Source organism: Isoptericola luteus (genome assembly GCF_020297055.1).
GTDB classification, from domain to species: Bacteria; Actinomycetota; Actinomycetes; order Actinomycetales; family Cellulomonadaceae; genus Isoptericola; species Isoptericola luteus.
On sequence record NZ_JAIXCQ010000007.1, the window covers coordinates 57,080 to 168,548 of the forward strand.

Genomic DNA, 111,469 nt, shown 5'->3' on the forward strand with positions numbered 1-111,469 from the left:
CTTGGCGAGCCGGAAGGTGGAACGCCGTCGCACCACCTCGATGCGGTGCTCCACCCACACGCGCAGCAGCTCCAGCAGGCCCAGGGTGCGCGGCTGCCCCTCGACCAGTGCCACGTTGTTGATGCCGAAGGAGTCCTCCAAGGGCGTGGCGCGGTACAGCTGCTCCAGCACGGCGTCCGGGTCGAACCCCGTCTTGACCTCGATGACGAGGCGCAGGCCGTGGGAGCGGTCGGTGAGGTCCTGGACGTTGGTGACGCCCTGGATCTTCTTCGCCTTCACGCCGTCGGCGATCTTCTCGATCACCTTCTCCGGCCCGACGCCGTACGGCAGCTCGGTGACGACGATCCCCTTGCGCCGGGGCGTGACGTTCTCCACCCGCGCGGTGGCGCGCGTGCGGAACGAGCCACGGCCCGTGCGGTACGCGTCACGCACGCCGTCGAGCCCGACGATCTTGCCGCCCGAGGGCAGGTCCGGGCCCGGGATGAAGCGCAAGATGTCGTCCAGCGTGGCCTGCGGGTGCGACACGAGGTGCCGGCCGGCGGCCACGACCTCGACGAGGTTGTGCGGCGCCATGTTCGTGGCCATGCCTACCGCGATGCCCGACGCCCCGTTGACCAGCAGGTTCGGGATCGCGGAGGGGAGCACCGACGGCTGGGTGAGCTTGTTGTCGTAGTTCGGCACGAACTCGACGACGTCCTCGTCGAGGCCGGCGGTCATCGCCGTCGAGGGCGGCGCCAGGCGCGCCTCCGTGTAGCGGGGGGCGGCGGGACCGTCGTCGAGCGAGCCGAAGTTCCCGTGCCCGTCCACCAGCGGCAGGCGCAGGGAGAAGCTCTGCGCGAGGCGCACGAGCGCGTCGTAGATCGCGGTGTCACCGTGCGGGTGGAGCTTGCCCATCACCTCGCCGACCACGCGCGAGGACTTCACGTGCGGCCGGTCGGGGCGCAGCCCCATGTCGGCCATCATGTACAGGATGCGGCGCTGCACGGGCTTGAGCCCGTCGCGCGCGTCCGGCAGCGCGCGGGAGTAGATGACGGAGTAGGCGTACTCGAGGAACGACGCCTCCATCTCCGCCGCGACGTCGATGTCGACGATCTTCTCGTCGTACGGCTCGTCGGCGACGGGTGCGCTGGTCTTGCGCGCCATGCGGTGCGGCTCCCTGTGTCGGTGGGTGGTGCGGTGGGTGGTGCGGTGCGGTGGGTGATGAGGGGGATCGTGCGGCAGGGCGTCCCCCCGGCCACGGGGCAGACTCTAGTCCGGCCCAGGGACACGGCGGCGAAGGCGCGGCGCACCGCCCTCCGGGTGCACGTCGCAGGCCCCGGGTAGCCTGCAGCCGTGGAGGAACCCGAGGTCGGGCCCGGCGGCCCGGTGCCCGTGCCCTACCCCGTCGAGTGGGAGGCGGACGTCGTGCTGCGCGACGGCAGCACCACCCACCTGCGCCCCATCCGGCCGCAGGACGCGGAGGCGATCCAGCGGTTCCAGACGGGGCAGTCGGAGCGCTCGGCCTACTTCCGGTTCTTCGCGCCCGTGCGCCGCCTCACCGAGCGGGAGCTCAGCCGCCTCACGCACGTCGACCACGACGACCGCGCGGCGCTGGTGGCGGTGCGGCCCGGGGCGGAGCCGGGCGGCGAGGACGTCATCGGCGTCGCCCGCTACGACAAGATCACGCCCGCCGAGGCCGAGGTCGCGTTCAACATCGCCGACGCCGTCCAGGGCAAGGGCCTCGGCTCGGTGCTCCTGGAGCACGTCGCGGCGGCCGCACGCGAGCGGGGCGTGCGGCGCTTCACGGCGGAGGTGCTGCCGCAGAACTCGTCGATGCTCGGCGTGTTCCGCGAGGCCGGGTACGCGATCAGCCAGCACCTGGACGACGGCATCGTCTCGGTGGGCATCGACCTGGACCCGACGGAGCGCTCGCGGGAGGTCATGGCCGACCGGGAGCACCGCGCGGAGGCCCGCTCGATGCAAGGGCTGCTCTCCGCGCGCCGGGTGCTGCTCGTGGGGCCGGGGCCGGGCACGCCGACCACCGAGCACCACCTCGCGCAGCGCGTGCTGGACGCCGCTGCGGCGGACCCGGGGGACACCGAGCTCACCGTGCTCGACCCGCCCGGTCCGGTGCCCGACGTCCCCGGGGTGCGCCTGGCCGCGTCGTGGGACGACGTGCCCGACGTCGAGCTGGCGCTGCTGTCCCTCCCGGCGCGGGACACGGAGCCGGTGGTCCGCCGGCTCACCGGGCGGGGGGTGCGCGGTGTCGTCGTGCTGTCCGCGGGATACGCCGAGACCGGGCCTGACGGCCTGGCCCGCCAGCGGGAGCTCGTCCGGGCGGCCCACGCGGGCGGCATGCGCGTGGTCGGCCCCGCCTCCTTCGGCCTGCTCACCACCACGCCCGGCGCCCGGCTGCAGGCCAGCCTCGCGGAGCGGGCCCCTGGTCCCGGCGTCGTCGGGCTGTTCTGCCAGTCCGCGCCCGCGGCGGTGACGCTCACCGCGACGCTCCGGCGGCGCGGGCTCGGGGTCTCGGCGCTCGTGTCGGCGGGCCACCGGGCGGACGTCTCCGGCAACGACCTCATGCAGTACTTCGAGGACGACCCGCACACCGCCGTCGTGTGCCTGTACCTGGAGTCCATCGGCAACCCGCGGAAGTTCTCGCGCATCGCGCGCCGGCTCGCGGGCGTCAAGCCGGTCGTGGTCGTCGTCGCGGGCCGCTCCGGGCAGGTCGTGCCGCCCGGCCACGCCGTGCGGGCTACGCACGCGCCGCGCCGGCTCCTGGACGAGATGCTGCGCCAGTCCGGGGTGATCAAGGCCGAGAACACCCACCAGCTCATGGACGTCGCTCAGGTGCTGGCCCACCAGCCGCTGCCCGGCGGCCCGCGGGTGGGCATCATCGCCTCCTCGGCGGCGCTGGCGGCGCTCGTCGCGGAGGCGGCGGCCGCGGCGGGCCTCGTCGTCGCGGCGTCGTCCGACTTCCTCATGCCGGAGGCGCCGGACGAGGAGATCACGCGGGTGGTCGAGGCGCTGTTCGCCCCGGGCGCCTGCGACGTCGTCGTGGCCGTCGACGTCCCCGTGGTCGTGCCGCGCACGGGCGCGGTCGCGCGCGCCGTCGCGGACGCCGCGGCCCGGACGGGCCGCACGACGGTGGCCTCGATGCTCGGCCTCAGCGGCCTGCCGGACGAGCTCGCCGCGACGGCGCCCGACGGCGCCGCGGTGCGCATCCCCGCCTTCTCCACCCCGGAGGACGCCGTCACGGCGCTCGCCAAGGTGGTCGGGTACGCACAGTGGCGCACGGAGGAGCGCGGAGCGCACGTGCGCCCCGAGGGCGTGGACTCGCGCGCCGCCCGCCGGCTCGTCGAGGACCTCCTCGCCGACGGCCGGGGCGGTGGGCAGGGTGGACAGGGCGGCGGGCAGGGTGGACAGGGCGGCGGGCAGGGTGGACAGGGCGGTGGGCAGGGTGGACAGGGCGGCGGGCAGGGTGGACAGGGCGGCGGGCAGGGTGGACAGGGTGGCGGCCGCGGCGACGGTCCGCGCGAGCTCGGGCAGGACGACGCCGCGGCGCTCCTCGGCTGCTACGGGCTCTCGCTGTGGCGCTCCCGGGTCGTGCGCACGGGCGACGAGGCCGTCGCGGCGGCCGAGGAGCTCGGCTGGCCCGTCGCGCTGAAGTCCGCCTCCGCCGCCCTGCGCCACCGCACCGACCTGGGCGGCGTGCGGCTCGACATCGCCGACGCGGACGAGCTGCGTGCCGACGTCCAGCGGATGCACGAGATCGCCGCGACGGCGCTGGGGGAGCCCGACCCGCTCGTCGAGGTGCAGCGCATGGCGCCGGTGGGCGTCGCGTGCGTGGTGCGCTCGGCGGAGGACCTGCTGTTCGGGCCCATGGTGTCGTTCAGCTTGGCGGGCGACGCGACGGACCTGCTCGACGACGTCGCGCACGGCGTGCCGCCGCTGACCGACGTCGACGTCTCGGCCATGGTCCGCACGGTGCGGACGGCGCCCCGGCTGTTCGGGTACGGCGGCGCCCCGCCGGTGGACATCGACGCCCTGGAGGACGTGCTCGCCCGCGTCTCCGTGATGGCGGACGACCTGCCCGAGCTCGCCGCCCTCGAGCTCTACCCGGTGATCGTGGGGGCCGAGGGCACGAGCATCGTGCACGCCTCGGTACGGCTGCGCCCGGCGGCCCGCCGCGCCGACGCGCTGCGCCGGGCGCTGCCCGCGTAGCGGGAGCCCCGGACCGCCTGTGGGCGGGGTTGCCCGGGCACAGGACGGCAGTGGGACAATGCGGGGGTGCCGAACACGACCTCCCGGGAGAACCAGCGCGCCGAGCTCACGGCCCACCTGCGCAGGGCCGGGTACTACCCGGACCTCGTCGACGACGTCCTCGACGTCGCGCTCGCGGACGAGCCGGTCCTCGCGCACCTCGTGCAGGCGGAGACCACCTTCGACGACGCGGTGCGGCGCCACCTCACGGTCCTCGCCCTCACCGCGACGCGGCTCGTTGCGGCGCACGTCGACGACCACGAGGGCGACGCCGCCCACCCCTCGTCGGCGGCCGCGACGACGGAGGCGGTCCCGCTGCACGAGGTCCGGTCCGTGGCGCTCACGCACATCGTGGCCGAGCCCGCCCAGCACGGCCGGGGCGACATCGCCTCGGAGCTCACGCTGGCGATCGGCTGGGGCGCGGTCTCGCGGATCGACCTCGAGCCGGCGCAGTGCCCCGACCCGGCCTGCGACGCCGACCACGGCCTCACGGGCCAGCTCACGCCGGACGACGTCGTGGTGCGCGTGAGCGCCGCCGCCGAGGGGCGGGACGCCGTGCGGCGGGCGATGGCGTTCGCCCGCGTGCTCTCCGCCGCCACCGGTGTCGGCGGACGCACCGTCCGATGAGCGCCGGCGTCCGGCGGCTCCGGCTGCCCGGGGACCTCCTGGCCCCCTCCTACGGCGTGCGGTCGCTCGCCGCGGTGCTGCCGGCCGCGGCAGGAGCGCTCGGCGTCGGCCTGCAGACGTCCACCGGCCTGGGGAGCAAGGACTGCGCGGGGACGTTCGGCCTCCCGCGCGTCGACCGCGTCGTCGTGGTGCTCGTCGACGGGCTGGGCCTGCAGAACCTCACCGAGCGCGGTGGCCACGCGCCGTTCCTGCGCTCGCTGATCGCGGGGGGCCGCGGGCTGGTGTCGAGCTTCCCGTCGACGACGGCGGCGGCGCTGGCCACGCTCGGCACCGGGACGTCGCCCGGGCGCACGGGACTCGTCGGCTACACCCAGCGCAACCCGGCCACCGGAGGTCTCGTCACGACGATCTCCTGGTCCGAGCAGTCCGACCCGTACCGGCCGGGCCCGAAGCTCTCCGCCCCCGTGGTGACGGCTCCCGCGGACCTGCAGCGCGAGCCGACGGTGCTCGAGACGCTCGCCGCGTCGGGCATGAGCGTGGTGGCGCCCGGCCCCGCGAAGTTCGACGGCTCGGGCATGACTCGCGCCGCCCTGCGCGGGCCCGCCTACGTCGCGGCCGAGAGCCTGTCCGACCAGATCGACGCCGCCGTGCGCGCCCTGCGCAAGCCGGGCCTGGTGTACCTGTACCACGGCACGGTCGACAAGGTCGGGCACCGCGACGGCCCGGACTCGTGGCAGTGGGGCCATGCCCTGGAGGCGGCCGACGCGGAGCTGCGCCGTCTGGTGCGTTCCGTGCCGAAGGGGACCCTCGTGCTCGTCACGGCCGACCACGGGCAGGTCGCAGCGGACATGGCCCGCCAGCACGACGTCGCGCTGACGCCGGAGCTCGCCGACGGCGTGGCGCTGCTGGGGGGCGAGCCGCGCGCCTCGCACGTGTACGTCGCCCCGGGGACGGACCCGCTCGACGTGGCCGCACGCTGGTCGGACGTGCTGGGCGACGACGCGCTCGTCGTGCTGCGCGACGACGCCGTCGCCGCCGGGTGGCTCGGCCCGGTCGCCGACCACGTGCTGCCCGCGCTCGGCGACGTGATCGTCGCCGCGCGCGGGGCGGCGACCGTCGTCGACTCGCGGCTGCACCCGGCGTCCGCCCGGGCGATGCCCGGGGTGCACGGGTCGCTCACGCCGGCGGAGATGAAGGTGCCGCTGCTGGTCGCGCAGGCGTAGCGCGGGAGCGAAATCCGCTGGCCGGGCCGTGTGGGCGGGTGTGACGATGACGATATGGGTGACGGGACCGGCGAGGGCGGGACGGCCACGACGACCGGCGGGACGACCGGCGGGACGACCGGCGGGACCACCGGCGGGACGACCGGCGGCTCCGGCCAGGGCCGCTGGACGCGGGCGACGGTCTACCCGGACATGTGGGAGGACCCCGACGACGACCCGCGCGAGTCGGGCGAGGTATCGGCCGACGAGCTCGGCGTCGAGCGCGCGATGCTGCTGGAGTCGCTGCGCTGCTACCGGCTGACGATCGAGATGAAGTGCTCCGGTCTGGATGCCGAGCAGCTGGCGCGCCGGTCGGTCCCGCCGTCGACCATGTCCCTGCTGGGGCTCGTCCGGCACCTCACCGAGGACGAGCGTCACGTGCGGCGCATCATGACCGGCGAGGACGCCCCGTGGCTGTACCGCACGGACGCCGAGCGGGACGGGGACTGGGACGGCGCCGTGGCCGACCCCGGCGTCGTCGACGCCGCCTTCGCGCGGTGGCGCGCCGAGTGCGCGGCGACCGACCGGATGGTGGCGGGCATCGACGACCTCGCGGCCACCAACGCCGGTCTCTCCGACCTCGGCGCCCCGCCCGGCGGCGAGCTGCAGCTCCGCGAGCTCCTGCTCGGCCACGTCGAGGCGTACGCGCGCCACGCCGGCCATGCCGACCTCCTGCGCGAGTGCGTCGACGGCCGCGTAGGGCAATGAGCCTGGGTGTTGTGAGCGGGCGTTCGTCTGACAGGATCTGGCCATGGCCGAGCTCGTCTTCTTCTCCGGGACCATGGACAGCGGCAAGTCGACGCTGGCGCTGCAGACCGACCACAACCACGCGGCGCGAGGGCGGACGGGGCTGATCTTCACGCGGGACGACCGCGCGGGCGCGGCGCGCCTGTCGTCACGGCTCGGCCTGGAGGTCGACGCGCGGGAGGTCGCCGATGACACGGACTTCTGGGAGCTCGTGGCCGCCGAGCGACAGGCGGGCCGCCTGGTGGACTATCTCGTGTGCGACGAGGCGCAGTTCTACTCCCCGCTCCAGATCGAGCAGCTGGCCCGGCTCGTGGACGAGGTCGAGATCGACGTCTTCGCGTTCGGCATCACGACCGACTTCCGCACCCGCCTGTTCCCCGGTGCGGCGCGGCTCTTCGAGCTCGCCGACCGCATCGAGGAGCTGCAGGTGCCCGCGCTGTGCTGGTGCGGGGCGCGCGGCACCCACAACGCCCGCACCGTGGGCGGGGTCATGGTGCTCGAGGGGGACCAGGTGGTGGTCGGCGACGTCGCGGGGGCGCCGGAGGCCCAGGTCGCGTACGAGGTCCTGTGCCGGCGTCACCACATGCGCCGCATGACGACGGACGTGGCGCGCCGCCAGGGGTCCGGCGACGCCCTGCTCGACCTCGGCTGACTCAGGTCGTGGGGCGGCCACCGAAGACGATCTCGTCCCAGCTCGGCACCTGCGGCCGGCCCTTGCGGGCCGGACGGCGTGCAGCGGCGGTGCGTCCGGCCGGGCGGCCGGCCGCCGGTGCCGCGACGGGCGCGGCGTCCTCGGACGGCTCACGCGCGGCGGCGCCGTTGCCGGCGGTCTCGGCAGGGGCCTCGCCCGCCGCCGCGGTGCTCGCGCCCGCCGGCTCGGGGGTGGATGACGCGGGCTCGCGCGAGGTCCGCTCCTCGGCCGTGGTGCGCACCCCGGCCCGCCGCGACCCCAGGTCCACGACGCTCGCCCCGCCGACGTCGTCCGCGGCGCCGGCGGGATTCTGGCGGTCGGGGGTGTCCAGGCCGGGGACGGAGACGCGCCCGACGGGGACGGGGTCGGGCTGCGGACGGCCAGGTCCGGCGGCGGGCTCGCGACGCCGGGTCGTGGGGCGCTGGCCCCGCCGCCCGGCGAGGTCGTCGAGCAGCAGCGTGGTGGCGTCGTCGTGCTCGCGGTCGGCGTCGACGGAGGCACGGCGCCCGATCACGCTGGGGACGCCCAGCATCTCGGGGGAGACCGGGTCGTCCGGCTGCCCGAGCCAGCGCGCCTCGTCGTCGAGCGCCGTCACGACGCGGGCCTTCGGGTCGTACGTCCAGCGCGCGGACCGGTCCCGGTCGCCGGCGTGGAAGCGCACCTCGACCACCCACGGCGCGGTGCCGTCGCGGCGGGCCGACCACTGCGCCTGGCCCGCGGTGACGCCCCGCGCGGCCAGGCGGGTGCCGGCGACCTCGCCGAGGGGCGCGACGTCGCCGTCGCCGCCGCGGCGGTGGGCACGGACCTGGGAGATGACATGGCTGCGCTCGGCGACCACGGGCCACTCGTAGCGCTGGACGTGGTCGACCGGCAGGCCCGACTCCTCGGCGAGCTCCTCGGCCGTCGCGCCCGCGCGCAGCCGCGACTGCAGCTCCCGGGGGCGCAGCGTCGTGGTCGCCCGGGCCTGGAGCTCCTCCACGCGGGGGCGGTCACGGCGCACGGCGGCGCGCAGCGCCTCCGTGATCGCCAGCAGGGTCTCCGCGCCGTCGGGGTCGCGCAGGACGAGGTGCTCACCGTCCTCGTGCAGTCTCGCGAGCTCGAGCTCGGCCATGCTTCCTCCCTCAGGGTCACGCCCGCTGATCACGCCCGTCGGCCGGAGCTGGTGCAGCGGTCCGCCGATTCGAGAGTGCCACCCGCGCGCGTCATGGGTGCGCAGGCGCGTCGGTGTGCCGCCGATTGTGCCCGGTCGCGCGCCGGTCGGGTACCGGGGCCCTGGTCCGTGCGGCACGATGCACGGATGAGCCCCCAGCAGCCGCCGAGCGTCCACGGTGCCCACGACCTGCCCCACGACCTGCCGGGCGGCCAGCCCGACGGCCAGCCCGATGGCCAGCCCGACGGCCAGCCCGGCGAGGCGCCCCGCGACGTGCGCGCCGTCGTGGAGGGAGTCGACGTCGACGCCCTGCGGGACCTGGCCCGGCGGCTCGCGACCGAGGCGGGCGAGCACGTGCGGACGAACGGCCCCGAGCGCGTCGAGGTCGCGGCGACCAAGTCCACCGCGGTCGACCCGGTGACCCAGATGGACCGTACGGTCGAAGAGCTGCTGCGCTCGCGGATCGCCACCGCGCGACCCGACGACGCGATCCTCGGCGAGGAGGGCGACGACGTCCCCGGCAGCTCCGGGCTCACATGGGTGCTCGACCCCATCGACGGCACGGTCAACTACCTGTACGGCATCGCGGCGTACGCGGTGTCGGTCGCGGTCGTCGCCGGCCCGGTCGACCCCGAGCGGTGGACGCCGCTCGCCGGGTGCGTGCACGCCGTCGTCGACGGGAGCACCTGGACCGCGGCCCGCGGTCGCGGCGCCGAGCGGGACGGCCGGGCGCTGCGGGCGAACGTCCCGGCCGACCTGGCCACCTCGCTCGTCGGCACCGGGTTCGGCTATGCGGCCGAGCGTCGTGCCGAGCAGGGCCGTGTGCTCGCCCGGGTGCTGCCGCGCGTGCGGGACGTGCGCCGGATCGGCTCGGCCGCGATCGACCTGTGCCGGGTGGCCGACGGCTCGCTGGACCTCTACTACGAGCGCGGCCTGAACCCTTGGGACCAGGCTGCCGGGGCGCTCGTGGCCGTCGAGGCGGGCGCTTTCGTCGGTGGGCTGCGGGGCCGCGGGCCGGGGGTGGAGATGACGGTCGCGGGTGCCGAGCCGGTGGTGCGCGACCTGGTCGCGCTGCTGGAGGAGTGCGACGCCGACGGTGCGGACGACGGTGTCCGGTCGGGCGCGCCCCGAGGTGACGAAGTTTCGCCCAGGGCCGACGCGTGAAAATCGCGTCACCGAACTGACGGAGCCCTTCTCGACAGGCGCCGGGAAGGTGGTGTCTTCGCAGGTCAGAGGGCTGGCGTGCGGATGTGACGCGGGATACAGCGCGCCATGTCGCGTCGGTGCCAGAAATGATGCACAATCCGTGGGCCGAACGGGAACAAAACCCGGTCGCCGAGCATTATCAGCGCGTACCGACACCGACATCACGGAGCGTGACCACACAGATGGCAACCGACTACGACGCCCCCCGCAAGAACGACGAGGACGTGGAGCAGGACTCGATCCAGGAGCTCCAGGCGCGTCGTTCCGACAAGTCGTCGGGTGTCGTCGACGAGGACGAGACGGAGGCTGCGGAAGGCTTCGAGCTTCCGGGCGCCGACCTGTCCGGCGAGGAGCTCGCTGTCCGCGTGCTGCCTCGTCAGGCCGACGAGTTCACCTGTACGAGCTGCTTCCTCGTCCACCACCGCAGCCAGCTGGCCACCGAGAAGAACGGCCAGATGATCTGCACGGAGTGCGCCGCCTGAGCGCCCTCGCCCCACCGTGCGGCACACGCCGTCCGACGCCCCAGGCCGTCACGCCTTCCACGTGGCGGCCTTCGTCGTCCCCGCGGCCGGCAGCCAGGCCCGGCGAGCCTCAGGCCCGCAGCGCCGCGGCGAGCTCGGCCGGGCGCCGGGTCGACACCAGCCAGTACGGGGTGGGGTCCATCGGGTCGGCGAGCTGCACCTGCACCCCGGTGCGCGCCCACGCGCGCAGGCATACGTACGCGCGCGCGTCGAGCGCAGGGCCGAGCGCGGTCCGCATCGCCTCGGCGTCCAGCATCGGGGTGACGTCCCCGAGCAGCGACAGCGCCACGTGCGCCCGGCCCGCACGCAGCTCGCCGTCCGCGACCTCGATCACCGGCGCTGTGGCGATCAGCGCGCCCAGGGTGGAGGCCGCGGCCAGCACCGCGCTCACGATCCCCGCGACGTGGCTCAGCGGCCACAGGGTCACGCCCACGATCACCCCGAGGCCGAGCGCGCCGCACCAGGCGGCGGGTCCGGGCACCAGTCGTTCACGGAATCGGGCGGCGGTGGTGGGGGAGGGCTGGTCGGAGGGGGACACGCTCATGGGCCCATCATCCCAGCCCCGGCGACCCCCGGTGACGGTCGGCTACGCTGCGCGGGTGCCTGACACCAGCCGGTCCACCCACCCGGATCTCCACGACGGCGGTCGCCACGACGGGAGCACCGTCGACGTCCTCGTCACCCTCCTCGACGACGGCGTCCAGCCGCCGTCGTACGCGCACCCCGGCGACGCGGGCGCGGACCTGGTCACGACGGTCGACGTCGAGATCCCGCCGCAGGGGCGGGTGACCGTGCCCACGGGTGTGGCCATCGCGCTGCCGGACGGCTACGCCGCGTTCGTGCACCCGCGCTCAGGTCTGGCCGCGAAGCACGGCGTGACCGTGGTGAACGCACCCGGCACGGTCGACGCGGGCTACCGCGGCGAGATCAAGGTGATCCTGGCGAACACGGACACGAGCACCCCGGTCGTGCTGCGCCGCGGCGACCGCGTGGCGCAACTGGTGGTGCAGAAGGTCGAGCGGGCCCGGTTCGTCACGGCGACGAGCCTGCCCGGGTCGCACCGTGGCTCCGGCGGGTTCGGGTCGAGCGGCGGCTGGACCCCGGCCTGAGGACGGTGCCGGGCCTTTCGGCCCGGCGGTCTACTGTGGGAGAAGGTGCGCCGCCGTGCGGTGGCGCCCCGAGTTTGCATGATCGAGACGAAGGAGAACCCCCGTGGGGCTGTTCCGGCGCAACGCGTCGACCAAGGCGTCCGAGGCGGCCACCGAGGCCACCTCGCCGACCCCGTCGTCCGGCGGCGCACCCGCGCAGGGCGGGGCGTCCGACCGGGCCGAGCAGGGGCCGTTCGACGCCTCCCAGGTCGAGACGATGGGGCCGCGCGTCGACCTCGGCGCGATCTGGCTCCCGGTCCTGCCCGGCCTCGAGCTGCGCATGGAGATCGACAAGAAGACCCAGAAGGTCACCGGCGTCTCCGCGACGCTCGGTGGCTCGGGCCTGCAGGTCCAGGCGTTCGCCGCGCCCAAGACGGCGGGCATCTGGGACGAGGTGCGTGCCGAGATCGCCACCTCCATCACCTCCCAGGGCGGCACCGTCGACGACGTCCCCGGCCGGTTCGGCCGTGAGCTCATCGCGCGCATCCCGGCCACCGGCCCGGACGGGCAGTCGGGCATCCGGCCGGCGCGCTTCATCGGCGTGGACGGCCCGCGGTGGTTCGTGCGCGGCGTCCTGTCCGGGCGCGCGGCCGTCGACGCGGAGGCGGCGCGCCCCCTCGAGTCGGTCTTCGCCAACGTGGTGGTGGTGCGCGACAACAGCCCGCGCCCGCCGCGCGACCTGCTGACCCTCGCGATGCCGCAGAAGTCGCGGCCTGCCGGCGCCCCCGCTCCAGGGGCCGAGGGCGCGGACGCCCCCGAGGGCGCGGCACCCCAGACTCCGAGCTTCGACCCGCTCACGCGCGGGCCGGAGATCACCGAGATCCGCTGAGACCGGGAGCAGCGATGTCCCTGCGCAGCGCCGTCAAGCACGCCCTGGCCTCGGCCGACGAGGTCGCGGCCGACGAGGAGCGGCACGAGGCCGCCGCCTTCCGTGGCTGCGTCCCGGTCGCCGACCTCGCGGGCCGTCACCGCGCGAGCGCAGCGGGGGTCCTGAGGTCCGTCGTGCTGCGACCCCGCGAGGGCGTACCGACGGTGGAGGCGGAGCTGTACGACGGTTCGGGCTCCCTCGACCTCGTCTGGCTCGGCCGCCGCACCATCGCGGGCGTCGAGCCGGGCCGCCGCATCCGCGTCGAGGGCATGGTCTGCGACCTCGACGGACGGCGCACGATGTTCAACCCGCGCTACGAGCTGCGTGCCAGGGCCGGCGAGTGAGCGCCGGGCAGCAGAACCGCGGCGTACGCGCGGTCACCGCCGACTCGTTCTCCTTCGGCGAGGCCGTCGGCGGCGTCCGCGGGATGGTCGAGGCCATCGCACCGGGGCTGGTCTTCGTCGTGGTGTTCGTCGTGACCAGCGACCTCGCCCCCGCGCTGGTCGCGTCGGTCGCGGCGGCGCTCGTCGCCGTCGTGGCACGGCTGGTGCAGCGCACCCCGATCACGCAGGCGCTGGGCGGGCTGCTCGGCATCGCCGTCGGGGTGTTCTGGGCCTGGCGCTCCGGGGAGGCGGAGAACTTCTACGCGGTCGGTCTGTGGACCAACGCGATCTATCTCGTGGTCATCCTCGGGTCGATCCTCGCGCGCTGGCCCGCGGTCGGGTTCGTCGTGGAGGCCCTGCGGACCGGGTTCGCCGACCAGGCGGCACCCAAGCCCGAGGAGGAGCCGGCGCAGGACGCCCCCGACGCCCCAGCGGACGCCGACGGTGCCGACAGGGCTGGCGGACCGGCCGGGCCCGAGGGGGACGCCGAGCAGCCGAACCCGTTCGCGGGGATCGTGGCCTGGCGTCGCGACCGGGACCTCCTGCGCCGGTACACGCTGGCGACCTGGTTCTGGGCCGGGCTGTTCGCGGTGCGGCTCGCCGTCAAGGTGCCGCTGTACTTCTCCGGCGACATCGGCTGGCTCGGCACCGCGCACCTCGTGCTGGGCGTGCCGCTGTGGGGCCTCGTGCTCTGGCTGACCTGGGCGGTGGTGCGCGGCGCGCACCACCGTGCGCCCGACCCCGCCCCCTGAGCAGTCCGCCCGTGGGTGGCCGGCGTCAGGGCACCGGGCCTGCGCCCGGCGCGTCCTCGCCCCGGAACAGCCGCTGCAGCGCTTCCTCCGCCTCGCCGCTCACCACGAGCAGCAGCTCGTCGCCCGCCTCGAGCGTGTCGTCCACGCTGGGCGCGATGGGCATCGAGCTGCGCACGATGCAGGCGAGCACCGTGTCGGTGGGCCACCGGACGTCCCCGACCCGCATGCCGGTGAGCACGGAGTCGATGGCGAGCGTGACCTCGACGAGGTCCGCTCCGGACTGCTGGAACGTGAAGATCCGCACGATGTCGCCGACGGCGACCGCCTCCTCGACCATCGCGGTCATGATCCGCGGGGTCGAGACGGCGACGTCGACGCCCCACGAGCCGTCGAACATCCACTCGTTCTTCGGGTTGTTCACGCGAGCGACCGTGCGGGGCACGCCGAACTCCGTCTTGCAGAGCAGGGAGAAGACGAGGTTCGCCTTGTCGTCGCCGGTGGCCCCCACGACGACGTCCGCCCCGGCGACGTCGGCGCCCTCGAGCGAGCTCAGCTCGCACGCGTCGGCGAGCAGCCAGTCCGCCTCCGGTACCTGGGCCACCCGCATGGCCGCCGGGCTGCGGTCGATGAGCACCACGTCGTGGTCGTGGGACAGCAGCTCGCGGGCGATGGACCGGCCGACGGAGCCCGCGCCGGCGATGACGACGCGCATCAGTCGTCCTCCTCGCGCGGCGCGTGCGTGAGGGTGCGCTCCACGCCGGGGGCGTCGTCGTCGGTCATCAGCACGTGCAGCACGTCGTTCTCCTGGAGCACGGTGTCGGCGTCCGGCAGCAGCCCGTCGGTGTAGCGCGACAGGAAGGCCACGCGCGCTCCGGTCGCTGCCTCGATCCGCCGCACGGAGGACCCGGCCCACCCCGGGTGGTAGTCCACCTGGGCGAGCCGGATCCGTCCGGAGGGGTCCCGGTACTCGTCGGTGGCGCCCAGCGGCAGCATGCGCCGCAGCACCTGGTCGGCGGTCCAGCGGACCGTCGCGACCGTCGGGATGCCGAGCCGCTGGTAGATCTCCGCGCGGTGCGGGTCGTAGATGCGTGCGACGACGTTCTCGACCCGGTACGTCTCCCGGGCGACGCGCGCCGCGAGCACGTTGGAGTTGTCGCCGTCCGAGACGGCGGCGAACCCGTACGTGTCCTCGATCCCGGCCTGCGCGAGGGTGTCCCGGTCGAAGCCGACGCCGGTCACCTTCTGCCCGGCGAAGCTCGACGGCAGCCGCCGGAACGCCTCCGGGTTCTGGTCGACCACGGCCACGGAGTGGCCGCGGGACTCGATCTCCTGCGCGAGGGTGGAACCCACACGTCCGCAGCCCATGATGACGAAGTGCACGAGCGAAACGCTATACCTCCTGATCACGCCCTGCCCGTGCCGTCCCGGTGCTGTGCCAGGTGCTGTGCGACGCGTGCCGACGGTCGCGGCCCCGACACCGGGCCGGGAACCTCGGCGGGGCATAGCATGGGTGGCCGTGTCGGACATCGCGGACGCCGCCAAACGGCTCCTGCTCGGTCGCCCCGTGCGGAGCGAGAACCTGGGCCATACCCTGCTGCCGAAGCGCATCGCGCTCCCGGTGTTCGCCTCGGACGCGCTGTCGTCGGTGGCCTACGCGCCGGACGAGATCCTCCTGACCCTCGCGGTGGCCGGCATCGCGGCCACGACGCTGTCGCCGTGGGTCGGCCTCGCCGTCGTGGTGGTGCTGCTCGTGGTGGTCTCCTCCTACCGGCAGAACGTGCGGGCCTACCCGTCGGGAGGTGGGGACTACGAGGTCGCCACCACCAACCTCGGGCCGAAGGCCGGGGTCGGGGTCGCCTCCGCACTCCTGGTGGACTACGTCCTGACGGTGGCCGTCTCGATCTCGTCGGGCGCGCAGTACGCCGCGTCCGCCCTGCCGTTCCTGCGGGGTCACGAGGTGGCGGTGGCCGTGGGGCTCGTGGCGCTCCTGACGGTGATGAACCTGCGCGGGGCACGGGAGTCGGGCTCCGTCTTCGCGGTCCTCACCTACTGCTTCATGTTCCTCGTGGGGCTGGTGGGGGTGGTGGGCACGGCGCGGTACTTCGCCGGCAACCTGCCCTTGGCCGAGAGCGCAGGCTTCGACCTGGTGCCCGCGCAGGTGTTCGACGAGGGTCTGACCGGCATCGCGGGCGCCTTCCTGCTGGCTCGGGCGTTCGCCTCCGGGTGCGCCGCGCTGACCGGCGTGGAGGCCATCAGCAACGGGGTGCCGGCGTTCCGCAAGCCGAAGTCGCGCAACGCGGCCACGACCCTCGCCCTGCTCGGTGTCCTGTCGGCGTCGATGATCATGATGATCCTGCTGCTGGCGCAGGCCACGGGCGTGCGGTACGTCATGGACCCCGCCGCCGAGCTGACCGTGGGCGGGCGGGCGCTCCCCGAGGACTACACCCAGCACCCCGTGCTCAGCCAGCTCGCGGCGGCGGTGTTCCAGGGTTTCACGCCGGCGTTCGTGGCCGTCTCGGTCGTCACGGGCGTTATCCTCGTGCTCGCCGCCAACACCGCCTTCAACGGGTTCCCCGTGCTCGGGTCCATCCTGGCCAAGGACGGCTACCTGCCCCGGCAGATGCACACCCGGGGCGACCGTCTCGCCTTCTCCAACGGCATCATCACGCTCGCGGTCGCGGCGATCGTCCTCATCGTCGCGTTCGACGCCCAGGTGACCAGGCTCATCCAGCTCTACATCGTCGGCGTGTTCGTCTCGTTCACCCTGTCGCAGCTCGGCATGCTCCGGCACTGGACGCGGGCCCTGCGCAAGGAGCCCGACCCGCGCGAGCGCGCCATGATGGTGCGCTCGCGGCTGGTCAACGGCGTGGGCTTCGTCCTGACGGCCTCGGTGCTCGTCATCGTCCTGGTCACCAAGTTCACGCACGGCGCGTGGCTCACGCTTCTCGCGATGGCCGTGCTGTTCGTGCTGATGCGGGGGATCCGCCAGCACTACGAGCGGGTGAGCGAGGAGCTCGCGCTGGACGACACGTCGGCCGCCCGGGCCCTGCCGAGCCGCGTGCACGCCGTCGTGCTGGTGTCCAAGGTCCACAAGCCGACGATGCGGGCGGTGGCCTACGCGCGGGCGTCCCGGCCGTCCGTGCTCGAGGCGGTCACCGTCGGGGTGGACCCGGCGGAGATCGCCGACCTGAGGTCGCGCTGGGAGGCGCTCGACCTGCCCGTGCCCCTGCGCGTCCTGGACTCGCCGTTCCGGGAGATCACGCGTCCGATCCTCAAGTACGTGCGCTCCGTGCGGCGCGAGTCGCCGCGCGACCTCGTCGTGGTCTACATCCCCGAGTACGTGGTGGGGCACTGGTGGGAACAGCTGCTCCACAACCAGTCGGCGCTACGGCTCAAGGGCCGGCTGCTGTTCACCCCCGGCGTGGTCGTCGCCTCGGTCCCGTGGCAGCTCGAGTCGACCGGGGGCCAGACGGGCCTCGAGGGCACCTCGTACCCGCCGGGTGGCCCGAGGTACTGAGGATCACGTCCGCGCGGACCGTGTGCACGGCGCGGGACAGGGGAGAATGGCGTCCATGCCCCGACCCCGTCGCTCCGCACCGCGCCCCCGTCCCGCCGCCGTCGATCCCGAGGTGGGCCGTGAGGTCGAGCTCGAGATCGGAGCGGTCGCGCACGGCGGCCACTGCGTCGCGCGGCTCGACGGCCGGGTCGTCTTCGTCCGCCACACCCTGCCCGGTGAGAAGGTCCGCGCCCGCGTGACCGAGACCGGCTCGCGCTTCTGGCGGGCCGACGCGGTCGAGGTGCTCGAGGCGTCCGGCGACCGTGTGCCGTCCGCGTGGCCGCAGGCCGGCCCGGGCGGCGTGGGCGGCGGCGAGCTCGCGCACGTGGCGCTGGGCGCGCAGCGCGCGTGGAAGGCCGACGTGCTCGCCGAGCAGCTCACCCGGCTGGCGAAGCTCGACCGGCGGGTCGACGTCGAGGCCGCGCCCGGGGACGAGGACCGCGGAGGCCTGGCCTACCGCACCCGCGTCGAGCTGGTCGCCGACGCCGAGGGCCGGGCCGGGATGCGCCGGTTCCGGTCGCACGACATCGAGCCGATGACGGCGATGCCCCTGGCCACCGAGGAGGTCGCGGCGCTCGCGGAGGCCGAGGGCGTCTGGAGCCGCCGCTGGACGCCCGGTGCCCGGCTCGAGCTCGTGGCGCCCGCCGAGGGCGGCGAGCCGGTGCTGCTCGTCGACGGCCAGGTCTGGCGGCGCGGCCGCGCGGACACCCGCCCCAACGCGCGCCGCGCCGTGGCGGAGACGCTGCACGTCTCCGCGGGCGACTTCCGGTACCGCGTCTCCGCCGACGGGTTCTGGCAGGTGCACCGCGAGGCACCCGCCGTGCTGACGGAGGCCGTCCTCGAGGCGCTGGGCGACGTGGACGGCGCCCAGCTCCTCGACCTGTACTCCGGCGCCGGGCTCTTCACCCTGCCGCTGGCGGCCGCGGTCGGCACCTCCGGCCGGGTGGTCGCCGTCGAGAGCGACGCCCGCGCGGTCAAGGACGCGCGGCGCAACGCCCACGACCTGCCCCAGGTCGAGCTGCACCTCGGCGCCGTCGACCGCGTGCTCACCGACGGCGACGCCGGCGGCTCGGCGGTCGGGACGGCGGACGTCGTGGTGCTCGACCCGCCGCGCGCCGGTGCCGGCCGGGCCGTCGTCGACGCGATCGCGTCGCGCACGCCGGGCCGGGTCGTCTACGTGGCGTGCGACCCCGCGGCCCTCGCCCGCGACGTCGCCTACCTGGCGGAGCACGGGTACGCCCTGACCGGGCTGCGGGCCTTCGACCTGTTCCCCATGACGCACCACGTCGAGGCGGTCGCGGTCCTCGACCGCTGAGGAGCCCGCCGTGGGCGGCGGCTCAGGCGGCGACCCGCCCGGCCGTCGAGGCGAAGCCCAGCCAGGTGTGGCGGTTGCGCCACCAGCACCAGCCGACCTTCGGCGCGCCCCTGCGCGCGGCGCCGTCCCGCCCGGTGCCGTTGGAGATCCAGATCGCGGGCGTGCGTGCGTCGTAGGTGCCGTTCGGCCGGCGCAGCCGGGAGCCGACGGTCATGAAGCACAGGTTGCGCTCCAGGACGTCCGGGGCCTGGAGCACCCAGTGGATCCCCTCGGCCAGCGTGAGCGGGCTGCGACCGCGGCCGGCGATCTCGGGCACGGCCTCCTCGGGCGACCAGTTCGTCAGGTGGTCGCCCCTCTCGGGGGCGGCCACGGCGTACACGTCGGCGTCGGGGACGTCCAGGCCGGGGACGGGGGCGAACTCGTCGACGTCGGACATGTCGACGACGACGAACCCGGTCCGTTCGACGTCCTGGCGCCGCACGGTGGCGGTGCGGGTCAGGTGCGCGGTGAGCGCCGACGGTGGCAGCAGGCGGGGGTGGACGACCAGGAGCGCTCCCTCGGGTGCGTTCGTCGCGAGACGGGCGGCGGCGGCCCGCAGGGCGTCGGCCGCCAGCGTGTCCGCCGGGACGACGCCGCGGTCCAGCAGGCGCTCGGCCTGCTCGCGCAGCGTGGGGAGCGTCCCCGCCACGGGTGCGGGAGCGGGTGTGGCTTCGGCGGAGGTGGTCGGCATCGAGCGTCCTTCCGGTCGGCGGCACAGGCAGAACGGCGCGCCGGGCCGCGATGTTCCCGGCATGTGGCCCGGGCGGCCGTTCCCCGCCGACACGCCGGAAGCGTCGTCGAAGTATCTTGACGTCAAGATATATGGGCTATGCTGGGCGTAGCCCGGCGGCGCGTGCGTACGCTGGGCGGAGCCCCCCGGAACATCCCGGCGTCGGACCGTCTCGGTGCAGCCTCGTCGCAGCACGGCACACGGTGTCCGCGCCGACCAGCCCCGTAGAAGGAGCCACTGTGAGCAGCGTGGACACGTTCGGATCAAAGGGAACGCTGGAGGTGGGCGGGAAGTCGTACGAGATCTTCCGCCTGGCCGCCGTCGAGGGCGTCGAACGCCTGCCGTACTCCCTGAAGATCCTCGCCGAGAACCTGCTGCGCACCGAGGACGGCGCCAACATCACCGCCGACCACGTGCGCGCCATCGCGTCCTGGGACCCCGACGCGCAGCCCGACACCGAGATCCAGTTCACGCCCGCGCGCGTGATCATGCAGGACTTCACCGGCGTGCCCTGCGTCGTGGACCTCGCGACCATGCGCGAGGCCGTCGCCGACCTCGGCGGGGATCCCAAGCAGATCAACCCGCTCGCGCCCGCCGAGATGGTCATCGACCACTCCGTGCAGATCGACGTCGCCGGCCGCGCCGACGCCTTCACGCGCAACGTCGAGTTCGAGTACGAGCGCAACCACGAGCGCTACCAGTTCCTGCGCTGGGGCCAGACGGCGTTCGACGACTTCAAGGTGGTGCCCCCGGGCACGGGCATCGTCCACCAGGTCAACATCGAGTACCTGGCGCGCACGGTCATGACGCGCGAGGTCGAGGTGGACGGCCGCAGCGTGCTGCGCGCGTACCCCGACACCTGCGTCGGCACCGACTCGCACACGACGATGGTCAACGGCCTCGGCGTGCTCGGCTGGGGCGTCGGCGGCATCGAGGCGGAGGCGGCCATGCTCGGCCAGCCCGTGTCGATGCTCATCCCGCGCGTCGTCGGCTTCAAGCTCAACGGCTCCATCCCCGCGGGCGTGACCGCGACCGACGTCGTGCTCACCATCACCCAGATGCTGCGCCAGCACGGCGTCGTCGGGAAGTTCGTCGAGTTCTACGGCGACGGCGTCGCCCAGGTGCCGCTCGCGAACCGCGCCACCATCGGCAACATGAGCCCCGAGTTCGGCTCCACCGCCGCGATCTTCCCGATCGACGGCGTGACGCTCGACTACCTGCGCCTCACCGGCCGCAGCGACGAGCAGGTCGCGCTCGTCGAGGAGTACGCCAAGGAGCAGGGCCTGTGGCTGGACCCGAGCGCGGACAGCTACGTCGAGCCGACGTTCTCGGAGTACCTCGAGCTGGACCTCGGCACGGTCGTGCCGTCGATCGCCGGCCCGAAGCGCCCGCAGGACCGCATCGAGCTCTCCCACGCCAAGACGGAGTTCGCGCGCGACCTGCCGAACTACGCGCCCGACGTCGTCAACATGATCGACCAGTCGGAGATCGAGTCGTTCCCGGCCTCCGACTCGCCGGCCGTCGGCGTCCGTCCGGTGGCCACCTACCCGGTCACCGACACCCAGGGCCGTTCGTACGACCTCTTCCACGGCGCGGTGGCGATCGCCTCGATCACGTCGTGCACCAACACCTCGAACCCGTCGGTCATGCTCGCCGCGGCGCTCCTGGCGAAGAAGGCCGTCGAGAAGGGCCTCGAGGCCAAGCCGTGGGTCAAGACGTCGATGGCGCCCGGCTCGCAGGTGGTGACGAACTACTACGAGAAGGCGGGCATGTGGCCCTACCTCGAGAAGCTCGGGTTCCACCTGGTGGGTTACGGCTGCGCCACCTGCATCGGCAACTCGGGCCCGCTGGACGAGAAGATCTCCGAGGCCGTGAGCGAGCACGACCTCGCCGTCGTCTCCGTGCTGTCCGGCAACCGCAACTTCGAGGGCCGCATCAACCCTGACGTGAAGATGAACTACCTGGCGTCCCCGCCGCTGGTCATCGCGTACGCCCTTGCCGGGACGATGGACTTCGACTTCGACGTCGAGCCGCTGGGTCGCGACGAGGCCGGCGACCCGATCTTCCTCAAGGACATCTGGCCGTCGGCGGAGGAGGTCCAGGCCACGATCGACTCCTCCATCGACCGGGACATGTTCACCAAGGACTACGCCGACGTGTTCACCGGCGACGAGCGGTGGCGCGCGCTGGAGACGCCCGAGGGCGACACGTTCTCCTGGGACCCCGAGTCCACCTACGTGCGCAAGCCCCCGTACTTCGAGGGCATGGGTGCGCAGCCGGAGCCGGTCTCGGACATCGCCGGGGCGCGCGTCCTGGCGAAGCTCGGCGACTCGGTCACCACGGACCACATCTCGCCCGCCGGCGCCATCAAGGCGGACAGCCCGGCCGGCGTGTACCTGGCCGAGCACGGTATCGGTCGTCGTGACTTCAACTCCTACGGCTCGCGCCGCGGGAACCACGAGGTCATGATCCGCGGCACGTTCGCGAACATCCGCCTGAAGAACCAGCTGCTGGACGGCGTCGAGGGCGGCTACACGTTCAACTTCGTGAAGAACGCCCAGGACACCATCTACGACGCCGCGCAGGACTACGCCGCCCAGGGCACCCCGCTCGTCGTCCTCGGCGGCAAGGAGTACGGCTCCGGCTCGTCGCGCGACTGGGCCGCCAAGGGCACCGCGCTGCTGGGGGTCAAGGCCGTCATCACCGAGTCGTTCGAGCGCATCCACCGCTCCAACCTCATCGGCATGGGCGTGCTGCCGCTGCAGTACCCGGCGGGCGAGTCCACGCAGTCGCTGGGGCTGGACGGCACGGAGACGTTCGACATCTCGGGCGTCACCGCGCTCAACGAGGGCACGACCCCAGAGACGGTGAAGGTCACCGCCACCAAGGCCGACGGCTCGGTCGTCGAGTTCGACGCCGTGGTGCGCATCGACACGCCGGGCGAGGCGGACTACTACCGCAACGGCGGCATCCTGCAGTACGTGCTGCGCTCGCTCGTCGCCTGAGCCGGTAGCGCAACGCAGGGCTCGGTGCACGTATCGACTGAGCCTGGTACCGCACGACGACGGCGCCCTGTCCCTCCACGCGGAGGGGCAGGGCGCCGTCGTCGTGTGCCGGGGTGCGACCGTCCGGGGCCCTCGGCGCGCGAGCGGGCGGGTCAGCGGGCTCGCGCGGGGGCGGTGACGTGCGTGACGACGGCGTCGTGCACGCCCGGGTCGTCCAGGACGCGGTTGTGCCCGAGGCCGTTGGTGAGGACGAGCTCGCTGCCCGGGTGCGCCGCGTGCAGGCGCTGCGCGTCCTCGGGGTCCGTCATCCGGTCGCCGGAGTCCTGGACGAAGAGCGTGGACACGTGCTCGGGCACGGGGTGGGCGGTGAGGGTCAGCCGGTCGCGGACGCCCGGCCCCGAGCCGGGGAAGGTGCGCTCGACGTGCGCGCAGAAGCGCTCGTGCAGGGTGTCGGGGATGCCCGCGAACCGGAGGAAGGTCGCGCCCACCGCGTCGAACCCCGTCGGCGCGGCGAGGGAGACGAACCGGTCGGCCGCGAAGCCCTCGTGGAGCGCGAGGCCCGCGGACAGGCCGCCGAGCGAGTGCCCGACGACGGCCGTGAACGGCCCCTCGGCGGCCTGGACGGCGTGCATCGTGGCGATGTGCTCGACGGCGGACATGCGCCGCCCGGTGGACTCGCCGTGCGCGACGCCGTCGAACGCCACGACCCGCATGCCGGCGTTCTCGAGGGCGACCACGAGCGGTGCGAGGCGTGACGCGCGCAGCTGCCAGCCGTGCACGAGCAGCACGGCGGGCCGGTCGGGGGAGCCCCAGGCGTAGGTGACGACGCGCTCGCCGTCCACGTGGACCGTGGCGCGCGACGCGCGCTGGTGCACGTCGCGGTCGACGTCGCGGACCGCGGCCCGCGGGCCGACCCGCCAGAAGGTGCGGGCGCCGACCCGGACGGCCAGCGGCGGTGAGACCGCGGAGAGCACGCGGAAGCCGGTGCTGACGACGGTGGGGACGTAGGGCACGGGAGCCTCCGGAGTATCTGTACGGTCGTTCGCATTGCAACTCTCGCACCGTACCACTGAACGAACGGTCGTACACTCAACTCATGACCCCAGGAGGTGCCATGAGCCAGGAGCAGGTGGCGGTGACGGCAGCGGAGCCGGCGACCGACGGCCGCCGGGCGCGCGGCGACCGTTCGCGCCGGGCGGTCCTCGACCGTGCCGTGCAGGTCGCGTCCGTGCAGGGCCTCGACGGTCTGACGTTCGGTTCGCTGGCGCAGGCCGCTCCGGTGAACAAGAGCGGGATCGCCGGGCTCTTCGGGTCCAAGGAGGGGCTGCAGGTCGCCGCCGTGGCGCGCGCCCGCGAGGTGTTCCGCCAGGCGGTCGTGCTGCCCGCACGGGACGGCGACCCGGGCCTGCCGATGCTCTGGCGCACGGTCCTGGCGTGGTGCGCGTACTCGGCGGACCGGGTGTTCGAGGGAGGCTGCTTCTTCCGGACGGCGGGCGCCGAGCTCGACGCGCGTGCGCCGGGGCCGGTCCGGGACGCCGTCGTCACGGCGCTGCGGGACTGGGACGCCTACCTCGCACGCCTGGTCCGGGACGCCGTGGCGCGCGGCGAGCTGGGTGACGGCACCGACGTGGACCAGCTGGTCTTCGTCATCGACGGAGCCCTGGACCGCGCCGACCTCGCCTCGCTGCTGCTCGACGACGCCGCGGCCTACGACCGCGCCAGGGCAGCAGTACGGGCCGTGCTCCTCGCCGCAGGGGCGTCGCAGGGCCTGCTGCGGGAGCCGGGCGCGAGCTGACGTTACGCACCGCCCTCGCCGGCCCGCCGGCCGAACGTGTCCGCGGTGAGCGTCGCCGACGAGTCCCGCACGATCTGCTCGAGGACGTCGAGGTCGACCGTCGCGAGGTCCTTGAGGTACAGGCAGCCGACGCTGCTCGTGTGCGGGCCGAGCCCGGCCAGGGCGTCCGCGTGCGCCTCGACGCCGTCCGGCAGGTAGACCACGGTCGCCGTGGTCCGCGGCGAGAACGAGGCGGCGGGTGCGTGCCCGCTCCGTCCGGTCGGGTAGGCGAACCGGTACTCGCCGAAACCGACGATCGACGTACCGAACATCCGCGGCGGCTCGCCGGTTGCCCGGGTCATGAGGTCGAGCATGGTGTGCGCGTCGCGGCGCCGGGCAGGCCGGGCGACGGCGGCCACGAACTCGCGAGGGTCGGCGTCCGTCCAGGTGGTCTTCTGCGTGGCCATGCGCCCAGTGTGCCGCGACCGGGCGGGCCACGTCCTCAGGCCAGCAGGTGGGCGAGGCCGTGCTCCCCGATCGGCACCATGCGCGGGTGCTCGCCGGGGTGGGCGAGCATGTTCGTCGCGTACAGGAGCGCCCACGCGCGCGCCCTGACCCACGTGGCCTCGTCCCAGCCTCGCCCGTGGGCGGCGTGGGCCTGCACCGCGTTCCGGAACCGCGCCAGCCCGGCGGCGTCGAAGCAGAGCCAGGCCGCGCCGAGGTCACCGGCGGGGTCGCCCGAGGTGACGTCGCCCCAGTCGACGACCGCGAGCCGGAGACCCCCGCCCCCGCCGGGCACCACGAGGTTGGCCGGGTGCGGGTCGCCGTGCAGCCAGACGGGCGGGCCGTCGAATTCCGGCGCGGCGAGCGCCGACCGCCAGACCGACCGGGCGGCCTCCCGCCGGCCGGGCGGGACCAGGTCGAGCCGCGCGGCCAGCGCCGCGGGGTCGCGGGCCTCGGCCCGCCGGGCCAGGGGCACCCCGCGGACCCGGTTCGCGGGGGCGTCCGGCGGAGCCGGCACGTGCAGGGCCGCGAGGAAGCGGCCGAACGTGCCCGCCCAGGCCGTCCGGGCGGCCACCGGGGTCCGGTCGGCGCCGACGCCGTCGACCCAGGGGACGACGGTCCAGGACCACGGGTAGCCGAGCGCCGCGCTGGGCCGACCCGCGCGCACCAGTGCCGGGACCGCGACGTCGGGCGCGGCGGCCCGGAGCCGGCCGGCGAGGAGGGGCAGGGCCTGCTGCTCGTGCAGCACCAGCTCGGCCGCCGCCGCGCGCCGCGGCAGGCGCAGCGCGAGCTCGTCGCCGACACGCAGCATGACGTTGTCCCAGCCGTGGGCGACGACGCGCGGCTCGCCGGCGTCCAGGAGGTCGGGGTGCTGCTCGGCGAGCAGCGCGCGGGCGAGCGGGACGTCGACGTCGATCTCGGCGGCAGGCACGCGGGTCATCATCCCGGATCACCCGCGTCTCAGGAGGCGGCGGTCTCCTGCTCCCGGGGCAGGTGCGACCACCAGGGCTCGTGGGTGACGGCCTGCAGGTCGACGTGGACGCCGGTCAGCGTGCCGTCCTCGGCGTGGGTCGTGACGACCGGGTAGAAGCCGTCGCCCCAGCCGGAGTGGGAGATCACCACGTTCTCGCCGCCATCGACGCCGGGGAGCGCGACGTTGGCCGCGCCGGGGACCAGGTGGTCCGTGGAGTCCTGCAACGTGAACCATGCGTCAGGGCCGTCGTGCTCGACCACGTCCTCGTACCAGTCGTCGACCCGGGCCAGCGCGACCCGGACGCCGGCGGCGTCGGCGAACCCCACCGTCCCGGCGTCCACGCCGACGCCGTGGCAAAGGTTCTCCCCGGACTCGTCGGCAGTCCCGTCCGTGGCGTCCGCGAGGGCGCCCGCGGGCACGAACGGACGCACCTCGGCGGCGGGCCGCCCGTCCAGCACGACGGACAGGTACGCCTCGCGCGGGTGACTGCCGTCCTGCTCCGGAGACACGTCCGCGACGGTGAGCCGGACCGGGTGGCTGCCGGGCGGAACGGGGATCTCGAGGCCCTCGCCGAGCGTGACGTACGGGTCGCTGGCCTCGAGCCGGCCGGAGGGCACGTTCACCGGGCCGAGGTCGTGCACGGTCAGCGCGTAGGGGATGCCCTCGGGCCGCCCGGTGCGCAGCGCGAAGAAGGTGTCGGTGCTGGTCATGCTCGGAAGATAGCCGTCGCCACCGACGGCCACCGACGGCCACCGACGGCCCGGCAGCGCCCGGGTGCTCAGAGCTCGAGCTCCCGGCCCCGGTCCCACGGCTCCGTCCAGCCCAGGTGGTCGAACATCGTGTCGAGGATGCCCGCGGTGAAGCCCCACACGAGGTGCGTGACGTCGCCGTCGTGCACCTGGAAGCCGGGGCCGCGCCAGGTGTTGCCGCCGCGCCGCACGACGGTCGTGACCCGGCGCGCCGGGTCGACGAGGTCGGCGACCGGCGCCCGGAACACGTGCGCGGACTCGGCATGGTCCACCACGCGGACCGGCGAGGGGCGCGCCCACCAGGCGAGCACGGGGGTGACCACGTGGTTGCTCACGGGCATCGGGAGCTCGGCGAACGTGCCGAGCACCTCGACGCCGCCCGCGTCGAGACCGGTCTCCTCGGTGGCCTCGCGCAGGGCAGCGTCGACGACGCCCTCGCCGGGCTCGACCCGGCCGCCCGGGAACGCGACCTGGCCGGCGTGCGTGCTCAGGGTGGTGGCGCGAGCCAGCAGGAGGACGTCGAGGTCCGGGGCCAGCGCCTGCGACTGTGCGACGTGGTCGGCGGCGAGGTCGTCGAGGACGCCGAAGAGGACCAGGACCGCGGCGGGTCGTGCGGCCGCGGCGCTCATCGCGCCGCGCGCGTACGGCCACGGACCGGGGAACGCCGGGTCCCGCGCCAGGCCCTCGAGCTGGGCCCGCGCCGACGCGGGCTCGGAGGTGGTCATCCGGGCAGGCTACCGCCGGCCGGGAGCGATGCGTCGTCGCCCCGCACCGCTACCAGCTCGGGTCCGCTACCAGCTCGTGGCGAGCGGCATGCCCTCGGCGTAGCCGGCCGCCGACTGGACGCCCACCAGCGCGCGGTCGTGGAACTCGGCGAGAGTACGGGCGCCGGCGTAGGTGCAGCTCGAGCGCAGGCCCGCCGTGATCTCGTCCAGGAGGTCCTCGACGCCGGGGCGCAGGGGGTCCAGATACATCTTGCCGGTGGAGATGCCCTCCTCGTAGAGGGCCTTGCGGGCCCGCTCGAACGCCGAGCCCGCGCCCGCCGTCCGCGCGGCGACGGCGCGTGCCGAGGCCATGCCGAAGGAGTCCTTGTACAGGCGGCCCGTGCCGTCGTCGTGCAGGTCTCCGGGGGACTCGTACGTCCCGGCGAACCAGGAGCCGATCATCACCTGGGACGCGCCGGCGGCGAGCGCGAGCGCGACGTCGCGCGGGTGCCGCACGCCGCCGTCCGCCCACACGTGCCTGCCCAGCTCGCGGGCGGCCGCCGCGCACTCCAGCACGGCGGAGAACTGCGGGCGCCCGACGGCCGTCTGCATCCGGGTGGTGCACATCGCGCCCGGGCCCACGCCGACCTTGAGGATGTCGGCGCCCGCCGCGACCAGGTCGCGCACGCCCGCCGCGGTGACGACGTTGCCCGCGACGACGGGCACCTGCGGGTCGACCGACCGGACCGCCTCCAGGGCCTGCAGCATCTTGGCCTGGTGCCCGTGCGCGGTGTCGACCACCAGCACGTCGACGCCGGCGTCGAGCAGGTCGCGCGTCTTGGCCGCGACGTCGCCGTTGATGCCGACGGCCGCGCCGACGCGCAGCCGGCCGCCGGCATCGAGGGCCGGGCGGTACACCGTCGAGCGGACGGCGCCCTTGCGGGTCAGCACGCCCGCCAGGAGGCCGTCGCGCACCACCGGCGCGAGGTGCACCTTGGCGGCGTGCATCCGCTCGAAGGTGGCCTCCAGGCCGTCGGCCTCGAGCTGTGCGACGTCGATGGAGACCAGGTCGTCGGACATCACCTGGTGCACCTGCGCGAAGCGGTCGACGGTGCCGCAGTCGTGCTCGGTGACGACGCCGACCGGGCGCCCGTCTGCCACGACCACCGCGGCGCCGTGGGACCGCTTGCCGAGGAGCGTGAGCACGGTCGACACGGTGTCGCCCGGGCCGACCACCACCGGTGTCTCGACGACGGGGTCCTTCGACTTCACGTCGGCGACGACGTCGGCGACGACGTCGACCGGGATGTCCTGGGGGAGGATCGCGACGCCGCCGCGGCGGGCCACGGTCTCGGACATCCGACGGCCGGCGACGGCGGTCATGTTCGCCACGACCACCGGGATCGTGGTGCCGGTGCCGTCGTCCGACGCGAGGTCGACGTCGAAGCGGCTGGTCACGTCCGAGCGGGACGGGACCATGAAGACGTCACCGTAGGTGAGGTCGGTGGTGGGCTGCTGGCCGGAGAGAAAGCGCACGGGTCGTCCCCTGAGTCCTCGTGCCGCGGACGGGTCGACCGTCCTGCGGGCGCGTGCCGGTGGTCACGTGTTCCCGTCGGCACCCCTGAACCTATCGTCCCCGTCGTGCACGTGGGAGTGACGCAGACCGCTTACAGTGGTCCGGTTATGTGGAGGAGTGACACATGGGTCTGTTGAGCGGCATCCGCTCGCCTGAGGATCTGCGCCGGCTGACCCCGGCGCAGACGACGCAGCTTGCGGGGGAGATCCGGGCGTTCCTCGTCGATCAGGTCTCGCGCACCGGCGGGCACCTGGGCCCGAACCTCGGGGTGGTCGAGCTGACGCTCGCCCTGCACCGGGTGTTCGACTCGCCCCGGGACACGCTCGTGTTCGACACGGGCCACCAGGCCTACGTGCACAAGCTGCTCACGGGGCGCCAGGACTTCTCGGCGCTGCGCAAGCGCGGCGGGATGTCGGGCTACCCCTCGCGGGCCGAGTCCGAGCACGACGTCGTGGAGAACTCGCACGCGTCCACCGCGCTGTCGTGGGCCGACGGCATCGCCAAGGCCAACGCGGTCACCGGCCGCCGCGACCGGCACGTCGTGGCCGTCATCGGCGACGGTGCGCTCACCGGCGGCATGGCCTGGGAGGCGCTGAACAACATCGCGGCGTCCGAAGACCGGCGGCTCATCGTCGTCGTCAACGACAACGGCCGCTCGTACTCCCCGACGATCGGCGGCGTCGCGCACCACCTCGACACCCTGCGCACCACGCGCGGCTACGAGTCGTTCCTGCAGTGGGGCAAGCGCACGCTGCACCGCACGGGGGCGCCGGGCCGGTTCGCGTACGACTGGTTGCACGGGCTCAAGAAGGGCCTCAAGGACGTCGTCGCGCCCCAGGGCATGTTCGAGGACCTGGGCCTGAAGTACGTGGGCCCCGTGGACGGTCACGACGAGCTGGCGATGGAGCACGCGCTGCGCCGCGCCAAGGCCTACGGCGGGCCGGTCATCGTGCACGCGATCACCGAGAAGGGCCGCGGCTACACGCCCGCCGAGCAGGACGTGGCCGACCGCTTCCACGCCGTCGGGCGGATCCACCCCGAGACCGGGCTGCCCGTCGCGCCGTCCCGGTTCGGCTGGACCAAGGTCTTCGCCGACGAGATGGTCAAGGTCGGCAGGGCGCGTACGGACGTCGTCGCGATCACGGCGGCCATGCTGCACCCCGTCGGCCTCGCGCCGTTCGCCGAGGAGTTCCCGGACCGGACCTTCGACGTCGGCATCGCCGAGCAGCACGCCGTCACGTCCGCGGCGGGCATGGCGTTCGCCGGGCTGCACCCGGTGGTGGCCGTGTACGCCACGTTCCTCAACCGGGCGTTCGACCAGGTCCTCATGGACGTCGCTCTGCACTCCGCCGGCGTGACGTTCGTGCTCGACCGGGCGGGGCTGACCGGCGACGACGGCGCGTCGCACAACGGCATGTGGGACATGGCGATGCTGCGCATCGTGCCCGGCCTGCGCCTCGCGGCCCCCCGCGACGAGCCCACGCTGCGCGCGGCGCTGCGCACCGCGGTGGACGTCGACGACGCCCCCACGGTGATCCGCTACGCCAAGGGCGCGCTGACCGACGAGATCCCCGCGGTGGCCGAGCTCGACGGCGTGGACGTCGTCGCGCGGCATGTCCCGGGCGCCGGCGCGGCGGCGGGCAGGCGCGTCCTGGTCGTCGGCGTCGGGTCGATGGCCGGCGCGGCCCTCGCGGCCGGGGAGTCGCTCGCCGCCCACGGTCTCGAGGTGGACGTCGTCGCCCCGACGTGGGTGCTGCCCGTGCCGGAGGCGCTGGTCAAGCTGGCGGGGGAGCACGACCTGGTGCTCACCCTCGAGGACGGCCTCGTCGACGGCGGCGTCGGCGCCACCGTCGCCCAGCGGGCGGCGGAGCAGGGTGTGCGCACGCCGTTCGTGCACCGCGGCGTGTCGAAGAGCTTCCTCGACCACGCGACCCGCGACCAGGTGCTCACCGCGCAGCGGATGCGCGCGGAGGACGCCGTGCGCGCGGCGCTGGCGGCGCTCGCGGACGCCTGAGACGCTTGCCCTCGGGCTGTGGTCCGCGGGTAGCCTCGCCGCATGATCTGGCTCCTGGACCTCGACAACACGCTCGTCGACCGCGCGGCGGCCTTCGGGGCGTGGGCGTCGGACGCCGTCGCGCAGGTGGGCGGCACCGCGGACGACCTGGCGGCGATCGTCGCCGCCGACGAGGGCGGGCACGGCTCGAAGGAGGCGCTCGCGCGCGTCATCGTCGACCGGCTCGGCTGGCCGGACGACGTGCCCGCGGCGATCGAGCGGTTCCGGGCGGGCATCCTCGCGGGCATCCGCCCCTACGACGGCGTCCTGCGCTCCCTCGAGGTGCTGCGCGCGGCGGGCCATCGTGTCGCCGTGGTCACGAACGGCGCGTCCGCCCAGCAGCGCGGCAAGATCGCGCGCTGCGGCATCGAGCCGCACGTCGACGCGATCGTCGTCTCCGGGGAGGAGGGCGTCGCCAAGCCCGACCCGCGCCTCGTGGAGGTCGCCCTCGACAGGCTCGGGGCGTCGGACGTCGACCGTCGTGACGTGTGGATGATCGGCGACGCCGCGCACGCGGACGTCGCCGTGGGACGGGCCGCGGGCACGCGGACCGGCTGGGTGTCCCACGGCCGGGCCTGGCAGGGCGGCGACCGGCCGGACGTCGTCGCACCTGCGACGCGCGAGGTGATCGCGCTCGCCGCTTCCCCGCGGTCGCGGGGTGCGGTGGGTTGACCCCGCGCACCGTGTGTCTGGGACGTCACAGGCCGTCAGAGCATCTTGTGAAAGTTTTCACGATATCCTCGGGGTAGTGGACGACCCGAAGGAGCGAGGCATGACGACCGACGCGGTATCCGCCACGATCGACACCACGACGAGCACGGCCTGGCGAGGGTTCGCCCCCGGGCCGTGGTGCGACGAGGTCGACGTGCGGGACTTCCTCCAGCGCAACTACGCCCCCTACGAGGGCGACGCCTCGTTCCTCGCGGGACCGACGGAGCGCACCACCGGGGTGTGGAGCCGGCTCTCGGCGATGTTCCCGGCCGAGCGCGCCAAGGGCGTCCACGACGTCGACCCGCACACCCCGGCAGGCATCACCGCGCACGGCCCCGGCTACATCGACGCCGACGCCGAGCTCATCGTCGGGCTGCAGACCGACGCGCCCCTCAAGCGGGCGATCATGCCGAACGGCGGCTGGCGCATGGTGGCCGGCGCGCTGAAGACCTACGGCTACCCCGTCGACGAGGACCTCGAGAAGTTCTTCACGACGCACCGCAAGACGCACAACCAGGCCGTCTTCGACGTCTACCCCCCGGCCGTGCGCGCCGCGCGCAGCTCTCACCTCATCACCGGCCTGCCCGACGCGTACGGGCGCGGCCGCATCATCGGCGACTACCGGCGCGTGGCGCTGTACGGCGTCGACCGGCTGATCGAGGCGAAGAAGGTCGACAAGCTCCTGCTCGACACCGAGCCGTTCAGCGAGCGGGTCGCGCAGGAGCGCGAGGAGCACGCCGAGCAGATCCGGGCGTTGGGTGAGCTCAAGGAGATGGCCGCGTCCTACGGGTATGACGTCTCGGGGCCGGCCACGAACGCCCGCGAGGCCGTCCAGTGGCTGTACTTCGGCTTCCTCGCCGCGGTCAAGGAGCAGAACGGCGCCGCGATGTCCCTCGGCCGCACGTCGACGTTCCTGGACGTGTACCTGGACCGCGACCTGCGCGCCGGCGTGATCGACGAGTCGCGGGCGCAGGAGCTCATGGACGACTTCGTCATCAAGCTGCGCATCGTGCGGTTCCTGCGCACCCCCGAGTACGACGCGCTGTTCTCCGGCGACCCGACGTGGGTCACCGAGACCATCGGCGGCATGGGGTCGGACGGGCGGCCGCTCGTCACCAAGAACTCGTTCCGCATGCTGCAGACCCTGTACAACCTGGGCCCGGCACCCGAGCCCAACATGACCGTGTTCTGGAGCGACCGCCTGCCGGCGGGCTTCAAGGACTTCTGCGCCCAGGTCTCGATCGACACCTCCGCCGTGCAGTACGAGTCGGACGACGAGATCCGCGCGGCCTGGGGGGACGACGCGGGCATCGCCTGCTGCGTGTCCCCGATGGCGATCGGCAAGCAGATGCAGTTCTTCGGTGCGCGGGTCAACCTCGCCAAGGCGCTGCTGTACGCGATCAACGGCGGCCGCGACGAGATCACCGGCGCGCAGGTCTCGCCCGCGTTCCCGCCGGTGACGCCCGGCCTGGCGCTCGACTACGAGGACGTGCGGGACCGCTTCGACCGCACCATGGACTGGCTCGCGGAGACCTACGTCGAGGCGCTCAACTGCATCCACTGGTCCCACGACAAGTACGCGTACGAGCGTCTGGAGATGGCGCTGCACGACCGCGAGGTGCTGCGCACCATGGCCTGCGGCATCGCGGGGCTCGCCGTGGCCGCGGACTCGCTGTCCGCCATCCGCTACGCGACCGTGACCCCGGTCCTCGACGACCGCGGCGTCGTCGTCGACTACGTCACGGACGGCGACTGGCCCGCGTACGGCAACGACGACGACCGCGTGGACGACATCGCGGTCGAGCTGGTCGAGTCGTTCATGGCCAAGGTGCGCAGGCACCGGACCTACCGCGACGCCGTCCCTACCCAGTCGGTGCTGACCATCACCTCCAACGTGGTGTACGGCAAGGCCACCGGGAACACGCCGGACGGCCGCCGCGCGGGCGAGCCGTTCTCCCCGGGCGCCAACCCGATGAACGGACGCGACACGCACGGCATGCTCGCCTCGGCCCTGTCGGTCGCCAAGCTGCCCTACGCGCAGGCGCAGGACGGGATCTCGCTGACCAACACCGTGGTCCCCGCCGGCCTGGGCCGCACGCGCGACGAGCAGGTGGGCAACCTCGTCGGCCTGCTCGACGCCTCGTTCGGCGCGGGCGGCTACCACATGAACGTGAACGTGCTCGTGCGCGAGACGCTCACCGATGCCATGGAGCACCCCGAGAAGTACCCGCAGCTGACGATCCGCGTGTCGGGCTACGCGGTGAACTTCGTGCGGCTCACCCGCGAGCAGCAGCTCGACGTGCTGTCGCGCACCTTCCACGGGGAGCTCTGAGATGACTGCCGGCCCGGCGACCCTGGATGCCCCCTCGTCCCGGCGCCGGGCCGGCGCAGGCCTGCGGGGCATGGAGACGGCCGACGTCGACCGGGACGAGCGGCTCGCGCTGATGCGGACGGGCGAGCTCGGCTCCGTGCACTCCTGGGAGCTCGTCACCGCCGTCGACGGCCCCGGGACCCGCCTGACCGTGTTCCTGTCCGGGTGCCCGCTGCGGTGCCTGTACTGCCACAACCCGGACACGCTGGCGATGAAGGACGGCGAGCCGGTGCTCGCCGAGGACCTGCTGGCACGGGTGGCGCGGTACCGCGGCATCTTCGCCGCGACGGGTGGCGGGATCACCCTCTCCGGGGGCGAGGTGCTCATGCAGCCCGCCTTCGCGGCGCGCGTGCTGCGCGGGGCGAAGGAGCTCGGCGTGCACACCACGCTGGACACCTCCGGGTTCCTCGGGGCGAACGCGACGGACGCGATGCTGGACGACACGGACCTCGTGCTGCTCGACATCAAGGCGGGCGACGAGGAGACGTACCGCCGGGTCACGGGGCGGTCCCTGGCCCCGACCCTGCGGTTCGGGCGGCACCTCGCCGAGCGCGGCGTGCGGGTCTGGGTGCGCTTCGTGCTGGTCCCCGGGCTGACGGACGACCCACGCCAGGTCGGCCTCGTGGCCGACCACGCCGCCGCGATCGAGGCGGTGCGCCCCGGCACGGTGGAGCGCGTCGAGGTGCTGCCGTTCCACCAGATGGCCCGCGACAAGTGGGCCGAGCTGGGCCGCACCTACGAGCTCGCGGACACGCCGCCGCCCACGGCGGCCGCCACCGAGGCCGTGCGCGAGGTGTTCCGGTCCCGCGGCCTGACGACGTACTGAGCTAGCGTGGGCGCCATGACGACCCCCGAGGACGCGGGCTCCGGCAGCGCCGCGCTGACACCGCTCGACGAGGACTGGTCGACGGCGCTGGCGGTGGTCGCGCACCCCGACGACATGGAGTTCGGGGCCGCGGCGGCGGTCGCCCGATGGACCGGCCAGGGCAAGCGCGTCGCGTACGTCATGGTCACCAGCGGCGAGGCCGGGATCGACGGCCTGCACCCGGACGAGTCGCGGCGCGTGCGGGAGGCGGAGCAGATCGCCTCGGCCCGGGCCGTGGGCGTCACGGAGGTCGAGTTCCTGGGCTTTCCCGACGGCGTGATCGAGTACGGCCTCCCGCTGCGCCGCGCGATCGCGGGCGCGATCCGCCGGCACCGCCCCGAGGTGGTCGTCACCGGCAACTACCGCGAGTCGTTCCCCGGCGGGATGCTCAACCAGGCCGACCACGTCGCCACCGGGCGCGCCGTCGTCGACGCCGTCCGCGACGCCGGGAACCGCTGGGTGTTCGCCGACCAGCTCGAGGCCGACGGGCTCGAACCCTGGGGCGGCGTGCGGCAGGTCTGGGTGGCGGGGTCCCCGGACGCCGCGCACGCCGTCGACGTCACCGCCACCTTCGACGCGGGCGTCGCCTCCCTGCGCGCGCACGCGGCCTACCTCGACGGGCTCGGCTGGGACGGCTTCGACCCCGCCGAGTTCCTCGGCGGCATGACGACAAAGACCGGGGCGGCGTTCGGGACCCGGCACGCGACGGCCTTCGAGGTGCTCAGGATGGGCTGGGAGGACTGACCCGCTGGGCGCTCGCCGCGCCGTCGCGTGCTGCGATGCGGCGCTAGGCGTGCGTCGCGGCGACCGCCCGCTCGACGACGTGACGTGCGTCGCCGTCGCCCTCCGCGAGCCAGGCGCGCTGACGCGCGGCGCCGTCGCCGCCCGCCCAGAGCCGCCCGAGGAGCTCGGTGACGTCATCCAGGTCGCCGGAGTCCGCCAGGGCCTCGCGCACGTGTGCGACGAGCTCGCCGACGGCGTCGTGCGCGGGCACCGGCCGCCACGTGCGCGGGGACAGCAGCACCTCGCTGAGCCCGGACCGGCCGGCCCGCCAGGAGGCCGCGCGCAGCAGCTCGGTGTGCAGCTCCGGCGCGGGAAGACCGTCGGCGGTCTCGCGCGCCGCGGTCTCCACGAGCGCCCGCGCGAGCGCCGCCAGCAGCGTCGCCGTGTCCGCCTCGAGGCAGACGTCGGCGATGCGGATCTCGACCGTCGGGTACCTCGCGGACAGGCGGGCGTCGTAGAAGACCATGTTCTGGTCGAGGACGGTCCCGGTGGCCACCAGCGCGGCGACCGAGTCGTGGTACGCCTGCGGGCTGCCGAACGCCCGGGTCGGCCCGGCCGTGGGCCAGCGGGCCCAGACCTGTGAGCGGAAGCTGGCGTAGCCCGAGTCCTCTCCCTGCCAGAACGGCGAGTTCGCGCTCAGGGCGAGCAGCACCGACAACCACGGCCCGATCCGGTCCAGCACGGCGACGCCCTCCGTGTCGTCGGCGACCGCGACGTGCACGTGGCACCCGCTGGTGAGCTGCTCGCGCGCCGTGAGCCCGAAGCGGGCGCGGGCCTCGAGGTAGCGCAGGCTGGGCACGGTGGTGCCCTCGAAGGGCAGCGGCGACGTGGCGAGCGCCGCGACCCGGGCACCCACCCGGTCCGCGGCCGCCTGCGCCCTGGCGCGCCCCGCGCGGATCTCGCCGGCCAGGTCGGACAGCCCGCGGCGCGGGTGCGTCGCCGTCTCGAGCTGCTCCTCCATGAACTCCGTCTCGAGCGCTCCGGCGCCCTTGCCGTGGGGGCTCGCGACAGCCCTGGCCGTCTCCGAGGACTCGAGGGCCTCGGACGCCTTCGCGACCGGGCCCCCGTCCGCCCCCACCAGCAAGAACTCTTCCTCGACGCCCATGGTGCGTTCCATGCGGGAAGTCTCACACGGTGGGGCCGTTGCCGCTCGGGTCGCCTCAGCCGTAGATCTTCGCCGCGTACGCCGGGCCGTAGTACTCGTCGAGGTCGGCGACGGTGTCGTCGGGGCGCTCCAGCGCCTGCGCCAGCACCGCCCGCCGCGGGACGGCGTCGGGGGCCCAGGTCTCCGGGTCCCAGAGGCGGGAGCGCAGGAACGCCTTCGGGCAGTGGTGGAAGACCTCCCGCACGGACACCTCGAGCACGAGGGTGGGCACGTGCCCCCGCACCGTCAGGTCCGGCGCGTAGGGGACGTCGCGCAGCACGCGCGCGGTGCCGTTCACGCGCAGGGTGTCGGTGCGTCCCGGCACGACGAAGACCAGCCCGACCTCGGGGTTGGCGAGAACGTTGTGGAACCCGTCGGCGCGGCGGTTGCCAGGGCGCTCGGGCAGGGCGATCGTGACGTCGTCGAGCACGTGCGCGAACCCGGCGGGGTCGCCCTTCGGGGAGACGTCGGCGTACCCGTCCGCGTCGGCCGTGGCCACGAAGCACAGGGGAGAGGCGGCCAGCCACTGCCGGTCCAGGTCGTGCAGGCGTGGCCGGACCTTGCGCCGTGCGGTCGGGAGCGGTTCGCCGACGACCTCCTCGAGCTCGGCGACGGACGTGAGGGGCGTGCCTCCGTGGTCCATGGCACCAACTTAGCGCCGGTGACGAGGGTGCCGTGAGGGCGAGGGACGCCGGTGGACACGTGGGCAGACGCCGACGGCCGGCCCTCGGGCGTGAGGGCCGGCCGCCGGGCCGCCGGGCCGCGGGGCGGCCGGCGGATCCCCGTGAGGAGAGTGTCGGATCGTGTCAGGCGACGGACGACTCGGGGATTCCTGCGACGCCGTCGGGCAGCAGCCGGCGGCCGAGCACGCGCTCGCTGTAGCCGGTGCGGTCCAGGTACGGCGTGATACCACCGGTGTGGAAGCCCCACCCGGCGCCGAGGATCATGCACAGGTCGATCTGCTGCGGCGCGGCCACGACGCCCTCGTCGAGCATGTGCCCGATCTCGGTCGCCAGGGCGGTGAGCACCGAGTCCAGCACGCCCGCGGCGTCGAGGACCCCGGGCTCGCCCGCGCGGGCGGGGCCGAAGACGTCCTGGACCGCGGGGTCGACGGGCTTGGGCAGGCCGGGCGCCGGGGCGTCCAGCACGACGCGCGTGGAGTCGGCGACGATCTTCTCGAGCCCGGGCGACGTCGGGAAGCGGTCGCCGAGGTCCTCGCGCAGCGACGTGAGCACGTGCAGGCCCACCGCCGGCCCCACCAGGTCGAACAGCGCGAAGGTCGGCATGGGCAGGCCGAGCGGGGCGAGCGCCGTGTCGGCGACCTCGACGGGCGTGCCGTTCTCGATCGCCTCGACGACCTTGCCCATCACGAGCACGAGCAGGCGGTTGACGACGAAGCCGGGACGGTCGGCGACGAGCACCGCCGTCTTGCGCAGCTTCTTCGTGACGGCGAACGCCGTGGCGAGGGCCTCGGGCGACGTCTCGGTCGCCTGCACCACCTCGACCAGGGGCATCTGGGCCACCGGGTTGAAGAAGTGGATGCCCACGACCCGCTCGGGGTGGCGCAGGTCCGCGGCCATCTCCGTGACCGACAGCGCCGAGGTGTTCGTCGCGAGGACGGTGTCCTCGCCGACGATGTCCTCGAGCTCGGCGAAGACCTTCTTCTTGAGGCCCATGACCTCGGTCACGGCCTCGATGACGAGGTCGCAGGACGCGAAGTCGCCGATCTCGGTGGTGCCGGTGATGCTCGCGGAGATCCGCGAGGCGGCCGCGGGCGTCATCCGGCCGCGAGACACGAGCTTGTCGGTGGTGGCCTTGACGAAGCCGAGGCCCTTGGCCACGCGCTCGGAGTCGAGGTCCCGCATGACGACGGGCACGCCGAGCCGCTGCGAGACGAGCAGGGCGATCTGGGCGGCCATGAGGCCCGCGCCCACGATGCCGACCCGGGTCACCGGGCGGGCGAGCTTCGGGTCGGGCGCGCCGGCCGGCTTCTTGCCGCCGGACACGAGCTGGAACGCGTACACGCTCGCGCGCATCTCGTCGGTCATGATGAGGTCCGCCAGCGCCACGTCCTCGGCCTCGAAGGCCTCGGCACGGGTCGCGTTGCGGGCCGCGGCCATGAGGTCGAGCGCGCGGTAGGGCGCCGGGCGCGAGCCCGCCACCACGGCGTCGAGCTGCTTGCGCGCGCCCGCGACGACGGCGTCCCACACGGGCTGCGGGTCGAGCTCGCGGCGGGTCACGGTGACCTCGCCGCGCACGACGCGGGCCGCCCACGCGATGGACTGCTCGAGGAAGTCCGCCGCCTCGAACAGCTCGTCGACGAGGCCGATCTCGTGGGCCTCCGCGGGCTTGTACGGCCGCTGCGCGGCGGGCCGCGTGAGGATGACCTCCAGGGCCTTCTCGATGCCGACCAGGCGGGGCACCAGGTAGGCGCCGCCCCAGCCGGGCACGAGGCCCAGGCCGGTCTCCGGCAGGGCGAGTGCCGGGGCGTCGGACGCGACCGTGCGGTAGTCGCAGTTCAGGGCGACCTCGAGGCCGCCGCCCAGGGCCAGGCCGTTGACGAACGCGAACGTGGGCACGCCCATGGTGTGCAGCAGCTCGTAGGCGGCGTGACCGCTGCGGCCGAGCTCGAGAGCCTGCTCGTGCGACGTCACCGTGGACACCTGGAGCAGGTCCGCGCCGGCGGCGAGGAAGTACGGCTTGCCGGTGACGGCGACCGCGGCGATCTCGCCGCGGCCCGCGCGCTCCTGCTGGGCGGTCAGCGCGGCCGTGAGCTCGGCCATGCCGAGCGGTCCGAGCGTGCTCGGCTTGGTGTGGTCGAGCCCGTTGTCGAGCGTGACGAGTGCGAGGGTGCCGGCGCCGCCGGGGAGCTCGACGTCGCGCACCAGCGCGTGGGTGACGCGCTCGGTGCGGGGCTCAGAGGTGGTCGTGGTCATGTGTGGTCAGTCCTCCTGTGCCGAGACGTGGCCCGAGTAGTCGGCGTGGTGCGGGTTCTCCCAGATCACGGTGCCGCCCTGGCCGAGGCCCACGCACATCGTCGTGATGCCGTAGCGCACCTCGGGGTGCCGGGTGAACTGGTGGGCGAGCTGCATCATGAGGCGCACGCCGGAGCTGGCCAGCGGGTGGCCCATCGCGATGGCGCCGCCGTACGGGTTGACCCGCTCGTCGTCGTCGGCGATGCCGTAGTGGTCGAGGAAGCTGAGCACCTGGACGGCGAAGGCCTCGTTGATCTCGAACAGGCCGATGTCGTCGATGGTCAGGCCGGCCTGGGCGAGGGCCTTGTCGGTGGCGGGGACCGGGCCGTAGCCCATGATCGACGGGTCGACGCCCGCGAACGCGGAGGCGACCAGGCGCATGCCGACCGGCAGCCCCAGCTCGGCGGCAACGTCACCCGAGGCGAGCAGCGCGGCGGTGGCGCCGTCGGTCAAGGGGGAGGCGTTGCCGGCCGTGACGCGGCCGCCAGGGCGGAACGGCGTCTTGAGGTTCGCGATGCCCTCGACGGTGGTCCCCGGGCGGGGCAGCTCGTCGGCGGTGGCCAGGCCCCAGCCCTGCTCGACCGAGCGCACCGCGACGGGGACGATCTCCGGGCCGACGTCGCCGTTCGCGACCGCCTTGGCGTACTTGGCCTGGCTGCCCACGGCGTAGGCGTCCGCGCGCTCCTTGGTCAGGTGCGGGAACTTGTCGTGCAGGTTCTCCGCGGTGACGCCCATGTTGAGCGCCTCCGGGTCCACGAGGCGCTCGGCCAGGAACCGCGGGTTCGGCTCGGCGTCGAAGCCCATCGGGTGGCGGCCCATGTGCTCGACGCCGCCCGCGACGACGACGTCGGCGTTGCCGAACGCGATGCCCGAGGCCGTCGTGGTGACGGCCGTCATGGCGCCCGCGCACATGCGGTCGATCGCGAAGCCGGGGACGGACGCCGGCAGGCCGGCCAGCATGCCCACCGTGCGACCGAGGGTCAGGCCCTGGTCGCCCTGCTGGGTCGTGGCGGCGATGGCGACCTCGTCGACCCGGTCGCCGGGAAGCTCGGGGTGGCGGCGCAGGAGCTCGCGCACGGCCTTGACGACGAGGTCGTCGGCGCGGGTCTCGGCGAACAGGCCGTCGGGCCGCGCCTTGCCGAACGGCGTGCGCACGCCCTCGACGAAGACCACGTCGCGCAGCGCGCGGCGGGCAGGGTTCCGGGTGGTGCCGGGGGCGTTCTGGGTGGCCAGCTCGCTGGGCACCCCGGCGGGCACCTCGCTCGACACAGTCATGGCAGCTCCATCCGATTGCGATGGTCGGGACTTCGGCGTCCGACGAGCGACGCCGCTCAGGGAGCACGGGCAGCGGGTGGCCGTGCTGCGGTACACGCTACCGCGAGTACCGGTAAAAGGATAGACCACCCTGAGACGCGGTATCACCGCACGTCGTCAGGCTCTCGTGCACGTCCCGGTGCACGCGGCACAGCCAGGTGCGAACGCGCGCGACCGGTCAGGCCCAGGTGCACCGGTACGTGCACCAGGGCCTGACAGCTCAAGGGTCAGGGAACGGCGAGGACGGGCGCGAGACGGCCCGCCAACAGGTCGATCTGCCAGGGCCGTGCGCCGCGCCCGCGCAGGAACGCGGCGACCTCGTCCGCTCCGCCAGGCTCGGGCGGAGTCCAGCACAGGCGGCGCAGGGCGTCGGGCTGCAACAGGTTCTCCGCTGGCACCGAGAGCCCCGTGGACAGCTCGGCCACGACCTCGCGGGCCTCGGCGAGACGCCGGGCTGCGACGGGGTCTCGGTCCGCCCAGGTACGCGGCTGGGGCGGTCCGTCGGTCTTGGGCCCGCGCAGGGAGGGCAGCTGCTCCTCGGGCAGCGCGAGCGCCTCGTCGATCGCGCGCTGCCAGGCGGGGGCACGGCGACGGGTCGCCTTGCCGGCGAACTCGGGCAGCGCGGTGAGCTGCGGCACCGTGCGCGGCAGCACCCGTGCGGCGGCGACGATCGCCCGGTCGGGCAGCACACGGCCGGGGGCGACATCGCGGGCGCGGGCGCTGGCGTCGCGGGCGAACCAGAGGCTGCGCACCACCGCGAGCCGCCGCCGGTCGCGCAGGGCGTGGCTGCCCGACGTACGCCGCCAGGGGTCCGGGCGCGGCGGTGGCGGCGTGGCGGTGCGCACCGCCTCGAACTCCTGCGCCGCCCACTCGGCCTTCCCGGCCGCGTCGAGGCGCTCGGCCAGCAGGTCGCGCAGCTCGACGAGCACCTCGACGTCGAGGGCCGCGTACCGCAGCCAGTCCTCCGGCAGGGGGCGTGTGGACCAGTCGACCGCCGAGTGCTCCTTCGCCAGGCCGAGCCCGAGCAGCTCGGCCACGACGGCGGCGAGCCCGACGCGCTCCATCCCGAGCAGCCGCGCGGCGAGCTCGGTGTCGAAGACGCGGGCCGGCCGCAGGCCGTGCTCGGCGAGGCCCGGCAGGTCCTGGGACGCGGCGTGCAGCACCCACTCGACGTCGCCGACGGCGTCGCCGAGCGGGGACATGTCCGGGACCCCCACGGGGTCGACCAGCGCGGTGCCCGCCCCCTCGCGGCGGACCTGCACCAGGTAGGTGGCCTGACCGTAGCGGTAGCCGGAGGCGCGCTCGGCGTCCGCCGCGACCGGCCCGGTGCCCCCGCCGAACCGCTCCACGACGCGTGCGAAGGCCTCCGCGGAGTCGATCACGCGCCCGACGCCGTCGGCGGGCTCGGTCAACGGGGTCACGTCGGGTGCGGTCGGCGGCAGGGTGGAGCTCATGGACCCAGGGTAGGAGGTCGTGCGCGGGAGGAGAGCGCGGTGACACCGTCGGGCAGCGGCGGCAGGCCTCCCGCGGTGGCCATGAGGTCGGCCCAGACCGCCAGGTGCGCCCCGAGGTCCGTGTCCTCGGGCGTCCACGACGCGCGGATCTCCAGGTCGACGGCGTCGGGTGTCGACGACAGCGCCCCGAAGCTCTGCGAGACGACGCGGGTCACGGTCCCGCCCGCGCTGCGGACCGCCACCCGCGCGGTGCCGAGCGCCTCCGTGACCCACGACCACGCGACCTCGGCCAGCAGCGGGTCGGCGGCGAGCTCGGGCTCGAGCGTGGCCCGTACCAGCGTCACGACGCGGAAGGTCCCGTGCCAGGTCTCCTGCCCCTGCGGGTCGTGCAGGACGACGAAGCGCCCCGAGGCGACCTCGCCGCCGTCGGTCCCGGCGCCGTCGTCGCCGGCGACGATCTCCCCCTCGAGGGCGACGGAGAACGGCGCGATCCGCGTGGGACCGGGGATCTCGGCGAGGTGCACGTCGGTGCGCAGGCGACGCTCGCGCAGCGACGCGAGGGCGGCTGCGAACGGGGCGGGGACGGGCTCCCCGGTGTGACCGGTCACACGGGCCACCGTACGGCGGGCGTCGTCGGGCGCGGGGTGCCACGCGGGTCGGCTGCACACCTCGTGTCCGGATCGTGATGGTCCGTCCACCTGGGGTGCCCGTGCGGACTAGGCTGGTCGAGGCTTGCGGGCCGGCCACGTCGCCCGCGACCGCCGGACCCCCCACCATCTCGAGGGAAGCAGGAAACGATGACAGCTCGCGCCCAGATCGGCGTCACCGGCCTGGCGGTGATGGGCCGTAACCTCGCCCGCAACTTCGCGCGGCACGGGTACACGGTCGCCGTGCACAACCGCAGCTTCGCCAAGACGCAGTCGCTGGTCGACGAGGCCGGGAGCGAGGGGGACTTCGTCCCGTCGGAGTCGATGGCGGACTTCGTCGCCTCGCTCGCCCGCCCCCGCAAGGTCGTGATCATGGTCAAGGCGGGCGCCGCCACGGACGCGGTCATCGACGAGCTCGTCCCGCTGCTGGAGTCCGGCGACATCGTCGTCGACGCCGGCAACGCCCACTTCCCCGACACGATCCGTCGCGAGGAGGCCCTCGCCGCCAAGGGCCTGCACTTCGTGGGCACCGGTGTCTCGGGCGGCGAGGAGGGTGCGCTCAACGGCCCGTCGATCATGCCCGGCGGTACCCGTGAATCGTACGAGTCCCTGGGCCCGATCCTCGAGGCGATCTCCGCGAAGGTCGACGGCACGCCGTGCTGCACGTACGTGGGACCGAACGGGGCCGGGCACTTCGTCAAGATGGTGCACAACGGCATCGAGTACGCCGACATGCAGCTCATCGCCGAGGCGTACGACCTGCTCAAGCAGGGCCTCGGTGCGTCGGCCGCCGAGATCGGCCAGATCTTCGCCGAGTGGAACACCGGCGACCTCGAGTCGTTCCTCATCGAGATCACGGCCGACGTGCTCCAGCACGTCGACGCCGCGACGGGCTCCGCGTTCGTCGACGTCGTCCTCGACCAGGCCGAGCAGAAGGGCACCGGACGCTGGACGGTGCAGAACGGCCTCGACCTGGGCGTGCCCATCACCGGCATCGCCGAGGCGACTTTCGCCCGCGCCCTGTCCGGCTCGGTGCCGCAGCGCGAGGCCGCCCGTGCGGCGCTCCGGGCGGACGCGACCCCCCTGCAGGTCACCGACCGCGCCGCGTTCATCGAGGACGTGCGCCAGGCGCTGTACGCCTCGAAGGTCGTCGCGTACTCGCAGGGCTTCGACCAGATCGCGGCGGCCTCGGCCGAGCACGGCTGGGACATCGACCGCGGCGCCATGGCCCGCATCTGGCGCGGCGGCTGCATTATCCGTGCCCGGTTCCTCAACCGGATCACGGAGGCCTACGAGCGCGACCAGGACCTGGCGCTGCTGCTGGCCGACCCGTACTTCACCGACGCCGTCGGCAACGGCCTCGCTGCGTGGCGCCGCGTCGTCGCGCAGGCCGCGACCGCGGGCATCCCCGCGCCGGCGTTCTCGTCCTCGCTCGCCTACTACGACGGCGTGCGCGCGGACCGCCTCCCGGCGGCCCTCATCCAGGCCCAGCGCGACTTCTTCGGCGCCCACACCTACCGGCGCGCCGACCGCGAGGGTACTTTCCACACCGAGTGGTCGGCCGACCGCTCCGAGCAGGAGGCGTGACCACACCCGTGAGCAGCACCAGCACGGCCGCCCAGGGCACCGGCGCCACCGCGTCCGGCCCGGGCTTCCGTCCCGTCATCGTCGGCTCCGACATCGGGGTCTACGCCCTCGCCCGTTCCTTCCACGAGCGGTACGCGGTGCGGACCACCGTGGTCGCGTTCGCCGAGCCCGGCCCGATCGCGCACTCGCGGATCGTCGACACCGTGCTCTCGGGTGTCGAGGGGGAGCAGATCGTCGCCGCGCTGCGCAAGGTCGCCACCGACCTGTCGGCGCGCCACCCGGGCGAGCAGCTCCTGCTGCTCACCAACATGGACTGGGTGGTCCGGGTGCTCGCGCACCGCCGGGCCGAGCTCGAGTCCGCAGGGTTCGTGCTGCCGTTCGCGGACGTGGCGCTCATCGACCGCATCTCCGACAAGGCCGAGTTCCAGGAGATCTGCACCGAGCTGGGCATCCCGACGCCGGCCACCGTGATCCAGGACTTCCGCGCGGCCGCCGAGCCGGGCTGGGAGCCGGCGCCCGTCGGGTTCGACTTCCCCGTCATCGCGAAGCCCGCGAGCAGCGCCGACTACCACGACGTGCAGTTCGCCGGGAAGAAGAAGATCTTCGAGATCGCGACGCCGGCCGAGCTCGACCGGCTCATGCTGTCCCTGCGCGAGGCGGGGTTCAAGGGCCGGTTCCTGGTGCAGGAGATGATCCCCGGCGACGACACGCAGATGCGTTCGGTCACCGCGTACGCGGACACGAGCGGGCGCGTCACCCTGCGCTGCTCGGCCCGCGTGCTCCTGGAGGAGCGCACGCCGGCGGCGCGCGGCAACCCGTCGGCCATGATCGTCGAGCGGATCGACGAGATCCTCGACGCCGCCCAGCGGATCCTCGAGCACACGGGCTGGAAGGGCTTCGCGAACTTCGACGTCAAGCTCGACCCGCGCGACGGCGTGTTCAAGTTCTTCGAGCAGAACCCGCGCATCGGCCGCAACAACTACTACCTCACCGCGGGCGGGCAGAACCCGACCGAGGTGCTGGTCGACGACGTCATCGCCGGCGTCCGGCGCGCGCCGGTCACGGCCGAGCGCGAGGTGCTGTACTCGGTCGTGCCGCGCTCCCTGCTGCGGCGCTACGTGCTCGACCCCGCGCTGCGGGCCCGCGTCGTCCGGCTGCAGCGCGAGGGCAAGGCGGTCCACCCGCTGCGGTACGCGGCGGACGCCGCCCCGCGCCGGCGGCTCTACGTGCTGACGGCCCTGGTCAACCATGTCCGCAAGTACCGGCAGTTCTACCCGCTGGAGGCACTGCGGGCGAACTACGCGGCCAACTCGGCGGCGGGCTCCGGCACCGCCACGAACGGCCCGCGCCCGCACGCCCTGAAGGAGACCCCGTGAGCGCCCGCCGACTGCAGCCCGTCGTCCTCGGCGGCGACATCGGTGCCTACAGCCTCGCCCGCGCGTTCCACGAGGCGTACGGCGTGCGGTCAGTCGTCGTCTCCGGCGCCTCGACCGGCCTGGTGCGCCACTCGCGCATCCTCACGCACGTGGTGGAGCCGAGGATCGACGACCCCGAGGCGATCGTGGCCCGGCTCCGCGCGATCGCGGACCAGCACACCGACGCCGACCTGATCGTCGTGGGCTCCGCCGACTGGCTGGTGCGCACCCTGGTGCAGCACCGGGACCGGCTCGAGGACCGCTACACCGTGCCGTACGTGCGTGAGGACGTGCTGCTGCGCCTCATCGACAAGGAAGAGTTCGGGGCGCTGTGCGCCGAGCTCGGCCTGGCCCACCCCACCACGGTGGTGCACGACGTCGCGGGCGGCGGCGAGCCGGACACCAGCGGCCTGACCTTCCCGGTCATCGCCAAGGCGGCCAGCACGGCCGCCTACCACGACGTCGAGTTCGCGGGGAAGAAGAAGGTCTTCCTCGTCGAGCACCGCGAGGAGCTGGTCGAGCTGCTCGGCCGGGTCCGCGACGCCGGGTACGCCGGGTCGTTCGTCATCCAGGACTACATCCCGGGCGACGACTCGGGCATGCGGATCCTCACCTGCTACAGCGACGCGTCCGGCAAGGTCCGGTTCTCCTCGTTCGGGCACGTGCTCCTGGAGGAGCACGCCCCCGGCGCGCTGGGCAACCCGGCGGCGATCGTCACCGGCACCCAGCACGAGGTCACCGAGCAGGCGCGCCGCCTGCTGGAGCACGTCGGCTGGACGGGTGTGGCGAACTTCGACCTCAAGTACGACCCGCGCGACGGACGCTACGTGTTCTTCGAGCTCAACCCGCGGCTCGGCCGGTCGAACTTCTACGTCACCGCGACCGGGGCCAACCCGGTGAAGTTCTACGTGCACGAGCACCTGCGTGGCCTCGACCCGGACCCGCGTGCGGTGTTCGGCCCGTCCGTGCCGCTGACCGCCGACGGCGAGGTGACGACGGAGCACCTGTACACGGTGCTGCCGGGCGCGCTGCTGCGTCGCTACGTGGCCGACGACGCCACCCGCGCCCGGACCCGCACGCTGCAGCTGCGGCGGCGGGCCTCCAACCCGCTGTGGTACCGCGCCGAGTGGGACCCCCGCCGGGTCGCGTACGTGCTGGTGGCGCAGCTCAACCAGTTCCGCAAGTTCGCGCGGCACTTCCCTGTGGCGCAGTCCAGGTCCCTCGCCTGGACGGGCACGCAGGCGCAGCAGGCACCGGCCGCGCAGGGCGGCGCGTGACCGCGCCCGCCCCCCGCGCCGGGGCCGGCCCCGCCGACGACGACCGCCCGGTCGGCGTCATCGGCGGGGTCGGGCCCCTGGCGACCGCGTACTTCCTGCAGCGCGTGGTCGAGCGCACGCAGGCGGAGCGCGACCAGGAGCACGTCGACATGGTCGTGCTCAACCACGCGACCATCCCGGACCGCACCGAGTTCGTGCTGGGACGTTCGACGGCGGACCCCGGCCCCGTCCTGGCACGCGACGCACGCCGGCTCGAGCAGTTCGGCGTGCGGTTCATCGTCATGCCGTGCAACACCGCCCACTACTTCACGCAGCAGGTGCTCGACGCGATCAGCACCCCGTTCGTGTCCATCATCGACGTGACGGTCGACGCCGCACGGCGCCGCGTGCCGGGGCTGGCGCGGGTCGGGCTGCTCGCCACCGAGGGCACCGTCGCCTCGAAGGTGTACGACGACGCGTTCGCCGCGCACGGCGTCGACGTCATCGTCCCGGGCGCCGACGACCAGGCGCTCGTCAACCGGGTCATCTACGACCAGGTCAAGGCGGGCCGCCCGGCCGACCCGGACCTGCTCCGTGCCGTCGCCGCCACCCTGGTGGACCAGGGCGCGTCGGTCGTGGTGCTCGGGTGCACCGAGCTGTCCGTCGCCGCCGTCGACCACGGCCTGCTCGCCGTCGAGCCGTTCCTCGACTCCATGGACGAGCTGGTGAAGTCCACGATCAGCACCGCGGGTCACCAGGTCCGCTGAGCCTGCGGTGGCGCACCTCCGGCTCAGTCGACGATCGCGCTGGTACCCGCCAGCAGGTGCAGCACCGGCACCTTGAGGTCCGCGCGGGCACGCGACGCCCAGTCGGAGTGGAACGTGTCCTCCACCGCGTGCGGGTACGTGACGACGACGACGTCGAGCACGCGGTCGTCGTCGTCCGCGCCGGGGGCGTTGTGCGCCGCGACCACGGTGCGCAGAGCGGGCACCGGGTCGTCGTCGGTGACCGTGCCGTCCGCGCGGGCGCCGGCCGCGCTGAGCGCCTCCAGCGATCCGGCGAGCTGCTCTGCGGCCGTGGCCGTCGCCTGCGCGGGGGTGGGCTCCTTGCCGAGGATCTCGTCCCACGCCTCGCGCAGCTCACCGGTCCCGACGTGGTCGATGATCGAGGTGATGAGGTTGCGCTCGGTGTCGGCCGGCACGAGCACGCGGTAGCGCACCTCCTGGTCGGGGTGCATCGACAGGACGTGCGCGACGTCGGTGTCCGTCAGGGTGTCCTCGGTGAGGATGATCGTGGTCGGCATGGCAGCACGCTAGTTCAGCGCGCGGGTCGCGCGCGAGGCATGCCCCGGGGAAACGCGTCCGCCGCCGGCAGGCGCTGGCGCTGGGATCAGCGCAGCGCCCACCGGGCGAGCATCGTGCCAGGCCCCGGCGCGTGCAGCAGGTGCCCGAGACGTGCAGGGCGCAGCGCCGGGCCGGACGGGGCGTCCTCGCCCGGCATCCCCGGTGCCACGATCCGTCCCGCTCCCGCCCCCGCGAGGTGGGGGCTGGTCGTGACGCACAGGTCGTCGACGAGCTCGGCGCGCAGCATCGCGTCGAGCAGGTGCGGCCCGCCCTCGCAGAGCACGTGCCCGAGCCCCCGCGCGGCGAGCGCGTCGAGACCGGCCCTCAGGTCGACGGCCCCCGGGTCGGCGGCACCGGCCGCCGCGGTGCCGGAGGGCGGGGCCGGGGCGGCCACGATCACGCGGTCGGCCGGGAGCACGGCTGCGGCGGCAGGTGCGCCCAGGTCCCCGGTGATGACGTACGGCGGGCGCTCGGCCGCCGCGAGGGCGACGGGCACCTGTCCCGTGCGGGTCACGAGCGCGAGCTCCAGGGGTGCGTCCGGGGCGGCCTCCCCGGTGGCGATGCCCGGGGTCCGGCGCAGCGCCGTGTACCCCTCGGCGCGAGCCGTGCCGGCACCGACCAGCACGACGTCCGCGAGGGCCCGCAGCACGCGGAAGACCCGCCAGTCGGCGGCGTCGTTGATCGAGCCGGAGAGGTGGTCGGGACCCCAGGCGGCGCCGTCCACGGTGCTGATCATGTTGGCCCACACGTGGCGCGGTGCCTGCGGAGCGTAGAGCGCCGCCAGACGCTCCTCGGCGGGGTCGGCCGGCAGTCGGCCACCGGCGGGGACGACGAGGTCGAGGGGCGTCTCGCTGGGCACGGGGGCGGAGTCGGTGGCAGAGGTCACAGCGGCAGGTTACTGGCGCGGCGTAATCTTGTCGGTCGTGACGATCACCCAGCGCGCTACCGGACCGGCCGACTCCTCGAGCACGGGGACGTCGTCGGCTTCCGACGGTGCAGGCGGTGTCCGGTCGCTCACCCACGTACGGCCCCTGGTCTCGCCCGAGCGGCTCCTGGCGGACCTCGTGCCGCCGCGCCACTTCGCCGAGGCGCGGTTCGCCACCTACCGGGCCGACCCGGCGCACCCGAGCCAGGCCGCGGCGCTCGACCGGCTCTCCGAGCTGGCACGGCAGGTCGTGGCCCCTCGCGCGGGCGGCCTGCGTGCCCTGCTCGCCCGCCGCCAGGCCCCGCCCGCCGTGTACCTGGACGGTGGCTTCGGCGTGGGCAAGACCCACCTGCTCACCTCGCTGGCGCACGCCGTGACCGAGCAGGCGGGCCCGGGAGTGGTCTCCGTCGGGACGTTCGTGGAGTACACCAACCTTGTCGGCGCGCTCGGGTTCCTGCCGACGGTGGAGGCCCTCGCGACGCGGCGCCTCGTGTGCATCGACGAGTTCGAGCTCGACGACCCGGGGGACACCGTCCTGATGTCGCGCCTGCTGCGCGAGCTCGCCGACCGCGGCGTGGCGCTCGCCGCGACGTCGAACACCCTGCCGGACGCGCTCGGGGAGGGCCGGTTCGCGGCCGAGGACTTCCTGCGCGAGATCCAGGCGTTGGCGGCGCGCTTCGAGGTGCTGCGGGTCGACGGCGAGGACTACCGGCACCGCGCCGTCGTCACGGAGCCGGAGCCGCTGGCGGCCGCGACGGTGCGCGAGGCGGCGCACGAGCACCCCGGCGCGGTCCTGGACGCCTTCGACGACCTGCTCGGCCACCTGGGCACCGTGCACCCGAGCCGGTACGGGGCGATGCTCGACGGGGTGGAGCTGCTGGCGCTCACCGACGTACACCCGGTGCACCAGCAGGAGGTGGCGCTGCGCCTGGTCGTGCTCGTCGACCGGCTGTACGACCGGGACGTGCCGGTGCTGCTGGGCGGCGCGGCCGGCGGCGAGGGGCAGGACCTGTTCACCCCGGAGATGCTCGCCGGCGGGTATCGCAAGAAGTACTACCGTGCGCTGTCCCGGCTGGGCGCCCTTGCCGAGGAGGGCCGCCGCCTCGCGGCGGCCGACGTCTGAGGCGCCCCGCCCTCAGGGCTTCTGCGGCACGACGCGCACCACGGCCGGTGAGCGCGGGGGCAGGGTGAGCACGCCGTCCTCGTTGCGGGTGCCGTCGGGGTCCCAGGCGAGGACGACCTGCCACGTGCCGTCCTCGACCGGCATGACGGCGTCCAGGTCGAGGCGTGCGGGCTCGCTGCCCGGGGCGACGACGATCGCGCTGCCCCCGCGCCGTCCCACGACGACGCCCGGGGTCGGAGGCACCTCGACGGGTGCGCTGACCTCCGCCGTCGAGCCCGGTCGGAGCTCGATGAGGTCACGCGTCCACCGCACGAGGCGCTCCGCCGCGTCGTCGTCGTGGGGGATCGGCACGTGCTCCGTGTCGAGGACGGGCGGGCTACCGGCGAGGATCGCGAAGGTGAGCAGGCAGGCCCGGGCGTCGTCGTCGGCACGGGACGGGACGGCGCCCTCGGGTGCGTCGTCGACGCGGGACCAGGGCACCGCGACGGCCGCGGCCGGGAGCCGGGTGAGGTCGCCGATGACGACCGACGAGGCGCGCTGGGCGGCGTGCTGGGCGCTTCGGTGGCTGGACGAGCGCCAGGAGGGCAGCGTCGGCACGGGGAAGACCTGCTCGGCGAGACGTCGCAGGTCGAGCGCCCGGTCCGGGTCCTGCGGGGACGCCAGGATGCCGTGCACGACGCCGGTGAGCCGGTCGCTGCGCCCTGGCCCGTCCGTGAGCAGGGCGAGCGGCCGGCGGAGCTGGTCGCTCAGGGTGCGGACGCTCTCGGCGAGCTCGCCGAGGAACGGGACGGGGGACCGGTCGACCAGCGCGTCGACGTCCAGCAGGAGCCCGTCGACGTGGAAGTCGCGGAACCAGCGCTCGGCGTCGGCGATGAGGAAGTCGCGCGGACCGCGGCTCCCGCTCCCGTCAAGGTTGATGCGCGGGCTGTTGCTGCCCACCGGGCCGGGCCGGGCCCCCGTACGGGGGCCGATGCGCGCGCCGGCGGCGTACGGCCCGAAGGCGTGCAGGTCCAGGGAGTCGGCGACCGCCCAGCGGTGGGGCAGGTCGAGGACGACGGCGAGGCCCAGGCCGTGCGCGGCGTCCACGAACCGCTGCAGCGCCCGCGGCCCGCCGTAAGGCCCGTGGACCGCGAAGAGCCGGACGCCGGCCTGCGGGCCGAGGTCGGGGTCGAACGCCGCCACGGGGGACAGCTCCACCGCGGACACACCCGTCTCGGCGACAGCGCCCAGGTGCGCGCGGGCGGCGTCGAGCGTCCCCTCCGCCGTGAACGTGGGCAGGTCGACGTGGAGCGTCACCACCTGGGACAGGTCCGTCCCGCGCCACTCCTGGTCGGTCCACGCGAAGTCGGGGTCGAACACGCGGGAGGGACCGTGGGGGCCGGCCGGGAGCAGAGGGCTGCACGGGTCGGGGAGGGGAGAGCCGCCGTCGACGGAGAAGAGGTAGTCCGTGCCGACGGGCAGCTCCTCGTCGGCGCGCCAGTACCCGGGCTCGTGCGCTCCGACGAGCCGCAGGTGCCGGCGCTCGTCGGGGCCACCGGGCTGGGGGAGGACGACCTCGACCGTCCGGGCGCGCGGTGCCCACACCAAGGGGCGGGCCCCCGGCCACCGGTCGCGGTGGCTGGCCTCCGGGGGAGGGGGCCCGAGCTCGGTCCGGTCGTCGAGCCGTGGATCGGCAGCGGTCACGGCGGACACTCTAGTCATCGGCGCCGACGTCCGCGGCCCGAGTCCGCCGCGCCGGGAACCCTGCTGGACGACGCCCGGAACGGACCTGGACGTGGCCCCAAGGTCCGCTGCAGGCAAAGAAAAAGTGTGCCAAGCGGCGGCGTGACGTACGGCCTGGTGCTAAAGATGAGGCATGGACAACCCCGGCAGGAAGGGGCGGGCCTCAGGTCCGCGGCCGCGAGCGGTCGAGCCCCTCGACGAGTCGATCGCCTCCCAGGCGAGGATCTCCCCCCGCAGGGTCGAGACCCTCGACCCCCACGGAGATCCCCGGGCAGGGGGAGACGCCAGCAAGGCGCCGACGAGCCTGCGCCAGACGGAGCTGCACCCGATCGAGGGTGCGTCCAGCGGCGTGTCGTGGGACGACCCCGACGAGCTCTGACGAGAGAGCCGCAGCGTGGCCCGGGTCAGCCGACGCCGAGCAGCTGCGCCGCCACGCCGGCCGCGTCCTCGGCGGTCAGGTGGTTGGTGTCCGCCCAGCCAGCCCCGCCGATGAGGATCTCGACCGCGGGGAGCTGGGTGGTGACCGAGACGCTCGTGGCGACCGACGTGTCGGCAGCCATGGCGAACACGATGCCGCCGAGGTCCTCGATCGCCGGGTGCTCGACGGCCTGGAGCGCGGAGCTGCTCTCGAGCTCGTCGGCGGTCAGGACCGTGCCGCTTCCCTCCTGCACCATGACCGTGAGCGTCCGGTTGAGGCTCATGTCCGTGGCGCCCTCCGGGATCACCCACTCGCAGTGCAGGGACCACTCTGTCAGCCCGGTCTCCTCACCCAGGACCAGCCCGTCGACGAACGTGGCCACCAGCGGTTGGACGGCCTCGCACGTGGAGTAGATGGCCGTGACGTCCGCGTACGTCGGGCCGGGCAGGTCGCCCCCGTCGCCATCGTTGCCGACCTCTCCGTCTGCGGCGGCGTCGTTCGCTGCGTCGTCGAGCTTGTCGACGACGGCGTCGAGGTCGTCTGCGGGGCCGGTGCACGCAGCCAGGGCGAAGGAGAGGAGAGGCACGGTCACCACGAGCACGGTCTTGCGCAGGTTCATGGAGGCAGCCTAGGTGCTCCGTCGCAGGTCAGGGCACGGCTCGAGAGCTTTCACCCCGCCGGTGGGCCGCCCCGGGCGCACCTCATGGCTCGCGCGGCAGCCGGTCCTGTGCGACGGGGAGGAGGCGCGGCATCCCCGCCGGGGCGACGAGGCTCAGCGCCACGTAGCGGGCCTCGGCGCGGTGCAGGCGGATGTGCTCGTCGAGCGACCACTGCGGACCGTTGGTGAGCACCATGCCGCAGGAGCAGTCGATCTCGACGCTGCCGTCCTGACCGTGACGCAGCTGTCCCACGGTGACGTGCGCGGCGCGGGCCCGCGTCTTGGCCCGGTGCATCGTGGCGGAGACGGGGCCCGGCCCGAAGTCGGCGTGCGCGGGTGCAGGCTCGTGATCCACGGGCCGAGCCTAACGGGCCGGTTCAGTGGGAGTGGGCGACGCCCGCCTCGTGCATCCGCTCGTGCTCCTCGCGCGCGGCCTGCCGGGCGGCGATCCTGGCCTGCACCTCGTCGCGGCGCAGGGGCGGGACCGTCTTGGGCGGCTGCCGCCGCGCGGGCAGCTCGCCCAGCAGCGCGGTGACGATCTCGGCGATCTCCTCTGTCGCCCGTTCACAGGGTTCGCGGGTCGCCGCCGTCGCGGACCGCTGGACGCCCGTCACCTTCCGCACGAACTGCTCGGCGGCGGCGCGGATCTCCTCGTCGGACGCGGGCGGCTCCAGCCCGCGCAGGGTGGTGATGTTGCGGCACATGCCGTCGACGCTACGCCGGAAGACCGACAGGCTGCCCGGGAAACGCTGCCTGGAACGACGAAGGCCGCCCGGTGGGCGGCCGTCGATCGATGATTCCGGTGGGCGATACTGGGATCGAACCAGTGACCTCTTCCGTGTCAGGGAAGCGCGCTACCGCTGCGCCAATCGCCCTTACGGCTGCTGCGCTCCCTGCTCCGGTGGAGGGGAGGCAGAGCGCCGAGCGGATGACGGGACTCGAACCCGCGACCCTCACCTTGGCAAGGTGATGCTCTACCAACTGAGCCACATCCGCGCGACCATCGAGGCGGGTCTCCCCGCGCTCCTGGCGCCTGATGAACAGTACGTGACCTTCGGGGCCGAGGTCCAATCGCGGCGCTGTGACCTGCGACGCGGTGACGGGATCAGGGGTGCCCGGGTTTCCGCCGTGGATCCGACCCCGCCACGGGACGACGAAGGCCCCGGACCTGCTGGTCCGGGGCCTTCGTCGTGCTGGTGGGCGATACTGGGATCGAACCAGTGACCTCTTCCGTGTCAGGGAAGCGCGCTACCGCTGCGCCAATCGCCCGAGGTGGGTACGGGATTCGAACCCGTGTATACGGCTTTGCAGGCCGCTGCCTCGCCTCTCGGCCAACCCACCTTGAGACGTGCTCTCCCTGTCGCTGCAGAAGATCGACCAGAGAGTGGGCCTCCGAGCGGATGACGGGACTCGAACCCGCGACCCTCACCTTGGCAAGGTGATGCTCTACCAACTGAGCCACATCCGCACGACCAGTTCCCGGACACCCTGCGGTGCCCGCCGTTCTGGCGCGCCCCAAACATTAGTGGACCGCTCACGGTCCGTCCAATCGCCTCACCGCACGTAGCGTTCTCGTGTGCACGAGCCGACCTCCTGGGCCACCTTCGCGGGCCGCCGCGCCCACCGCGCCGTCGAGTGCGTCGACCTGCTCGCGAACCCCGAGCGCCTCGACGCCGGCGGGCTGTGGTTCGTCGTCGCCGACTTCGAGGCCGACTTCGAGGCCGACCCGGCGGGCGACGCCGGGGCCCGCGCCGGCACGGGAAGCGCGCGAGCCTGGCGGTTCGCCGAGGCCGGGTCCGCCCCGTCCGCCGCACCGGTGGCCGGGGCCGACGGGTGGCGCGGACCCGCACCGACGTCGTGGAGCACCAGCATGGACCGGGACGCCTACTGCGGGGCGGTCGCCCGCGTGCGCGACCGCATACGCGAGGGAGACGTCTACCAGGTCAACGTGTGCCGCGTGCTCCGCGCCCCCCTCCCCGTGACGGGCGACGGCACCGAGCCGGACGCCGCGGCCCTGGCGGCGCGTCTCGCCGCCGGCAACCCCGCCCCGTACGCGGCCGCGATCCACGTCCCCGCGTCGAGCGGCCTCGAGCCCGCCTGGGTGGTCAGCGCGTCGCCGGAGCTGTACCTGGGGCTGGAGCGGGACAGCGCCGGCGCGACGCTCACGTCCGGGCCGATCAAGGGCACCGCCCGCACGCCGGAGGGCCTGGCGCCCAAGGACCGCGCCGAGAACGTCATGATCACGGACCTGGTCCGCAACGACCTGCAACGGGTGTGCCGACCGGGGAGCGTCGCGGTGACCGACCTGCTCGCCCTCGAGGAGCACCCCGGCCTGGTGCACCTCGTCTCGCGGGTTCGTGGCCGGCTGTCCGACGACGTCGCCGCGGTTCCCGGCCTCTGGGGACAGGTCCTCGCGGCGACGTTCCCGCCCGGTTCGGTGTCCGGGGCGCCGAAGTCCTCGGCGCTGCGGCTCATCCGCGAGCTGGAGACGACGCCGCGCGGACCCTACTGCGGGGCCGTCGGGTGGATCGACGCGGACGCCGGGCGGGCAGAGCTCGCCGTCGGGATCCGGACGTTCTGGTGGTCCGACGGCGTGCTGCGCTTCGGCACCGGCGCAGGGATCACCTGGGGGAGCGACCCGGCCGCGGAGTGGGCCGAGACCGAGCTCAAGGCGGCGCGCCTCGTGGGCCTCGCGTCGACAGGCGACCACCGATGAGTTCGAGGACCACGGTCTGTCTGAACCGGCATGGGGCAGGTGACGTGTGACATCGGGATCTCGCTCGACGGGTACTCCGCCGGGCCGAACCAGAGCGTGGACCAGCCGTTCGGCGACGGGGTCGGCGACGGTGAGCGGCTGCACGCCTGGATGTTCGAGCACGCCGACGCCCACGCGGACGAGCTCGCGGCGATCGTCGCCGCGGACGCGTTCGTGATGGGCCGGAACATGTTCGGGCCGGGGCGGGGCGAGTGGGACCCGGCGTGGCGGGGCTGGTGGGGCGACGACCCGCCGTACCACGCACCGGTGTTCGTGGTCACCCACCATCCGCGCGAACCGGTCGTCATGGACGGCGGCACCACGTTCCACTTCGTCACCGGTGGGGTCGACGAGGCACTGGCCCGTGCCCGCGAGGCGGCCGGGGACGGTGACGTGTCGGTCGCCGGCGGCGCCACCACGGTCAACGAGTTCCTGGCTGCCGGGCTCCTCGACGAGCTGCGGCTGCACGTCGCGCCCGTGGTGCTCGGCGTCCGGGGCTGGGAGCGCCTGTTCGACGGCGTCGGGCCGCTCGGGCTGACCGCGGTCGCCGCTCGGCACACGCCCGAGGTGACACACCTGACGTATCGGCGGTGACCGGGGTGCCGCTCGGGCACACTGGCCCCATGGGTCTCGTGATCTGGGCCGACGGACGGCTCGTGGAACAGGGTCAGGGCGCGCTGAGCGCGGTCGACCACGGTGTGACGGTCGGGGACGGCGTCTTCGAGACGTGCACCGTCTTCGACGGCCAGGTGTTCGCGCTGACGCGACACCTGGCGCGGTTGGAGCGGTCCGCGCGCGGGCTCGGGCTCGCGGCGCCCGACCTGGCGACGGTGCGCGACGGCGTCGACACCGTGCTCGCGGAGGCGAGACGCGCGGCGGGGGACTTCGACGGCAAGGTGCGCATCACCGTGACGGCAGGGCCCGGCCCGATCGGCTCCGGCCGGGTGCCGGGCGCGCAGACCGTCGTCGTCGTGGCGCAGGAGAGTGGCATGGCGCCCACGTCGCGGTCCGCCCGGTCGCCGTGGACGCGCAACGAGCACTCCGCGGTCGCCGGGCTCAAGACGACGTCCTACGCGGAGAACGTGGTCGCGCTCGCGGACGCCGTCGCCAAGGGCGGGGACGAGTCGATCTTCGCCAACACGGCCGGGCTGCTCTGCGAGGGCACCGGGTCGAACGTGTTCGTCGAGCGCGGTGGGGAGCTCGTCACCCCGCCCCTGGTGTCCGGCTGCCTCGCGGGCATCACGCGGGCGCTGCTGCTGGAGTGGGGCGCCGAGGCCGGCCTGCCGGTGCGCGAGGCGGAGCCCGACGAGCTCCCGTTCGCCGTGCTCGACGAGGTGGCGCTGGGCGAGGCTCAGCTGGCCCTGACGTCGTCGGGTCGCAACGTGCAGCCCGTGACCTGGCTGGACGGCGCGGACGTGCCCGTGGGCCCGATCTCCGCCGCGGCGCGGGAGCTGTTCGAGAAGCTGTGCCGGGAGCGCCTTGACCCGTGACGCCCGGCGCCCACCCTGCGTGTCGCCCGTCACGGCGGGGCGAGTTTGAGTCGGCACCAGTTCTGTGGCTACTATCGTCCACGCACCGGGCGATTGGCGCAGTGGTAGCGCGCTTCGTTCACACCGAAGAGGTCACTGGTTCGAACCCAGTATCGCCCACCAGCCGAAAGGCCTCCTGACCAGCGGAAACGCTGGGCAGGGGGCCTTTCGTTTTGCCGGGCAACGGGCTGGTCTAACTGCTGGTCTGTGACACTCGATCTGGCATGTGGGGGAGTGCGTCGTCGAGCTCGACGTCGGTGCGCGGTGACGGGGCGTGCGTGCAGACATCACTTCAGCGTCGACGGCCCGAGTGACGGCTTGAACTGCGTGAACGCTGTTCGTTCGACGCTCCTCGAGGCAGGTCGGCTGGTCGGTGCGGGGTTGCGGTCGGGCCCGTGAGGTGGCCACGGGTACGGCGGGGGTCGGGGGCGTTCCGAAGAGGTCACTCGGCCGTCCTGACGCTTGTTGTTCGGGCCAGCTCCGTGGCTGCGCTGGGGACGGCCGTCCACGTCGTCAGCCGACGTCATGTGTCACCTGCTCATGCGGCAGTCCCCCGGCGTGGATGTCGCAACTATCGCCTGGGCGGCGTGGCCGACCGGACGGGGTTGGGTGACTCCCGCGTTCGCACCGCGAGCTCTCGCTCGCCGTCGGCGACGAGAGGTACCGCCTGCCGCGAAGCCCTCGGCGGGCTCACCCGCGCGCTCCACGCCTCGGCGCGGGCGGGTGGTCTGGCTCCGATCGACCCACAGGGTTACACTTGCTTCAATTGCGTTTCTGATGCTGCGTTTGGGGAGGCTGTCGTGACTGATGTTCTGGACGGCGACGTGCAGACGCTGCGCGCTGCGCTGGCGCGCACGACCGACGAGGTCCGCGTGACGTTGAACCTTCCGCGGGAGGCTGCACGCAAAGTGCTCGCGCTGCTCGATGCCGAGCGCACGTCGGGCGCCGTCGTCGTGCCAACGAGGGAGCTCCTCACGACGACCGAGGCCGCGGCTCTGATCGGCGTGTCTCGTCCGACGCTGATGAAGCACGTGAGCTCCGGGGAGATCGACCACGTCATGGTCGGCAGCCATCACCGGATCAGTGCCGCATCTCTGGCGGCATTCGAGCAGGCTCGCCGTAGGCGTCGGGAGAAGGCCGCTGCCGACCTTGCGGCGTTCTCCAACGAGATCGGCCTCGACGATTGACCGTCTCGGTCGTCATCGCCGATGCGAACATCCTGTTCTCCCGGACGCTGCGCGACTACGTGCTCTACGGCGACGACGCCGGCGGCTTCGAGGTGCGCTGGAGCCCGGCGATCCTGGCAGAGATGTCGAAGAACCTGCGGGCCAAGAGGGGGATGTCACAGGAGCAGACGGATCGGCTCGAGGAGCTGATGAACGCGTTCCTCGACGACGCCCTCGTCGAGGTGCGTGCCAGGGACGAGGCGGCGGTCGAGTTCGCGGACATGGACCCCAAGGACCGCCATGTCCTGGCCGCAGCGTTCTCGACCGGTGCCGACATCGTGCTGACCGACAACGTCAAGCACTTTCCTCGCGAGTGGATGGCGCAGCGGCGCATCGTTCTGCTGACGTCGGCCGAGTTCTTCGTTCGAGTGCTCGATGAAGCGCCCGACGCGATGCGTGCCGCCCACGAACGGACCGTCGCCTCGACCCCGAAGTCTGAGGACGAGGTGCTCGAGGTCCTCGGGCGCGTCGTCGGCACGGACGTCGTCGACCAGCTGCGCGCGGTCCTCGGGAAGTAACCCACCGCCTTGCCACCTCGAGTGTGAGACCGCAACTCGCTGCTGGCGCTACTGCTGGCTTCACGGCACGACCACCAGCGGATCCCAGCGAACCACCACGGGCGGAATCCCAGCGATCCGACCGCAGTTCTGCAGGTCAGAGTTCATTCACACCGAAGAGGTCACTGGTTCGAACCAATGTCGCCCACGCGCGTGCAAGGGCCTCTGACCTGCGGATCCGCAGGCCAGAGGCCCTTTTCGTGTCTTCGTCAGGGCGCGTCAGGCCGTGCGGAGGGGCGGGGTCGCCTCGATGCGGGCATCCAGCATCCGCACGGTGGCGTCGACGGTGGCGAGCGTCGAGGCATCGTGCGAGACCAGGAGCGTCGCGGCCGACGTCTCCCGGGCGAGACGGGTGATCAGCTCGACCACCTGCGTACCGCGCTCGTGGTCGAGCGCGGACGTGGGCTCGTCCACGAGGAGCACCTCGGGACGGCCGACGAGGGCGCGGGCGATCGCGACGCGTTGCCGCTGACCGCCGGAGAGCTGTGCCGGGCGCCTGCCGGCGTGGTCGGCGACGCCCACGGCGTCCAGCAGCTCCATGGCCCGCTCGCGCGTGCTCGCGGGGCGCGCGCCCCGCAGGTGCGCGTGCAGCTCGAGCTGCTCGAGCGCGGTGAGGGAGCCCAGCAGCTGCGGGGACTGGAACACCATGCCGATGCGTTCGAGCCGCACCCGAGTGGACCGGGCCACGGAGGTGTCGGGCGTGAACACGACGTCGTCTCCGATGGTGACCGTGCCGCGAGTGGGGCGGGTCAGCCCGGCCGCCACGGCCAGGAGGCTCGACTTGCCCGCCCCCGACGGGCCCAGCAGGGCGGTGGTCGTCCCCGCGGGGACGGTGAGGTCGACGTCGTCGACGGCGCGCAGGGTGGTGTCGCCGTCGGGGTAGACGAGGACGATGTGCTCCAGGTGCAGGTCCATCGGTTCTCCTTTGCGGGTCAGCATCTCGGGGGGGAGCGAGGTCAGCGGGCGGCCAGCGCCGCATGAGGATCGATGCGCGTGATGCGGGCCACCGAGACGCCCGCACCCAGCAGGCCGAGCAGGATCAGTCCCGCCGCGGCCACGAGGGTGGTGGCGGCCGTGACGACGACGGGGACGGCGCTGGGCAGCAGGGCCGCAGCGGCCACCGAGAGCGCCGTGCCGGTCGCCACGCCACCGACGAGCAGCACCGCGGCCTGCCCGAGGGCGTCGCGCAGCAGGTAGCCGGTAGAACCGCCCAGCGCCTTGAGCACCGCGATGTCCCCGGAACGGCCGACGGTCCACACGGAGAAGAACGCGCCCACCACGAGGGCCGAGATGACGAGCAGGAACACCTGCATGGTGGTCAGCGACGTGTTCTCCCCGGCGAAGGACGACACGGCCGACCGGGCGGCCGACGTCGTGACCGTCGTGGTGCCGAGCGCGTCGTCCGCCGCCGCGAGGTCGGCACCCGGGGACGTCGTCAGCGCGACGACGGTGGCGACCGGTGCCGCCTCCCGGTCGGCCCGACCGCGAGCGCCGACGTCCTGCCAGTCGTCCAGCGAGGTCCACACGACGGGTGTGTGGGAGAACGACTGGTCGGCATCGACGGTCGCGGCGACGGTGAGCTCGGCGCCGCCGAGTGTCACGCCGTCGCCCACCTGCGCGCCGAGGGCGGCGGCGGCCGCGGGGGTCAGCACGACCGTGCCCGGCTCGACGTCCCCGGCCTCGCCGCGGTCGCCCAGGGCGACCAGGCCGGCGCCCGGGGCGACACCGAGCGCGGTGACCGACGCCGTGGTGCCGCCCGTCTCGGCCCGTGTGGTCGCCACCCCGAGCGGGTCGGCGGACTCGACCCCACGGACGCCGGCCCAGGCCCGCCACTGCTCGGCGACGACGCGTGAGGCGGTGAACTCCGGGCTGTCGTCCTCGGCCGGCATGGAGAACGCGAGGTGGTCGGCCGGCAGGTCCGTCACGGCCGACGTCGACTCCCTCGCCAGCCCCGCGGTCAGGGACGCCAGGAAGGTGACGAGAAAGGTGGTCAGCACGATCACCACGGACATCAGGACGAAGCGGCCTCGGGCTTGCTTCAGATCGCGCAGGGCGACGAACACGGGGAACCTCCACACACGTTGCTGGGACGTCCTCCAGCCTCCGGGCGAGCGGGCCCGCGGTCATCGTGGACAGGGGTGATCCCGCGGCGCCCCGGGGTGGTCCCGCCGATCAACCTTTCGGACGATGCGCGGACGCGGGGGCTGGCTACCGTGGACGGGTGACCCGTCACCCCCGGCCGTCGGCGACACGCGGCCTCATCCAGGGACTGGACGCCCTGATCGCGGCCCTCCTCGTGGTCGCCGTCGTGCAGTCGCCGCCGGGCAGCGGCGGGCTCGTGGTTCTCGTCGCCGTGGTGTTCGGCGCACTCTACGTCTGGGGCCGGACGGTCGTGCGGGTGCACGAACGGTCGGTGGACACCCCGCGTGGACGCTGGTGGCCCGATGCCGCGTGGATCGCCGCCCTCCTGGTGCCCTGGGCGGTGCTGCTGTGGCTGTCGCCCGCGGCGCTCTGGCTCGCCTTCCCGCTCATGCTCGTGCAGATGCACGTCCTCGGCCCCCACCGTGGCGTGGTCGCGGTTGCCGTCACCACGGTGCTCGCGATCGGTGAGGGCCTCGTGGTGCAGGCCGACGAGGGCTCCCCCTGGACGGGGTTCGTGCTCGGCCCGATGCTCGGCGCGGCCGTCGCCGTCGGGGTGGTGCTCGGGATCGAGGCGTTCGTGCGCGAGTCGCAGACGCGCCAGCGCACCGTCGACGAGCTGACCCAGGTGCGCCAGCACCTCGCCCAGGCCGAGCGGGAACGGGCCGTCTCCGACGAACGGGCGCGGCTCGCGCGGGACATCCACGACACGCTCGCGCAGTCCCTGTCGGCGATCGAGCTGCTGCTCCGTACGGCGGACGACGCCGTCGGTACCGACGACCTCAGGGCGCGGACGCTGATCGGCCAGGCGCGTGGCGCCGCGCGGGACGGCCTCGCCGAAGCGCGGCGCGTCGTGCAGGACCTCACCCCAGGCGACCTCGAGGCCACCACTCTCGTCGCGGCGCTGCACCGGGTGGCCGACCGCACCGCCACCACCTACAACGACACCGACGCGGGGCGGCGGAGGCCGTTGACCGTCTCGGTCAAGACGAGCGGCGCCACCCGCCCTCTGCCGGTGCCGCTGGAGACCGCGCTGCTACGGATCGCTCAGTCGGCCCTCGCCAACGTCGCCGAGCACGCCGGCGCCGCCCGCGCGCAGGTGACGCTGACCTTCGACGACGACACGGTCACGCTGGACGTCGTGGACGACGGCACGGGCTTCGACCCCGCCCGTGGCCGAGACGATCGGACGTCACGGCGCGGCTTCGGCCTCCCCGCCATCCGCTCGCGCTCCCACGATCTCGGTGGCTCCTTCGCGCTGGAGACCAGCCGCGACGGCGGCACCGCCGTCGCGGTCACCCTGCCCACGGGGGAGACGGGGGGCGCGCGATGATCGACGTCGTCCTGGCCGACGACCACCCGGTGGTGCGCGCCGGGCTGCGCGCGGTCGTCGACACCCAGCCGGACATGCGGGTCGTGCACGAGACGTCGACCGCAGAGGACCTGCTCGCCTGGCTCGACGGTGGCGGCCGAGCCGACGTCATCCTGCTCGATCTCCGCTTCGGCGACGCCCGGATGGGCGGGGCCGCCGCGACCGGCGCCGTCGTGCGCCGGCACCGCACCCCGGTGCTCGTCGTCACCACCTACGGCACCGACGCGGACATCCTGGCTGCCATCGAGGCGGGCGCGACCGGCTACCTGCTCAAGGACGCACCGACCGAGGAGCTCGCCCGCGCCGTGCGCTCTGCTGCTGCCGGTGAGGTCGCCCTCGGCGCCGACGTGCAACGCCGGCTCCTCAGCCGCCTGCGCACTCCGGCCGAGAACCTCAGCGGACGCGAGCTCGAGGTCCTGCGCCTGGTCGCGGCCGGCCGGTCGAACGACGCCATCGCCCGCGAGCTCTTCGTCTCCGTCGCGACCGTCAAGTCCCATCTGGCGCACATCAACACCAAGCTCGGCACCCAGTCACGCACCGAGGCTGCCGCCGTCGCCCGCGACCGGGGCATGCTCTGACGCGCCGCGGCCCTGGAGGATGACGGGCCGGCCGCCCGGCGCCCGGCCCGGATCCTGCTTAGGGTCCTGACCATGGAACGACAGCGCCCACCCGCCGTGTGCGTCGTGGCACCGGAGCCGATGCTCACGATCGAGATCGAGACCGACCGGGCCGTGGGCGCGCCGGAGATCCACGTCCACCCCGGCGGGCAGGGTCTCTGGGTGGCGACGATGGCCCGGGCCCTGGACGCGGACGTCGTCGTCTGCGGTCCGTTCGGGGGAGAGACCGGCGCCATCACGGCCCATCTGGCGCGGACCCGCGACCTCGCGCTGCGGGTCACGTGCCAGGGAGGGGGCGGCACGATGCTCCGGGACCGCCGCTCGAGCGACGACCCCGAGCTCGTGATGATGCCGTCGGCGCCGCTCGACCGCCACGCGCTCGACGACCTGTACGGCACGGCCCTGGTCGCCGCGCTCGAGTCCGACGTGTGCGTCCTGACCGGCACGCAGCACGACATGGGGCTCCCGCCCGACTTCCTCGCGCGGCTCGCCCGCGACGTGACGGCCTCCGGGACGACCGTCGTGGCCGACCTGAGCGGCGAGCTCGCCGCTCAGGTCGGCAGGGAGGGGATCGCGGTGCTCAAGATGAGCCACGAGGAGCTGGTCGACTCCGGCGCCGCCGACGACGACTCGCTCGGCTCCCTGCGTCGCGCGGCGACGCGCTGGGTCGCCGACGGGCTCGGGTCGCTCGTCGTCTCGCGGGCGCAGGACCCGACGCTGCTGGTCACCGGCGAGGGGGCCTCGACGATCACGACGCCGTCGGTGTCCACCGTCGACCACCGAGGCGCGGGCGACTCGATGACGGCCGGCATCGCCGTCGGCCTCGCGCGGGGCCTGGACCTCGGTGCGGCCGTGCGGCTGGGCGCGGCGGCAGGCGCCCTGAACGTGACCCGGCACGGGCTGGGCACCGGCCGGAGACAGGAGATCGAGAGCTTCGCCGAGCGGGTGACCCTCGAGGCGCTGGACCGGGGCACGACGGACGACGACTGAGAGGAGCAGCACGATGCTCGCACTGGTGACGAACGACGACGGGATCGACTCGCCCGGCCTCGGGGTGCTCGCGAGGTGCGCCCTCGCCCACGGCCTCGACGTCCTGGTCGCCGCGCCGCACGAGGAGTCCTCGGGCGCCTCGGCCGCCCTGCACGGCGCCCAGGAGGACGGGCGGCTGCTCGTGGAGGAGCGCCGCGGCCCGGGCGTGCCCGACGAGGCACGCTCCCTGGCGGTGGCGGCCGACCCGGCGCTCATCGCCTTCGTCTCCGCCTACGGGGCCTTCGGGGACGTGCCCGACGTGGTGCTCTCCGGCGTCAACCGGGGACCGAACGTGGGCAACGCCGTCCTGCACTCGGGCACCGTCGGCGCGGCGCTCTCGGCGGCGGCGCTCGGCATGAGGTCCCTCGCGGTGTCGCTCGACGCGGAGGATCCCCGCCACTGGGAGACGGCGGAGCACGTGACCGGGCGGGTGCTCGACTGGGTGGTCGGCAGTCCGCCGCGCCGGCGGACGCTGAACGTCAACGTCCCCGACGTGCCCGTGACCGAGCTGCGGGGACTGCGCCGGGCGCCGCTCGCCACGTTCGGTGCCGTGCACGCGCGGGTCGCCCCGGCCGGTGACGGCGACCCTGCGCTGGTGATCCGGTACGAGGGCACCGAGTGGTCCACCGAGCCCGAGTCCGACGCCGGCCTTCTCGCCCAGGGCTGGGCGACCGCCTCCCTGCTGATCGCCCCGTACGCGGACGAGTCGGTCACGGTCCCGGGTTTCTGAGCGTCCCCGCGCGGGGTCAGCGCCGGCGCCCGGGCCCGCCGACCGCGAGCGACCGCAGGATCGTGACGGCGATCGTCCGCTCGCCGACGCCCTGGTCCTCGGCGGCGGTCCGCAGCAGGTCCCTCGCCTGAGCCTCCGTGCAGTCGTTCGTCTGGATGATCGCGCCCACGGCGCGTTCGACCGCCACGGTGCCGCTCATCGCCTGGTAGAGGGACGCCGCGGCGTCCTCGAGGTCCGAGAACTCGAGCTGGAGACGGACTCCTGAGGCGATGAGCCGTGCGTAGGAGTCGCCGGCGCGCACCATCTTCTCCTCCCACGCGGCCGGGCTGCGCGAGTAGAGGTTCAGCGCGACGACGATCCCGGGGGTGACCCTCGCCGGCAGCGCGAGCGCCTTCACGAAGCCCTCCTTGATCGACTGCTCACGCCAGGCGAGCCACCTGTCGTCGTCCTCCACCGACGGGACGACCAGGATCGTGGCCGTCGTCATGGCCTCGACGCACGGGCCGGCGTCGGCCATCGCCTCGGCCTGGTCGCAGCGGGCGGCATCCGGGGTGCTGCTGCCCCCTCGCAGCGTGAGGCCGTGCTGGCGCATGGTGATGCTGGCCTCCACGTCGTCACCGAGGAGCCCGGCCGCTCGGGTCGCGTACTCGTGGAGATACCTCGAGATGACCATGGGCTCCGTCCTGTGGCGACAGGCGCCACCGTGCGAGCCTCCCCGGTGGTGCTCCGCCGTGGTCGCCCGGTGGGGCGGCCTGGGCCACCCCGCTCTCTCACCGTACGCCCCGGCAGCGGCGGCTCGGTTGCGAGCAGCGTCCGACCTGGCACGGTGGAGATCCGGTCCAGCAGCGGGCCACCACGGCCGACGGGGTACGGCCCCGGCGGACCAGGCCGGAAGTCCGGCGTCTGGAGGAAACCATGGCAACCGGAGAGACGGGATTCGACGACGTCACGTACGACCTCATCTCGGTCCAGTACCACGCGCTCAAGGGCGGCCACGACTACGGGCAGTACGTGCGCGACGCCCGTCACGCGGGCAAGGAGGAGATCGCGGCGTTCTTCGAGCAGGTGATGCAGCAGGACTCCGAGCGCGCGAAGCAGTGCCACCGCTTCCTCGGCGAGCTCGCACAGCACGGGACCTCGGCCACGTCGCCCCAGGGATCCTCTGCCGAGTGAGGCGCGCGGCTGCCCGCCCGGCGCTCCCGCGTGCGCTGACCAGGAGTGACGGGCACGATCGAAGGATGGCCGGGCTGCGTGGTCTCGGGCGGGTGGTCGCCGGAGGTGTGGGCGGCGCCCTGGCGCTCGCCGCCCTCGGTGGGTGCGTCGCCAGCAGGCAGGAGCCGGGGCAGGCGACGGCGGCCGTGGCCGATGCCCTGGCCGAGGCCGGGTCGGCCGCGCAGACGACGCGGATCGCCGTGGAGCTGCTCTCCCGCGGGCGGCTGACGGGGCCGGTGGCCGACACGACGCTGCTCGACCAGCTGCGCGTGCTCGACGACGCGGACGCCGCACTGACCACCCTGGTGCCGCCGGACGCCGCGTCGTCGGCGCACCGTGCCGACGGCCTGGCCGCCGTCGGCGACGTGACCGACGTGGTCGTCGCGGCACGCGAGTGGGTCGCCGTGCGCTCCGGGGGCGACCTGGGGGCCGGACCTGCCGGTGCCGGGGAGCTCCTGGACGACCTGGACCAGGCGGCCGGGGCCGTGGACGAGGCCCTGGCCGCGGCGGGCGGACCATGAAGAAGGTCTTCGCCGCCGCCCTCGGCATCCTCACCGCGATCGGCGGGTTCGTCGACATCGGCGACCTGGTGACCAACGCGGTCGTCGGCTCCCGGTTCGGCATGTCGCTCGTGTGGGTCGTGGTGGTCGGCGTCGTGGGCATCTGCCTGTTCGCCAGCATGGCCGGCCGCGTGACGGCGGTGAGCGGCCGCGCGACGTTCGAGATCATCCGCGAGCGCCTGGGGCCCCGGGCGGCGGGTGCGAACCTCGTGGCGTCGTTCGCGATCAACCTGCTCACCCTCACCGCGGAGATCGGCGGCATCGCGCTGGCGCTGCACCTGGCCAGCAGCGTGGAGCCGCGCCTGTGGATCCCGGTCGCGGGGCTCGCGGTGTGGCTCGTGCTGTGGCGGGTGAAGTTCCAGATCATGGAGAACGTGGCCGGGTTGATGGGCCTGCTGCTCGTCGGCTTCGCCGTCGCCCTGTTCCTGCTCGGCCCCGACTGGGGCGAGCTGCTGCGCCAGGCCGTGCCGCCGTCGCCGCCGGGGACCGAGCACCCGGCGAGCTACTGGTACTACGCGGTCGCCCTGTTCGGCGCGGCGATGACGCCGTACGAGGTGTTCTTCTTCTCGTCGGGTGCCGTCGAGGAGAGATGGACGGCCAAGGACCTGTCGACCAACCGGGTCAACGTGCTGGTCGGGTTCCCGCTGGGCGGCCTGCTGTCCGTGGCGATCGCCGCGTGCGCCGCTGTGGTGCTGCTGCCTGCGGGCATCGAGGTCTCGTCGCTGTCGCAGATCGTGCTGCCGGTGGCGCAGGCGGGCGGGGTGCTGCTGCTCGCCCTCGTCATCGTCGGGATCGTGGCCGCCACGTTCGGCGCGGCGCTGGAGACGGCGCTGTCCAGCGGGTACACGGTGGCGCAGTACCTGGGCTGGTCCTGGGGGAAGTTCCGGCGACCGGCGCGCGCCGCGCGCTTCCACCTCACGATGATCGTGGCGCTGCTGCTGGGCGTCGGGATCCTCATGACCAGCGTGGACCCGATCGCCGTCACCGAGATGTCGGTGGTCTTCTCCGCCGTGGCGCTGCCGCTGACGTACGTGCCGATCCTCGTGGTGGCGAACGATCCCGAGTACATGGGCGAGCACGTCAACGGGCGGGTGGTGAACGCTCTGGGCACGGTGTACCTGGTGATCGTCGTGGTGGCCGCGGTCGCCGCGATCCCCCTGATGATCGCGACGGGAGCAGGCTCATGACCCACGGTCCACGCATCGTCGACGCCCGGCTGCACCTGCTCAGCCGGCAGGTGCTCGACGTCGACGGCGAGCCCGTGAGCACCGTCGACGACCTGGAGCTCAGGGGGCCTGACGGCAGCGAGGCACGGGCCGGGCAGGAGGCGCACGTCGCGGCGATCCTGGTCGGACCGGCGCTCGTCACCCGGCTGTTCGGGGGGCGGGCCCCCACGTCGCGGATGCCCCGCATCGCGTGGGACGACGTCGGGCACCTCGGCACGGCGGTCGAGCTGGCGGTGTCCTCGGACGGGTTGGACGCCGACTGGGTCGAGCACTGGGTCCGCGAGCGGCTCGTCGAGCGCATCCCCGGCGGCCGGCACGACCCGGAGGGCGACCGATGAACGTCGGCGACCTCCTCGACGCGCGCGTGCTCGGCCCCGACGGCGTGCCGCTCGGCGTCGTCGTAGACGTGCGGCTCGCGCTCGAGACGCGCGACGAGCCGGACGACGGGCCCGGCGGTCGCGAGGACCGCGAGGACCGCGAGGACAGCGAGGACCGAAAGGACAGCGAGCACGACGCCGCGCTGAGCAGCAGGGCCCGGCGCGACGCCGTGGGTGGTGCCGTGGTCCTCGGCCTGCTGGTCGGGCCGCGGAGGGCCGGGTCGTACCACGGCTACGAGCGCACCCAGGTGCGTTCACCGTGGCCCGTCCCGCAGATCGTGCGGCGCCTGCACCGCGGCACCTACCTGGTGCGGTGGCAGGACGTCGCGGCCGTGGACGACGGGGCCGCCGCCGGGGCCGGCGGGTGGAGCGTGCGGCTCGCCCCTGGGTACGCGGAGCTGCCCCCGGAGCTCGGATGAGCGACGCATACCGCCGGCTCCCGGCGACCGCGTACCGGGCCTGGCAGATGCACCCGCGCTGGTCCCTGGCCCTGCGCGGCGCGATCGCCGCCGCCCTGGCATGGGTGGTGGGGCTCGTCGCGCCGATGCCGTTCTCCGAGTACCCGTACTACGCGCCCCTCGGCGCCGTCGTCGCCACGAGCAGCACCCTGGCGAGGTCGGTGCGCGAGTCGGTCCAGGCGGTGGCGGCGTTGCTGCTGGGTGCCGCGGTCGCGCTGGTGGTGGACGCCGTCCTGTCGCCGAGCGTCTTCTCGGTGGCCCTGGTCGTGGGCGTCGCGATGCTGTGCGCGGGGTGGAGCGCGCTCGGCGAGATGGGCACGTGGGTGGCGACCTCCGCGCTCTTCGTGCTCATCCTCGGGCAGGGGGAGGAGACCGAGTACGTGGGGGCGTTCGCCGGCCTCGTGCTCGTCGGGGCGGCGATCGGCGTGGGCGTCAACGCCGTCCGGCCGCCACTGCCGCTCACACCGTCGGACGCGGCGCTCGACCGCCTCCGCGACGCGCTCGTCGACCAGGCCGACGAGCTGGCCAGGTGGCTGGAGCACCACGGACCGCTCGCCGCCGACGAGTGGGAGGAACGACGGGCCGGCCTGCGGCCCACCATCGAACGAGCGCGGGCCGAGGTGGCGCAGACCTCCGAGGCGTCGCGCGGCAACCCCAGGGTCCGCCGCCATCCGGAGCGCACGAGCGCGCAGGCCCACCGCGCCGAGGTGCTCGGGGTGGTCGCAGAGGGGATGGACGAGGTGGTGCGGCTCCTGGTCGACTGGGAGCGCCAGGATCAGGAGGAGGTCGCTCTGGGGCCCGAGCTGCGCCCGGAGTTCGCCACCGCCCTGCGCGGGCTCGCTGGTGCGCTGGGCAGACCGGACGCCGAGCCCGATGCCGACGGGCAGGACGACCCGGTCGTGCGCTTCGCGGAGAAGGTCGAGGTGCTGCCGGACGCCCTGCGCGCGTCGCGGGAGCGGTCGGCGCGGGACCACCTGGTGGCCGGAGCGCTCGTCGTCGTCCTGCGCCGGAGCGTCGACGCGCTGTCCGCCTGACAGGCCGGCTCGCCGGTTCCCCCTGCGTGGTGCGGGGGCACGTGCCACGGTGAGACGTCGGGTCCAGCAGCGCGGCCGCCATCGATCGTCACGGACGACGTCCGGGGACGTCGGGCGAGAGGGCTGACCATGGCCGAGGACCACGAGACGATCACGGCGCGCGAGCTGCCGGCGTTCCGGCGCGCCGTCGTCACCGGCGGGGCGGGATTCGTCGGCAGCCACGTGTGCGACGCGCTGCTCGCAGCGGGCACCGCGGTGGTGTGCGTGGACGACCTGTCGACGGGAGCCGCGCAGAACGTCGCGCACCTGCGGGGCGACCCGCGGTTCGTGGCCGTCGACGCCGACATCACCCTGGGTACGGCGGGGGTGCCGCGCGACGGCGTGGACCTGGTGCTGCACCTGGCCTCCCCGGCGTCCCCGACGGACTACCTGCGCCGCCCCGTGGAGACCCTCGACGTCGGGTCGGTCGGCACGCGCCACGCCCTCGAGCTGGCGGGGGAGTGCCGGGCCCGCTTCGTCCTCGCCTCGACGTCCGAGGTGTACGGAGACCCGGAGGTGCACCCGCAGCGCGAGGACTACTGGGGCCACGTCAACCCCGTCGGCCCGCGCAGCGTCTACGACGAGGCGAAGCGGTTCGGCGAGGCCCTGACCACCGCGTTCCGTGGCGACCGCGGCGTCGACGCGGGCATCGTGCGGATCTTCAACACCTACGGGCCGCGGATGCGCGGGCACGACGGCCGGATGATCCCGACGTTCGTGCGTCAGGCGCTCGCCGGCGAGCCCCTGACGGTCGCGGGCGACGGCTCCCAGACCCGCTCCGTGTGCTACGTGGACGACCTCGTCGAAGGACTCCTGGCGTTCGCCGCCAGCGGGCACCCGGGGCCGATGAACCTCGGCAACCCGGAAGAGCTCACCGTGCTCGAGGTGGCACGGGCGGTGCTGGCCGAGACCGGCTCGAGCGCCGGGATCGAGCACGTCGAGCTGCCCCAGGACGACCCGCAGCGCCGCCGCCCGGACACGTCGCTCGCGGAGTCGGCGCTCGGCTGGCGCGCGCGCACCCCGTGGCGCGAGGGGCTCGCGCGGACCGTGCGCTGGTTCCGGGAGCGGGCCGCGGAGCCCGAGGCGGCCGCGGGGACCGACCCGGGCCCCGGCGCCCCGCCGCCCGCGCCGACGCCGCCCGCCGCGCTGCGCGTCTCCGTGCTCGGCTGCGGCTACCTCGGTGCCGTCCACGCGGCGGCGCTGGCCCGCCTCGGCCACGACGTCGTGGGGGTGGACGTCGACGCCGACCGGGTCGCCGCCCTCTCGGCGGGCCGGGCGCCGTTCTACGAGCCCGACCTGGCGCCGTCGCTGGCCGAGGGTCTGTCCGCCGGCCGGCTGCGCTTCACCACCGACCCTGCCGGGGCGGCGGGGTGCGACGTCCACTTCCTGTGCGTCGGCACGCCCCAGCGGCCGGGCAGCGGGGAGGCCGACCTGCGTCACCTCGACGAGGCGGTCGCGGCCCTCGAGCCGGTGCTGCGGCCCGGTGACGTCGTCGCCGGCAAGTCCACCGTGCCCGTGGGGACGGCCGCGCGGATCGCGGACCGGCTCGGTCCGGCCGGCGCGCGGCTCGTGTGGAACCCCGAGTTCCTGCGCGAGGGCCATGCCGTGGCGGACACGCTGCGCCCCGACCGCCTCGTCTACGGCGTGGCCCCCGGCGCGGCCGGTGCGGACGCCGCGGCCCGCCTCGACGAGGTCTACGGCCCGCTGCTCGCGGCGGGCGTGCCCCGCGTCGTCACCGACCGAGCGACGGCGGAGCTGGCGAAGGTCGCCGCGAACGGGTTCCTCGCCACCAAGATCTCGTTCATGAACGCGATGGCCGAGGTCTGCGAGGCGTCCGGCGCGGACGCGGTGGAGCTGGCGGGGACGATGGCGCACGACCCGCGCATCGGCGGCGCCTACCTCCGCCCCGGCCTCGGCTTCGGCGGCGGCTGCCTGCCCAAGGACATCCGGGCGTGCGTCGCACGGGCGCGGGAGCTGGACGTCGGGCCGGCGACCGTCTTCCTCGAGGAGGTCGACGCGATCAACCAGCGCGCGACCGGTCACGCGGCGCGGCTGGTCCGCGACGCGTGCGACGGCGATATCGTCGGCGCCCGCGTCGTCGTGCTGGGGGCGGCGTTCAAGCCCGGCTCCGACGACGTCCGCGAGTCGCCGTCCCTCGCCCTCGCGGAGCGGCTGGCCGACGCCGGGGCGCAGGTCGTGGTGACCGACCCGCAGGCGCTCGCGCTCGCGCAGGCGAGCCATCCGCGGCTCGGCTACCAGGCCGACGTCGAGGACGCCGTGCGCGGCGCCGACGTCATGGTGCTGGCGACGGAGTGGGACGAGTACCGGCGACTGGACCCGGTGGCGACCGGGGCGCTCGTGCACCGGCGGCACGTGGTCGACGCCCGCCACGCCCTGGACCACCAGGCCTGGCGGGAGGCGGGCTGGTCGGTGCACGCGCTGGGCAGGGCCCCGCAGGCCGTCCGCAGGACCGCCTGACCGGCGCCGGGCCGCGCGTCAGACCCGGCCCTGGGCCGGTTCGGCCCTGGCTCAGATCTCCGGCGTCGGCCCGGGCTCGGCCTCGCGGCCGAAGGCGTCCGGCCCGCTCGCGGTGTAGGGGAGCCCCGGCCAGTAGGCCCACTCCTCGAACTCCGTCACGCGGCCGTCGTCGGCGAACTCCAGCACCCACAGGTCCTTGTACTCCTGCGCCTCGGGCGCCGTGTACTGCACGCCCACGCGCACGACGGCGCGGCGGCCCTCGACGGCGACGGGCTCGGCCGTCATGGAGAACGTCGCGCCCTCGTCGGCCGCCCAGAACTCGCCGATCTCCTCGTGCCCGAGCAACGCAGGGGTGTACGGCGAGCGGGCGTAGCTCGCGTCCTCGCTGAACAGGCGGCGGACGGCGGCGGCGTCGTTCTCGCGCCAGGCGCGCTCGTACCCGGCCACCCAGGTCATCACGTCGTCGCGGTCCATCAGGTCTCCTCCGTCTTGTCCGTGCCCGCCTCCCGGTCGAGCAGCGCGCCGGCGGCGGCCACCACCTCCTCGACGGTGATCCGCCGCAGGGCGGGGTCCGGCGCGTCGCCGTGCGGGTCGCCGCGGTAGCCGCCGTCCGACCGGGCGAGGTCGTCGTCCTCACCGTGCCACAGGACGGTGTGCCGCGCGGGGTCGACGGCGGGGCCCCAGAGCCGCGGCGGTGTGGGCCCGCACAGCACGACCGAGGGCGTGCCGTACGCGGTGGCGAGGTGCGCCACCCCCGTGTCGCCGCACACGACCAGGCGCGCGGTGGCCACCAGGTCCGCCAGGGCGGCGAGGTCCAGCGTCCCGGCCGCGTCGGTCACCGTCCCGGGGCCGGGCCCACGGCCCGTGCGTGCTGCCGCGGCGACCGCCTCGCACGTGGCCGCCTCGCCGGTGCCGCCCGTGACGACGACGTCGTGCCCGGCGTCCGCCAGGTGGCGCACCACGGCCGCGAACCGCTCGGGCGGCCACCTGCGGGACCCCGACGCGGCGCCGGGGTGCACCACGAGGTGCGTCCCGCGCGGGGCGGGGGCCTCGAGCCGCAGGTCCTCCCGCGCGCACGCACCACCGGCGTCGGTGACGAGCCGGCACCAGCGGTCCACCTCGTGCTCGTCCTCGCTCCACGGCGGGCCCTGGACGCCCGCCTCCGGGGAGGCGAAGGCGACGAGCCGCTCGGGGGCGCCGGCGAGCAGCACGCGGTGGCTCCGGGGGCCGCGCCCGTGGAGGTTCACGGCGACGTGCCCGGGCGGGGGGCCGCCCGTGACGGTCGCGGCCTCCTGCGTCCAGCGCAGCGGCGCGAGACCCTCCGCGGGCACGACGCCGTCCACCAGGCCGAGGCCGCGCAGCCACTCGCCCGGTGGCCGCGGCGCGGCCAGCAGCACGCGCCGGCGGGGCCAGGCCCGGCGGACCCCGCGCAGCGCGGGGACCGCGGTGAGGGCGTCGCCGAGGCCGAGGGCCCGTAGGACGAGGACCACGCCCTCGTCCTGGCCCTCCGCCATGGAGGGCAGGTCGCTCACGGCCACGACGCCTCGCCCGAGGCCATGACGAGCATCTCGCGGACCTCGAAGCCGACGGGCTGGCGCAGCGCCGTCACGACCGCAGCGGCGGTGCTGCGGGGGTCGGCCAGGTCGGCGTCGGGGCCGGGCTTGTACTGCTCGGGGCGACCGTCGAAGAACGGGGTGCGCATGCCGCCCGAGACGAGGCACGTCACGCCCACCTGGCCCGCCAGCTCGGCCGCGAGCGCCTGCGTGAACCCGCGTACGGCGAACTTCGAGGCGCAGTACGCCGTCGCGTCCGACACCCCCTTGAGGCCGAGGGTCGACGCGACGGTCACCACGGTGCCGCGCCGCTCGGTCAGGAAGGGCAGCGCGGCGCGCACGACGGCGACGGTGCCCAGGAGGTTGACCCGCACCACCTGCTCCCAGTCGTCGGTGGAGATCTCGTCGAGCCGCCCGCACGCGTCGGTGCCGGCCGCGGTGACGACCGCGTCGGGCGGCCCCACCTCCACGGCGAGCCGTTGCACGGCGGCCGCGGCGGCGGCGGAGTCGGCGAGGTCGACGACGGCGTGGGGGGTGCCGCCGGCCGGCGGGACCCGGTCCAGGACGACCGGCTTGCCGCCGGCGTCCAGGACGGCGTCGACGAGCGCCGCCCCGAGGCCGCTCGAGCCGCCGGTGACGTAGACGGTGCCGAGCTCGCGCGGTACGGGCGTTCCGGGTGCTGACGTGGTGCTCGGGGTGCTCGGGGTGCTCGGGGTGCTCGGGGTGCTCGGGGTGCTGCTGGTCATGATCGGTCCTCCTTCGATGCCGGGACGGTGGTCTGAGGACGGCCGCCGGAGGCGGCGACGGCGGGCCCGCCGGCGCGCCGCAGGATCGAGGTCGTCGAGCGGCCCTCGACGTACGGCAGCACGACGACCCGGCCGCCGTGGCGCCGCACGACCTCCGCCTCCGGGAGGTCGGCCTCGCCGTAGTCGCCGCCCTTGACCCACACGCCGGGTCGCAGCGACTCCAGGGCGGTGCGCGGGTCGTCCTCGTCGAAGACGACGACCTCCGACACGCAGTCGAGGGCAGTCAGCACCCGGGCCCGGTCGTCCTGGCCGACGACGGGTCGCTCGGGGCCCTTGAGCCGGCGCACCGAGGCGTCGGAGTTGAGCAGGACGACGAGGTGGTCGCCGAGCCGTGCCGCCGCCTCGAGCGTGGCGACGTGCCCCGCGTGCAGCAGGTCGAAGCACCCGCCGGTGGCCACGACGGTGCCGCCGGAGGCACCGAGCCGGGCGACGACGTCGGCGAGGTGGTGAGACGGTCCGGTGGCGGGCGCGGCGGCGGGCAGGGGTGCGTCCACCGCCCGCCTGCGGTACGCGTCGGCGCCGCCGGCCGCGACCCAGGCCGAGGCGGTCGCCACCGCGCCCGGCACGGCGTCCCGCACGGTGCCGCCGTCGACGAGCCGGCACGCCAGCGCGGAGGCGAACCGGTCGCCGGCCCCGCACGGGTCGCCCGCCGCGGGATCGGCGGGGACGAAGGTCACCTGGCCGGTCGACCGGGCCAGGTACGCGCCGGTGGCGCCGACGGTGACGCAGACCTCGCCGACCTGCCAGGCGTGCGCCAGGTGTTGGGCGAGGGCGCCGGGGTCGTCGCCGCCGGCCGGCAGGCCGAGCGCCTCGGCGGCGGCGACCGCCTCGGCGAGGTTGGGGGTCACGACCGTGGTCCCGGGCACGGGCGGGCCGCCGCGCGGGTGGGGGTCCCACACGACGACGTGGTCCCGGGCCGCCTCGGTGAGCGCGTCGCGCACCACTGGGTCGTGGGTGGTGCCCGCGCCGTAGTCCGAGACGAGCACGACGTCCGCCGCGGCGAGCGCCGCCCGCACGTCGTCGCCGGGCACGTCCACCGGGGCGGCGGGGCCGCCGTCGTCGACGCGCACGATGGTCTGCCCCGCGGAGCGGACGCGGGTCTTGCGACGCGTGGTGCCGTCCTGTGGCAGGGCGACGACGCGGACCCGCTCGTCGAGCGCGCGCCGCAGCGCGGCGGCGTCCTGGTCGCGGCCGAACGGCGCCACGAGGACGACGCGCGCGGCGTCGGCGGCGAGCAGCGCGGTCAGGCCCGCCCCGCCCGGGCTGTGCCGCACGCCCAGGGTGTCGACCACCGGCACCGGCCCGTCGGGGGAGAAGCGGGTGACCTGGCCGTCGACGTCCCGGTCCAGCACGACGTCGCCGACGACCGCGACGAGCGGCCGGTCGTCGGGCTCGTCGGCCGGCTCCTGACCCTGGACGCGGCGGACGTGCGCGTCGACGGCCGCGCAGAGCGCGTGCACCGCGACGAGGTGCAGCTCCTGGACGGCCGACGTCGAAGATCCCTGCACGGCCAGGACGTCGTCGCAGAGGTCGGCGAGCGTGCACGGTCCGGGACCGGTGAGCGCCCACGTGGTGACGCCGAGCTCGCGCGCCTCCCGGGCCGCCGCCGTGACGTTCGGGCTCTCGCCGGAGGTGGACAGCAGCAGCAGGACGTCGCCGGGTCGGCCGTGCGCGGCCACCTGGCGGGCGAACATCTCCTGCACGCCGTAGTCGTTCGCGATTGCCGTGAGGCTCGACGTCTCCGCGTGCAGGGCGATGGCGGACAGGGGGAGGCGTTCGCCCTCGAACCGGCCCACCAGCTCGGCGGTGAGGTGCTGGGCCTCGGCGGCGCTGCCGCCGTTGCCGGCCACCAGCAGCCGCCCGCCCGCGAGGGCCGTCTCGGCGAGCCGGCGTCCCCAGCCGGCCAACCGCTGGGCGTCCCCGCCGAGCATGTCCAGCCCGGTGCGCAGGTCGTGCGCGTGCGCCCGCAGGCCCCGGGCGAGGTCGTCGGTGCCGCCGGTGGTGGCGGCGCCGTCGTCGGACCAGGTGCCGCTCATCGGTCGTTCACCGCCCGGACGGTGTCGAGCCCGGCGGCCCCGGCGCCGAGCCCGGTGGTCGCGCCGTCGTGCTCGGCGAGCACGCCCCGGTACGCCGCGGCGGTGCGCGCGGCGACGCTCGACCAGTCGTAGAGCCGCTCGGCGCGGACCCGGGCCGTGGCACCCAGGCGCTCGCCGAGCGCGGGGTCGTCCTGCAGGCGACGCAGGGCCGCCGCGAGCGCCGCGGGGTCGCGCGGCGGCACGAGCAGGCCCGTGCGCCCGTCCACCACGGAGTCGAGCAGGCCGCCCACGGCCGAGCCGACCACCGGCCTGCCGCACGCCGCTGCCTCGAGCGGCACGATGCCGAAGGGCTCGTACCAGGGCGTGCAGACGACGACGTCGGCGGCGTGCATGAGGTCCTGCACGTCGTCCTGGTCCACCCCGCCGCGCAGGTGGACCCGGTCCGCCACCCCGAACCGGTCCGCGGCCGCCATCAGACGCCGGGCCTCCGGGTCGCCGCCCAGGTCGGCGGCTCGCGGACCCCCGACCACCTCGAGCGTCGTCCCCGGAAGCGCCACGAGCGCCTCGACGACGGTCTCGACACCCTTGCGCTCGACGAGCCGGCCCACCGAGAGCAGCCGCAGGGGGGCGCCCGGCACCCGTGCGGGGCGTCGCGGGCCGGCGGGACGGAAACGACCGACGTCCACGCCGCACGGCACCACCTCCACGCGCTCCGGCGCGGCGCCGAGGGCCACGAGCTCGGCCACCTCGTCCTGGCACGTGGCGACGATCCGGTCGACGGCGCGGCACAGCAGCCGCTCGCGTGCCACCCGCTCGGGCGGGCTGGTGTCCTGGGCTCCCTGGTGGCGTCGCTTCACGGACCCGAGCGCGTGGAAGGTCTGCACCAGCGGGATGCCGAGGGGCGGCCCGGACTGCAGGCCCGCGATCCCCGACATCCAGAAGTGGGCGTGCACCACGTCCGGCACCGGGTCCGTGGGCGCCCCGCCGGACCACCGGCGCCGCAGGTCCGTCCCGAAGGCGCCCATGAACGGCAGCAGGTCGTCCTTCGGCAGCGGCCTGGGCGGCCCGGCGTCGACGTGCACCACCTCGACGCCCTCGGCGAGAGGCACCCGCTCCGGCAGGTCCGGGTCGTCGCGCCGGGTGTACACCTGCACGGCGTGCCCGTGGGCGCCGAGGCGGGCGGCCAGCGACGCCACGTGCACGTTCTGGCCACCGGCGTCCGGCCCGCCGAGAGCGGCGAGCGGGCTGGCGTGCTCGGAGATCATCGCGATCTTCATGAGGTCACCTCCGTCAGGATCGCGTCCCAGCGGCGAAGGAACGCGGTGTGCGAGTAGTGCTCCAGGACGTGGGCGCGGGCCGCGTCGCCGTGCGCGCGCGCCTCGTCGGGGTCGTCGAGCCACCGGCGCGCGGTGGCGACCAGGTCGTCGGGCCGCGCGCTGAGCAGGCCGGCCTCGGGCGGCACCGCCACGGGCGCCTCCGTGGTGGGCAGGGCCAGCACCGGCATGCCGAGGGCCATCGCCTCCAGCAGCGAGAGCCCGAGGCTGGTCCAGCGGAAGGGGTGCAGGTAGGCGCGCGACGCCGCGAGCTCGCGGTGCATGGCGTGCTGCGGGACGTCGTCGTGCAGCCCGTGGGCCGGCCCACGGGCGGGGGCGGCCAGGTGCTCGGCGAGCTTGCCGACGCCCATCCCGTAGACGTCGAGCGGGACGTGCCGGCCGACCTCGACGAGCACGTCCGTGCCGGCCACGCGCCAGCGGCGCACGGGCTCGTTGACGACCGCGCCGACGCTGCGCCGTCCCCCGGTCCACAGGTGGCCCGGGTCGGGGACGCCGTGCCGCGCGACGAGGGTGCGCGCGTGGCCCGTGTCCCACATGAGGGCGTTGAACTCGGTGACGTGCACGATCGGGACGCGGCCCTCCTCGACGACGTCGACGTCCGCCATCGGGTGCCGCGTCGAGGCGGCGTGCCCGGTGGGGGCGTTGTGCTCCACGTACACGGCGGGCACGTCCCGGCCGGCGACGAGCCCCGTCCAGCGGCGCAGCAGGTCCGCCTCGTGGGGGCGCTGCAGGACGACGACGTCGATCCCGCCGGCCGCCAGCGCCGCGAGCCCGGAGGGCGTGGCCTCGCGGACCGTCTCCGGCCAGTCCCAGGTGTCCGCCCGCCCGCGGCCGTCCGGCCCGCGGTCGGGCACCACGGGGACGATGTACTCGTGGTCGCCGGCCACGAAGGCCGTGGCCCACGAGCCGTGCACGTGCCAGATCAGCACCCTCACGCGACCACCGCCCGTGCCCCAGGGGTCGTGCGAGGCGTGCCCTCCCGCGTCCCGGCCCCGTCCGCGAGCCGTGCCACGGCGTCGGCGACGTGCTCGGCCGGGACGCCCGACAGGCACGTGTGGCCCGGCACGGGACACTCGCGCGCCCGCGTGCCGCGGCACGGGGCGTCCTGGTCGCCCAGCACCACCACCGGCACGCCCCAGGGAGCCCACCGCTCCAGCGGCACGACGGGCGCGAACAGGGAGACGACCGGCGTGCCGACCGCGGCGGCCAGGTGGGCGGGCCCGGTGTTCCCGGCCACGACGCAGCGGGCACCGGCCAGCACCGCGGCGAGCCGGCGCAGGTCCGTGCGCCCGGACAGGTCGGTGGCCCCGCCACCGGCGACGAGCTCGCCCAGCGCGGTCTCCTGCGGGCCGCCCGTCACCACCACGCGGTGCCCACGGCCGGCGAGGGCCGCGACGACGGCCCGGGCGTCCTCGGGCCCCGGAGCGCGCGCGGGCACGGAGGCCCCGGGGTGCACGACGACGTACGGCTCGGCGGGCACCAGGGCGCGCACGTCGGGCAGGGGGCCCCGGACGGCCAGCCGTCCGTCGTCGCCGGCCGGGGGGCCGAACCCCGCGGCGCGGGCCAGGGCGAGCGCCGCCTCGACCTCGTGGAGGCCCTCGGGGCGGTGGTGCCGCACGTCGAGCAGCGACCCGGGATAGTCCTCGCTCGTCGCGGCCACGCGCCCGACGCCCGCCGTGCGCAGCAGCAGCGCGGTGGGCAGCGAGCTCTGGTGGAACGACGTGAAGACGACCGCGGTGGCGTACCGGCGGGCGGCGACCGTCTCGACGAGCCGGCGCAGCGCGGCGGGGTCGACGGCCGGGGGACGATACCCCGACCACGGCGCGTCGAACGTCAGCACGTCGCGCACGCCGGGCAGCAGGCGGGCGGCCGCGGCCCCGGCGGGCGACGCCAGCACGTCGACCTGCCCGCCGCGGGCCGCGGCGCCGTGCGCCAGGGCCCGGACCGCCGGCCCGGTGAGCAGGACGTCGCCGTCGGCGTCGAGGCGCACGGCGAGCACGTCGGCGCTCACCGTGCCGCTCCGCCGGTCGCGTCCGCGGGTGCTGCCAGCCGGTCCTTGAGTGCCTCGACGGCGGCGGCGAGGTCCGCGGCGACGAGCGGGGCCGCGGCCACCTCCTGCGGCCGGGTGGCCGGCGTCGGCACGAGCACGGGCGTGGCCCCGGCGGCGAGCGCCGCGCCCACGTCCGCACCGATGTCACCGATCACCGCGCACCGGTACGGCGGGACGCCGAGGTCTGCCGCGGCGGCGAGCACCAGTCCGGGCCCGGGCTTGCGGCACGTGCACCCGTGCCCGGGGGTGTGCGGGCACACCTGCCACGTCTCGAAGGCTCCGAGGAAATCCGAGACGCGGGCGTGGACGGTGTCCACCTGCGCGCGGGTGAGCAGGCCCCGCCCGATGCCGGACTGGTTCGTCACGACGCCGAGACGCACCCCGCGGGCACGGAGGCCGTCGAGCGCCTCGCGCGCGCCCGGCAGCGGTCGTACGGCCTCCGGGTCCGCGTTGTACGGCTCGTCGTGGACGAGGGTGCCGTCGCGGTCGAGCAGCACGACGTCCAGAGCCGGTGGCCACGGCCCGGCAGGCGTCGCGCCGGTCCGCACCGCCACCTCGCCCGCCGCGCGGTGCGCCACGGCGGCGAACGGGATCGCGACGCTGGTCCACGCCATGCGGCGCAGCTCGGCGGCGAAGACGTCGTCGCCGGGCCGCGGGCCGGGCACCGTGCGCCGGCGCAGCAGGTCGAGCGTGAGCCCGCCCCACGCCGCAGCCCCGGCCGCGGCCCACCGAGGGCGCCCGGCGAGGGCCCCGGTCACCGCGACGCCCGCGGCCGCCACCGTGCCGACGTGCCGCGCCAGCAGGCCGCGGCCGGTGCGGGCACGGTCCCGCCATCGCGGGCCGTGCAGGGCGCGCATCAGGGCGTCGTCACGGTTGCCCCGCTGGGCCCGCAGGCTCGCCCCGTCGGCGGCGGGACGCACCGGGTGCACCGTCGTCCGGGTGCCGCGCTCCAGCCCCCAGCCGGCCTCCCGCACCCGCAGGGCGAGGTCGGCGTCCTCCCGGTAGGCGCGAGGGAAGCGCTCGTCGAACCCCGCGACCTCCTCGAGCGCCGCCCGGCGGTACGCCATGTCGGCCGTGGCCCAGGCGGCCCCCTGCAGGCCTGCCGTCCCGCGCTCCCAGTCGGTGGGCCGGCGCACGGCGGGCAGCGGGACCAGGAGCCGGCCCTGGGTCCCCCCGGTCCGAGGACTGGCGGCGGCGAGGTCCGCGACGAGCTGCCGCGCCCACCCGGCGGGCAGCTCCACGTCGTCGTCGAGGAAGACCACCCACGGAGCCGACGTCGAGCGCCATCCCGCGTTGCGGGCGGCGGCCGGCCCCCGGCCGGCGGTGCGCACGACGCGGGCACGCAGCCGGCCTCCCGCGGGTCCCAGGTCGAGCGGCGGGTCGGCCACGTCCCAGCGGCCACGGGCCACGGGACGGTCGTCGGCCACCACCACCTCGGCCGGACGGTGCGCCGCCGGCAGCCCTCCGGTCGCCCCGTCGAGGGTCTCGAGCAGGCGCACCAGCGACGGACGTCCCACCGTGGGCACCACGACGGCGTACCGGGGCTCGGCCGCGTCCGGCACCGTCATGGCGTCACCTCCGCGTACAGGTCCGCCCGGCGCACCAGGTGAGGGCCGAGCACCAGCGCGTCCACGGGAGCGGAACCGAAGAGCTCGAGGGCGTCGCGCGGGTCGTCGACCATGGGGCGCCCGGCCGTGTTGAGGCTGGTGTTCACCACGACGGGCAGCCCGGTCCGGGCCTTGAACGCCCGGATCATGGCCTGCAGCCGCGGGTTCGAGTCGTCGACCGTCTGGATGCGCGCCGTGCCGTCCACGTGCACCACGGCGGGGATCCGCTCACGCCACGACGGGGCGACGTCGTGCACGAACAGCATGTAGGGGCTCGGCACCGGGCCGCCGGAGAAGATCGTGGGCGCGTCCTCCAGCAGCACCATCGGCGCCACCGGGCGGAACTGCTCGCGGCCCTTGACGTCGTTGAGCCGCTCCACGTTGTCCGCGCGGCCGGGGTGCGCCAGCAGCGAGCGGTGGCCCAGCGCTCGCGGGCCGAACTCCGCGCGGCCGTCGAACCAGGCGACCACGCCGTCGTCCGCGAGGATCGCAGCGACCTCACCGGCGTGGTCGTCCGGCGTCGTGAAGGGCACGCGGGCCGCGCGCAGCGCCGCGGCGAGCTCGTCGGGGGACCAGGACCGGCCGAGCGCGGCGGACCCCATCGGCTCGACCGTGTCCCCGCCCTCGGTGGCGATCTGCAGGGCCGCACCGAGCGCCGTGCCCGCGTCGCCCGCGGCGGGCTGCACCCACACCTCGTCGAACGGCGACTCCCGCCACACGCGCGAGTTGGCGACGCAGTTCAGCGCCGTCCCGCCCGCCATCGTCAGGGCCCCGTCGCCCGTCTGCCCGTGCAGCCAGGTGGCGAGGTCGACGAGAACTTCCTCGAGCCGCGTCTGCACGGACGCGGCGAGGTCGGCGTGCGCGCCGCCCCAGGTGCCGTCGTCGGTACGGGGCGGGGCCCAGCGGCTCCAGTCCGGCGCCAGGGCGACGAACCCGCCGTCGTCGGTGGCGGCCAGCACCTCGCGCAGGTCGTCGAGGAACCGGGGCTCGCCGTACGACGCGAGCGCCATGACCTTGTACTCGTCGCTCGAGCGGAGGAACCCCAGGTGCTCGGTGAGGGACTCGTACACGAGGCCGAGCGAGTGGGGCAGCTCCTGGCTCGCCAGCACCTCGAGCCGGCCGTGGTCGTAGCGCCCGGCGAGGTGCGACGAGCGCTCACCGCGCCCGTCCAGGGACAGGACGCTCGCCGTCGGGAAGGGGGAGGCCAGCGCCGCGGACGCCGCGTGCGCGATCTCGTGCGGCACGGACCGGACGACCGACCGGTCGAGCCCGGGCAGCGCCGTGGCGAGGAAGTCGGGGGCGCGCTCGGCGTACCGCACCCGCAGCCAGTCCCACGGGTCGGGCAGGCCCATCTCCTCGGCGGGCTTCGCCAGCGCGGGGTCGAACGAGTAGCCGACGGCGTCGAGGTCCTGCGGGCGCAGGCCGCCGGCCTCGAGGCACCAGGCCATGGCCTGCTCGGGGAGCTCCCAGGCCGCGAACGGGATGGGCCGCTTGCCGTGCTTGCGACGGGAGAACCGCTCCTCCTCGGCGGCGGCGACCACGCGGCCGTCGACGACCAGGGCGGCGGAAGGGTCGTGGAACAGGGCGTTGACGCCGAGGACACGCATCGCGACGGTCCCTCCTCGCAAGGGCAGGGTCGAGCAGGCCAGGGATGGTCCTGCCGACCGGGCGGGCCGTCGCTGCTGCAACCCGGACCTTCACCGTCCACCCGAGAGCCGCTTCCTCGCAAGGGGATCGTGCCCCATAGGTAATTCTCTTGCTGTCAGCGGGCTCGACGCCGGGTCGCCCGCCCGCTCGTCCGCCCGCTCGCCCCCGACGACGCCGGGCGTCGTGCCGTGGCGCTGCGGGCATCAGGACCCGGTGCGACGGTGGGGCGCATGCGCATCGTGGTGGTCGGAGAGACGGGGAACGTGGGGACCGCGCTCTTGCGCGCGCTGGCCGAGGAGCCGGAGGTGACGTCGGTGCTGGGCGTGGCGCGCCGGCTGCCCGACCGGACCGCCGAGCCCTACCGGCAGTCGGACTGGGCCGCCGTCGACCTCGCCGGCGAGGAGGATGACGTCGTCGAACGGCTCACCACGCTCTTCCGGGACGCCGATGCCGTCGTCCACCTCGCCTGGCTGATCCAGCCCAACCGCGAGCGCGAGCTGCTGCGCACCGCCAACGTCGAGGGCACGCGCCGCGTCGCCCGTTCCGTCGTCGCCGCGGGCGTGCCGCACCTGGTCGTCGCGTCGTCCGTCGGGGTGTACTCGGCGGTCGACGACGACGCCCCGCGGGCGGAGGACTGGCCCGCCGGCGGCATCGCGACCTCGCACTACAGCGTCGACAAGGCGGCGCAGGAGCGCGTCCTGGACGAGCTCGAGCGCGACCACCCCGAGGTCGTGGTGGCCCGCCTGCGCACCGCGCTGGTGTTCCAGGGCGACGCCGGGGCCGAGGTGGTCAGGCTGTTCGTCGGCCCGTTCGTGCCCGTGGGGCTGCTGCGGCACGGCCGCCCGCCCCTGCTGCCCCTGCCAGCCGGGCTGCGGCTCCAGGCGGTGCACGCGGACGACGCCGCGGACGCCTACCGGCGGGTGCTGCTGCGCCGCGCCGGCGGCGCGTTCAACGTCGCGGCCCACGACCTGCTCCGCGGTCCCGACGTCGCACGGATCGTCGACCACGGCCGGCTCGTCGAGTTGCCGCCCGCCGCGGTGCGCACCGCCGTCTCGCTCGCGTACGCGACCCACGCCGTGGCCGCCGACCCCGGCTGGGTGGACATGGGCATGGGCGTGCCCGTGATGGACACGAGCCGGGCGGTCTCCGAGCTGGGGTGGCAGCCGCGGCACACGGCGGCGCACTCCCTCGAGGAGGTCGTGCGGGGCATGGCGGAGGGCCGGGGGCTCGCCTCGGCGCCGTTGCGCCCCGACCCGTTGCGGCCGGCAGGCGACTCGACGCTCCCGCTGCGGGCGACCGACCCCGGCATCCCGCCCCGGCTGGACCGCGAGCTGCTCGGGCTGTACCTCGCCGACCACGTCACCGGGGCCACCGCCGGCCTCGGCCGTATCGAGCGCATGGTCGGTGACTACACGGACCTGCCCCTGCACCCGGAGCTGGTCGAGATCGCTGAGCAGATCCGGGGCGAGCGCGAGCTGTACCTGAGCCTGCTGGGGGCGCTGGGACTGCCGAGGCGCCGCCACCGTCAGCTCCTCGCCGGCATCGCAGAGCGGCTCGGGCGGCTCAAGCTCAACGGGCGGGTCGTGCGGCGCTCGCCGATGTCGGTGGTGCTGGAGACCGAGCTCATGCGCTCCGCGGTGGTCGGCAAGGTGGGCGGCTGGCAGACCCTCGAGGAGCACGCGCGCGAGCTCGGCCTCGACCCCGCGCAGTTCCACGAGCTCGCCGAGAGCGGCCAGCGGCAGATCGCGACGCTCGACCGCTTGCACGAGTACGCGCGCCGCCGGGCGTTCCGCGAGCCGCACGACCGGTGAGCGCACCTGTGGTCGGGAACCTCCGGAAGCCCTGATGTCATCTCGCTCGGTCGTGGGCACGACGTCGCCGGGGCCGAAACGGGCAACCAGTCCGCCCTGCGTGGACGATGGAGGGTGAACCCGCGCCCCTCGTCCGCCGGAGGACCGACTCATGCAGCCGTTGCCGTCCCAGCCGTCCCAGTCCGAGATCCCCGACGACGAGTGCTGGCGCCTCCTCGCCGGTCAGAAGGTCGGTCGCCTCGCCACGTCGGTGGCCGGCGAGCCCGAGATCTTCCCGGTGAACTTCGCCGTCGCCGACCATCGGGTCTACCTGCGGACCAAGCCAGGCACCAAGCTCGCCGAGATCACGCTCAGCCCGCGGGTCGCGCTCGAGGTCGACGAGATCGGCGAGGACTCCGCGTGGAGCGTGGTCCTCAAGGGCCACGCCCGGGCGCTCCGCAGCGAGAAGGACATCGCGGACGCACAGGCCACGGGGCTGTCCAGCTACCTCGAGGACGGCAAGACCGAGTGGATCCGCATCGTGGCGTCCGACATCTCCGGCCGCCGCCTGATCCCCGGCGAGGCCTGATCGAGCCGGCACTGGTTCCCGCCGGAACCCGGCTAGGACCGCGGCGCCCACGGGTCGAGCACGACCTTGATGCAGCCGTCGTCCTTGTGCTGGAACGTGCGGTACGCCTCGGGCGCGTCCTCCAGGGAGAGACGGTGCGTGCGCAGGTCGAGCACGCCGAGCGGGTCGGCGGGGTCCTGCACGAGAGGGAGCAGGTCGTCCGTCCACCGCCGCACGTTGGCCTGGCCGGTCCGCAGCGTGAGCTGCTTGTCGAAGATCTGCATCATCGGCAGCGGGTCCTTGGCCCCGCCGTAGACGCCGGACAGCGAGATCGTGCCGCCCCGGCGCACGATCCCGATCGCGGCGAGGAGCGCGGCGAGACGGTCCGCCCCGGCCTGCTCGGTCAGGGGCGCGGCGACCGCGTCGGGCAGCATGCCCACGAGCTTCTGGGTGGTCTCCGCCAGAGGCGATCCGTGCGCCTCCATGCCGACCGCATCGATCACGGAGTCCGGTCCGCGGCCGTCGGTGAGGTCGAGGACCGCGCCGCGCACCTCCCGGGAGGCAGGGTCGAACGTGATGATGCCGTGCCGCTGGGCCATCAGCCGGCGCTCCGGCACGGGGTCGATCCCGATGACGGGGCCAGCGCCGCGGTGCCTGGCGACCCGCGCGGCCATCTGCCCGATAGGCCCCAGGCCCAGCACGACGACGCTCCCGTCGGGCGGGATGTCGGCGTACTCGACGGCCTGCCACGCGGTGGGCAGCACGTCGGACAGGTACAGGTACTGCTCGTCGGGCGAGCCGTCGTCGGGCACCACGACCGGCCCGTAGTGGGCCTGTGGCACCCTGAGGTACTGGGCCTGCCCGCCGGGCACCTGTCCGTACAGGCGGGTGTACCCGAACAGGGCGGCGCCCTTGTCCTGGCTTCGCACCTGCGTGGTCTCGCACTGGGTCTGCAGGCCCCGGGAGCACATCCAGCACCGCCCGCAGGAGATGGTGAAGGGGACGACGACACGGTCGCCGACGGCGAGGTCGCCCGCCTCGCTCCCCACCTCCTCCACGACGCCCATCGCCTCGTGCCCCAGCACGTCGCCGGCGTCCAGGAACATCCCGAGGACCCCGTACAGGTGCAGGTCCGACCCGCAGACCGCCGTCGACGTCACGCGGATCACCGCGTCGGAGGGTTCCTGGACGTGCGGGTCCGCGACGTCCTCGACGCTCACGTGCTGCCGTCCCTGCCATGTCAGTGCTCGCACGGTGTGTCGCTCCTGTCCGCTCGCCGCGTCGCGCGGCGTCGTCTCCGTGCCGGCCGGGACACGGGCTCCGGAGGTCGTCGGCGAGCTGCTTCACCGGTCGTCTCCCAGTGAAGCATCGTTCGGGGTCGCTCACCCGCTGCGCCGATGCGTTTGCGAGCAGGCGGCGCCCTGCCACGGTGGGAGGACGGGCCGGCAGCGGCCGGCCGCCGCCGAGCACGAAAGGAGTTGCCGGGATGGCTGTCTGCGACATGTGCGGCAACGACTACCCGCACACGTTCACGATCACGACGGACGACGGGACCAGCGGCGTCTACGACTCGTTCGAGTGCGCGGCCCACGCGATGGCGCCGCGCTGCGCCCACTGCGGCTGCACGGTGCTGGGGCACGGGGTCGCGGTGGGCGACCAGGTGTTCTGCTGCAGCCACTGCGCGCGCGAGACCACCGGAGCCCAGCTCACCGACAGCGTCGGATGAGCCGGTGAGCGTCGCCCCGTGGTGGCGGGGCGCCGTCGTCTACCAGGTGTACCCGCGCTCGTTCGCCGACTCCGACGGCGACGGCGTGGGAGACCTGGAGGGGATCCGCCGCCACCTGGACCACGTGCAGCACCTGGGTGCGGACGCGATCTGGCTCTCGCCGGTCTACCGCTCGCCCATGGCCGACGCGGGGTACGACATCGCGGACCACCGCGACGTCGACCCGGTGTTCGGGACGCTCGCGGGCATGGACGCGCTCCTCGCCGACGCGCACGCGCGCGGGCTGCGGGTGCTCCTCGACTTCGTGCCCAACCACACCTCCGACCAGCACCCGTGGTTCCGGGAGTCGTGCAGCTCGCGGGAGAACGCCCGACGGGACTGGTACCACTGGCGCGACGAGCCCAACAACTGGCGGTCTGCCATCGGCGGCGGCAGCACCTGGACGTGGGACGAGCGCACGCAGCAGTACTACCTGCACCTGTTCCTGCCCGAGCAGCCCGACCTCAACTGGCGCAACCCCGACGTCGTCGAGGCGATGCACGACGTGCTGCGCTTCTGGCTGGACCGCGGCGTGGACGGGTTCCGCATCGACGTCGCGCACTGCACGGGCAAGGACCCCGACTTCGCGGACGACCCGCGGTGCGCGGCCGGGGAGGCGCTCGTGGCCTTCAACGACCAGCCGCACAGCCACGAGGTGCTGCGCGGCATCCGCCGGGTGGTCGACTCGTACCCGGGAGACAGGGTGGTCGTGGGGGAGGTGAACATCCGCTCGACCCGCAGCGTCGCGGAGTACTACGGCGCGGGCGACGAGCTGCAGATGTCGTTCAACTTCCCGCCGCTGGACGCGCCCTGGGACCCGGTGGTGCTGCGTGCCTGCGTGCGGGAGGTCGAGCGGGAGCTCGGCCGTGTCGAGGCCTGGCCCACGTGGGTGCTGTCGAACCACGACAGCTCCCGCCACCGCAGCCGCTACGGCGGGTCGCTGCGGCGCGCGCGGGCGGCCGCCGTCCTGCTGCTGACGCTGCGCGGCACCGCGTTCGTCTACCAGGGCGAGGAGCTGGGGCTCGAGGACGTCGTCGTCGGGCCAGACGAGCGGCGGGACCCGGGCGGCCGCGACGGGTCGCGGGCGCCGCTGCCCTGGGCGGTCGAGCCCCCGCACGGGTGGGACGGCGCCCGCCCGTGGCTGCCGTTCCCGCCCGACGCCGGCGAGCTCGCCGCGCAGGCGCAGCGCGACGACCCGGCGTCCGTGCTGAGCCTGTACCGCCGGCTGGTCGCCGAGCGGCATGCGAGCCCCGCGCTGCGCGTCGGCGACTGGACCGAGCTGGACTCCCCGCCCGAGGTGCTGGCCTACCGCCGTCGCGACGGCGACGACGTGCGGGCCGTCGTGGTGAACTTCGCCGACGCGCCGCGCGAGGTGGCGCTCGACGGCGGGTGGCGGGTCGTGCTGTCCAGCGACCCGGGCGCGCGGCCCGGACCCTGGCACGGGCATGTCGGCCCCGCGGAGGCGGTGCTGCTCGCCCCGTCGTGACGACGGCGCCGCTCAACGCAGCTGCGGCACCACGTGCTCACCGAACGTCTCGACGAACGCGTCCTGGCGCCGGCCGACGTGGTGCAGGTAGAGGCGGTCGGCGCCCGCCTCGACGAGGTCGGCCAGCCACGCCGTGAGCTCACCGAGGTCGTCCGAGACGAGCACGACCTTCCGGACGTCGGCGATCCGGACGTCGCGGGCCAGGGCGTCGAACTCGGCGGTCGTGGCGGTGTCCGCGGCCACGTCGGGCGGGCCGGTGTTCGTGCGCCACTGGTCCAGGGCGAGCGCCTCGGCCTCGTCGAGCGTCGGGGCCCACGACAGGTGCACCTGCACCGCGACCTCCCCCCGGCCGCCCGCCTCCCGGTAGGCCGCCACCATCCGCCGGAGCTCGCCGGGCGGCTGGTTGACGGTGACCAGGCCGTCCGCCCACCCGGCGTGGTGGGCGGCGGTCGCGGCCGTCAGGGCGGGCAGCACGAGCGGGGGAGGCACGTCGGGCAGCGACCAGAGCCGGGCCCGGCGCACCACCACCAGGCCGTCGTGGTCCACCTCCTCGCCCTGCAGCAGGGCGCGGACCACCGTGACGCACTCGGCCAGGCGGGCGTCGCGCTCGGCCTTGGGCGGCCACGGATCGCCGGTGACGTGCTCGTTGAGGTTCTCGCCCGTGCCGAGCGCGACCCACGTCCGCCCGGGGAACATCACCTCCTGGGTCGCCACGAGCTGCGCGACCACGGCGGGGTGGTAGCGCTGGCCGGGGGCGCACACGGTGCCGTACGACAGCCCGGTGGACGCCAGCGCGGCACCGAGCCACGACCAGGCGGACCCGGACTCGCCCTGGCGTCCGCTCCAGGGCGCGAGGTGGTCCGAGCACATGGCGTCACCGAAGCCCGCCGCCTCGGCGAGCCGCGCGACGCGGAGGGCCTCGTCCGGCGCGAGCTGCTCGTGCGAGACGTGCAGGCCCACCGTCGTCACGTGCCCGCCCCCGAACCGCCGCCGGTCGTGCGGCGCAACCACCGGTACCCGTAGCCGGCCAGCGGGACGCGGCCGTCGGCCTCCACGGCCGGGTAGTCCTGGTCGACGTGCACGTCCACGAACCTCACGCGTCCCGCGCGCAGCTCGGTGATGTCGTCCGACGGCAGGGTGGCCACCGCGTCCTCGCCCGCGAGGTTGGCGAGCAGCAGCACGGCGGACTCGTCCTCCTGGTACCGCAGCGCGAGCACGGACGCTGCGCCGACGTCCTGCGGCTCCGGACGGGTCCGGCCCAGCTCGCTGAGCCCCAGGCGGGCACGCACCAGGCCGCCGACGCGCTGCAGCAGCGAGCCCTCGTGGACCATCTGGTCGTCGACGCTCACCCGCTCGGGACCGTACTCGCCGGTGATGACGGGCGCGGGGAACCGGTCCGGCGCCGCCTGCGAGAACCCGCCGCTGGGTGTCGAGGCCCACTGCATCGGGGTGCGCACGGCCTCGCGCTCCGGCAGGCCGAGGTCGTCACCCATGCCGATCTCGTCGCCGTAGCGCAGCACGGGCGGCCCGGGCAGGGAGAACATCACCGCGTGCGCGAGCGCGATCCGGCGGAGGTCGCCGTCGAGCATCGGGGCCAGACGGCGCCGCAGGCCCCGGCCGTACAGCCGCATCGACTCGGCGGGCGCGAACGCGTCGAGCACCTCCTGGCGCTCGTCCTTGGACAACCGCTCGAGGTCCAGCTCGTCGTTGTTGCGCAGCCACTGGGCGTACGAGGCACCCGGCGGGGGAGCGGGCTGGGCGCGCAGGGCCCGCACGAGCGGCTCCGCCTGCCCGCGGGCCAGGGCGAGGAAGAGGTGGTTGTTGGACCAGAAGTCGAGCAGCATCGTCATGCCGGGCCCGTCGCCGGTGCCGAAGTAGTCGGCGTAGCCGTCCGGTTCCACGTCGACCTCGCCGAGCAGCACGGCGCCAGCGCTCTGCGCGGAGACGGCGGACCGCAGGTCCTGCACGAGCCACTGGCCGTCGGTGTCCGGGCGGGCGGCGCGGGCACGCTCCACCATGAGGGGCACGGCGTCGACCCGGAAGCCGGAGACGCCCAGGCGGAGCCAGAACGACACGATGCGGTGCAGCTCGGCGCGCACGCGGGGGTTGTCGAGCGCGAGGTCGGGCTCGTGGGCGTAGAAGGCGTGCCGGTAGAACTGCTGGGCCTCCTCGTCCCACGTCCAGGTGCGCGGCTCGACGTCGGGGAACATCGGCTCGATGTCGTCCTTCGGCTCGTCGGACCACAGGTAGTAGTCGCGGTACGGCGAGCGGCGGTCGCTGCGTGCCTCCTGGAACCACCGGTGCTGGTCGGAGGTGTGCTGCGAGACCAGCTCGACCAGCACGTGCAGGCCCAGGTCGTCGGCCTTCTCCAGCAGGCGTGCGACGTCTGCCAGGTCGCCCAGGCGTGGGTCGACGGCGAGGTGGTCGGCGACGTCGTAGCCGCCGTCGCGGAACGGCGAGACGTAGAACGGCAGCAGCCACACGCACGTCGCGCCCAGGCCCCGCAGGTAGTGCAGGCGCTCGGTGGCACCGCGCAGGTCGCCCCAGCCGTCGTCGTCGGCGTCGTGGAACAGGCGTGGGTCGAGCTGGTAGATCACGGCGTCCCGGAACCAGGAGGACCGCATCGATCAGGCCCCCGGGATGTGGGCCGGCTCGCGCATGGACTGCGCGAGATGCCCGCCCAGGTAGCCGCCCACGCTGACGGCGCCCATGCCGGCGAGGGTCAGCAGGGTGCCGAGCCCCGTGCGGCCGGAGCGCCGGGCCCGCCAGGAGGCGAGCGCCAGCAGCGTGCCGCTGCCGTTCGCCGCCGCGTGGACGGCGGCCACGCGGCGCGCCGGGGCGCTGAGCGCCCCGAAGTCGGCCAGGCCGGTCAGCGCGGTCGGCGGAGCGGCCAGCAGGCCCAGGCCGACGAGCCGCCGGGCCGAGGCCGCGTGGTCGGCGGGGCGCGTCAGGTCCAGCGCGACCGCCGCCGACCACAGGCCGATCGGCAGGTCCGTGAGGATGCTGTGCAGCGGGTGCCCCAGCGAGCGCCCCCGCAGCTCGTCGTGCACGCGGCCGGAGGAGGGGACGACGGTGCCGGCGACGCGGCCGAGCAGCTCGGCCGCCCGGTCCAGGCGGGAGAGCTGCTCGAGCCCGGTGGCGAGCCGGGGCAGGGGCTGGTCGGCCGACCGGCCGTCGGACGGTGCTGCGAACATGGGCGGCCTCCTGAGGCGGGCCCCGCGCGGCGGGGCCGGGCGCACGGCGCCCCGTCTCGACGCCACCTGCCGCACGGTAGTCGGCTCGCTTGGCGCTCGCTCGACGGCGCTCGCTCGCTCGACGGCGCTCGCTCGACGGCGCTCGCTCGCTCGACGGCGCTCGCTCGACGGCGCTCGCTCGACGGCGGGGCCGGGTGCGCCCCGGACCGGCCCGGATGCGCCGCGCGGCGCGCCGGACCACGCTGGGTGCGGACGCGTCGAGTCGTGGCGTGCCCCGGACGACCCGAGGAGCGCCCGTGTCCCGAGCCCCCGTCGACCTCACCGCGGCCGAGGTGACCCGCGTGGTGCGAGCCGTGCTCGTGCCGCTCGTCGCACAGGGCGCGATCGTGCGGCGCCCGCGCATGACCGCGTGGGCGGAGCGGCGCCAGAGCGACCGGGAGGTGCGCCGGGTGCTCACGGCGCTGCGCGACCGGTACGACGGCGCCCCTCTCGCGCTGCGCGCCGGGACCCGCCGGCTCGCGGTCGTCACGACCGCCGACGACGTCCGGCGCCTGCTGGAGGGTACGCCGGAGCCGTTCAGCGCGGCGACGAAGGAGAAGCGGGGCGCTCTCGCCCACTTCCAGCCGCGTGGCGTGCTCGTCTCCGACCGCGACGGCAGGCGTCGTCGCCGGCCGCTCAACGAGGAGGCGCTCGACGCAGGGCACGCGGTGCACGAGGACGCGACGGCGTTCGTGGCTGCCGTCGAGCGGGCGGCGGGCGAGCTGGAGCGGACGGTGCAGGCGGCCCGGGGGCTGGACGCCGGCGCGTTCCTGCGGGTGTGGTGGCGCCTGGTGCTCGAGGTGACGTTCGGCGAGGACGCCCGCGAGGACAGGCGCCTCGTCGGGGTCCTGTCGGCACTGCGCCGGGACGGCAACTGGTCGTGGTTCCGGCCGCGTCGCCCCTGGCTGCTCGCGGAGCTGGAGCGTCGGGTGGCCCGGCACACGGCGTCCGCCCCGCCCACGTCCCTCGCGGGCCGCGCCCGGGACGCCGACCCCGACGAGGCACCGGGGCAGGTGCCCCACTGGCTCTTCGCCTTCGACGCGGCGGGCGCGACGACGCTGCGGGCGCTGGCCGTCGCCGCGGCGCGCCCCCGGGTGCGCGACCGGCTCGTGGACGAGCTGGGCGCGAGCGGCGGCCCGGGCGAGGGCACCGTGGCGCTGCTGCCCTACGGGCGGGCGTGCGTGCTCGAGGCGGTCCGGCTCTGGCCGACGACCCTCGCGGTGCTGCGCGACTCCACCCGGGAGACCCGCTGGGGGGACGTGACCGTCCCGCCGGGGACCGGGTTCGTGGTCGTGAGCTCGTTCTTCCACCGCGACCCGGCCCGCCTGGAGCACGCCGACGGCTTCGCGCCCGAGGCCTGGCTCGACGGCCGCGCGGACGACGACTGGTCCCTCGTCCCGTTCAGCGGGGGACCCGCCTCGTGCCCCGGCCGCAACGTGGTGCTGCTGGTCGCGTCCCACCTGCTCGCACGCCTCGCCGGGCTCGGCCTCGCCGTCGAACGGGGCCAGCACCTCGCGGCCGACCCGCTGCCCTGCACCGTCGACCACCTGGGCCTGCGCTTCGTGGTCCGGACGGCGGCTGCGATCGTGGGGGGCGACCGACCGGGTTACGGTGGCACGGGTCCAGGATCGGCCCGCCCGCCCCGTCGTGGAGGTCTCCGATGAAGGCGTTGTTCGTCAGCTGCACGCTCAAGAAGTCGCCCGAGGGCTCGAACACCGAGCTGCTCGCCCAGGTCGTCGCCGAGGCGCTCGAGGAGCGCGGGGTGAGCGTCGGGCACGTGCGGCTCGCCGACCACGACGTGCCGCCGGGCGTGGTCACCGACCTCGGCGAGGGCGACGAGTGGCCGCAGGTGCACGCACGGCTGCTCGACGCGCAGATCCTGGTCGTCGTGACGCCCACCTGGTTGGGACGCCCGTCGTCGGTCGCGCAGCGCATGCTGGAACGCATGGACGCGATGCTGTCCGAGACAGGTCCCGACGGCACGCCCGTCGCCTACAACCGCGTCGCCGGGGTGGTCGTCACCGGCAACGAGGACGGCGCGCACCACGTCATCTCCGAGATCAGCGGCGCCCTCGTGGACATCGGGTACACGGTGCCGGGCCAGGCGTGGACCTACTGGAACCAGGGCCCGGGCCCCGGGCCCGAGTACCCGGACACCGAGCACGGGCACGAGTGGTCGCACCGCACGGGGCGCCTCATGGCGCACAACCTGTACGAGGTCGCGACCGCGCTGAGCGAGCACCCCGTCCCACCGTTCCCCGAGAGCTGAGGAGACACGATGAGCGAGAACCCGACCGGCGACGAGCGCACGGAGCCCGACGAGGAGCAGGCGGAGCACGCGCCCCAAGGGTCGGCGGGCTCGGCCCCCGACGGCGAGGCCGCGGACGTGGGCGCGATCCCCGGCGAGCAGCCCAGGGACGACCCGGACGAGGAGGGCGAGGACCGCTTCGACGCCGGCTGACCCTCGTGCACGACGACGGCGCGGCCCCCGGTCCGGGGCCGCGCCGTCGTCGTGCGCCACGGCGCGGCCGGGCGTCGGCGGGGGGGTGAGCGGCCGGGCAGGCTCTCGCCGGGCCTCAGCCCTCGGGGCTCGCCTGGTCGCCCGTGCGGGGGTTGAGCTGGTCGGGGTCCGCGTCCGGGTCGCCGTCACGGCCGTCGCCGTCGCCGGCCGCCGCGCCGGTCCGAGGGTTGAGCTCGTCGGGGTCGGCGTCCGGGTCCTGGGTCGGGTCGTAGCCGGGCTGGTCCGTCATCGTCGTCTCCTGTCACTCGAGCGGGGCGGCCGGTGCTGGACCGCGGTGCCGCGTTCTCGATGCACCGTGACACGGCCTCGGCCGGCCCGCACCACGCGGCCGGGGCGCTGTCCGGTGGCCGTCCCGGAGGGGCAGCGTTAGCGTGAGGGGCGGCGTCAGGAAGCGGCACCGATCCCTCCCCACCAGGAGGTCACGATGACGACAACAGCCCCAGCCGGCACCGACAACCTGCTCCCGGCGCTCGCCGTCGGGACGCATCTGTTGACCGGCAGCTACCGCGCCGAGTCAGGATCAGGGCGCTGGTGGTGGTCCGACGAGGTCGACGTGATGCTCGGCCACCAGCCCGGTGCGGTCGAGGCCGGGGCGCAGGCACTGGAGTCCCGGCTGCACCCCGACGAGCGGGGCCGCCTCGTGCACGACGCCGCCCGCGCCCTCGCGGCCGGCGGCCCGGTGACGACCGCCCGCAGGATCGTCGACGCGCACGGTCGCACGCGCACCCTGCTCGTCACGGCGCAGGCACGCCGCAACCGCGACGGAGGCCCGCCGGAGACCGCGGGCTACGTCGTCGACATCACCCCGGTGCAGCGCGAGGCCGTGCAGCGCGACGTCCGGCGCGCCCTCGACAGCGCCCTGGTCAGCACCGCCGCCATCGAGCGCGCCAAGGGCGTCCTCATGGCCGTGCACGGCGTCGACGAGTTCGCTGCGGACGCGATGCTCGTGGAGGCGGCCGGTGCCGCGGGGGCGACCCTGCGGGAGACGGCGACGCAGATGATGTCGCGGCTCGCGGCAGGCGAAGGCTTCGGCCTCCCCGCGCAGGAGGGCGTGCGCGGCGTACTCGCCCAGACGCGCCCCGCCAAGCGCCCGCACGTGCACGAGGCGCAGCTCGCGCGCCGTCGGGCCGCCTGACGGCGTCGGCTCGCACCCACGTCCAGCGCACCGCACCACCCAGGAGGAGACCCATGTCCGACGATCAGCAGTCGTTCCCCGCCCAGCAGCAGGAGCCCCCAGGGCTCACGAGCGAGATGACTCCGCGGCCCGACCACGGGGAGCAGAGCTACCGGGGGTCCGGCCGGCTCGACGGTCTGCGGGCCCTGGTGACCGGGGGAGACTCCGGCATCGGCCGCGCGGTCGCCATCGCGTTCGCCCGCGAGGGCGCCGATGTCGCGATCGGCTACCTGCCCGAGGAGGAGGACGACGCGCAGGAGACGGCGCGCTGGGTCCGCGAGGCCGGCCGCAGGGCGGTCCTGCTGCCGGGCGACATCACGGACGAGGCCACGGCCCGCGGCCTGCCCGACCGGGCCGTCGAGGGCCTCGGCGGGCTCGACGTCCTCGTCAACAACGCCGGCTTCCAGATGGCGCGGCGGGACTCCGTCGAGGACATCACAACCGACGAGATCGACCGGGTGCTCAAGACGAACCTCTACGCCCTGCTCTGGATCACCCAGGAGGCGCTGCGCCACCTCGGCGAGGGGGCGTGCATCGTCAACAACTCGTCGATCCAGGCGTACCAGCCGTCGTCGTCGCTGCTCGACTACGCGTCCACGAAGGCGGCGATCAACAACCTGACGGTCAACCTCGCCACCGAGCTGGGTCCGCGCGGGATCCGGGTCAACACCGTCGCCCCGGGCCCGATCTGGACGCCGCTGCAGCCCGCCACCCAGCCGGAGGAGAAGGTGCAGAAGTTCGGTCAGGACACGCCCCTGGGCCGCGCGGGCCAGCCCGCCGAGGTCGCGCCGGCGTTCGTCTTCCTCGCCTCGCCGCGGGACGCGAGCTACGTCTCGGGGACCGTCCTCGGCGTCACCGGCGGCAAGTCGGTGTTCTGACACCCGAGGGGGAGCCGGGAGAACCATGACGACGCTCGAGGCGGCACGGGGGACGCCGGACATGGTGCACCTGCGGTCGCTCGCGGAGGTGGCGGAGCTGGTGCGGCTCACCGCCCCCCTGTACGTGCGCTTCAGCGCGGGTCCGGAGGCCGACGTGACGACCCGCAGCCGCGACCACGAGAGCGGCTGCGTTCTCCCCGGTCTCAGCGTCAACCCGCTGAGCCCCGAGCCGTGGTGGGACCGCCCGCTGGAGCACTGGCTCGCCCGCCAGCTCTACCAGTACGCCCACCTCATGACGCCGGAGCGGTTTCCCTGGGTCCTCACCGGGGAGATCGCCGGGCGTGGTCCCGACTGTGAGCCTCTGCTCGTGCGGACCACGCCCGTCGCGTCGGTCGACCGGGCCGTGGTCGACGAGGCTGTGGCGACGTACGCGCGCGTGTTTCGCCCCGGCGAGGACGGGACCTGACACCGGCGCGTCCCGCAGGAGCTCCGCCGGAGGCCGGCGGAGCTCCTGCGGCGCGGCTCAGGAGGCCGGGAGCTCGTGCTGCTGGCGTCTCGGCCCGGTCACGGAGTGGTTCCGGACGCGGTGCGTGGCGTCCTGCAACGCGTCCAGGAGCGGTGCCAGCCGCTCGTGGGGCTCCGAGGTGCCCTGTGCCTGCTCCACCAGGGCGGCTGCGAGCTCACGGACCCGCACGTTCGTGACGTTGGAGTAGTGACGCAGCACCTCGAACGCCTCGTCGCCCCCGATGTTCAGCGCCAGGCGGATGATGCCCTTGGCCTGTTCGATGGTGCTGCGGCTCTGTGCGGCGGCGCGGATCGAGTCGTCCGCTTGCTGGGCGGCGTAGCGCTTCACGCTGGACGACAGGTCGAGGACGTACCCCACGAGCGCGACCACCTGGCCGTCGCCGTCGCGCTGGCCCTGACCCACGATCGAGACGACGTGGTCTGATCCGTTCGCGTCGACGATGCGGTGCACGGTGGCGAAGGGCTCACCGTCGCGACGGGCGTCGTCGAGGACGTGCCGGACGCGGTCGCGGTCCTCCGGGTGCTTGTGCGCGAGAACCATGGCGGTCGTCGGCACCACCTCGCCGGGCTCGAACCCGTGGATGCGGAAGGTCTCGTCGGACCACCACCACTGCTCGGTCGCGAGATCGACGCGGTACTGGCCGACCCGCGTCGCGTCGCCGAGCGCGAGAACCCGCTCCAGCGGGGAGTCGTTGAACGACTGGGACATGGCTCCTCCTTCGCCCGACGCGTGTCGACGGCCGCTCCCTGACCGTGCTCCGACGCTATAGGGATCTGGGAGGAACGCCAACGCGAACGAGCACTTCGTCAGCGCACCTGCGCCTCCGCGATGATCCGGTGGCCGGTCTCGGTCAGGGTCGCGCCCGATCGGTCCCGCCTCTCGAGCAGCACCTCGTACGCCTTGGCCATGTCGATACCGAGGGTCTGCGCCAGCACGCCCTTGGCCTGCTCGACGACGACCCGGGCGCCGAGCGCCTGGCCCAGTCGGAGGTCGATCTCGTCGTCCGGCACGTTCGCGGGCTGGGCGACGAGGAGCGTGAGCATGTCGGCGAAGGCGTGCGCGATGCGGACGCACTCCTCGTCGGGGGCGCGGGAGCCTCGCCCGAAGATGTTGAGCCCGCCCAGGACCCGTCCTCGCCAGGCCAGGGGATAGGCGTGGACGTGCGCGAAGCCGGCGTCGAGGATCGCGCGCCCGGCCGTCGGCCAGCGGTCGAGGATCTCTGCCCGCCCGGCAGCCACCACGGGTAGGCCGGTCGTCCAGACGTCCACGCAGGGGCCCTCGTCCACCCGTGCCTGGTAGATCTCGAGGTGGGCCGCGGCGTGGTCGGTGGCGGTGAGCACCTCGAGCGGGACGCCGCCGGACGGCCGCGCGAGCAGGCCCGCGGCATCGCCGTCGGCCTGCCGTGCGGCGTCCCGTACGAGCCGTTCGAGGAGGTCGCTGACGTCGTGCTCGCGGACCAGGGCGGATGCTGCCTCGGCGAGCGAGTCGGCGGGAGTGCGCGGCGTCATGGATCCTCAGTTCGGTCGATCGTGTCGTCCTGCGACTCGTCGAGGGAGAACGTCAGTCGTCGCTCGAGCACGTCCAGCGCGACGGACAGCAGGCTGGTCGAGCGCGCGAAGGCGTGCGCTCGCAGGACGGCGAGCGCGTCCTCCGGGGGGACCCGCAGCTGGGCGGTCACCATGCCGGTGGCCTGGTGGATCTGGGCCCGCTCCGACCAGTCGAGCGAGTCGGCGTCGCCGAGCAGGGAGGCCCCGACGGCGTCGGCGAGGAACTGCAGGTCCTCCGAGCTGCGGTCCTGCGGGTCCGCCGTCACGTAGAGGCTGAACACGCCGACGACGCGGCCGCCGGCGCGCATGGGCACGGCGTAGAGCATCACCTGGCCGCCCACGGTGCCCGCGAGCTGGGAGAACACGGGATAGTCGTCCGTGACGCCGTCGACGTGCATCACGACCAGGCGGTCCTCGGACATCGCCTGGTGCACCGGCCCTTCGCCGAGGACCTCCTGGAGGGGCTCGAGCTGCTCGAACGCCCCGGGGGTGCTGACGGCGAGCCGTTCCCCGGGTACCGCGGACACCGTGAGCGCCCCGCCCTGGGCCCGCAGGATGTCGACGCACGCCTCGCACAGCCGCATCGCCAGCGGGCGGTCGGTGTCGACCTTGGCGAGCGACCGCGCGAGGAGGCTCAACAACTGCGTCGGTTCCACCCGTCGACCACCTCCCTCACCCGCCTAGTCTTGCACCGACGCGAGCGGGAGACCGACGCGGCGGGGGCGGTGGCTCAGTGCGAGCGCAGCGCCTCGACGAGCTCCGACTTGCGCATCGTCGAACGCCCCTCGATCCCGAGCTCCGCGGCACGCTTGCGCAGCTTGTCGACCGTCCAGTCGTCGTAGGACCCGGACCTGCCGCCCTTCGCCCCGACGTCGCTGCGGCCACGGGCAGCGGCGGCGTTGGCGATCCGCGCGGACTTCTCCTTGCTGTTGCCCTCGTCGCGGAGCTCTTCGTACAGCTCCTTGTCCTTGACGCTCGGTCCGGCATCTCGTCGCGGCACGGGTCGTCCCTCCTCGGCGTCGTCCGTCGTCGGCGCGTGGCGCGCCCTCCCGAGCATCGTCACGGTCGATGGCGCTGGTCGCACCTCGGCCGGCGGGCCGCAGCCCACGACGACCCAGGAGCACGACGACGGCCGCCCGGCGCAGAGCACCGGACGGCCGTCGCCCCGGCCGCTACGTCTCGCGCCGCAGCCGCGCTCCCAGTGCGACGGCGGCGACGACGGCGGCGCCTGCGACCAGCACGATGTCCTTGAGCACGTACTGCCCGAGGAGGGTGACGCCGTGCCCGAACAGCTCGCCGGCGAACAGGACGAGCGGGGAGAGGATCCCCGCCATCGCGACGGCGAGCGCCAGCAGACCGACGCGCAGGAGCCTCCCGGTGATCAGCGTGAGCCCGATGAAGGTCTCCAGCGTGGCGGTGAGGACCACCGCGGTCGCGCCGTCGACCACGCCGAGCGTCAGGGTCTCGACGGTGCGGGACGCGATGGTCTCGGCCGGGCTGGCCCCGGGGAAGAACTTGAGGACCCCGAACCCGAGGAAGACGAGGCCGAGGGCGACGCGCAGCACGGGGACGGACCACCGGGTGAGGAGCTGCGCGACCCGGGCCACGGCGACGTCGGCGCGGCGGGCGACGGACCGGGTCCGGGGGTGGGACGCCGCCCGCGGACGCGGGGGCACCGAGGTGGTGGTGAGCATGGCGGGCTCCCTGGGGGAGGAGGGTCGCGGCGCGGTTCGGCCGCACGGAGAGGGAGCGACCGCCGGCCCCGCCGATGCGCGCCGCGCCGGAAACTCACCCGGGCCGTGCCCGTCGTCCCAGGTCGGGCATCAGGGTGTCGCCCAGCGTGGACGAGGCCGTCTGCGTGTCGGGCACAGCGGGCTGGTGGAGGTCGGGATGCCCGTCTGCCGGGGTAGCCCGCCGAACTGAGATCAAATATGATCTGCCCATGCCCGATCTGCCGAGCACCGACGCCGCAGCCGACGCCGGCCCCGCCGCCCCGTCCCCCGACCCGCGGTTCGCCGCCCTGCCGGGGCGTCCCGGCAAGGTGCTCGCCGTGCACCTGAGCTACGCGTCCCGCGCGGACCAGCGCGGCCGGCGCCCGGCGCACCCGTCCTACTTCCTCAAGCCGTCGAGCTCGGTCGCGGCCACGGGCGGCACCGTCGAGCGCCCCGCGGGCACCGAGCTGCTCGCGTTCGAGGGCGAGGTCGCGCTCGTCATCGGCACCCTCGCCCGCCGGCTCGGGGCCGAGCTGGCGTGGGAGCACGTCGCCTGGGTCACCGCAGCCAACGACCTCGGCCTCTACGACCTGCGTGCGGCCGACAAGGGCTCCAACGTGCGGTCCAAGGGCGGCGACGGCTTCACCCCCGTCGGCCCCGCCCTGCTCGACGCCAGGACGCTCGACCCGGCGGCGCTGCGCGTGCGGGCCTGGGTCAACGGGCGCACGGTCCAGGACGACACGACCGCGGGGCTGATCTTCCCCCTCGCGCAGATCGTCGCCGACCTGTCGCAGCACCTGACGCTCGAGCCCGGCGACGTGATCCTCACCGGCACCCCGGCCGGCTCGAGCGTCGTCGTGCCGGGGGACGTCGTCGAGGTCGAGGTCGACGCCCCGTCCGCCCCCGGTGCGCCGAGCACCGGCCGGCTCGTCACCACGGTGACGCAGGGCGACGTCCCGTTCGACGGCGCGCTCGGCTCGCTGCCTGCCGTCGACGACACCCAGCGCACCGAGGCGTGGGGCTCGCGCGAGGCGGCGGGGCTCGGTGCGCCCGGCCTGTCCCCGGGCCTGCGCGACAAGCTCCTGCGCACCCCGGTGGCGGGGCTCTCGGCTCAGCTGCGCAAGCTCGGGCTGAACAACGTCACCGTCGACGGCGTGCGCCCGCTGCACCCCGACGCGAAGGTGGTGGGCGTGGCGCGGACGCTGCGGTTCGTGCCGAACCGGGAGGACCTCTTCAAGGCCCACGGCGGGGGCTACAACGCGCAGAAGCGCACGTTCGACGCCGTCGGCGAGGGCGAGGTCATCGTCATCGAGGCGCGCGGGGACGCCGGCTCGGGCACGCTCGGCGACATCCTCGCCCTGCGCGCGCACGCGGCCGGGGCGGCGGGCATCGTCACCGACGGAGGCGTGCGCGACGTCGACGCCGTCTCCGCGGTCGGCATCCCCGTGTGGACGTCCGGGGCGCACCCCGCCGTCCTGGGTCGCAAGCACGTCCCGTGGGAAGGCGATGTCACGGTCGCGTGCGGTGGCACGACCGTCCAACCGGGGGACGTCGTCGTCGGCGACGCGGACGGCGTGATCGTCGTCCCGCCGGCGCTCGCGGAGCAGGTCGCCGACGCGGCGCTCGCCCAGGAGGACGAGGACGCGTGGATCGCGGAGCAGGTCGCGGCCGGGCACCCGGTCAAGGGCTTGTTCCCCATGAACGCGCAGTGGCGCGCGCGGTACGAGGCGCGATGACCACGGCGACGACCAGGGCGACGTCCGCGGCCGCGAGCAAGACCCGCCGGGCCTACGACTGGCTCAGGGAGCAGGTCACGAACCACGACCTCCCGCCGGGGAGCCGGATCGTGCTCGCGACCGTCGCGGACGAGCTCGGCATGAGCGCCGTGCCCGTCCGCGAGGCCCTGCGCCAGCTCGAGGCGGAGGGGGTCGTGACGTTCGAGCACAACGTCGGCGCCAGGGTGTCCCTAATCGACGAGGAGCAGTACCGGGCGGCGATGCAGGTCATCGCGGTCGTCGAGAGCGCGGCCACGGCCCTGGCCGCCCCGCGTCTCGGACCGGAGGACCTGGCGCGGGCGCGCGCCGTCAACGCCGCGATGACCGCCCTGACCACCGGCCCCGACGGGTTCGACCCCCGGGAGTTCTCGCGGCTCAACCAGGAGTTCCACCACCTGCTGTACGCGCGCTGCCCCAACCCGCGGCTGCTGGAGATCGTCGACGCCGAGTGGGCGCGCCTGGGGCACCTGCGCGACACGATCTTCGCGTTCGTGCCCGGCCGTGCCGAGCAGTCCGTGCGCGAGCACGAGCAGATCGTGGCCCTCGTCGCGAGCGGCGCCCCCGTGCCGGAGGTCGAGCGGGCCGTGCGACGGCACCGGCGCGGGACGCTCGCCGCCTACCTGGAGCACGAGCACCCCGACGACCCCGGCGGCGGCGACGTCTGGCTCTGAGCCGCCCACGTCCGCCGCGCACGAGCACGACCGGCCCCACCGAGACCGCACCCTGACGAAGGAGCACCGATGCTTCCCCCCGAGACGATCGCCGCGATCGCCGAGGAGCTCGCCGAGGCGGAACGGACACGCTCCGTGATCCCCCGGATCACCGAGTGCCACCCCGACGCCACGATCGAGGACTCCTACGCCGTCCAGGGCGTGTGGCGCGACAAGAACCTCGCCGCCGGCCGCCGGCTGGTCGGCCGCAAGATCGGCCTGACGTCTCGCGCCATGCAGGCGGCGACGGGGATCACCGAGCCCGACTACGGCGTGATGTTCGATGACACCGTCTGGGAGAGCGGCTCGGTGATCCCGTTCGACGACTTCTCGAACGTGCGCATCGAGGTGGAGCTCGCGTTCGTGCTGGGCGAGCCGCTCAGCGGCCCCCGGTGCACCGTGCTCGACGTGCTGCGCGCGACCGAGTTCGTCACGCCCGCCCTGGAGATCCTCAACTCGCACATCGAGCTCGAGGGCCGCACGATCGTCGACACGATCGCGGACAACGCGGCGTACGGCGGCATGGTGCTGGGCGGCAACCCGACCGCGCCCGACGCCGTCGACCTGCGGTGGGTCGGCGCGCTGCTGTATCGCAACGAGACCATCGAGGAGACGGGTGTCGCGGCCGGGGTGCTCAACCACCCCGCGTCGGGCGTCGCCTGGCTCGCGAACAAGCTCCACCAGCACGGTGCCCGCCTGGAGGCGGGGGAGACGATCCTCGCCGGGTCGTTCACCCGCCCGATGTGGGTGTCCCGCGGGGACAGCGTGCTGTGCGACTACGGACCGATGGGGACGATCACGTGCCGATTCCAGTGAACCCGGCCCTGCGGCCGACCTTCCGCGACGCCCTGGCCGGGGCGTCCCGCCCGCTCGCGGGGATGTGGGTGTGCTCCGCCAGCCCGCTCGTCGCCGAGGTCTGCGCGGGCGGCGGCCTGGACTGGCTGCTCGTCGACATGGAGCACGGGCCCAACGGGCTCGGGTCCGTCGTCGCCCAGCTCCAGGCCGTGGCGGCGTACCCCGTGACGCCCGTGGTGCGCGTGCCCGCCAACGATGCCGTCACGATCAAGCAGGTGCTCGACCTCGGTGCCCAGAACCTGCTGGTGCCGATGGTGTCGTCCGCTGCCGAGGCGCGCGCCGCCGTCGAGGCCGTGCGCTACCCGCCGCGCGGGCGCCGGGGCGTGGGGTCGGCGCTGGCTCGCTCGGCGCGCTGGAACCGGGTGGACGACTACCTGATCGAGGCCGACCGGTACGTGTCGCTGTTCGTGCAGGTCGAGACGACCGCGGGCGTCGAGGCCGCCGCCGAGATCGCGGCCGTCGACGGCGTCGACGGCGTGTTCGTCGGACCGTCGGACCTCGCGGCCTCCATGGGCGTGCTCGGCCAGCAGACCCATCCCGACGTGGTGGCCGCGGTGCTGCGTGCCTTCGACGCCGTGCGGGGCGCGGGCGTCCCGGTGGGGGTCAACGCGTTCGACCCGGCCGTCGCCGCGTCCTACCTCGACGCGGGGGCGTCGTTCGTGCTCGTCGGGGCCGACGTGGCCCTGCTCGCTCGAGGCTCGGAGGCGCTCGCGGCCCGGTTCACCACCGACAGCTCAGGTACCGGGCACCCAGGAACCGGGCACCCAGGAACCGGGCACCCAGGAACCGGGCACCCAGGGACCGTGCGCGCGGGGTACTGACGCCGGTCCGTCCGCCATCCGAGCACGGGTCGACCGTGGCGCGGGGCTCGGGCCAGGATGTGCCTGGTTCCGGTCGGGCCGGGTCGGTCAGGAGGTGGCGCGTGGAGACGCAGGTCGTGGCGCTGGGCGCGCTGCTGCTCGTCACGGCCGCGCTCGGCGCGCTCTGGCGCTCGCGTCAGGGACGGGTACGGGCACCGTCGCGCCGCGCGGACGTGGACTGGGCGGCGCACGGCGTCACGCTGGGCCGCCGCGCGACGTTCGTCCAGCTCAGCGCCACGGTGTGCGCGCCCTGCCGGGCGACGGCTCGCGTGCTCGGCCCGTTCGCGGGTGCCCAGGACGGCGTCCTGCACCACGAGCTCGACGTCGAGCAGCACCTCGACCTCACGAGCGAGCTCCGGGTCCTGACCACGCCCACGGTGCTCGTCCTCGACGCGGGCGGGGCCGAGGTGGCCAGGGTCCACGGCGCGATGTCCACGGCGCGGGCGCGAGAGGCGCTCGCGGCCGTCGGCGACGGCGTGACGGTATGACGCGCCGGGCGTGCGGCCGCCGGGCCACGACGACGAGAGACTCCGGGAGCGGACGATGACCCACGAGCAGGACCTCGAGCAGACCCACGAGCAGACCCACGAGCAGACCCACGAGCAGACCCACGAGCAGACCCACGAGCAGACGCACGCGCAGGTCGGACAGCGGACCCGCGACACCGAGGTCGCCGCCGACGCGGTGCGGGCCACGCCCGCGGGCATCGACCCGCGCGGTCCGCGGGTGGGCGCCGGCATCACCGCGGTGCTGCTCGCCGTCGTCGTGCTGCTCGGGCCCACCACGGCGGGTCTCGTGCTGCTCGCCGTCGTGGCGGCCGGGTTCGGCCTGGGCGCGGCCCGCGGCGTGACCGGGACCGTGCAGGCGTGGGTCTTCGCGACGTTCGTGCGACCCCGGCTCGCGCCGCCCACCGACCTCGAGGACCCGCGCCCGCCGCGGTTCGCGCAGGTGGTCGGGCTCGTGGTGACCGGGGCGGGCGTGCTGCTCGGCCTGGCCGGCGTGCCGACGGCCGTGCCGTGGGCGGCGGCCGTCGCGTTCGTCGCGGCCGGCCTCAACGCCGCCGTCGGCCTGTGCCTCGGGTGCGAGCTCTACCTGCTGGGACTGCGGCTGCGGACGGCCTCGCGCCGCCGGTGACGGTCCTCGGTGCCGAGCCCTGCCACCGGTAGGGTCCGGTCCATGGCAACGCTGCTTCCCTTCGACGGCCACACCCCCGAGATCGACCCCACGGCGTGGGTCGCCCCGACGGCGACGATCATCGGCCGGGTACGGGTCGGTCCCCGCGCGAGCGTCTTCTACGGCGCGGTCCTGCGCGGGGACATGGACTCGATCGAGCTCGGCGAGGGCTCCAACATCCAGGACAACTGCGTGGTGCACACCGACACCGGCATCCCCACGCGGATCGGCGCCGGGGTGGGCGTCGGGCACGGGGCGATCATCCACGGCGCGACCGTGGGCGACGGCAGCCTCATCGGCATGGGGGCCACCTTGCTCAACAACGCGGTGGTGGGCGAGGGCGCGTTCGTCGCGGCGGGTGCGCTCGTGCGCGAGGGGCAGGAGGTCCCGGCCGGGCATCTCGCCGTCGGCGTGCCCGCCAAGGTGCGCGGCGAGCTCGACGAGGCCGCCGCCGAGCGGGTGCGGAGCAACGCCGTCGAGTACCAGGAGCTCGCCGAGCGTCACCGGCGCGCGGTCGGCTGATCAGAGCTCGCGATAGCCCTGCACGACGTCGTCTGCGGAGTCGGTCGACGTCCAGAAGCTGCGCAGCATCTCCTCGGGGCTCAGGAGCCCGTCGCGCTGCTCGACCGGCTCCTCCTCCCCGGAGATGGCCCGCACCTCGTCGTGGATGCGCTCCATCGAGGTGTCCAGGGAGGCGGCGACGTCCGCGGCGAGCTTGAGCGCGTCGGTCAGGTGTGCCGGCACGTCGCGGGAGTACTTGTAGTAGATCTTGTGCTCGAGACTGGCCCAGAAGTCCATCGCGATGGTGCGGAGCTGGATCTCGACGACGACGTCCTCGGTGCGGTCCGAGAGATACACGGGGACCTGGACGATGAGGTGCAGCGACTTGTAGCCGTTCGGCTTCGGGTGCGCGATGTAGTCGCGCTCCTCGAGGACGGTGAGGTCTGGCTGGCCCACCAGCATGTCGCGCACACGGTAGATGTCCGCGACGAAGCTGCACGTGATCCGCACGCCTGCGACGTCGAACATCTGCTCCCGCACGCCCTGCGGTGTCAGCGGGATGCCCTTGCGACGGCACTTGGCGACGATCGACTCCAGCGACTTGAGCCGTGACGTGACGTGCTCGACGGGGTTGTAGTGCTGCATGTGGCGGAACTCGTCGCGCAGGATCCCGACCTTCGTCATCACCTCGTCGATGCCGAACTTGTAGGTCAGCGCCAGACGGCGGAGCTCGCCGACGAGCACCCGGATCTGGGCGGCCTCGGGCGTCTGGTGGCCGGCGATGCCGTCTGCGTGCGTGCTCACGTCCTCACGGTATCCCCGCGGCACGGTCCACCCGGTGCCGTCCGGCTCGGTATCGTCCGACTCGGTACCGTCGGGAGCGACGCGCAAGGAGGTGCCCGTGACGCGAGGGCGAGTGGTCGTGGTCGGGTCCGCGAACGTGGACCTCGTGGTCGACGTGCCACGCCATCCGGGGGCGGGCGAGACGGTCTTGGGCGGCCGGCTGCGCCGCAGCCCGGGCGGCAAGGGGGCCAACCAGGCCGTGGGGGCCGCGCGGGCCGGGGGCGCGGAGACCTCCTTCCTGGGAGCGCTCGGCCGGGACGAGGGCGCCGACCTGCTGCTCGTCTCGCTCGGCAGGTCCGGGGTGCGCACCGACCTCGTCTGGCGTCCCGACGCCCCGACCGGCACGGCCCTGATCACCGTGTCGCCGGACGGCGAGAACGCGATCGTCGTCGCGCCCGGGGCGAACTCGCACCTGGTGGTCGCCGAGCCGCAGGCCCGTCGTATCGCCGCGGCAGACGTGCTGCTGGCCCAGCTGGAGATCCCGGTCGACGTCGTCCTGGCCGCGGCGGCGGCGCGGCGACCGGGGGCCCTGCTGGTGCTCAACGCGGCACCGTCGCAGGCCCTGCCGGACGACCTGTGGGACGCCGTCGACGTCCTGGTCGTCAACGAGCACGAGGCGGCGGACCTGGCCGACGACCCACCGCCGTCACGCGGCGGGGATCCCGAGGCCCTCGCCGGCGCGCTGCTGGCGAGGGTGCCCGCGGTCGTCGTCACGCTCGGGGGTGCGGGCAGTCTGGTGGCCCGCCGCGGCCTGGCGCCGGTGCGGGTGCCCGCCTTCGAGGTCGACGTCGTCGACACGACCGGCGCGGGCGACGTCTACTGCGGCGTGCTCGCCGCCGCCCTGGCGCAGGGAGAGGACCTGGCCGGCGCCGCGTTCCTGGCGGCGGCCGCCGGTGCGCTGGCCGTGACCCGGCGTGGCGCGCAGGACGCCGTGCCCGCGACGTCTCAGGTCGCCGCCCTCGCGCGGACCGGCGCGGGCTGACGGCTATTGCAGTCCTCTGACGGTCGGCAGGATCCTGCAGTATCGTCGTCACCCATGGAGCACCCCACGCGTCCGGCGGGCGATCGCGGCACCGGGACGAACGAGCGCGAGCTCGAGGCGGAGATCGTCACCGACCTGCGCGACCAGATGACGTACGGCTCGTACCTGCGCCTGGACCGGCTGCTGTCGGCGCAGACGCCGGTGAGCAGCCCCGTCCACCACGACGAGATGCTGTTCATCGTCCAGCACCAGACCACCGAGCTGTGGCTCAAGCTGGTGCTGCACGAGCTGCTCTCGGCGCGCGAGCTGCTGGCCGCCGACGACCTGCCGGCGGCCCTCAAGCGGATCGCGCGCGTCAAGCACATCCAGCGGACGCTCACCGAGCAGTGGTCCGTGCTCGCCACCCTGACCCCGAGCGAGTACGGCGAGTTCCGCGGCGACCTGGCCAACGCCTCCGGCTTCCAGTCGTACCAGTACCGGGCCGTGGAGTTCCTGCTCGGCAACAAGAACAGCCGGATGCTGCGGGTGTTCGACGCCGAGCCGCCCGCCCAGGAGGTGCTGCGCCGTCTGCTGGAGGAGCCGAGCGTGTACGACGAGTTCCTGCGCTACCTCGCGCGCCATGGTCACGCCGTCCCGCAGCGTCTGCTGGACCGCGACGTGACGCACGCCCACACCCACGACGACGACCTGGTCGAGGTGTTCCGGGCCGTCTACGCCGACCCGCAGGCGCACTGGTCCGCCTACGAGGCGTGCGAGGAGCTCGTGGACCTGGAGGACAACTTCCAGCTCTGGCGGTTCCGCCACCTGCGCACCGTGCAGCGCATCATCGGCTTCAAGCGTGGCACGGGCGGCTCGTCGGGCGCCGCGTTCCTGAAGAAGGCGCTCGACCTGACGTTCTTCCCCGAGCTGTTCGCCGTGCGCACGGAGCTCGGCGCGTGATGACCACCTCCCTGCCGAGGCGCGTCCCGCGCTCCCGCGTCGTCGACGGGGGATTCCTGCTGCCGGGCTTCGTCGACGCCCACGTCCACCTGGGTCTCGTCGACGCCGCCGAGGGCCCGGCCGCCCTGCGCGCGGGTGGGATCGCCGGCGTGGACGACCTCGGCTGGGACCCGGCCGTCGCGACGGGCTGGCTCGGCGCCCCCGGTCTGCCGCACGTCCGGGTCGCGGGCGCGTTCCTGGCCGCCCCGGGCGGTTACCCGGCGGACCGCCCGTGGGCGCCGCCGTCCGCCGTCGTGCCCGTCGCCTCGCCCGAGGAGGCAGAGGCGGCCGTGGCTCGCCAGACCAGGTGCGGTGCCTCGTACGTGAAGGTCACGCTGCACACCGGCGGCCCGCTCCTCGACGACGCCACCCTGGCCGCCGTGGTCCGTGTGGCGCGGGCGCGCGGCGTCACCGTCGTCGCGCACACGGAGGGCCCGGGCCAGGTGGTACGCGCACTCAAGGCGGGGGTCGACCGGCTGGCCCACACGCCGTGGACAGAACGCCTGCCCGACGCCGTCGTCGAGGAGGCCGCCGTGCGCCAGGTCTGGGTGAGCACCCTGGACGTGCACGGCTGGGGGGCGCCCGACGCACGGCAGGAGGAGCAGCGCGAGACCGCGCTCGACAACCTGCGGCGCTTCCACACGGCGGGAGGCGCCGTCGCGTACGGCACCGACCTCGGCAACGGCCCGCTGCCGGTGGGCCTGAACGTGCGCGAGCTGCGCGCGCTGTGCGCCGCGGGCCTCGAGGTGCCGGCGGTCCTTCGCGCCCTGACCTCCCGCCCCGTGCGCGGCCTGGCGACCTTCGTCCCCGGCGCACCGTTCGACGCCTCCACCGGCATCGACGAGCTGACCGAGCGTCTGGCCGACGCGACCGTCGTCGTCGACCCCGCCCGCACCCCACCCCCGCAGGAGGACGCACCGTGACCAGCGACCAGATGCCGCCCACCGTCGACGTCACCGGCACGCCCGCCGAGACCTTCGCGCCCGCCGAGACCTTTGCGCCGGGCGAGCCCGTCGACCCGGCGGGACGCGCCGCCGCGCTCGACGCGGCCGACCCGCTCGCGGCGTTCCGCTCCGAGTTCGTCGCCTCCGACGACGTGGTCGCCTACCTCGACGGCAACTCGCTCGGCCGCCCGACGAAGGCCGCTGCCGCGCACCTGGCGCGGTTCGCCGCCGACGAGTGGGGCGCCCGGCTGATCCGCGGCTGGGACGAGTCCTGGTATGAGCTGCCGCTCACGCTCGGCGACCGGATAGGCCAGGTCGTGCTCGGCGCGGCGCCCGGGCAGACGTTCGTGGGGGAGTCCACCACGGTGATCCTCTACAAGCTGGTCCGCGCGGCGCTGGACCTGCCCGCGGTCGCGGGCCGCGACGAGATCGTGGTCGACGCCGGCAACTTCCCGACGGACCGGTACCTGCTCGAGGGCATCGCCGCGGAGCGCGGCAAGACGCTCGTGTGGCTGGACCCGGCGAGCGTGGCGGGCGTCGGCCCGGACGACGTCGCGGCCGTGCTGAGCGACCGGACCGCCCTCGTGCTGCTCAGCCACGTCGCCTACCGGTCCGGGTACCTCACGGACGCCGCCGAGGTCACGCGCCTGGCGCACGACGCGGGCGCGCTCGTGCTCTGGGACCTGTGCCACTCCGCCGGGTCGGTGCCGCTCGCGCTGGACGACTGGGGCGTGGACCTCGCCGCCGGCTGCACATACAAGTACCTGGGCGGCGGGCCCGGCTCGCCGGCGTTCGGGTACGTGCGCGCTGACCTGGTGGACCGGCTGCGCCAGCCGATCCAGGGCTGGATGGGCGCCGACGCGCCGTTCGAGATGGGCCCGTCGTACACGCCGCACGCCGGGATCCGCCGCTTCGTCTCGGGCACCCCGATGATCACGTCCATGCTCGCGACCGGGCACATGCTCGACCTCGTCGAGGCGGCGGGCACGGA

110 protein-coding genes and 6 tRNA genes (2 of these 116 cut by a window edge) are annotated in these 111,469 nt (G+C 74.6%); 64 read left to right on the forward strand and 52 right to left on the reverse strand.

Annotated elements, in window-relative coordinates:
• Positions 1–1,143, reverse strand: partial view of a DNA gyrase/topoisomerase IV subunit A gene (locus LEP48_RS11135; RefSeq protein ID WP_225565672.1) — the beginning only. Its footprint begins 1,335 nt before the window's first position; the window shows 1,143 of its 2,478 coding nt (coding positions 1–1,143); it begins with the start codon at positions 1,141–1,143; its stop codon lies beyond the left edge, outside the window.
• Between the two features lie 189 nt (positions 1,144–1,332).
• Between LEP48_RS11135 and LEP48_RS11140 the strand changes: the two genes are divergently transcribed.
• The 5 genes from LEP48_RS11140 to LEP48_RS11160 all read left to right on the forward strand — a co-directional run bounded on the left by LEP48_RS11140 (position 1,333) and on the right by LEP48_RS11160 (position 7,530).
• Positions 1,333–4,203, forward strand: a complete 2,871-nt coding sequence (locus LEP48_RS11140) for a GNAT family N-acetyltransferase (protein ID WP_225565673.1) — start codon at positions 1,333–1,335, stop codon at positions 4,201–4,203.
• Positions 4,204–4,269: 66 nt separating this feature from the next.
• Positions 4,270–4,869: a DUF5998 family protein gene (locus tag LEP48_RS11145; RefSeq protein WP_225565674.1), complete on the forward strand. Its 600-nt coding sequence runs from the start codon at positions 4,270–4,272 to the stop codon at positions 4,867–4,869.
• Complete coding sequence (locus LEP48_RS11150; RefSeq protein WP_225565675.1) at positions 4,866–6,092, forward strand: alkaline phosphatase family protein; 1,227 nt, start codon at positions 4,866–4,868, stop codon at positions 6,090–6,092. Before LEP48_RS11145 ends, LEP48_RS11150 begins: the two co-directional genes overlap by 4 nt.
• A gap of 54 nt (positions 6,093–6,146) precedes the next feature.
• Entirely contained in the window at positions 6,147–6,839 is a 693-nt protein-coding gene (locus LEP48_RS11155) for a DinB family protein (RefSeq protein ID WP_225565676.1), read from the forward strand.
• A gap of 43 nt (positions 6,840–6,882) precedes the next feature.
• The gene (locus tag LEP48_RS11160) at positions 6,883–7,530 is read left to right on the forward strand and encodes a thymidine kinase (RefSeq protein WP_225565677.1); all 648 of its coding nucleotides are present in this window, start codon (positions 6,883–6,885) and stop codon (positions 7,528–7,530) included.
• Position 7,531: 1 nt separating this feature from the next.
• Here LEP48_RS11160 and sepH read toward each other — a convergent pair whose 3' ends face one another.
• Complete coding sequence (gene sepH, locus LEP48_RS11165) at positions 7,532–8,680, reverse strand: septation protein SepH (protein WP_225565678.1); 1,149 nt, start codon at positions 8,678–8,680, stop codon at positions 7,532–7,534.
• Positions 8,681–8,866: 186 nt separating this feature from the next.
• Here sepH and LEP48_RS11170 point away from each other — a divergent pair, with 186 nt between their 5' ends.
• Entirely contained in the window at positions 8,867–9,883 is a 1,017-nt protein-coding gene (locus tag LEP48_RS11170) for an inositol monophosphatase family protein (RefSeq protein WP_225565679.1), read from the forward strand.
• A gap of 224 nt (positions 9,884–10,107) precedes the next feature.
• The gene (locus tag LEP48_RS11175) at positions 10,108–10,407 is read left to right on the forward strand and encodes a DUF4193 domain-containing protein (protein ID WP_225565680.1); all 300 of its coding nucleotides are present in this window, start codon (positions 10,108–10,110) and stop codon (positions 10,405–10,407) included.
• Positions 10,408–10,516: 109 nt separating this feature from the next.
• On the opposite strand, the gene LEP48_RS11180 is transcribed toward LEP48_RS11175, so the two are convergent.
• A complete protein-coding gene (locus tag LEP48_RS11180; protein WP_225565681.1) occupies positions 10,517–10,990 on the reverse strand; it encodes a DUF3093 domain-containing protein in 474 nt (157 codons plus the stop codon).
• Between the two features lie 55 nt (positions 10,991–11,045).
• On the opposite strand from LEP48_RS11180, the gene dut reads away from it, so the two are divergent.
• From dut to LEP48_RS11200, 4 genes are all read left to right on the forward strand, one after another.
• A complete protein-coding gene (gene dut / locus LEP48_RS11185) occupies positions 11,046–11,555 on the forward strand; it encodes a dUTP diphosphatase (protein WP_225565682.1) in 510 nt (169 codons plus the stop codon).
• Positions 11,556–11,658: 103 nt separating this feature from the next.
• Positions 11,659–12,423 (forward strand): DUF3710 domain-containing protein, encoded by a 765-nt coding sequence (locus LEP48_RS11190; protein WP_225565683.1) that lies wholly within the window; start codon positions 11,659–11,661, stop codon positions 12,421–12,423.
• A 14-nt stretch (positions 12,424–12,437) separates the two neighbouring features.
• Positions 12,438–12,806, forward strand: a complete 369-nt coding sequence (locus tag LEP48_RS11195) for an OB-fold nucleic acid binding domain-containing protein (protein ID WP_225565684.1) — start codon at positions 12,438–12,440, stop codon at positions 12,804–12,806.
• Positions 12,803–13,597, forward strand: a complete 795-nt coding sequence (locus tag LEP48_RS11200; protein WP_225565685.1) for a DUF3159 domain-containing protein — start codon at positions 12,803–12,805, stop codon at positions 13,595–13,597. Before LEP48_RS11195 ends, LEP48_RS11200 begins: the two co-directional genes overlap by 4 nt.
• A 25-nt stretch (positions 13,598–13,622) precedes the next feature.
• On the opposite strand, the gene LEP48_RS11205 is transcribed toward LEP48_RS11200, so the two are convergent.
• Positions 13,623–14,309, reverse strand: a complete 687-nt coding sequence (locus LEP48_RS11205) for a potassium channel family protein (protein ID WP_225565686.1) — start codon at positions 14,307–14,309, stop codon at positions 13,623–13,625.
• The gene (locus LEP48_RS11210) at positions 14,309–14,962 is read right to left on the reverse strand and encodes a potassium channel family protein (RefSeq protein WP_225565818.1); all 654 of its coding nucleotides are present in this window, start codon (positions 14,960–14,962) and stop codon (positions 14,309–14,311) included. Before LEP48_RS11210 ends, LEP48_RS11205 begins: the two co-directional genes overlap by 1 nt.
• 151 nt (positions 14,963–15,113) lie before the next feature.
• Between LEP48_RS11210 and LEP48_RS11215 the strand changes: the two genes are divergently transcribed.
• Complete coding sequence (locus LEP48_RS11215) at positions 15,114–17,114, forward strand: APC family permease (protein ID WP_225565687.1); 2,001 nt, start codon at positions 15,114–15,116, stop codon at positions 17,112–17,114.
• 55 nt (positions 17,115–17,169) lie between these two features.
• On the forward strand, positions 17,170–18,468 hold the full coding sequence (locus LEP48_RS11220; protein WP_422723831.1) for a class I SAM-dependent RNA methyltransferase: 1,299 nt from the start codon (positions 17,170–17,172) through the stop codon (positions 18,466–18,468).
• Positions 18,469–18,490: 22 nt separating this feature from the next.
• Here the strand turns inward: LEP48_RS11220 and LEP48_RS11225 are convergent, their stop codons facing one another.
• The gene (locus LEP48_RS11225; RefSeq protein ID WP_225565689.1) at positions 18,491–19,198 is read right to left on the reverse strand and encodes a DUF5701 family protein; all 708 of its coding nucleotides are present in this window, start codon (positions 19,196–19,198) and stop codon (positions 18,491–18,493) included.
• A 278-nt stretch (positions 19,199–19,476) separates the two neighbouring features.
• On the opposite strand from LEP48_RS11225, the gene acnA reads away from it, so the two are divergent.
• Positions 19,477–22,242, forward strand: coding sequence for an aconitate hydratase AcnA (acnA, locus tag LEP48_RS11230; protein ID WP_225565690.1), 2,766 nt, complete (start codon positions 19,477–19,479; stop codon positions 22,240–22,242).
• 152 nt (positions 22,243–22,394) lie between these two features.
• On the opposite strand, the gene LEP48_RS11235 is transcribed toward acnA, so the two are convergent.
• Positions 22,395–23,255, reverse strand: coding sequence for an alpha/beta fold hydrolase (locus LEP48_RS11235; RefSeq protein ID WP_225565691.1), 861 nt, complete (start codon positions 23,253–23,255; stop codon positions 22,395–22,397).
• A gap of 83 nt (positions 23,256–23,338) precedes the next feature.
• On the opposite strand from LEP48_RS11235, the gene LEP48_RS11240 reads away from it, so the two are divergent.
• On the forward strand, positions 23,339–24,037 hold the full coding sequence (locus LEP48_RS11240) for a TetR/AcrR family transcriptional regulator (protein ID WP_225565692.1): 699 nt from the start codon (positions 23,339–23,341) through the stop codon (positions 24,035–24,037).
• 2 nt (positions 24,038–24,039) lie between these two features.
• On the opposite strand, the gene LEP48_RS11245 is transcribed toward LEP48_RS11240, so the two are convergent.
• The 5 genes from LEP48_RS11245 to guaB1 form a co-directional block, all read right to left on the reverse strand.
• On the reverse strand, positions 24,040–24,483 hold the full coding sequence (locus LEP48_RS11245; protein ID WP_225565693.1) for a DUF1801 domain-containing protein: 444 nt from the start codon (positions 24,481–24,483) through the stop codon (positions 24,040–24,042).
• 35 nt (positions 24,484–24,518) lie between these two features.
• Complete coding sequence (locus LEP48_RS11250) at positions 24,519–25,460, reverse strand: aminoglycoside phosphotransferase family protein (RefSeq protein ID WP_225565694.1); 942 nt, start codon at positions 25,458–25,460, stop codon at positions 24,519–24,521.
• Between the two features lie 20 nt (positions 25,461–25,480).
• Complete coding sequence (locus LEP48_RS11255; protein WP_225565695.1) at positions 25,481–26,203, reverse strand: DUF4241 domain-containing protein; 723 nt, start codon at positions 26,201–26,203, stop codon at positions 25,481–25,483.
• A 68-nt stretch (positions 26,204–26,271) separates the two neighbouring features.
• Positions 26,272–26,967, reverse strand: a complete 696-nt coding sequence (locus LEP48_RS11260) for an NUDIX hydrolase (protein WP_225565696.1) — start codon at positions 26,965–26,967, stop codon at positions 26,272–26,274.
• 66 nt (positions 26,968–27,033) lie between these two features.
• Positions 27,034–28,482 (reverse strand): GMP reductase, encoded by a 1,449-nt coding sequence (gene guaB1, locus LEP48_RS11265; RefSeq protein WP_225565697.1) that lies wholly within the window; start codon positions 28,480–28,482, stop codon positions 27,034–27,036.
• 164 nt (positions 28,483–28,646) lie between these two features.
• On the opposite strand from guaB1, the gene dxs reads away from it, so the two are divergent.
• From dxs to LEP48_RS11290, 5 genes are all read left to right on the forward strand, one after another.
• Positions 28,647–30,536, forward strand: coding sequence for a 1-deoxy-D-xylulose-5-phosphate synthase (gene dxs / locus LEP48_RS11270; protein WP_225565698.1), 1,890 nt, complete (start codon positions 28,647–28,649; stop codon positions 30,534–30,536).
• A gap of 42 nt (positions 30,537–30,578) precedes the next feature.
• The gene (locus tag LEP48_RS11275) at positions 30,579–31,247 is read left to right on the forward strand and encodes an HAD family hydrolase (RefSeq protein ID WP_225565699.1); all 669 of its coding nucleotides are present in this window, start codon (positions 30,579–30,581) and stop codon (positions 31,245–31,247) included.
• Positions 31,248–31,347: 100 nt separating this feature from the next.
• Entirely contained in the window at positions 31,348–33,618 is a 2,271-nt protein-coding gene (gene pflB, locus LEP48_RS11280) for a formate C-acetyltransferase (RefSeq protein ID WP_225565700.1), read from the forward strand.
• A gap of 1 nt (position 33,619) precedes the next feature.
• Positions 33,620–34,483, forward strand: coding sequence for a pyruvate formate-lyase-activating protein (gene pflA / locus LEP48_RS11285; protein WP_225565701.1), 864 nt, complete (start codon positions 33,620–33,622; stop codon positions 34,481–34,483).
• Between the two features lie 15 nt (positions 34,484–34,498).
• Positions 34,499–35,266, forward strand: a complete 768-nt coding sequence (locus tag LEP48_RS11290; protein WP_225565702.1) for a PIG-L deacetylase family protein — start codon at positions 34,499–34,501, stop codon at positions 35,264–35,266.
• Between the two features lie 43 nt (positions 35,267–35,309).
• Here LEP48_RS11290 and LEP48_RS11295 read toward each other — a convergent pair whose 3' ends face one another.
• From LEP48_RS11295 to LEP48_RS11320, 6 genes are all read right to left on the reverse strand, one after another.
• Complete coding sequence (locus LEP48_RS11295) at positions 35,310–36,422, reverse strand: carboxylate-amine ligase (RefSeq protein ID WP_225565703.1); 1,113 nt, start codon at positions 36,420–36,422, stop codon at positions 35,310–35,312.
• Between the two features lie 43 nt (positions 36,423–36,465).
• Positions 36,466–37,092: an MSMEG_1061 family FMN-dependent PPOX-type flavoprotein gene (locus LEP48_RS11300; protein ID WP_225565704.1), complete on the reverse strand. Its 627-nt coding sequence runs from the start codon at positions 37,090–37,092 to the stop codon at positions 36,466–36,468.
• 163 nt (positions 37,093–37,255) lie between these two features.
• Positions 37,256–39,385 carry a 3-hydroxyacyl-CoA dehydrogenase NAD-binding domain-containing protein gene (locus LEP48_RS11305; protein WP_225565705.1) on the reverse strand — a complete coding sequence of 710 codons (2,130 nt, stop codon included), beginning with the start codon at positions 39,383–39,385 and terminating at the stop codon, positions 37,256–37,258.
• Between the two features lie 6 nt (positions 39,386–39,391).
• Entirely contained in the window at positions 39,392–40,699 is a 1,308-nt protein-coding gene (locus LEP48_RS11310; protein ID WP_225565706.1) for a thiolase family protein, read from the reverse strand.
• A 266-nt stretch (positions 40,700–40,965) separates the two neighbouring features.
• Positions 40,966–42,192: an HRDC domain-containing protein gene (locus LEP48_RS11315; protein ID WP_225565707.1), complete on the reverse strand. Its 1,227-nt coding sequence runs from the start codon at positions 42,190–42,192 to the stop codon at positions 40,966–40,968.
• Positions 42,189–42,800: a DUF3000 domain-containing protein gene (locus LEP48_RS11320; protein ID WP_225565708.1), complete on the reverse strand. Its 612-nt coding sequence runs from the start codon at positions 42,798–42,800 to the stop codon at positions 42,189–42,191. Before LEP48_RS11320 ends, LEP48_RS11315 begins: the two co-directional genes overlap by 4 nt.
• Positions 42,801–42,989: 189 nt before the next feature.
• On the opposite strand from LEP48_RS11320, the gene gndA reads away from it, so the two are divergent.
• The 4 genes from gndA to cuyB are packed head-to-tail and all read left to right on the forward strand — an operon-like array spanning position 42,990 to position 47,864.
• The gene (gndA, locus tag LEP48_RS11325; protein WP_225565709.1) at positions 42,990–44,426 is read left to right on the forward strand and encodes an NADP-dependent phosphogluconate dehydrogenase; all 1,437 of its coding nucleotides are present in this window, start codon (positions 42,990–42,992) and stop codon (positions 44,424–44,426) included.
• Positions 44,423–45,802 carry a carboxylate--amine ligase gene (locus tag LEP48_RS11330; RefSeq protein WP_308010014.1) on the forward strand — a complete coding sequence of 460 codons (1,380 nt, stop codon included), beginning with the start codon at positions 44,423–44,425 and terminating at the stop codon, positions 45,800–45,802. The genes gndA and LEP48_RS11330 overlap by 4 nt, the downstream gene beginning before the upstream one ends.
• Positions 45,799–47,118: a carboxylate--amine ligase gene (locus LEP48_RS11335; protein WP_225565710.1), complete on the forward strand. Its 1,320-nt coding sequence runs from the start codon at positions 45,799–45,801 to the stop codon at positions 47,116–47,118. Before LEP48_RS11330 ends, LEP48_RS11335 begins: the two co-directional genes overlap by 4 nt.
• Positions 47,115–47,864 carry a cysteate racemase gene (cuyB, locus tag LEP48_RS11340; RefSeq protein WP_225565711.1) on the forward strand — a complete coding sequence of 250 codons (750 nt, stop codon included), beginning with the start codon at positions 47,115–47,117 and terminating at the stop codon, positions 47,862–47,864. Before LEP48_RS11335 ends, cuyB begins: the two co-directional genes overlap by 4 nt.
• 23 nt (positions 47,865–47,887) lie before the next feature.
• Here cuyB and LEP48_RS11345 read toward each other — a convergent pair whose 3' ends face one another.
• Both LEP48_RS11345 and LEP48_RS11350 read right to left on the reverse strand, forming a co-directional pair.
• Positions 47,888–48,400 carry a hypothetical protein gene (locus LEP48_RS11345; protein WP_225565712.1) on the reverse strand — a complete coding sequence of 171 codons (513 nt, stop codon included), beginning with the start codon at positions 48,398–48,400 and terminating at the stop codon, positions 47,888–47,890.
• Between the two features lie 86 nt (positions 48,401–48,486).
• A complete protein-coding gene (locus LEP48_RS11350; protein ID WP_225565713.1) occupies positions 48,487–49,326 on the reverse strand; it encodes a dihydrofolate reductase family protein in 840 nt (279 codons plus the stop codon).
• Between the two features lie 37 nt (positions 49,327–49,363).
• Here LEP48_RS11350 and zapE point away from each other — a divergent pair, with 37 nt between their 5' ends.
• Complete coding sequence (gene zapE, locus LEP48_RS11355) at positions 49,364–50,488, forward strand: cell division protein ZapE (protein WP_422723832.1); 1,125 nt, start codon at positions 49,364–49,366, stop codon at positions 50,486–50,488.
• A gap of 12 nt (positions 50,489–50,500) precedes the next feature.
• On the opposite strand, the gene LEP48_RS11360 is transcribed toward zapE, so the two are convergent.
• Entirely contained in the window at positions 50,501–52,171 is a 1,671-nt protein-coding gene (locus LEP48_RS11360) for an alpha-amylase family protein (protein WP_225565714.1), read from the reverse strand.
• 172 nt (positions 52,172–52,343) lie between these two features.
• On the opposite strand from LEP48_RS11360, the gene LEP48_RS11365 reads away from it, so the two are divergent.
• Positions 52,344–52,589, forward strand: a complete 246-nt coding sequence (locus tag LEP48_RS11365; protein ID WP_225565715.1) for a hypothetical protein — start codon at positions 52,344–52,346, stop codon at positions 52,587–52,589.
• Positions 52,590–52,614: 25 nt separating this feature from the next.
• On the opposite strand, the gene LEP48_RS11370 is transcribed toward LEP48_RS11365, so the two are convergent.
• From LEP48_RS11370 to LEP48_RS11405, 8 genes are all read right to left on the reverse strand, one after another.
• Positions 52,615–53,247, reverse strand: a complete 633-nt coding sequence (locus tag LEP48_RS11370) for a hypothetical protein (protein ID WP_225565716.1) — start codon at positions 53,245–53,247, stop codon at positions 52,615–52,617.
• Between the two features lie 82 nt (positions 53,248–53,329).
• Positions 53,330–53,641, reverse strand: coding sequence for a hypothetical protein (locus LEP48_RS11375; protein ID WP_308010015.1), 312 nt, complete (start codon positions 53,639–53,641; stop codon positions 53,330–53,332).
• A gap of 22 nt (positions 53,642–53,663) precedes the next feature.
• Positions 53,664–53,990, reverse strand: coding sequence for a DUF2277 domain-containing protein (locus tag LEP48_RS11380; RefSeq protein WP_225565717.1), 327 nt, complete (start codon positions 53,988–53,990; stop codon positions 53,664–53,666).
• A 99-nt stretch (positions 53,991–54,089) separates the two neighbouring features.
• Positions 54,090–54,161 (reverse strand) — tRNA-Val (locus LEP48_RS11385).
• A 48-nt stretch (positions 54,162–54,209) separates the two neighbouring features.
• Positions 54,210–54,282 (reverse strand) — tRNA-Gly (locus LEP48_RS11390).
• A gap of 198 nt (positions 54,283–54,480) precedes the next feature.
• A tRNA-Val gene (locus LEP48_RS11395) sits at positions 54,481–54,555 on the reverse strand.
• 1 nt (position 54,556) lies between these two features.
• Positions 54,557–54,627: transfer RNA gene (locus tag LEP48_RS11400), tRNA-Cys, on the reverse strand.
• Between the two features lie 54 nt (positions 54,628–54,681).
• Positions 54,682–54,754, reverse strand: a tRNA-Gly gene (locus LEP48_RS11405).
• A gap of 108 nt (positions 54,755–54,862) precedes the next feature.
• Between LEP48_RS11405 and LEP48_RS11410 the strand changes: the two genes are divergently transcribed.
• The 6 genes from LEP48_RS11410 to LEP48_RS11435 all read left to right on the forward strand — a co-directional run bounded on the left by LEP48_RS11410 (position 54,863) and on the right by LEP48_RS11435 (position 59,314).
• Positions 54,863–56,002: a chorismate-binding protein gene (locus tag LEP48_RS11410; protein ID WP_225565718.1), complete on the forward strand. Its 1,140-nt coding sequence runs from the start codon at positions 54,863–54,865 to the stop codon at positions 56,000–56,002.
• Positions 56,003–56,032: 30 nt separating this feature from the next.
• A complete protein-coding gene (locus LEP48_RS11415) occupies positions 56,033–56,635 on the forward strand; it encodes a dihydrofolate reductase family protein (RefSeq protein WP_225565719.1) in 603 nt (200 codons plus the stop codon).
• Between the two features lie 29 nt (positions 56,636–56,664).
• Positions 56,665–57,531 carry an aminotransferase class IV gene (locus LEP48_RS11420; protein WP_225565720.1) on the forward strand — a complete coding sequence of 289 codons (867 nt, stop codon included), beginning with the start codon at positions 56,665–56,667 and terminating at the stop codon, positions 57,529–57,531.
• Positions 57,532–57,618: 87 nt separating this feature from the next.
• Positions 57,619–57,693, forward strand: a tRNA-Val gene (locus LEP48_RS11425).
• 464 nt (positions 57,694–58,157) lie between these two features.
• Positions 58,158–58,757 (forward strand): helix-turn-helix domain-containing protein, encoded by a 600-nt coding sequence (locus tag LEP48_RS11430; protein ID WP_225565721.1) that lies wholly within the window; start codon positions 58,158–58,160, stop codon positions 58,755–58,757.
• Positions 58,754–59,314 (forward strand): PIN domain-containing protein, encoded by a 561-nt coding sequence (locus LEP48_RS11435; protein WP_225565722.1) that lies wholly within the window; start codon positions 58,754–58,756, stop codon positions 59,312–59,314. The genes LEP48_RS11430 and LEP48_RS11435 overlap by 4 nt, the downstream gene beginning before the upstream one ends.
• Before the next feature lie 258 nt (positions 59,315–59,572).
• On the opposite strand, the gene LEP48_RS11440 is transcribed toward LEP48_RS11435, so the two are convergent.
• Positions 59,573–60,268 (reverse strand): ABC transporter ATP-binding protein, encoded by a 696-nt coding sequence (locus tag LEP48_RS11440; RefSeq protein WP_225565723.1) that lies wholly within the window; start codon positions 60,266–60,268, stop codon positions 59,573–59,575.
• A 41-nt stretch (positions 60,269–60,309) separates the two neighbouring features.
• Positions 60,310–61,365: an ABC transporter permease gene (locus LEP48_RS11445; protein WP_225565724.1), complete on the reverse strand. Its 1,056-nt coding sequence runs from the start codon at positions 61,363–61,365 to the stop codon at positions 60,310–60,312.
• A 209-nt stretch (positions 61,366–61,574) separates the two neighbouring features.
• Between LEP48_RS11445 and LEP48_RS11450 the strand changes: the two genes are divergently transcribed.
• The 4 genes from LEP48_RS11450 (at position 61,575) to surE (ending at position 65,240) form a co-directional block, all read left to right on the forward strand.
• On the forward strand, positions 61,575–62,825 hold the full coding sequence (locus LEP48_RS11450; protein WP_225565725.1) for a sensor histidine kinase: 1,251 nt from the start codon (positions 61,575–61,577) through the stop codon (positions 62,823–62,825).
• Entirely contained in the window at positions 62,822–63,442 is a 621-nt protein-coding gene (locus tag LEP48_RS11455; RefSeq protein ID WP_225565726.1) for a response regulator, read from the forward strand. Before LEP48_RS11450 ends, LEP48_RS11455 begins: the two co-directional genes overlap by 4 nt.
• 72 nt (positions 63,443–63,514) lie before the next feature.
• Positions 63,515–64,471, forward strand: a complete 957-nt coding sequence (locus LEP48_RS11460; RefSeq protein WP_225565727.1) for a 1-phosphofructokinase family hexose kinase — start codon at positions 63,515–63,517, stop codon at positions 64,469–64,471.
• A gap of 13 nt (positions 64,472–64,484) precedes the next feature.
• Complete coding sequence (gene surE, locus LEP48_RS11465; protein ID WP_225565728.1) at positions 64,485–65,240, forward strand: 5'/3'-nucleotidase SurE; 756 nt, start codon at positions 64,485–64,487, stop codon at positions 65,238–65,240.
• Positions 65,241–65,256: 16 nt separating this feature from the next.
• Here surE and LEP48_RS11470 read toward each other — a convergent pair whose 3' ends face one another.
• Positions 65,257–65,913, reverse strand: coding sequence for a GAF and ANTAR domain-containing protein (locus LEP48_RS11470; protein ID WP_225565729.1), 657 nt, complete (start codon positions 65,911–65,913; stop codon positions 65,257–65,259).
• Between the two features lie 242 nt (positions 65,914–66,155).
• On the opposite strand from LEP48_RS11470, the gene LEP48_RS11475 reads away from it, so the two are divergent.
• From LEP48_RS11475 to LEP48_RS18810, 7 genes are all read left to right on the forward strand, one after another.
• On the forward strand, positions 66,156–66,413 hold the full coding sequence (locus tag LEP48_RS11475; RefSeq protein WP_225565730.1) for an acyl carrier protein: 258 nt from the start codon (positions 66,156–66,158) through the stop codon (positions 66,411–66,413).
• 65 nt (positions 66,414–66,478) lie between these two features.
• The gene (locus LEP48_RS11480) at positions 66,479–66,973 is read left to right on the forward strand and encodes a hypothetical protein (protein WP_225565731.1); all 495 of its coding nucleotides are present in this window, start codon (positions 66,479–66,481) and stop codon (positions 66,971–66,973) included.
• The gene (locus LEP48_RS11485; protein ID WP_225565732.1) at positions 66,970–68,199 is read left to right on the forward strand and encodes an NRAMP family divalent metal transporter; all 1,230 of its coding nucleotides are present in this window, start codon (positions 66,970–66,972) and stop codon (positions 68,197–68,199) included. The genes LEP48_RS11480 and LEP48_RS11485 overlap by 4 nt, the downstream gene beginning before the upstream one ends.
• A complete protein-coding gene (locus tag LEP48_RS11490; RefSeq protein ID WP_225565733.1) occupies positions 68,196–68,576 on the forward strand; it encodes a hypothetical protein in 381 nt (126 codons plus the stop codon). Before LEP48_RS11485 ends, LEP48_RS11490 begins: the two co-directional genes overlap by 4 nt.
• Entirely contained in the window at positions 68,573–69,034 is a 462-nt protein-coding gene (locus tag LEP48_RS11495) for a hypothetical protein (protein ID WP_225565734.1), read from the forward strand. The genes LEP48_RS11490 and LEP48_RS11495 overlap by 4 nt, the downstream gene beginning before the upstream one ends.
• A complete protein-coding gene (locus LEP48_RS11500) occupies positions 69,031–70,107 on the forward strand; it encodes an FUSC family protein (RefSeq protein WP_225565735.1) in 1,077 nt (358 codons plus the stop codon). The genes LEP48_RS11495 and LEP48_RS11500 overlap by 4 nt, the downstream gene beginning before the upstream one ends.
• Before the next feature lie 129 nt (positions 70,108–70,236).
• Entirely contained in the window at positions 70,237–72,624 is a 2,388-nt protein-coding gene (locus LEP48_RS18810; protein ID WP_308010016.1) for a nucleotide sugar dehydrogenase, read from the forward strand.
• Positions 72,625–72,675: 51 nt separating this feature from the next.
• Here the strand turns inward: LEP48_RS18810 and LEP48_RS11515 are convergent, their stop codons facing one another.
• Genes LEP48_RS11515 through LEP48_RS11565 form a run of 9 tightly spaced genes read right to left on the reverse strand, consistent with a single transcriptional unit; the run spans position 72,676 to position 83,617 of the window.
• Positions 72,676–73,098 carry a YybH family protein gene (locus LEP48_RS11515; protein WP_225565736.1) on the reverse strand — a complete coding sequence of 141 codons (423 nt, stop codon included), beginning with the start codon at positions 73,096–73,098 and terminating at the stop codon, positions 72,676–72,678.
• Positions 73,098–74,156 (reverse strand): glycosyltransferase family 9 protein, encoded by a 1,059-nt coding sequence (locus LEP48_RS11520; RefSeq protein ID WP_225565737.1) that lies wholly within the window; start codon positions 74,154–74,156, stop codon positions 73,098–73,100. Before LEP48_RS11520 ends, LEP48_RS11515 begins: the two co-directional genes overlap by 1 nt.
• On the reverse strand, positions 74,153–74,923 hold the full coding sequence (locus LEP48_RS11525) for an SDR family oxidoreductase (protein ID WP_225565738.1): 771 nt from the start codon (positions 74,921–74,923) through the stop codon (positions 74,153–74,155). Before LEP48_RS11525 ends, LEP48_RS11520 begins: the two co-directional genes overlap by 4 nt.
• Positions 74,920–77,019 carry a PfkB family carbohydrate kinase gene (locus tag LEP48_RS18815; RefSeq protein WP_422723833.1) on the reverse strand — a complete coding sequence of 700 codons (2,100 nt, stop codon included), beginning with the start codon at positions 77,017–77,019 and terminating at the stop codon, positions 74,920–74,922. The genes LEP48_RS11525 and LEP48_RS18815 overlap by 4 nt, the downstream gene beginning before the upstream one ends.
• A complete protein-coding gene (locus LEP48_RS11540) occupies positions 77,016–78,296 on the reverse strand; it encodes a glycosyltransferase (protein ID WP_225565739.1) in 1,281 nt (426 codons plus the stop codon). The genes LEP48_RS18815 and LEP48_RS11540 overlap by 4 nt, the downstream gene beginning before the upstream one ends.
• The gene (locus LEP48_RS11545) at positions 78,293–79,288 is read right to left on the reverse strand and encodes a glycosyltransferase family 4 protein (RefSeq protein WP_225565740.1); all 996 of its coding nucleotides are present in this window, start codon (positions 79,286–79,288) and stop codon (positions 78,293–78,295) included. The genes LEP48_RS11540 and LEP48_RS11545 overlap by 4 nt, the downstream gene beginning before the upstream one ends.
• A complete protein-coding gene (locus LEP48_RS11550; RefSeq protein ID WP_225565741.1) occupies positions 79,285–80,364 on the reverse strand; it encodes a glycosyltransferase family 9 protein in 1,080 nt (359 codons plus the stop codon). The genes LEP48_RS11545 and LEP48_RS11550 overlap by 4 nt, the downstream gene beginning before the upstream one ends.
• A complete protein-coding gene (locus tag LEP48_RS18820; protein ID WP_308010017.1) occupies positions 80,361–81,971 on the reverse strand; it encodes an HAD-IIIA family hydrolase in 1,611 nt (536 codons plus the stop codon). Before LEP48_RS18820 ends, LEP48_RS11550 begins: the two co-directional genes overlap by 4 nt.
• Positions 81,968–83,617: a carbamoyltransferase family protein gene (locus tag LEP48_RS11565; RefSeq protein WP_225565742.1), complete on the reverse strand. Its 1,650-nt coding sequence runs from the start codon at positions 83,615–83,617 to the stop codon at positions 81,968–81,970. Before LEP48_RS11565 ends, LEP48_RS18820 begins: the two co-directional genes overlap by 4 nt.
• A gap of 270 nt (positions 83,618–83,887) precedes the next feature.
• Here LEP48_RS11565 and LEP48_RS11570 point away from each other — a divergent pair, with 270 nt between their 5' ends.
• Together LEP48_RS11570 and LEP48_RS11575 are read left to right on the forward strand one after the other, a co-directional pair.
• Positions 83,888–85,468, forward strand: coding sequence for an NAD-dependent epimerase/dehydratase family protein (locus tag LEP48_RS11570; protein ID WP_225565743.1), 1,581 nt, complete (start codon positions 83,888–83,890; stop codon positions 85,466–85,468).
• Between the two features lie 151 nt (positions 85,469–85,619).
• A complete protein-coding gene (locus LEP48_RS11575; protein ID WP_225565744.1) occupies positions 85,620–86,036 on the forward strand; it encodes a pyridoxamine 5'-phosphate oxidase family protein in 417 nt (138 codons plus the stop codon).
• Positions 86,037–86,068: 32 nt separating this feature from the next.
• Here LEP48_RS11575 and LEP48_RS11580 read toward each other — a convergent pair whose 3' ends face one another.
• On the reverse strand, positions 86,069–87,268 hold the full coding sequence (locus LEP48_RS11580; protein ID WP_225565745.1) for an alcohol dehydrogenase catalytic domain-containing protein: 1,200 nt from the start codon (positions 87,266–87,268) through the stop codon (positions 86,069–86,071).
• Positions 87,269–87,501: 233 nt separating this feature from the next.
• On the opposite strand from LEP48_RS11580, the gene LEP48_RS11585 reads away from it, so the two are divergent.
• Together LEP48_RS11585 and LEP48_RS11590 are read left to right on the forward strand one after the other, a co-directional pair.
• Positions 87,502–87,741 carry a hypothetical protein gene (locus LEP48_RS11585; RefSeq protein WP_225565746.1) on the forward strand — a complete coding sequence of 80 codons (240 nt, stop codon included), beginning with the start codon at positions 87,502–87,504 and terminating at the stop codon, positions 87,739–87,741.
• Positions 87,742–87,745: 4 nt separating this feature from the next.
• Positions 87,746–89,266 (forward strand): alpha-amylase family glycosyl hydrolase, encoded by a 1,521-nt coding sequence (locus LEP48_RS11590; RefSeq protein ID WP_225565747.1) that lies wholly within the window; start codon positions 87,746–87,748, stop codon positions 89,264–89,266.
• Between the two features lie 12 nt (positions 89,267–89,278).
• Here the strand turns inward: LEP48_RS11590 and LEP48_RS11595 are convergent, their stop codons facing one another.
• Genes LEP48_RS11595 through LEP48_RS11605 form a run of 3 tightly spaced genes read right to left on the reverse strand, consistent with a single transcriptional unit; the run spans position 89,279 to position 92,460 of the window.
• Positions 89,279–90,235 (reverse strand): TIGR03885 family FMN-dependent LLM class oxidoreductase, encoded by a 957-nt coding sequence (locus tag LEP48_RS11595; protein ID WP_225565748.1) that lies wholly within the window; start codon positions 90,233–90,235, stop codon positions 89,279–89,281.
• Positions 90,232–91,890 carry an alpha-amylase family protein gene (locus LEP48_RS11600; protein WP_225565749.1) on the reverse strand — a complete coding sequence of 553 codons (1,659 nt, stop codon included), beginning with the start codon at positions 91,888–91,890 and terminating at the stop codon, positions 90,232–90,234. The genes LEP48_RS11595 and LEP48_RS11600 overlap by 4 nt, the downstream gene beginning before the upstream one ends.
• A 3-nt stretch (positions 91,891–91,893) precedes the next feature.
• Positions 91,894–92,460, reverse strand: a complete 567-nt coding sequence (locus LEP48_RS11605; protein ID WP_225565750.1) for a DUF2231 domain-containing protein — start codon at positions 92,458–92,460, stop codon at positions 91,894–91,896.
• 296 nt (positions 92,461–92,756) lie between these two features.
• Here LEP48_RS11605 and LEP48_RS11610 point away from each other — a divergent pair, with 296 nt between their 5' ends.
• From LEP48_RS11610 to LEP48_RS11620, 3 genes are read left to right on the forward strand one after another with little or no spacing between them, the layout of a single operon-like run.
• Positions 92,757–94,163, forward strand: coding sequence for a cytochrome P450 (locus LEP48_RS11610; protein WP_225565751.1), 1,407 nt, complete (start codon positions 92,757–92,759; stop codon positions 94,161–94,163).
• Positions 94,160–94,768: a flavodoxin family protein gene (locus LEP48_RS11615; RefSeq protein ID WP_225565752.1), complete on the forward strand. Its 609-nt coding sequence runs from the start codon at positions 94,160–94,162 to the stop codon at positions 94,766–94,768. The genes LEP48_RS11610 and LEP48_RS11615 overlap by 4 nt, the downstream gene beginning before the upstream one ends.
• 9 nt (positions 94,769–94,777) lie before the next feature.
• Positions 94,778–94,960, forward strand: a complete 183-nt coding sequence (locus LEP48_RS11620) for a hypothetical protein (RefSeq protein WP_225565753.1) — start codon at positions 94,778–94,780, stop codon at positions 94,958–94,960.
• A 115-nt stretch (positions 94,961–95,075) separates the two neighbouring features.
• On the opposite strand, the gene LEP48_RS11625 is transcribed toward LEP48_RS11620, so the two are convergent.
• On the reverse strand, positions 95,076–95,249 hold the full coding sequence (locus LEP48_RS11625) for a hypothetical protein (protein WP_225565754.1): 174 nt from the start codon (positions 95,247–95,249) through the stop codon (positions 95,076–95,078).
• A gap of 195 nt (positions 95,250–95,444) precedes the next feature.
• On the opposite strand from LEP48_RS11625, the gene LEP48_RS11630 reads away from it, so the two are divergent.
• Genes LEP48_RS11630 through LEP48_RS11640 form a run of 3 tightly spaced genes read left to right on the forward strand, consistent with a single transcriptional unit; the run spans position 95,445 to position 97,538 of the window.
• Positions 95,445–96,155, forward strand: a complete 711-nt coding sequence (locus tag LEP48_RS11630) for a PAS and ANTAR domain-containing protein (RefSeq protein ID WP_225565755.1) — start codon at positions 95,445–95,447, stop codon at positions 96,153–96,155.
• A 53-nt stretch (positions 96,156–96,208) separates the two neighbouring features.
• The gene (locus LEP48_RS11635) at positions 96,209–97,072 is read left to right on the forward strand and encodes an SDR family oxidoreductase (protein ID WP_225565756.1); all 864 of its coding nucleotides are present in this window, start codon (positions 96,209–96,211) and stop codon (positions 97,070–97,072) included.
• Between the two features lie 25 nt (positions 97,073–97,097).
• On the forward strand, positions 97,098–97,538 hold the full coding sequence (locus LEP48_RS11640) for a DUF6098 family protein (protein ID WP_225565757.1): 441 nt from the start codon (positions 97,098–97,100) through the stop codon (positions 97,536–97,538).
• Between the two features lie 57 nt (positions 97,539–97,595).
• Here LEP48_RS11640 and LEP48_RS11645 read toward each other — a convergent pair whose 3' ends face one another.
• The 5 genes from LEP48_RS11645 to LEP48_RS11665 all read right to left on the reverse strand — a co-directional run bounded on the left by LEP48_RS11645 (position 97,596) and on the right by LEP48_RS11665 (position 100,839).
• A complete protein-coding gene (locus LEP48_RS11645) occupies positions 97,596–98,306 on the reverse strand; it encodes a PAS and ANTAR domain-containing protein (protein ID WP_225565758.1) in 711 nt (236 codons plus the stop codon).
• A 98-nt stretch (positions 98,307–98,404) separates the two neighbouring features.
• Entirely contained in the window at positions 98,405–99,106 is a 702-nt protein-coding gene (locus tag LEP48_RS11650) for a GAF and ANTAR domain-containing protein (protein ID WP_225565759.1), read from the reverse strand.
• On the reverse strand, positions 99,103–99,801 hold the full coding sequence (locus LEP48_RS11655; RefSeq protein ID WP_225565760.1) for a GAF and ANTAR domain-containing protein: 699 nt from the start codon (positions 99,799–99,801) through the stop codon (positions 99,103–99,105). The genes LEP48_RS11650 and LEP48_RS11655 overlap by 4 nt, the downstream gene beginning before the upstream one ends.
• A gap of 74 nt (positions 99,802–99,875) precedes the next feature.
• Positions 99,876–100,145, reverse strand: a complete 270-nt coding sequence (locus LEP48_RS11660) for a DUF7218 family protein (protein WP_225565761.1) — start codon at positions 100,143–100,145, stop codon at positions 99,876–99,878.
• A gap of 172 nt (positions 100,146–100,317) precedes the next feature.
• On the reverse strand, positions 100,318–100,839 hold the full coding sequence (locus tag LEP48_RS11665) for a DoxX family protein (protein ID WP_225565762.1): 522 nt from the start codon (positions 100,837–100,839) through the stop codon (positions 100,318–100,320).
• A gap of 248 nt (positions 100,840–101,087) precedes the next feature.
• Between LEP48_RS11665 and LEP48_RS11670 the strand changes: the two genes are divergently transcribed.
• The 7 genes from LEP48_RS11670 (at position 101,088) to LEP48_RS11700 (ending at position 106,752) form a co-directional block, all read left to right on the forward strand.
• Positions 101,088–102,593 carry a fumarylacetoacetate hydrolase family protein gene (locus LEP48_RS11670; protein WP_225565763.1) on the forward strand — a complete coding sequence of 502 codons (1,506 nt, stop codon included), beginning with the start codon at positions 101,088–101,090 and terminating at the stop codon, positions 102,591–102,593.
• A complete protein-coding gene (locus LEP48_RS11675) occupies positions 102,590–103,303 on the forward strand; it encodes a GntR family transcriptional regulator (protein WP_225565764.1) in 714 nt (237 codons plus the stop codon). The genes LEP48_RS11670 and LEP48_RS11675 overlap by 4 nt, the downstream gene beginning before the upstream one ends.
• Positions 103,304–103,372: 69 nt before the next feature.
• Positions 103,373–104,158: a 2-oxo-hept-4-ene-1,7-dioate hydratase gene (gene hpaH / locus LEP48_RS11680; protein WP_225565765.1), complete on the forward strand. Its 786-nt coding sequence runs from the start codon at positions 103,373–103,375 to the stop codon at positions 104,156–104,158.
• Positions 104,143–105,018, forward strand: a complete 876-nt coding sequence (locus tag LEP48_RS11685; RefSeq protein ID WP_422723834.1) for an aldolase/citrate lyase family protein — start codon at positions 104,143–104,145, stop codon at positions 105,016–105,018. Before hpaH ends, LEP48_RS11685 begins: the two co-directional genes overlap by 16 nt.
• Positions 105,019–105,119: 101 nt before the next feature.
• On the forward strand, positions 105,120–105,545 hold the full coding sequence (locus LEP48_RS11690) for a thioredoxin family protein (protein ID WP_225565766.1): 426 nt from the start codon (positions 105,120–105,122) through the stop codon (positions 105,543–105,545).
• 196 nt (positions 105,546–105,741) lie between these two features.
• Positions 105,742–106,191: a DUF4395 domain-containing protein gene (locus LEP48_RS11695; protein WP_225565826.1), complete on the forward strand. Its 450-nt coding sequence runs from the start codon at positions 105,742–105,744 to the stop codon at positions 106,189–106,191.
• Positions 106,192–106,233: 42 nt separating this feature from the next.
• Positions 106,234–106,752, forward strand: coding sequence for a gamma carbonic anhydrase family protein (locus LEP48_RS11700; protein ID WP_225565767.1), 519 nt, complete (start codon positions 106,234–106,236; stop codon positions 106,750–106,752).
• Here the strand turns inward: LEP48_RS11700 and LEP48_RS11705 are convergent, their stop codons facing one another.
• Positions 106,753–107,535: a GTP pyrophosphokinase gene (locus tag LEP48_RS11705; protein WP_225565768.1), complete on the reverse strand. Its 783-nt coding sequence runs from the start codon at positions 107,533–107,535 to the stop codon at positions 106,753–106,755.
• A gap of 97 nt (positions 107,536–107,632) precedes the next feature.
• Between LEP48_RS11705 and LEP48_RS11710 the strand changes: the two genes are divergently transcribed.
• The 4 genes in view from LEP48_RS11710 to kynU are tightly spaced (at most 54 nt apart) and all read left to right on the forward strand, a layout consistent with a single transcriptional unit that may run on beyond the window.
• Positions 107,633–108,556 (forward strand): ribokinase, encoded by a 924-nt coding sequence (locus tag LEP48_RS11710; RefSeq protein ID WP_225565769.1) that lies wholly within the window; start codon positions 107,633–107,635, stop codon positions 108,554–108,556.
• A 54-nt stretch (positions 108,557–108,610) separates the two neighbouring features.
• Positions 108,611–109,495: a tryptophan 2,3-dioxygenase gene (gene kynA, locus LEP48_RS11715; protein ID WP_225565770.1), complete on the forward strand. Its 885-nt coding sequence runs from the start codon at positions 108,611–108,613 to the stop codon at positions 109,493–109,495.
• Complete coding sequence (locus LEP48_RS11720) at positions 109,492–110,457, forward strand: amidohydrolase family protein (protein ID WP_225565771.1); 966 nt, start codon at positions 109,492–109,494, stop codon at positions 110,455–110,457. The genes kynA and LEP48_RS11720 overlap by 4 nt, the downstream gene beginning before the upstream one ends.
• Positions 110,454–111,469, forward strand: partial view of a kynureninase gene (kynU, locus tag LEP48_RS11725; RefSeq protein ID WP_225565772.1) — the 5' portion only. Its footprint extends 310 nt past the window's final position; the window shows 1,016 of its 1,326 coding nt (coding positions 1–1,016); the start codon lies at positions 110,454–110,456; the stop codon falls past the right edge of the window. Before LEP48_RS11720 ends, kynU begins: the two co-directional genes overlap by 4 nt.

Bases quoted from the DNA above. Each gene is read 5' to 3' on its own strand.
- LEP48_RS11180 (WP_225565681.1), bottom strand. From the start codon at position 10,990: ATGAGCGTGTCCCCCTCCGACCAGCCCTCCCCCACCACCGCCGCCCGA.
- LEP48_RS11150 (WP_225565675.1), top strand. From the start codon at position 4,866: ATGAGCGCCGGCGTCCGGCGGCTCCGGCTGCCCGGGGACCTCCTGGCC.
- LEP48_RS11600 (WP_225565749.1), bottom strand. From the start codon at position 91,890: ATGCGGTCCTCCTGGTTCCGGGACGCCGTGATCTACCAGCTCGACCCA.
- LEP48_RS11250 (WP_225565694.1), bottom strand. From the start codon at position 25,460: ATGACCCGCGTGCCTGCCGCCGAGATCGACGTCGACGTCCCGCTCGCC.
- LEP48_RS11290 (WP_225565702.1), top strand. From the start codon at position 34,499: ATGACGACCCCCGAGGACGCGGGCTCCGGCAGCGCCGCGCTGACACCG.
- LEP48_RS18810 (WP_308010016.1), top strand. From the start codon at position 70,237: ATGGCCGAGGACCACGAGACGATCACGGCGCGCGAGCTGCCGGCGTTC.
- gndA (WP_225565709.1), top strand. From the start codon at position 42,990: ATGACAGCTCGCGCCCAGATCGGCGTCACCGGCCTGGCGGTGATGGGC.
- LEP48_RS11245 (WP_225565693.1), bottom strand. From the start codon at position 24,483: ATGGCCACGCAGAAGACCACCTGGACGGACGCCGACCCTCGCGAGTTC.
- LEP48_RS11675 (WP_225565764.1), top strand. From the start codon at position 102,590: ATGACCACGGCGACGACCAGGGCGACGTCCGCGGCCGCGAGCAAGACC.
- LEP48_RS11625 (WP_225565754.1), bottom strand. From the start codon at position 95,249: ATGACGGACCAGCCCGGCTACGACCCGACCCAGGACCCGGACGCCGAC.
- LEP48_RS11260 (WP_225565696.1), bottom strand. From the start codon at position 26,967: ATGACCACCTCCGAGCCCGCGTCGGCGCGGGCCCAGCTCGAGGGCCTG.
- LEP48_RS11300 (WP_225565704.1), bottom strand. From the start codon at position 37,092: ATGGACCACGGAGGCACGCCCCTCACGTCCGTCGCCGAGCTCGAGGAG.
- LEP48_RS11630 (WP_225565755.1), top strand. From the start codon at position 95,445: ATGACGACAACAGCCCCAGCCGGCACCGACAACCTGCTCCCGGCGCTC.
- LEP48_RS11240 (WP_225565692.1), top strand. From the start codon at position 23,339: ATGACCCCAGGAGGTGCCATGAGCCAGGAGCAGGTGGCGGTGACGGCA.
- LEP48_RS11195 (WP_225565684.1), top strand. From the start codon at position 12,438: ATGTCCCTGCGCAGCGCCGTCAAGCACGCCCTGGCCTCGGCCGACGAG.
- LEP48_RS11490 (WP_225565733.1), top strand. From the start codon at position 68,196: ATGACCCACGGTCCACGCATCGTCGACGCCCGGCTGCACCTGCTCAGC.
- LEP48_RS11295 (WP_225565703.1), bottom strand. From the start codon at position 36,422: ATGGAACGCACCATGGGCGTCGAGGAAGAGTTCTTGCTGGTGGGGGCG.
- LEP48_RS11605 (WP_225565750.1), bottom strand. From the start codon at position 92,460: ATGTTCGCAGCACCGTCCGACGGCCGGTCGGCCGACCAGCCCCTGCCC.
- LEP48_RS18820 (WP_308010017.1), bottom strand. From the start codon at position 81,971: ATGACGGTGCCGGACGCGGCCGAGCCCCGGTACGCCGTCGTGGTGCCC.
- LEP48_RS11445 (WP_225565724.1), bottom strand. From the start codon at position 61,365: ATGTCCGTGGTGATCGTGCTGACCACCTTTCTCGTCACCTTCCTGGCG.
- LEP48_RS11310 (WP_225565706.1), bottom strand. From the start codon at position 40,699: ATGACTGTGTCGAGCGAGGTGCCCGCCGGGGTGCCCAGCGAGCTGGCC.
- LEP48_RS11515 (WP_225565736.1), bottom strand. From the start codon at position 73,098: ATGGACCGCGACGACGTGATGACCTGGGTGGCCGGGTACGAGCGCGCC.
- LEP48_RS11345 (WP_225565712.1), bottom strand. From the start codon at position 48,400: ATGCCGACCACGATCATCCTCACCGAGGACACCCTGACGGACACCGAC.
- LEP48_RS11700 (WP_225565767.1), top strand. From the start codon at position 106,234: ATGGCAACGCTGCTTCCCTTCGACGGCCACACCCCCGAGATCGACCCC.
- LEP48_RS11220 (WP_422723831.1), top strand. From the start codon at position 17,170: ATGCCCCGACCCCGTCGCTCCGCACCGCGCCCCCGTCCCGCCGCCGTC.
- LEP48_RS11155 (WP_225565676.1), top strand. From the start codon at position 6,147: ATGGGTGACGGGACCGGCGAGGGCGGGACGGCCACGACGACCGGCGGG.
- LEP48_RS11170 (WP_225565679.1), top strand. From the start codon at position 8,867: ATGAGCCCCCAGCAGCCGCCGAGCGTCCACGGTGCCCACGACCTGCCC.
- LEP48_RS11305 (WP_225565705.1), bottom strand. From the start codon at position 39,385: ATGACCACGACCACCTCTGAGCCCCGCACCGAGCGCGTCACCCACGCG.
- LEP48_RS11210 (WP_225565818.1), bottom strand. From the start codon at position 14,962: ATGGGCTGCGGACGTGTGGGTTCCACCCTCGCGCAGGAGATCGAGTCC.
- LEP48_RS11205 (WP_225565686.1), bottom strand. From the start codon at position 14,309: ATGCGCGTCGTCATCGCCGGCGCGGGCTCCGTCGGCCGGTCCATCGCC.
- LEP48_RS11635 (WP_225565756.1), top strand. From the start codon at position 96,209: ATGTCCGACGATCAGCAGTCGTTCCCCGCCCAGCAGCAGGAGCCCCCA.
- LEP48_RS11415 (WP_225565719.1), top strand. From the start codon at position 56,033: ATGGGGCAGGTGACGTGTGACATCGGGATCTCGCTCGACGGGTACTCC.
- LEP48_RS11485 (WP_225565732.1), top strand. From the start codon at position 66,970: ATGAAGAAGGTCTTCGCCGCCGCCCTCGGCATCCTCACCGCGATCGGC.
- LEP48_RS11160 (WP_225565677.1), top strand. From the start codon at position 6,883: ATGGCCGAGCTCGTCTTCTTCTCCGGGACCATGGACAGCGGCAAGTCG.
- LEP48_RS11475 (WP_225565730.1), top strand. From the start codon at position 66,156: ATGGCAACCGGAGAGACGGGATTCGACGACGTCACGTACGACCTCATC.
- LEP48_RS11640 (WP_225565757.1), top strand. From the start codon at position 97,098: ATGACGACGCTCGAGGCGGCACGGGGGACGCCGGACATGGTGCACCTG.
- LEP48_RS11645 (WP_225565758.1), bottom strand. From the start codon at position 98,306: ATGTCCCAGTCGTTCAACGACTCCCCGCTGGAGCGGGTTCTCGCGCTC.
- LEP48_RS11225 (WP_225565689.1), bottom strand. From the start codon at position 19,198: ATGCCGACCACCTCCGCCGAAGCCACACCCGCTCCCGCACCCGTGGCG.
- LEP48_RS11255 (WP_225565695.1), bottom strand. From the start codon at position 26,203: ATGACCAGCACCGACACCTTCTTCGCGCTGCGCACCGGGCGGCCCGAG.
- LEP48_RS11650 (WP_225565759.1), bottom strand. From the start codon at position 99,106: ATGACGCCGCGCACTCCCGCCGACTCGCTCGCCGAGGCAGCATCCGCC.
- dxs (WP_225565698.1), top strand. From the start codon at position 28,647: ATGGGTCTGTTGAGCGGCATCCGCTCGCCTGAGGATCTGCGCCGGCTG.
- LEP48_RS11455 (WP_225565726.1), top strand. From the start codon at position 62,822: ATGATCGACGTCGTCCTGGCCGACGACCACCCGGTGGTGCGCGCCGGG.
- LEP48_RS11540 (WP_225565739.1), bottom strand. From the start codon at position 78,296: ATGAAGATCGCGATGATCTCCGAGCACGCCAGCCCGCTCGCCGCTCTC.
- LEP48_RS11525 (WP_225565738.1), bottom strand. From the start codon at position 74,923: ATGACCAGCAGCACCCCGAGCACCCCGAGCACCCCGAGCACCCCGAGC.
- pflA (WP_225565701.1), top strand. From the start codon at position 33,620: ATGACTGCCGGCCCGGCGACCCTGGATGCCCCCTCGTCCCGGCGCCGG.
- LEP48_RS11440 (WP_225565723.1), bottom strand. From the start codon at position 60,268: ATGGACCTGCACCTGGAGCACATCGTCCTCGTCTACCCCGACGGCGAC.
- LEP48_RS11495 (WP_225565734.1), top strand. From the start codon at position 68,573: ATGAACGTCGGCGACCTCCTCGACGCGCGCGTGCTCGGCCCCGACGGC.
- LEP48_RS11460 (WP_225565727.1), top strand. From the start codon at position 63,515: ATGGAACGACAGCGCCCACCCGCCGTGTGCGTCGTGGCACCGGAGCCG.
- LEP48_RS11275 (WP_225565699.1), top strand. From the start codon at position 30,579: ATGATCTGGCTCCTGGACCTCGACAACACGCTCGTCGACCGCGCGGCG.
- LEP48_RS18815 (WP_422723833.1), bottom strand. From the start codon at position 77,019: ATGAGCGGCACCTGGTCCGACGACGGCGCCGCCACCACCGGCGGCACC.
- kynA (WP_225565770.1), top strand. From the start codon at position 108,611: ATGGAGCACCCCACGCGTCCGGCGGGCGATCGCGGCACCGGGACGAAC.
- LEP48_RS11670 (WP_225565763.1), top strand. From the start codon at position 101,088: ATGCCCGATCTGCCGAGCACCGACGCCGCAGCCGACGCCGGCCCCGCC.
- LEP48_RS11500 (WP_225565735.1), top strand. From the start codon at position 69,031: ATGAGCGACGCATACCGCCGGCTCCCGGCGACCGCGTACCGGGCCTGG.
- LEP48_RS11565 (WP_225565742.1), bottom strand. From the start codon at position 83,617: ATGCGTGTCCTCGGCGTCAACGCCCTGTTCCACGACCCTTCCGCCGCC.
- surE (WP_225565728.1), top strand. From the start codon at position 64,485: ATGCTCGCACTGGTGACGAACGACGACGGGATCGACTCGCCCGGCCTC.
- LEP48_RS11585 (WP_225565746.1), top strand. From the start codon at position 87,502: ATGGCTGTCTGCGACATGTGCGGCAACGACTACCCGCACACGTTCACG.
- pflB (WP_225565700.1), top strand. From the start codon at position 31,348: ATGACGACCGACGCGGTATCCGCCACGATCGACACCACGACGAGCACG.
- LEP48_RS11315 (WP_225565707.1), bottom strand. From the start codon at position 42,192: ATGAGCTCCACCCTGCCGCCGACCGCACCCGACGTGACCCCGTTGACC.
- LEP48_RS11620 (WP_225565753.1), top strand. From the start codon at position 94,778: ATGAGCGAGAACCCGACCGGCGACGAGCGCACGGAGCCCGACGAGGAG.
- LEP48_RS11665 (WP_225565762.1), bottom strand. From the start codon at position 100,839: ATGCTCACCACCACCTCGGTGCCCCCGCGTCCGCGGGCGGCGTCCCAC.
- LEP48_RS11615 (WP_225565752.1), top strand. From the start codon at position 94,160: ATGAAGGCGTTGTTCGTCAGCTGCACGCTCAAGAAGTCGCCCGAGGGC.
- sepH (WP_225565678.1), bottom strand. From the start codon at position 8,680: ATGGCCGAGCTCGAGCTCGCGAGACTGCACGAGGACGGTGAGCACCTC.
- LEP48_RS11380 (WP_225565717.1), bottom strand. From the start codon at position 53,990: ATGTGCCGCAACATCACCACCCTGCGCGGGCTGGAGCCGCCCGCGTCC.
- LEP48_RS11570 (WP_225565743.1), top strand. From the start codon at position 83,888: ATGCGCATCGTGGTGGTCGGAGAGACGGGGAACGTGGGGACCGCGCTC.
- LEP48_RS11470 (WP_225565729.1), bottom strand. From the start codon at position 65,913: ATGGTCATCTCGAGGTATCTCCACGAGTACGCGACCCGAGCGGCCGGG.
- LEP48_RS11370 (WP_225565716.1), bottom strand. From the start codon at position 53,247: ATGAACCTGCGCAAGACCGTGCTCGTGGTGACCGTGCCTCTCCTCTCC.
- LEP48_RS11575 (WP_225565744.1), top strand. From the start codon at position 85,620: ATGCAGCCGTTGCCGTCCCAGCCGTCCCAGTCCGAGATCCCCGACGAC.
- LEP48_RS11365 (WP_225565715.1), top strand. From the start codon at position 52,344: ATGGACAACCCCGGCAGGAAGGGGCGGGCCTCAGGTCCGCGGCCGCGA.
- LEP48_RS11420 (WP_225565720.1), top strand. From the start codon at position 56,665: ATGGGTCTCGTGATCTGGGCCGACGGACGGCTCGTGGAACAGGGTCAG.
- LEP48_RS11480 (WP_225565731.1), top strand. From the start codon at position 66,479: ATGGCCGGGCTGCGTGGTCTCGGGCGGGTGGTCGCCGGAGGTGTGGGC.
- LEP48_RS11175 (WP_225565680.1), top strand. From the start codon at position 10,108: ATGGCAACCGACTACGACGCCCCCCGCAAGAACGACGAGGACGTGGAG.
- hpaH (WP_225565765.1), top strand. From the start codon at position 103,373: ATGCTTCCCCCCGAGACGATCGCCGCGATCGCCGAGGAGCTCGCCGAG.